Here is a 115,343-nt window from a genome sequence, read left to right as displayed (position 1 = left end):
TACGGGAATGTTGCCAATATGTTTAGGTGAAGGCACAAAGTTTTCGCAATTTTTATTAGACACAGATAAAACCTATCAAGTGACTGCTAAACTTGGTATTCGTACAACCACAAGTGATGCAGATGGCGACATAGTTAGTGAAAAACCTGTCGATATTTCACCTGAACAGTTAAATAAAGCGTTGAACCATTTCCGTGGTACTACCAAACAAGTTCCGTCTATGTATTCAGCATTAAAATACCAAGGTAAGCCTTTATATAAATATGCGCGTGAAGGAATTGAAGTACCTCGGGAATCACGTGATATTACTGTATTTTCGTTAGAACTATTACGTTTTGAACTTGATGAAGTTGAACTCAAAATTCATGTGTCAAAAGGCACTTATATCCGTACCATTATTGATGACTTAGGTGAGTTATTAGGGTGTGGTGCTCACGTTGCAGAATTACGTCGCTTAGCTGTAGGTAGTTATCCCGTTGATAAAATGGTGACATTGCCGCAACTTGAAGCGTTACTTGCACAAGCAAATTCAGACGAAGTATCACCGTCAGTACTACTTGATCCTTTGTTGTTACCTATGCAAAGTGCTGTTGATGGTATGCCTGCTGTTTATGTTGATGACATGTCAGCTAACTTTTTACGTCACGGTAATCCTGTTCAAGCTTATAAAGCACCGATGGATGGCAATGTTCAAGTGTATATAGGTGAAGACGAAAACGATAAAAATGCTGAGTTTATTGGTGTGGGCGTTATAAATGATGACGGACAAGTTGCACCAAAACGTATTGTAGTAATTTAGCTGAGTCAGCTCTGTTTTGGCTAATATTGTTTTACAGCACTTTAATTCTTGCAATTTACTAATTGGCTGCTAGAATACGCGCTCTTTCGTTACCTCGGCTGAATTAGTGTTTGGCTTAGGTTGTTATTTTAACTTGTTTCATCAATAGAAATAAGTTTTACACTAAGGATTTATAATGTCTTTAAATGCTACACAAAAAGCAGCTATCGTTGCAGAATATGCTCAAAAAGAAGGTGATACAGGTTCACCAGAAGTACAAGTTGCTTTGTTATCAACACAAATTAACCATTTACAAGGTCACTTTAAAGAGCACATCCATGATCACCATTCACGTCGTGGTTTATTACGCATGGTTGCACAACGTCGTAAATTACTTGATTACTTAAAAGGCAAAAACGTTGAACGTTATACTGCTTTAATTGGTAAATTAGGTCTACGTCGTTAATTGTTGATTTATCTATTTTAAAAAAAGGAGCCTTTGGCTCCTTTTTTGTTTTTTAAATGAACATAAAAACCTTAACTCGCGATTCTTGCTAGCAAAAAATGCTCAGGTCAGTATAATATGCGTGTTTGTTTTTAGCTGTTTTAATCAGTGATAAATGTAAACACAAATTTTAATAAAATAATCAATCAAACTGTATAATTTTTTGTTCTACTTAGCCGTATATTAAGAAGGTTTAAGTGAATAAATAATTGTACAGATTGATTAAAATAATCAATACGTTACTGTTTAAGTCTTTTAAAGGGAAAGCAGAACGTGAAAAATAAAGGAAACATAGTAAATGTTTAATCCAGTAACTAAAAAATTTCAATTTGGTAAACATACAGTAACACTTGAAACGGGCACTATTGCTCGTCAAGCATCAGCAGCAGTAATGGCAAGTATGGACGATACTTCTGTATTAGTCTCAGTAGTTGCTAAAAAAGAAGCGAAAGAAGGCCAAGACTTTTTTCCATTAACCGTTAATTATCAAGAGCGTACTTACGCTGCAGGTAAGATTCCAGGTAGCTTTTTTAAACGTGAAGGCCGTCCTTCTGAAGAAGAAACCTTAATTGCTCGTTTAATTGACCGTCCAATTCGTCCATTATTCCCTGAAGGTTTCACTAACGAAGTACAAGTAATTATTACGGTTGTTTCGGTTAATCCTGAAATTGCTCCTGATATTATTTCACTCATTGGTACTTCTGCAGCTTTAGCTATTGCGGGTGTTCCATTTAGCGGTCCTGTTGGCGCAGCACGCGTTGGTTATACTGAAGGTCAATATATTCTTAATCCATTACAATCTGAATTACCAACAAGTCAGTTAGATTTAGTGGTTTCAGGTACTGATTCGGCTGTTTTAATGGTTGAATCTGAAGCTGACGTATTATCTGAAGAAGTGATGCTAGGTGCTGTTGTTTTTGGTCATGATCAAATGCAAGTAGCAATAGACGCGATTAAAGAATTTAAAGCTGAAGTAAATACGCCTGTATGGGAGTGGACCGCACCTGTTAAAAATGCAGAGCTTGTTGCAAAAATTGCTGAGTTAAGTGAAGCACAAGTAAATGAAGCGTATCAAATCACTGAAAAAGCTGTTCGTTATGAAAAAATAGCTGAAATTCGTAACTCAGTTGTTGAAGCGTTATTAGCTGAAAATGCCGAACTTAATGTTCAAGAAGCAAAAGATTTATTCCATGATTTAGAAAAAACCGTTGTGCGCGGTCGAATTACACAAGGTAGCCCACGTATTGATGGTCGTGATCCTGAGTCGATTCGTGCATTAGACGTGATGACAGGTGTACTACCACGTACTCATGGTTCTGCTGTTTTTACTCGTGGTGAAACACAAGCGTTAGTTACAGCGACATTAGGTACACAACGTGATGCACAACGTTTAGATACTATTATGGGTGAAAAAACTGATGCATTTATGTTGCATTACAACTTCCCTCCATACTGTGTAGGTGAAACGGGTTTTGTTGGTTCTCCTAAGCGTCGTGAAATTGGTCATGGCCGTTTAGCAAAACGTGGTATGTTAGCGGTTATGCCAACCATTGAAGAATTTCCGTATGCTGTGCGTGTTGTTTCTGAAATCACTGAATCGAATGGTTCATCTTCAATGGCGTCTGTATGTGGCACTTCATTAGCGCTAATGGATGCTGGTGTACCAATTAAAGCTTCTGTTGCGGGTATTGCAATGGGTCTAGTAAAAGAAGGCGAAAACTTCGTTGTGCTTTCTGATATTTTAGGTGATGAAGATCACTTAGGTGACATGGACTTTAAAGTAGCAGGAACAACAGGTGGTATCACTGCACTGCAAATGGATATTAAAATTGAAGGTATTACGCAAGAAATTATGCAAATTGCGTTAAACCAAGCAAAAGCAGCACGTACTCATATATTGTCAGTTATGGATGAAGCAATTAAAGGGCACAGAGATGATATTTCTGAATTTGCTCCACGTATTCATACCATGAAAGTTAATCAAGATAAAATTCGTGATATTATTGGTAAAGGTGGCGCAACTATTCGTCAACTTACTGAAGAAACGGGTACAACTATTGAGATTGATGATGATGGTACAGTAAAAATTGCTGCGACTTCTGGCGAACAAGCAGAAGATGCGATTAATCGCATTAAAGCTTTAACTGCTGAAATTGAAGTTGGTACGCTTTACACAGGTAAGGTTGTGCGTATTGTAGATTTCGGTGCTTTCGTTAATGTATTACCAGGTAAAGATGGTTTAGTTCATATTTCACAAATTTCAGACGAGCGTGTTAATAACGTAAGTGACGTGTTATCTGAAGGTCAAGAAGTGAAAGTTAAAGTATTAGAAGTAGATCGCCAAGGCCGCGTACGTTTAAGTATTAAAGAAGCTATGGAAAAACCAGCAGAAGAAACACCTGCAGCAGAGTAACTTTAGCGATTGTAAATGACTCAGTCATTTACAATTTAGTCTATTAAAAAGGAGCCTTTTGGCTCCTTTTTTGTTGGTAGATCAAGTACAATCGTTGACACTAGACATTTTATTTTATTAATTTTAAGGCAACTGAGTGAATTTATTCTTTTCTCTATGCAAATTTACACCGTTAAGGGTGACTTTTTATTTTTCGTTCTTCTTGCTTATACAAGGTTGTGTGTCACTGGATGCGAATGATAGTACTAACAATACATCTATAATGAGCCAATTAGTGATTGCTGAACCTTCACCTGTTAACTTTAAAAGTGAAATTGCTATTGCGCGTTTGTCTGAAGTTATAAGCCACGTTAAAATTACTGATGAACAAAAAGCACAGCTTCATTATGATAGAGGCGTTTTATATGACAGTGTTGGTTTACGTGCGTTAGCGCGTATAGATTTCACGCAAGCTCTAAAATTTAATGCAAATTTAACAGATGCTTATAACTTTTTAGGTATACATTTCACACAATTAACTGAATTTTCTCAAGCTTATGATAGCTTTGATGCTGTTTTAGAACTTGAACCAGAGCATGAGTATGCGCACTTAAATCGCGGTATAGCGCTTTATTATGGTGATAGACCCATATTAGCAGCACAAGATTTTAATGATTTTCATCATGAAAAAAATGATGATCCATATCGTTTGTTATGGTTATATTTAGCAGAGCATGAAGTTGATGCAGTATTAGCTAAAACAAAATTAAAAGAAAGAGCAAACCAAGTTGATGAACGTATGTGGGCAAAACAAATTATTTACCTTTATTTGGGAGAAATAAGCCAAGAAACCTTTATCAATGAGTTAACAAATAATGTGCAGTCAAATAAAGCGCTGACGGACCGACTGTGTGAAGCTTACTTTTATTTAGGTAAATACAACCAAATTAAAGGCGATCATGGTGCAGCAGTTAATTTCTTTAAATTATCACTAAGCACTAACGTTTACGAATTTGTTGAACATAGATACGCACGACTTGAGTTAGATTTAATGCGCACAATAAAAGCATTATAGTTTATCTCATGTAACACCACTTAATATATTTACGTGTTTTATTGAATTAGTAGAATAAATAAATGAAAAAAATGCTGCTCATCATGAGTTTGTTTATTTTCCTGTTATCGGGATTATCAGCAAGCTCATTTTTTTTAGACGATTACTTAACGAATTTAATTGCTAAAAATAAACATAGCCAAGCACAATTAAGCTTTGCTATTGAGCATGAAAATTTAATGGCACTTAACCATGCTTTGAATAGCTCAGAATTTCATAGTGAACAATGGCTCTCTTTGGCAAAAGTTTTAGCAAAAACACAAGGAGAGGCTGCATATCAATTAGCGCTTTATTATAAAGCATCGCCCCAAAAAATGATCTTTTGGTTTAAAAGTGCTAGCCGACTTGGATTTCATCAGGCAACTTTGGCATTAGCGCAACACTTTTTTGATCAAAATGATTTTGCAAGCGCGGAAAAAACATTACTATCATTTTCTGCTAATAACCTAAGTATTAACACTAAACTACATACTAGGTTACAAACCAAATTATTGATATTGAAATTGAATCTAGCCATCAGCCAAGGTCAAGTTGGCTACATAGAGAACAGTCTTCTCCATGATACTCAATTATTAAAAGAAACGGTAGAAGGGCGGGTATTACTAAATGATATTGAAAAATATCAAATAGGCAAACTGACAAATAAAGCATTAGATACTAGTAAAATGATTCAGCAATGTGAAAATAGTATTCAGCTTTTTGCAACAAGTCTCAGTCACTTAAAAAAATTAGAAGGTATCATTGCTGATTTTAATACTCAGCCACTAAGTCGAGCAGTTTGTTTTGCTTCTGTACGTTATATGCCAGTGCATGCCCTTGACTGTACTAAGCGCCAACAAGCGGCAATTCGTTGTGATGAATCACTGTGGGCACCTTATGCTAATTCAATTCAAACACGTTATGTAGGTGTTATGTTGCCTCAAGGTGGCGCTAATGTTCATTTTGGTATGTTATATTTTGATTCACAAGATACGGTAGACGTTGTCGCTCATGAAATTAGTCATTTATTGGGATTTGTCGATGAATATCCTCTGCAAGCGGAACATAATACTTGCCAGGTAACGCAAACTAAATCTTTTTCACAAAACATAGCCGTACTTGAAAACACTTATTATGGTGACAGAAGAACGATTCGATCTAAAATATTGAAGCAATTAGCATGGGGGAAATATATTAAAGACAATACACCCATTTTACAGTCAGTGACAGCGTCGAACGGTAAACGAAATTGGCAGCTAGGAACCCCTGAAGAATTTAATAATGAGGTTGGGGTATTTAACGCACAAACGTGTAAAAAAACAAACGCGAAAATGAGGGAGGATTTTAGTGCTTATAAAGGGCTAGCACAACGTACTCAGTTACAATATTTTTCGCTCAGCTTTCCACCACTGTATAGTTTACTGCTGAAAGAGAATACAACACATTATAGAATGCCTAGTTTTCACTACAATATTGCTTTAGCTTACTTTCAACAATCGGCCATTGGAAAGAATGTTTCAGAAGATGTTGCTTTACAACGAATAGCGCGACATAAAAAAAATATTAAGCTTGCAAATTATTGGCTTGAACAATCAGCTAGGTGGGAAAGTGAACGTGACCGATACAATAAAGTACGTCAGGGAGGTTTTTAATATTTGGCATGAATTAATATTATTTGGTATAAATTTGTAGTGTTCTTAGTGGGGAAATAATCGCTAACTAAATGACTAATTAATTTATATTATAAAAGTAAATAGTTAGCGTAATTTTATCAGCGAACAATATTGATAATAGGTTGTTGCGGTTGAAGAGGGCCTTCATCGGTATTAGTGTAACTTTGCGGTATTACTTTAGCATCAGATTTGATTGTTGCTGTTGGCCACATTGTATAATTTTCAATGTATTGAACAGATTGGTTAGCTTTTGACTGCTCACTGCGAATGTTTTTTTTATTTGATCCTTTTTTAATTCTTGAAAACCACGAATATAACGTCATCATATTTCCTCGTATAATCCTTCGTACTCTTAAAACTATTATATATCATAAGCGACTAAATCACCTATACATAATCGATTTTTGTCAGAGATAAGATAAGGTATAATTATGACGAAATTATTATCTCATTGTTTTTAAGTAGATATTTATAAATGAAGCCTTTTAATCCAGAACAGTTTCGTCAACACTTTCCTCTTATTCGCGAAAATAGTTTAGTTGAATTATCGCGAGAAAGACAATCGCCTATCATATATTTTGATAATGGTGCTACTACACAAAAACCTGACTGTGTTATTCAAACTCATGTGTCTTTTTATGAAGCCACGAATGCAAACGTTCACCGTGCATCACACCAGTTGAGCAGTAAAGCAACGCTAGTTTTTGAGCAGGCTAGGGAAACAGTAAAAAACTTTATTAATGCTAAATCAATTAAAGAAATTATTTGGACAAAGGGAACAACAGACAGTATTAATTTGATTGCATCGAGTTTAGGAAAAACAATCTTAAATAAATCAGATGAAATTATTTTAGCCGTGAGTGAGCACCACGCAAATATTGTTCCTTGGCAGTTAATTGCTGAGCAAACTGGGGCGTTAGTCAAAATATTATTGCTTGATAAATCAGGAAGAGTAGATCTTAATCATTTTGATGAGCTTTTAACGAGTCGAACAAAAATAGTGTGTTGTGCTCATGTTTCAAACGTTTTGGGTAAATTAAATCCTATCGATGAAATGATTGTTAAAGCAAAAAAAGTAAATGCTATTACAGTGATTGATGGCGCGCAGGCTGTCGCACACTTCCCTGTTGACGTTCAGGCGCTTGATTGTGATTTTTATCTATTCTCTGCTCATAAAATGTACGGACCAACAGGGGTAGGGGTATTGTATGGTAAGCAACCTCTACTTGAATTGATGCCACCTTATCAAACTGGTGGTGAAATGATCAAAACAGTAAGTTTTAAAACTAAAACTACCTTTAACGTTTTACCATTCAAATTTGAAGCAGGCACACCTAATATTGTTGGTGCTGTAGCTTTTGCTGAAGCAATCAATTTTACTAATCAGTTTAATCAGGGAGAATTGGCACATTATGAGCAAAAATTAACACAATATTGCTACCATGCGTTAAGTCAAATCCCTCAAATCAACTTTATTGTTGAACAAATACCTGATATTCCAGTTATTTCATTTTTTGCTACAGGGCATCATAACCATGACCTTGCCACTAGTCTGGACAGTTATGGCATTGCAGTACGTAGCGGGCATCATTGTGCTATGCCCTTAATGGAGTATTTATCTATTTCAGGTTGTTTACGTGTCACATTAGCGGCATATAACACCTTTGCTGAAATCGATTATTTTATTAAAACACTTAAGTATCTTATGCAATCAGATCATAATGCAGTTAACAGTTTAGGTACTTCTACAATGAGTGTTATTTCTAAAAAAAATAATACACATGTTAGTGATACTTTAAAGGTCACTGATACTGGCGTTACAAGTGAAGCGATTATTCAAAAGTTTTTATCAATTAAAGGGTGGGATTCTCGTCACCGTGAGATTATGTTATTAGGTAAACAATTAACGCGTTTAGATAAGAGTTTGAGAAATGATAGTAGTTTAATTAGCGGTTGTGAAAGTTTAGCATGGTTAGTTGCAACAAAAAATACGCAAGGAATTTTAAGCTTTCAAGCGGATAGTGATGCAAAAATTATTCGTGGCTTGTTAGTCATAGTACTAGCCGCATTTAATAATAAAACGTTAGCGCAAATAGAATCATTTGATATTCAGGCGTATTTTGAACATTTAGGTTTGATACAGCACCTAAGCCCCTCACGAGGTAATGGTGTATTAGCAATTGTAGATAAAATTAAATTGTTAGCGCGCTAAAGTGTAAGTTGAAAATTACTGATGCTTTTTTAATAACTTGTCTATTGCTCTACCAACAGCAAAAAAAGCAAAAGTTGCTGTAACATGGGTTGTTGCACCAAAACCAGCACTGCAATCTAAACGCATAGCCGTATTACTGTTATCCGTAACCTCTGGTTTTGCTAAGCAGACGCCTCCCAGCTCAGTGGGGTAACGTAATTGCTCGGTAGAAAAAACCGCATCAATTGCAAATTTTCTTTTACTTTTTTTGGGTAAATCAGCTCGTGGAAAGTTAAATTCGCGGCGTAGTTGATTTTTAACCTTTGCTAGTAAGGGATCTTGGTAGGTTTTACTTAGATCCGCAGTAGCTATTTTACTGGGGTCTACTTGGCCTCCTGCACCACCGATAGTGATTATAGGCAATTTATTACGTTTGCAGTAGGCAATTAATCGTGTTTTTATATCAACAGAATCAATGGCATCAATAACATAATCAAACTTTTTACTCAGTAAGTTGGGTAAATTTTCTACTGTAATAAAATCTTCAATGGCATCAACCTGACATTCAGGGTTAATTTGCTTGATGCGAGTACACATCACATTCACCTTACTTTCGCCAATGGTTTCAGTCAATGCGTGAATTTGACGGTTAATATTAGTCATACAAATGTCATCAAGATCAATTAGAGTTATATTGCCTACGCCATTTCTAGCGAGTGCCTCAGCAACCCAAGAGCCAACACCACCAATACCTATAATACAAAAGTGTGAATTTTTTAAAATATGAGCGCCGTGTTGACCATATAGGCGAGCTATTCCGCCGAATCTTAATGAATAATCTGACATTTTACTGATAACACAAGGTTAATACTAAATTGGCGTCATTATAACGTTTTAATTTGACGCGTAAAAAGTAAATTTGTTTTTTACCCAATAAGAATTAGCTCAAACACTTTTTATGCAAGCAATTAATAATCAAGCAACGCCTCTTTTTCTTATAAACAGCTTTACTTAGAGCTAACACATTTAACTTTTGCTCAATGACAATACTTAGTCCAAATATAATAATTAAAAAAGTGGGTAAAATGACTAAAGTTGCAACAATGTTAATATCGATTAATATTGGTATGATAGCTATTAATATTAATAAAGTGCTTAACGTTACTCTGTGAATAATTCTTAACAAATTTGTTGCTTTTTTCATGAGAATACCTCTATCTGAATAAATATTTGATGATCATAACGCTTGCTTTAAAAAAATTATGGTGGCATATTTGCCATAATTAATGTTAAAAGTGTCATTGTAAATAAGGGCTAATATGAAAGTTTTAGTGCTAGCGACAGACCATTGTATGGCTTCTGCTATTTATGGTGTTTTAGATGTATTTTCTACCGCTAATTTTTGTATCACTAGGCGTTATGGTGAAGACGTCTTGGCAAGGTTTGATTGTCAAATAGTTACTATAGACAATAAAAATGTAAAAGCTTACAACGGCATTGAAATAAAACCTACGGAATTGCTCGATTCTACTCAAATTCCTGATGTGATTGTACTTTCTTCTTCTGTTGAAGTGATAATTGATTGCTGCGGTGAAGATATTACCATTGCAAACAGAGAAAATATTAAGCAGTGGCTAGTAAAATGCAACGAACAAGGTACTCTTATTACAAGTTTTTGTACTGGTGCATTTTTATTAGCCTCTTCTGGTTTACTTGCAGGCAAACTGGCAACAACACATTGGCGCAGTGCAGATTTGTTTCGACGGATTTTCCCCCATATTCGTCTTGATTGTGATCAATTAATTATTGATAACGGTAATATTATTTGTTCGGGTGGTTCAATGTCGTATATTGACCTTTCTTTACATATTATTGACCGTTTAATTGGCAAGGATATTGTTTCTGATTGCGCTAAATTACTTGTATTTGATCCCGTACGGCAAAAACAATCTCCGTATGTTTCTTTTAAAGCGCAAAAAAAACACGAAGATAAGCCTATTTTAGCTGCGCAAGACTGGCTCGAACAACACTATAAAAGTGATATCTCAATGGATGCATTGGCTGAAAAAGTAGGACTAGGTACAAGAACCTTTAAACGTAGATTTAAACTAGCGACTAATGAAAATCCAATAAACTATTTACAACGAATTCGTGTCGAGCAAGTAAAAGCTAAATTAGAAAAAACGACAGATGCAATTAATCACATTATTTGGTCTGTGGGCTATGAAGATATCAGTAGTTTTCGACAACTTTTCAAACGCTTCACAGGTTTGACGCCTAAAGATTATCGTGCAAAGTTTTCTTAGATTGATAGCTATAATATGCCTGTTATAACAGGCTTTTTCTATTTTATTTGTGAATAATTATTATCATTACAAAAAATAATTTTGGTGCCTTTTTAAAGCGATTTACAGCTATTTTTTTCAAATTAACAATGTCTTTAGTAATTTTTGGTAAGGTGTTTGGGTAAAATAGGTAGCGATTTGTTATAAAAAAGGTAGCAAATGCTACCTTTTTTAGGGAGTAAATACTGGTTAAACGCTATGCTTATCTATAAATATTATCTATAACGCAAAACGTTCAACTTGTAATGCAGCTATCTTTTAGATAAAGAAACAAACTCTCGGTTAATTTCGCCAGTATACTTTTGACGAGGACGACCAATTTTTTGTCCTGGTTGAGATAACATCTCGTCCCAATGAGCTATCCAACCAACAGTTCTAGACATAGCAAAAATTACAGTGAACATGCTTGTAGGAATACCAATTGCTTTTAAGATAATACCTGAATAGAAATCTACATTCGGATATAATTTTTTCTCAATAAAGTATGGGTCTTCTAATGCTACTTTTTCTAATGCCATTGCAACATCAAGTAATGGATCATTGATACCAAGCTCTTGTAATACTTCATGACATGTTTCACGCATTACAGTAGCGCGAGGGTCGAAGTTTTTATAAACACGGTGACCAAAGCCCATTAAACGGAATGGATCATTCTTATCTTTAGCTTTAGCAACAAACTCATCAACACGGTCTAAACTGCCAATTTTTTCAAGCATAGTTAAGCATGCTTCGTTAGCACCGCCATGAGCAGGACCCCATAAAGAAGCTACACCAGCAGCAATACAAGCATATGGATTAGCACCAGACGAACCAGCTAAACGCACGGTTGAAGTTGAGGCGTTTTGCTCATGATCTGCGTGTAAAGTAAAGATTCTATCCATAGCATTAGCAATAACAGGGCTTACTTTATATTCTTCAGCAGGCACAGAAAACATCATGTGTAAGAAGTTTTCAGCGTAAGATAAATCATTGCGTGGGTAAACAAATGGTTGCCCTACACTGTATTTATAAGCCATTGCTGCGATAGTTGGCATTTTAGCAATTAAACGGTGAGCACTGCGTTTACGTTGCTCAGGGTCGTTAATGTCTAAATCACTATGATAGAAAGAAGATAAAGCACCAACAATACCGCAAAGCATAGCCATAGGATGTGCGTCAGGTAAAAAACCATGGAAGAAATGAGCTAGTTTTTCATGAACCATAGTATGGTTAGTAATGATTTTTCTAAACTCGTCATATTCATCTTTAGTCGGTGCTTCACCGTTAAGTAAAATATAACAAACTTCCAAATAATCAGCTTCTTTAGCTAAGCTATCAATGGGATAACCGCGATGTTGCAAAATACCTTTATCACCGTCAATAAAAGTGATTGATGACTCACAAGATGCAGTAGCTAAAAAACCAGGGTCATAGGTGAAATAACCGTGACTACCAAGGGTTCTAATATCAATTACATCGGTACCTGCTGTTCCTTTTAGAATAGGCAGTTCGGCAATTTCTTTACCGTCAATACTTAGTGAGGCTTTAGATTCAGCCATATGTTTTATCCCCTATTATTTTTTAAATGTACAATTTGAGTTCTGATTATTTGGTTAATGCTTGTAGATAAGAATAGACCTTATTTAAAAGAAGAGAAAAATAATCAGTTTTCTAATAAATTAACCTGTTTAGGTTGTTCTCGGTTAATTTGGGTAAATCGAACTGCCGACATTCTACATTACTTTTAAATTAAAATGTAATAGCCTTTCGACTAAAGTTTGATGACAGTCAAAGCAATGGTTAATAATTAACCATTATTCAAATTATTATCTTCAAAGGTAAATTGAATTTATCTGTCATCATCTATATAATCAATCCGTTCTGTAATTGCTTTTTTGACATCACGGTTTAAATAAGAAAATTATTAGATAAAACTTATTGGAAGAGATGTTATATCCAAGGTGAATTAATTCACTGTTATACGAAAGTATTAATTGAATTATTTAGCCAAATTAGACTAAGTTCGTTATCATTATGCGACTCGGTTAACTGAGAAGTAACTTAAGTTATTTTCTTAATAAAGGCAGTTACCGTTCATTTCGGGAATTACTTATTTAGTAATCTCTTTAGTATTCTTTATTTATCTAGTTCAAGATTGAAATAGAATATTAAATTCTAAAAAGGTAGTTCATGAGTAACAATAATAAAAGTTGAAGGCTTTCGAGCTCTTTAGGCAACAATTGTGAAAAAACAACGTCCTGTAAACCTAGATCTAACTACAATTAAGATGCATCTGGCAGCTAATGCCTCTATTCTTCACCGTGTTTCAGGTGTCATAATGGTATTTGCTATTGGTATCTTATTGCTGACCCTTTCAACCTCTCTTTCTTCTGCTGAAGGATTTGCCCTTGTTCAAGATTGTCTTGATGGCTTTTTCTTTAAATTTATTATTTTCGGCTGTCTTTCTGCGCTGACTTTTCATATTTTAGCGGGTGTTCGTCACTTGTTTATGGATTTAGGTCATTTTGAAGAGCTAGTCTCTGGTAATATGAGTGCCAAATTCATTATGATGATTTGGTTAGCTGTATCTGCAGTTATAGGAGTTTGGTTATGGTAGGTATCGTCGCGTCAGTAGGCCGTAATGGCGTACATGATTTTATTCTTCTAAGAGCTAGTGCAATTATACTTGTGCTATACACCTTACTTCTTGCTGGCTTCTTCTTGGTAACACCTAGTGTTACTTTTGATGTTTGGCAAGGTTTCTTTGCTTGTACAAGCGTAAAAATTGCTACAATGATATCGCTACTTGCGGTACTTGTGCATGCTAAAATTGGTGTCTGGCAAGTATTGTCAGATTATATCAAACCAGCATTTTTACGTGGTGCATTGCAGTTTTTCTTTTCAGTTTTGTTATTAGCCTACGTTGCGTTTGGCTTATCAATTTTGTGGGGTGTGTAAGTGAGCGTTCCAATTCGTGAATTTGACGCCATTGTTATTGGCGCAGGCGGTGCAGGTATGCGCGCTGCACTAGCAATTTCAGAGTCAGGCAAGTCATGTGCCTTGATTTCTAAAGTATTTCCAACTCGTTCTCATACAGTATCTGCTCAAGGTGGTATTACCGTAGCATTAGGTAATGCCCATGAAGATCACTGGGAACAACATATGTACGATACGGTTAAGGGTAGCGATTATATCGGCGACCAAGACGCAATCGAATACATGTGTAAAACAGGCCCTGAATCAGTGATAGAGTTAGAGAGAATGGGATTACCTTTTTCTCGTACCGAACAAGGTAAAATTTATCAACGTCCTTTCGGTGGTCAATCTAAAAACTTTGGTGGCGAACAAGCAGCCCGTACAGCAGCAGCAGCTGACCGTACTGGCCATGCATTATTACATTGCTTGTACCAACAAAATGTAAAAAACAAAACTAATGTTTACTCAGAGTGGTATGCGCTAGATTTAGTGAAAAACAGCGATGGTGCTGTTGTTGGTGCTACTGCAATTTGCATTGAAACGGGTGAAATCGTTTACTTTAAAGCCCGTGCAACAGTATTAGCTACTGGTGGTGCAGGGCGTATCTTTGCATCAACAACTAATGCTCATATTAATACTGGTGACGGTGTTGGTATGTCACTTCGTGCTGGCATTCAAATGCAAGACATGGAAATGTGGCAGTTCCATCCAACGGGTATTGCTGGTGCTGGTGTACTTGTTACTGAAGGTTGTCGTGGTGAAGGCGGTTATCTTCTAAATAAAGACGGCGAACGCTTTATGGAACGTTACGCACCAAACGCTAAAGATTTAGCGGGTCGTGATGTAGTTGCACGTTCAATGATGACAGAGATTCGTGAAGGTCGTGGTTGTGACGGTCCTTGGGGTCCACACATTAAGCTTAAGCTTGATCATTTAGGCCGTGAAACGCTTGAAAAACGTTTACCAGGTGTTTGTGATTTATCAAAAACTTTTGCTCATGTTGATCCTGCAGAAGAGCCAATTCCTGTTATTCCTACCTGTCATTATCAAATGGGTGGTGTACCTTGTAACGTTAACGGTCAAGCGATTAATGTCGCAGCCGATGGCAAAGAAACCATTGTTGACGGTTTATTCGCTGTAGGTGAAATTGCTTGTGTATCTGTACATGGGGCTAACCGTTTAGGTGGTAATTCATTACTTGATTTAGTTGTATTTGGTCGTTCTGCTGGTAATTTCTTAGGAACTTACTTAAATGAAGGGCAACATGGCAAAGACGCTTCTGAATCTGATTTAGAAGCATCATTAGCACGCACTAATCGTTGGGAGTCTTCAACGAAAGGTGAAGATCCAGTACAAATTCGTAAAGACTTACAACAGTGCATGCAAATGAACTTCTCGGTTTTCCGTGAAGGCGAAGCAATGGCACAAGGTATGAAAGAGTTGACGGAAATTCGTGAACGTCTTCAAACTGCAAGGTTAGATGACAAGTCATCTGAATTCAACACTCAACGTATTGAATGTTTAGAGCTTGATAATTTAATGGAAACTGCATTCTGTAGTGCTAAAGCAGCTAACTTCCGTACAGAATCTCGTGGTGCGCATGCACGACAAGATTTCACAGAACGTGATGACGAAAACTGGTTATGTCACTCAATTTATACGCCACAAAGCGAAGAAATGAGTAAACGTAGCGTTAACATGAAACCTGTTCACCGCGAAGCTTTCCCACCGAAAGCCCGTGTTTACTAAGGAGTAATTGGTATGAAACAGTTATTTTCGATTTACCGTTATAATCCTGATGTAGATGCAAAACCTTACATGAAAGAATATGAATTAGAGATACCCGATGGCTCTGATTTAATGGTACTTGATGCGCTTATCTTGTTAAAAGAACAAGATTCAAGCCTATCATTCCGTCGTTCATGTCGTGAAGGTGTTTGTGGCAGTGACGGTTTGAATATGAATGGTAAAAATGGTTTGGCTTGTATTACGCCGTTATCAGAATTAAAGGCAGACAAAATTATTTTGCGTCCTTTGCCTGGTTTACCTGTAGTACGTGATTTAATTATTGATATGACACAATTTTATCAACAATATGAAAAAATCAAACCATACTTGATTAACGATGCACAACAACCCTCGCGTGAAAACATACAAACAATTGAAGAACGTGATAAATTAGACGGCCTTTATGAATGTATTCTATGTGCTTGTTGTTCAACATCTTGTCCATCGTTCTGGTGGAACCCTGATAAATTTATCGGACCTGCTGGTTTATTACATGCTTATCGTTTTTTAATTGATAGCCGTGATACAGCAACCGAAGAACGTTTAGACGGTTTACAAGATGCTTATAGTGTATTTCGTTGTCATGGTATAATGAACTGTGTTGATGTTTGTCCTAAAGGATTAAACCCAACCAAAGCTATTGGTCACATTAAATCTATGTTATTAACTCGCGCCGTATAACGAGTTGAGTTAACATCATAAGGCAATATCTGAGCCTCGTACTCAGATATTGCCAATAGCTTATACACATAAAGTTTTATATGTTTTCTTTGATAAATATATAGTTATTACAATTTAACCGTAACCGCTTATAAAAATGTAAGTGGTTATTTATTTTTTGCTTTACCTCAGCAAGGAAAAGGCAATGCCAGAAGGTGTAATGAAGGCTTGGCTAGAGTCTTCCCACTTAAACGGTGGCAACATCGTTTATATTGAAGAATTGTACGAATCATATCTAGATAATTCAGCCTCTGTATCTGCAGAATGGCGTGAAATATTTTCAGAACTCCCTAAAGTTGAAGGTAGTGATGTGGAATATCGCCACAGCGCTATACGCGATGAATTCAAAACCTTAGCTAAACAACAGCAAAAGCAAGTTGTTACGAGTGGTGGTGACGCTAAACAAGTTAAAGTTTTACAGCTTATCAATGCGTTTAGAGTTCGTGGCCATCAAAATGCTAATTTAGATCCTTTGGGTTTATGGCAGCGCGATAAGGTTCGTGACTTACAATTATCTCATCATGATCTATCAGAAAATGATTTCGATAACGAATATAATGTCGGCTCGTTAGATATTGGTCAAGACTCAATGAAGTTAGGTGAGTTATACAAAGCACTACGCAAAACCTATTGTGGTTCAGTGGGCGCTGAGTATATGCATATTACTTCAACAGATGAAAAGCGTTGGTTACAAAATCGCTTAGAATCAGTGCAGTCAGTACCTACATTGTCAGTGGATGAAAAAACCGAAATTCTAAAAGGCTTAATCGCTGCTGATGGTTTAGAAAAATATTTAGGGGCTAAATTCCCCGGCGCAAAACGCTTTTCATTAGAAGGCGGTGATGCACTGGTTCCTATGCTAAAAGAGCTTATTTCACGCGCAGGTTCTGCTGGCGCCAAAGAAGTTGTTATGGGTATGGCTCACCGTGGTCGTTTAAATGTTCTAGTGAATGTTATGGGAAAAAATCCATCCAAGTTATTTGATGAATTTGGTGGAAAACATGATGATGCGCTAGGTTCAGGTGATGTTAAATACCATCAAGGTTATTCGTCTGATTTTGTAACGCCAGGTGGTAATGTTCATTTAGCCCTAGCATTTAACCCTTCTCATCTTGAAATTGTAAATCCTGTTGTCATTGGCAGTGTACGAGCGCGTTTAGACAGACGTGATTGCAGCCAAGGTGATTTGGTGTTACCAATTACTATACACGGCGATTCTGCAATTGCAGGGCAAGGGGTTGTACAAGAAACCTTTAATATGTCACAAGCACGTGCATTTAAAGTGGGTGGTACCGTTCGTATTGTTATCAATAACCAAGTGGGCTTTACTACTTCAAAAGAAGAAGATACACGCTCTGGTGAATACTGTACTGAAATAGCCAAAATGGTACAAGCGCCCATATTGCATGTTAATGGTGATGACCCTGAAGCAGTAATACTTGCAACTCAAATAGCGTTAGACTACCGTAATGAATTTAAACGTGATGTTGTGATTGACTTAGTTTGTTACCGTCGTCATGGTCATAACGAAGCGGATGAACCAAGTGCTACGCAGCCATTAATGTATAAAACAGTTAAAACGCACGCTACACCTCGTCAGTTATACGCAGATAAACTTATTAATGAAGGTAGTTTAACCAAAAACGCTATCGATGAATTAACTGGTTATTATCGTAAATTACTTGATGAAGGTCAGTGTACCGTAGAGCAATGGCGCCCAATGACAGCTCATTCCGTTGATTGGACTCCATACATTGGCCATGAATGGGACGATGACTACGATAAAGAAATTAGTCTTGAGAAGCTAAAAGAATTAGCCCTTAAAGTATCTACTTTTCCTGAAAATCACCCTGTTCATTCGCGTGTTAAAAAGATCTACGATGATCGGATGAAAATGGCAGAGGGTAAAAAATTACTCGATTGGGGTATGGCTGAAAACTTAGCTTATGCATCTATTGTCGATGAAGGAAAAAGAGTACGTATTACTGGTCAAGATGCTGGTCGAGGCACTTTTTTCCATCGCCATGCTGTATTACATAATCAAGACGATGCAAGCACTTATGTACCATTGAAAAATATTAGTGAAGGGCAAGGGCCTTTTGATGTTCATGATTCAGTATTATCAGAAGTGTCTGTTTTAGCGTTTGAATATGGCTACACCACAGCCGAACCTGCAGGTTTAACCATTTGGGAAGCTCAATTTGGTGATTTTGCAAACTGTGCACAAGTAGTTTTTGACCAATTTATTAGTTCAGGTGAGCAAAAGTGGGGTCGTTTATGTGGTCTAACTATGTTGCTACCACATGGCTATGAAGGGCAAGGTCCAGAGCATTCATCTGCTCGTTTAGAACGCTTCTTGCAACTTTGTGCTGATCACAATATGCAAGTTTGTGTGCCTTCTACCCCTGCACAAGTATTTAATATGCTGCGTCGTCAGGTAGTTCGCCCTATGCGTCGTCCATTGGTTGTTATGTCGCCTAAATCATTATTACGTCACCCATTAGCGGTTTCTTCTTTAGAAGAATTAGCCACAGGTGAATTTAAAAATGTTATTGGTGAAATAGATGAGTTAGATCCAAAAGCGGTTGAACGAGTTATATTCTGTAGTGGTAAAGTTTATTACGAACTACTTGAACAACGTCGTAAAGGCGAACTTAATAATATTGCCATTATTCGTATAGAACAGTTATATCCGTTCCCAGAAAAAGACCTTCAAGATGCTATTAAAGACTATCAGCATGTGAAGCAATTTGTTTGGTGTCAGGAAGAGCCGCAAAACCAAGGTGCTTGGTATTGTTCTCAGCATCATTTTAGAGCTGCAATCCCTGAGGGTACTTATTTAACTTATGCTGGTCGTAATGCTTCTGCTGCACCAGCGGTTGGTTATATGTCTATGCATGTTAAAGAACAACAAGCGCTTGTCACTCAAGCGTTAACCTTGGACTAACATTAAAGAACAATAAGCGCTTGTCGCTCAAGCGCTAATGTTAGATAAGATTAGATTAACTATTGAGCGCAGCTGCTTAAAACTAGAGTTAAGCAAAGTGCAAACGTTTGTAAGGAATAAAATAAAATGACAACCGAAATCAAAGTTCCGGTATTACCAGAATCAGTTGCTGATGCGACTGTAGCAACTTGGCATGTACAAGTCGGTGAAAAATTTAGCCGTGATCAAGTATTAGTTGATATTGAAACGGATAAAGTAGTATTAGAAGTACCAGCTACAGTTGATGGTGTTTTAACCGATATTAGCCAACCAGAAGGCTCAACAGTTTTAGGCGACCAAGTGATAGGTGCCTTCTCTGAAGGAGAAGAAGCCGCAGCCCCTAAAGCAGCTGAACCAGTAGCAGCGCCAGCAGCTAGCGGCGGCGCGAGTAAAGTAATTGATATTATTGTCCCCGTATTACCAGAATCAGTAGCTGATGCTACGGTAGCTACATGGCACGTAGCTGAAGGCGATAGTGTTTCAGTAGACCAAAATCTGGTTGACATTGAAACGGATAAAGTTGTGTTAGAAGTTGTTGCCCAAGACAACGGTGTAATTGGTAAAATAATACACGCTGAAGGCGATACAGTATTAGGTTCACAAAAAATTGGTGAATTAAATGCTGGTGCTTCAGTGAATACAACGGCTACCGCAACACCAGATCAAGCTATTAGCTCTGATGAATTAGCAAGCCCATCAGTTCGCCGTTTGATGACTGAAAAAGGTTTATCTGCAAGTGACGTAACAGGCTCAGGTAAAGGTGGACGTATTTCTAAAGAAGACGTAGAAGCAGCAGTTGCGGCTAACTCTTCACAAGGAAAGGCACCAGCTAAAGCAGCGCCTGTTGCGGCAGTTCAAGATTTAGGCGAACGTACGCAAAAACGTGTACCAATGACACGTTTACGTAAAACCATTGCGACACGTTTATTAGAAGCTAAAAACTCAACGGCTATGTTAACAACGTTTAATGAAGTTAACATGAAACCAATTATGGATTTACGCGCACAATACAAAGACGTATTTGAGAAAACCCATGATACACGTTTAGGTTTTATGTCTTTCTACGTGAAAGCAGTAACCGAAGCGTTAAAACGCTTCCCAGCAGTTAATGCTTCAATTGATGGCGATGACATTGTTTATCACAACTTCTTTGATATCTCTATTGCTGTATCAACACCACGTGGTTTAGTAACACCTGTTTTACGTGATGCGGATCAATTGAGCATGGCAGGTATTGAAAACGGTATTCGTGATTTAGCTATCAAAGGCCGTGACGGTAAACTTGCCATTGCTGACATGACAGGTGGTAATTTCACCATCACTAACGGCGGTGTATTTGGATCATTACTTTCTACTCCAATCTTAAATTTACCTCAAGCAGCTATCTTAGGTATGCATAAAATACAAGACAGACCTATGGCGGTTAATGGTAAAGTTGAAATTTTACCAATGATGTATTTAGCGCTTTCTTATGATCATCGCTTAATTGATGGCAAAGAGTCGGTTGGCTTCTTAGTAACCATTAAAGAATTGTTAGAAGATCCTGCACGTCTACTTTTAGATATATAAAAAGCATCTATCGCTTTATATTTCTAAAAGGCAAAAATAATTACGAAGTAGACTATAGTATTAGCTCTTTTGGCTACCGTCACTAGAGCTTTTGTACTATAATTTGTCGACTTTTCATTGGCTCTTGTTTATTTTTATTTTTTGATAAATAACTTTTTACTAAAAAATAAGAAAAACGCTAGCTTTCATTTACAGATAAATGGATAAAACACCATGAATTTGCATGAGTATCAAGCGAAACAATTATTCGCTGAATATGGTTTACCAGTTTCTGAAGGTTTCGCTTGCGATACCCCTCAAGAAGCTGCGGAAGCTGCTGATAAAATTGGCGGCAATATGTGGGTTGTTAAAACTCAAGTACACGCGGGTGGCCGTGGTAAAGCTGGCGGCGTTAAGCTGGTTAAAACCAAAGAAGAGATTAAAGAATTTGCTCAAAACTGGTTAGGTAAAAATTTAGTTACTTACCAAACAGATGAAAATGGCCAGCCAGTATCTAAAATTTTAGTTGAAAGCTGTACTGACATTGCTAACGAATTATACCTTGGCGCAGTTGTTGACAGAGCATCACAAAAAGTTGTGTTCATGGCGTCTACTGAAGGTGGCGTTGAAATTGAAACGGTTGCTGAAGAAACACCTGAACTTATTCACAAAGCTGAAATTGATCCACTAGTAGGTCCACAAGCTTACCAAGCACGTGAATTAGGATTTAAATTAGGTTTAAACCCAACACAAATGAAACAGTTTGTTAAGATCTTTATGGGTCTAGCTAACATGTTCAATGACTATGATTTCGCCTTATTAGAAATCAACCCATTAGTTATTACTGATGAAGGTAACCTTCATTGTTTAGATGGTAAAATTGGTATCGATGGTAATGCGTTATATCGTCAACCTAAAATCCGTGCATTCCACGATCCATCTCAAGAAGATGAACGTGAAGCACATGCAGCGCAGTGGGAACTTAACTATGTTGCATTAGACGGAAACGTTGGTTGTATGGTTAATGGTGCTGGCCTTGCAATGGGTACAATGGACATTGTTAACCTACACGGTGGCAAGCCAGCTAACTTCCTTGATGTTGGTGGTGGCGCTACGAAAGAACGTGTTGCTGAAGCATTCAAAATCATTCTTTCTGATACAAACGTTAAAGCTGTTTTAGTTAACATTTTTGGTGGTATCGTTCGTTGTGACATGATCGCTGAAGGTATCATCGCTGCTGTTAAAGAAGTAGGCGTTGAAGTGCCAGTTGTTGTACGTTTAGAAGGTACTAACGCTGAAGCAGGTCGTGCAGTATTAGCAAGCTCTGATGTAAATATCATCGCTGCTGAATCATTAACTGACGCAGCACTTAAAGTTGTTGCCGCTGCGGAGGGCAAATAATGTCTGTATTAATTAACAAAGATACTAAAGTAATCTGTCAAGGTTTTACTGGTGGTCAAGGTACATTCCACTCAGAACAAGCTATTGAGTACGGTACACAAATGGTTGGTGGTGTAAGCCCAGGTAAAGGCGGTCAAACTCACTTAGGCCTTCCTGTATTCAACACAGTACGTGATGCAGTAGAAGCAACTGGCGCAACAGCTACAGTTATCTACGTTCCTGCACCGTTCTGTAAAGATGCTATTTTAGAAGCGATTGACGCAGGTATTAAACTTATCGTAACGATTACTGAAGGTATTCCAACTTTAGATATGGTTGACGTTAAAGTTAAGCTTGATCAAACAGGTGTTCGCATGATTGGACCTAACTGTCCAGGTGTTATCACGCCAGGCGAAACTAAAATTGGTATTATGCCAGGTCATATTCATTTACCAGGTAAAGTGGGTATTGTTTCACGTTCTGGTACATTAACGTACGAAGCCGTTAAACAAACTACTGATGCTGGTTTCGGCCAATCTACTTGTGTAGGTATTGGTGGTGACCCTATCCCCGGTACTAATTTCATCGACGTTTTAGAAATGTTCCAAAACGATCCTCAAACTGAAGCAATCGTAATGATTGGTGAAATTGGTGGTACGGCTGAAGAAGAAGCAGCTGAATATATTAAAGCTAATGTAACTAAACCTGTTGTTTCTTACATTGCTGGTGTTACTGCACCTGCTGGTAAGCGTATGGGTCATGCTGGCGCAATTATCGCTGGTGGTAAAGGTACTGCTGATGAGAAATTTGCAGCATTAGAAGCGGCTGGTGTTAAAACTGTTCGTTCTTTAGCTGAAATTGGCAGCGCACTTAAAGAGAAAACAGGTTGGTAATCAGCTTTTAATTGCAAACTGCTTTTCTTTGAAAGGTTGATGAAAACCCGCATTATCTAATAGAGAGTGCGGGTTTTTTTATTCAAATTTGCAAGTCATACTTTGTTGCTCACCGTAAATATCTACATATTTTATAGTGTAATGAATTTTACCTCGTAATTTTTCAATAATACCGATAAAAAATGTATCTTGTGTAGTTGAAATAAGTTCTTGATTGTTTTTTATTTCTAATAAAACAAATTTTTCATCTTTAGATAAGGCATTTCCCTTAGATAAAGTACCTGAAGTTATATCGAAGTCATTTGTGGTTATTTTCCCAATTCTACTATTTAATTCAGCACTCGTGATAATTGTATTATTAAAGTGTATTTCAAAATCTTTAATAATAGCTGTTCCTAATCCCTTATTCGCTATAGATATAGTAAGTTTACCCCCATAAGAATCAATGAAATGAGAGTTTTGACAAATATAAGGTCGAACAGATAATTTATTGTGTTTATGAGAATAAAAAGCTTGGTTGATAGTTGCTAATAAAGCAAAACAGGCAATAAATATACCTGTTATTCCAATTATTATTTCAGGCTTTAGCATAGAAAAAAGATATTCCATTTATTTTTCTTTATATTAAAATTCATATTTAAAGTTAACTGATTAATTTATTGAAATCAATTATGTTTGTTAATCTTTGATTTTTAAGTTAAACAGGCTAAAATTTCTATTAAACTTTATGTTCTTTTTGTTTTATATCTGATTATATTGTCGCGGTGGCGACGACACCCAAAGGGAGGCTGACGCCGACCTCCCTCTGGACTCCCTCGGTGCTGCTAATCAAGTGTGATCCTACATTCAAGGCAATATCTTCGACGTAACGGCAAAGAACGCACATCCATGTACTGCTTTGCCTTTGCCATCATCCATTAAATACGTGAACATTGCCTTTCATTTCGGCACTTGATTCAAGCAGACTTGGCCGTTTTGATAGGTGAGGGGGATAATAATATTGGTTTTGTTGTTTTGGTTTGTTAAAAAACTCAAGTCAGTTTGTTTGGTAGTAAATTCGCCAAGTTCATTATTACCACAAATCGTACAAAACCTACAAGCCAGCACACTTAAAGAAAGTACCGTGACGCCAAGCAGTGAATCAAACGCCAAGCTGAAGAAGTTTAACGCAATAGAAGTACCCTCACCGCGACGCGAACAGTGAACTAAGCTGCAAACGCTGCAATTTAGCACAAAAACATATTCCCACCGAGAGTTGTAACGCCAAGCAGTAATAATTGATACAAATCAATTTTTTTTAATGTGATAGGCATATTATAGTTGTAGTACAGAAATATTTTTTAAACGAATTTTTATAACTTGCAGGAGAGTCATGATGAAAAAACTAGTCAAGAGTATTCCCTTAGCTTTAGTTTCCTTTTTAGGGGTTACATCACTTTCAACTATATCAGCTGAATTGCCAATGCGCGGCCCTATTCCTTTTGTTAACTATGATCTGGATGGAAATGGATTTATCAGTGAACAAGAGTTTACTCAAGTAAGAAGTGAGCGTATGGCAAGTAAAGCAGCTCAAGGCCGTCCCATGAAAGGTGTTGGTACCGCCCCTTCATTTATGAGTTTTGACGTGAATCAAGATGGGCAGTTAACAGAGCAAGAGCTCATCGTAGGTCAACAGGCTCAAATGCAAAATCGACGTAGTACTCCAAGCCAAGTTTCTAACATGAGACAGGGTAATGGCAAAGGTGCAGGTATGGGAAGAGAAAACAATATGCCCAGTTTTTCTGAATTTGACATAAATGGTGATAGTGTCATTTTAGAAGAAGAACTCTATGAGGCTAGAGCCGTAAGAATATCAGAGCGTGTTAAGCAAGGTTATCCTATGCGAAATATTGCCAACTCTTCGTCTTTTGAAGAGATAGATGCTAATGGTGACAAAAAAGTAACCTCTGAGGAGTTTGCTAAGTTCCAAGTAAAACATCGACAACAGATGATGCAAAAGTAAATCATGAATCAAGGGGGGGATTCCTCCCTTTGAACTTTTTAGAGTAAAGCGACGTAAGGGAGCTATAGCTGCTGGCTTTATACTTTACATGAAACTTTTATGATCTTAAGTGTTTATTAAAAAAAGTGATTGTACGTTCCCACGCGAGATCGGCATTTTTTCGATCATAGCGACTGGTCGAATCATTATGAAAGCCGTGATTTACATTTTTATACATGTGCATTACATAATTAACGTTATTAGCTTTTAAGTCTTGTTCATACTCAGGCCATGTGGCATTCACTCGTTTGTCTAATTCGCCTAATTGAATCAGTAAGGGGGAATTAATATTTTTTCTTAATTCTTTTGCTGCAGGTGTCCCATAAAAAGGGACGCCAGCATCAATAACATCAGGTATTCTTGCAGCAAGTATATTAATGATATAACCACCAAAACAAAAACCAACACCGCCGAGTTTGCCGTTTGATAATGGATGATTTTTAAGGAACCTAGCTGAGGCAATAAAGTCTTGTTCAACTTTTTCTCGGTCTAAGGTACTTTGCATTTTTCTACCTTCATCATCATTACCAGGATAACCACCAAGGGTATGTAAAATATCTGGGGCGAAGGCAATGAAACCTGCTTTGGCAACTCTACGTGCTACATCTTTTATGTATGGGTTTAAACCTCTGTTTTCGTGTACCACTAATACAGCAGGCACGGTGGCAGTTAAATTTGCAGGTTTAACAAAATACCCTTTAACACTGCCAAGTCCTTTAGGGGAACTAAATGTTTCATAGGTTGCTGTTATACTCTCATCATTAAATGAAACTTGCTCAGCTAGAGCATAGTTAGGCAATAAGGCTGAGGCGAGTATATTCGTACTCATGCCAACTACAGCTAAACTGGCAAGACGTTTCATAAAGGTTCGTCTATCAATCGTGCCATGAGCGTATTCATCATACCAATCAAAGGCTTCTTGAGGAATTATAATGTTTTCTTCTGCATTGTAATCGTTTTTCAAGGTCATATTTTTTAAGCTCTTAATTGTAAACACATTATTTTATAATTAAAGTAGAAAAGTAGCTTAAATCTGGCGATTGCTTAATTTATTTTCCCCAATGGCCAGTATTGTATTAACCATCAGCGTTAATAGCTGAAATCAACTCAGCAAGACATGCTTCATTTTGATCATGTGGCACTTGACAAGTACCTGCTGCATTATGCCCACCACCATTATATTTCAACATTAATTCACCAACATTTGTTTTTGAACTACGATCAAAAATTGATTTGCCTGTAGCAAAAACAGTATTTTGTTTTTTAAGCCCCCACATAACATGAATTGAAATATTACATTGTGGAAATAAAGCATAAATAACAAAACGGTTACCTGAATAAATTATTTCTTCTTCTCTCAGATCTAAAACGACTAAGTTGCCATGAACGGTTGCACAACGTTTTATCTGTTCTTTGAATTTCTCTTCATGCTCAAAATAAAGGTCGGTGCGCTCTTTGACATCAGGCAGTTCTAGTATTTGATCAATACTATGATCTTTACCAAAATCTATTAAATTCATCATCAGTTCATAGTTTGATATACGAAAATCTCTGAATCGCCCTAAACCAGTTCGAGAATCCATGATGAAGTTTAGTAGTTCCCAGCGTTTTGCATGCAATACTTCTTCCATATTGAACTGTGCAGAATCACCCTTGTCTACAGCTTTCATCATGCTTGTCCAACTAGCGGGGTAGGTTTCTAGACCACCGTAGTAGTCATATACAACACGAGCTGCTGATGGAGCATCAGGGTCAATAATATGATTTTCGCGTTTTTCATTGCGAAGTGTTTCACTATGATGGTGATCAAAGGCAATGTTAATGCCATCAACGTAAGGTAAATTGGTTGAAATATCCTTTGATCCGACTTCAATAGTACCATCTTGCATATCTTTTGGGTGAACGAAAAGAATATCATCAACTAAATCAATATGTTTGAGTAGAATTGCACACACTAAACCATCGAAATCACTACGAGTTACCAAGCGGTATTTTTTATTGTCAGACATTTACACTCTCCATTAAGTAAAATTTATTTTTGTTATATAGCACTATATTGTTTATTTAAACATAATAAAAGTAGATTGGGTTAAGTGTAGATCAAATTTAAAACTTTTTAGATTTTTCTATTGTAGATAAATCATATAGTGAGGACAGACTTTTAATTTATCTTTTTGTAATACTTTCTTATATATGGATTTTGTTCATTACCCTTTAAAGCATTAATGTAAATCAAGGGGTAAAGTTTCAATGATGTTATTATTTGCGGGCTTATAAAATTAAGCCATTGAATTGAGGTGTAATTGTGACAAATGATATGAATGTTAAACAAAAATTTAGAATGAGAATAATTTCTTTTGCACTGCTTCTATTTTCAACATTGGTGATATTTGCCATTGCGCAAGCGATTAGTGCTTTGCTCAAAACCTATGAATTAAGTTCTATGTATGTCTCTTTTTGCGCAGGTTTTATTCTTTTTACTCCTTTGGTTAGCTTATTGTTACACCCCTTGGTTTTTGTAGATAAAGTTAGTGAAAAACGCTCTCAGTTGTCAATTTTGATGGCAAACTTTGCTTTAGTTTTAGTTGTACAATGTTTATTCTTTTTAATTTGGATAACAGATGCTGTTGTGGTTTACAGTATTTATGTTGATCAAAATTCGTTTTTAGCTAAATCATTTAATATTGTCAGTGAAAATCAAAGTAATTTAAGTATTGAATTTTATTGGGCAAATTTGTTTTTAGCTTGGTTCTTTGCTTTATTATCATTAGTCTTGGGGGTTATGCCGTGTTTAATTGTCCGAATAAACAATCAGGGTGTGGTTAATAATTTTATTTCCAGTTTTGCTTATGCTAAACAGCATAAAATACCGTTAGCGTTTGCGGCATTATGTATTGCTATGGCGGTTGTTTTACCCTTGTTGTACATGAAGTTCTTATTTTTGTTATTTTTCCCAATGGCGTTAACAGGCATAATTTTATATTTATCAGGTTCATTTATGTCGTATAAAATTATTAATAAATCAATGAAAATTTAACTAGTAAGGCAGAGGGGGCAGCCTATAGTTGTGACTGAGGGGGAGTTGTTCGTGTTGTGTTCATATTATGTTCGTACTATCATGCATGATATGTTTTGCACTCGCATACTATATTGACTTTACTGATGTAGGTAAGAGTTAATTAAATAATCTGTGAGTTAATCGGGCAATCAATCAAATAGTAAGGGACTATGACTGTAAACAAACACTCGACTCTGTCAGAAGAAGAAGGACAGCGACTTCAGCGGCAAAAGCGACAACAACAAAAGCGCCTTAATAGAGCCTTAATAGGTTTTGGCATTTTTTCTGTTGGCTGGCTAGTTGTTATTGTTAGTACCATTTTTTATAAATCCAGTATTGCTCTACCTTATGTGCTTGGTTGTATTTCAATCAGCTTTATTGTGCAAGTAGTGTTACTATATTTATTTAAAAGCAATAAAAATCTAAAATTTAGTGATCCAAATTTAACAACATTACAACTATTTAATGCCATTTTTTGGGTCAGTCTCGCCATGATATTGATGCCACAAATAAAAGGGATAATCGTCTTTTTTAGTTTTGTTTGTTTATTATATAGTGTTTTTCATACTTCAAAACTGGCTTTATATTTATTACCAATGACCTCCATTATAGGGTTAGCTATCGCCGATGTTTCTTTTTACCTGAAATACCCTGAGGATTTTAATTTACAATATGAAACGCTAGAATTTTTGGTTTTTAGTTTATCTACCGTGTGGATAAGTATTATTGTCAATTTTAGTTCTACTTTGAGAAATAAACTCAAACAGCAAAAACAAGAGATATTGAGAGCTAACGAACTGTTAGCTATTCAAAGTAGACAAGATGCTTTAACAGGCCTAAAAAATAGACGTTATTTTGACGAACAGTTTACTGCCGAATACAAAAGAGCAAACCGTAATAACAATGCATTATCAATCATTATGATAGATTTAGATAATTTTAAATCTATTAATGATTTGTATGGTCATGATGCTGGCGATTGTTGTTTAAAATATATTGCTAACCTCTTAGCAGCAGAAGTGAATAGAACAGGTGATATACTTGCTCGCTATGGGGGAGAAGAGTTTGTTATATTATTACCCAATACTAAGGGTGAACAAGCATTTAAAATAGCATTGGAATTAAAAAATAAGATCAACGAGTGCCTATATCATTATGAAAATTCTGTTGATGTTAACCTTAAACTAACCGCTAGCTTTGGTGTCAGTTGTTACAATGAAAATAATGTTATTGGTCAATGTGAATTATTAATCTCAGCGGATAAAGCGTTATATCTATCAAAAAAATCAGGTCGTAATCAAGTCAGTATGTATCATCCTGATAAATGTCATTAATTAAATGCTAGTAAGTTATACATACTAGCATTTAAGGTTTACGGTATAGCTACTTAACGGTTGCAGCTTTCATGCTTATTACAAAACTAGATAGCTCTGTTAGCATTTTAGTGTGGTCATTAAGGTTGCCTTCAATAATTTTTACCACAGCAGAGCCACTAATAGCACCACTTGCCCCCGCAGCTAAAGCATCTTTAACTTGTTGCGGTGTTGAAATACCAAACCCTAAAACAGGTGGTGCGGCATTATATTTATTTAACGTGCTTATTAAGGCTTGTGCAGGCGAGGTTTCTGTTGTGTTCATTACTTTTTCATCATTGCTGTCTACACCTGTAACGCCAGCACGACTTAATACATAGGTATAACCTTGGCTGTATGTAGATACGTTGCGTAAGGTTTTATCGCTGGCATTTGGTGGTGCGATAAAAATAGGGGCAACACTATGTTTTAAAGCGGCGTCTCTAAAAGGTAGGCTTTCACGTATTGGTAAATCAGCTATCAAAACTGAATCAACCCCAACTTGTGCCATGTCATGATAAAAAGTATCAATACCACGTGCAAAAACTAAATTACCATACAGTAACAAACCAATAGGGATGTTAGGCGCATATTCACGTACTTTAGCAAGAATATCGATACAAGTATTAGTATTAATACCTGCTTCTAAAGCGCGTAATGCAGCCATTTGAATCGTAATGCCATCTGCACTAGGGTCTGAAAAAGGTATACCAAGCTCAAGTGCATCAGCGCCTGAATCGATGAGTGATTTTATTACGTTGAGTGACTGTTCAGCATTTGGATCGCCAATCATAACAAAAGGAATAAACGCTTGTTCATTTTTAGCGGCTAAGTCAGCAAAAGCTTGTTGATAACGGTAACCCGCGCGTTGTTTGTCTTGTGTCATTATGCTTCTCCTCTGTGCTTAACCGTTGTAGTGTCATTACCTTGTTCATTAGGGTGTAAAACCGCGTGTACATGCGCAAGATCTTTATCGCCACGTCCTGATAAGTTAACCAAATAAATTGTTTCAGTTGTTGCCGTTTCAGCCATTTTAAGGGCTTGTGCCAAAGCATGAGAAGACTCAAGGGCAGGAATTATGCCTTCATTTTTAGCTAAAGTTTGAAAAGCATCTAATGCTTCATCGTCGTTAATGGCAACGTATTGAGCACGTCCTGTTTCTTTTAAAAATGCGTGTTGAGGGCCAACAGCAGGGTAGTCTAATCCTGCTGATATAGAGTAAGACTCTTCAATTTGTCCATATTTATCTTGCATAATATAAGTGTAGTTACCATGTAACATACCTTTACTGCCAGCGACTAAGGTTGCGCCATGTTGATCTGTGTCTATACCTTTTCCGCCTGCTTCAACACCAATTAGCTTTACTTCTTCATGTTGAATAAAGTCATTGAACATGCCAATTGCATTTGAACCACCGCCAACAGCTGCAATAACATAATCAGGCAAGCGTCCTTCTTCTTCAAAAAATTGTGCTTTTGCTTCTTCACCAATCATTTTTTGAAATTCTCTAACAATGGTGGGAAAAGGGTGTGGGCCTGCGGCAGTACCTAGCAAATAATGAGCATTTTCATAATTGGCAGACCAGTCACGCAAGGCTTCATTAACGGCATCTTTTAATGTGCCAGACCCTGCGGTAACAGGAATAACTTCTGCGCCCATCAGTTTCATACGAAATACATTAGGTTGTTGACGCTGGCAATCAATAGCGCCCATATATACTTTACATTTCAAGCCTAATAATGAACAAGCAATGGCGGTTGCAACGCCGTGTTGGCCTGCACCTGTTTCAGCAATAATTTCCGTTTTACCCATGCGCTTAGCTAGTAAAGCTTGGCCTAATACTTGGTTGGTTTTATGTGCGCCACCATGTAATAGATCTTCGCGTTTTAAGTAAATTTTGGCTAAGGGGTTTTTTACAATGTTTCTACAGCAAGTTAGTGGCGTAGGGCGGCCAGCATATTTAGTTAATAAATTATTAAACTCGGTCAGAAATGCTTCATCAGTTTGTGATTCAATAAACGCTTGTTCTAACTGTTCTAAAGCAGGAACGAGTAATTCTCCAACAAACATACCACCAAATTCACCAAAATAAGCCGGTAATGGTTCTTTTAATGTATTTTCTTTTGTGTCATCTACTAAATTAGTCATGTGCTAATAATTCCTTATTTGCGAAAAAACTTCGTTAAGTTTTTTGCTGGATTTTATACCTGGACTTGTTTCAACACCTGAGTTGAGATCTAAGCCAAATAAATCTAAATCGGTTAATTGTGCTAGTGCAAAGTTGATATTTTCAATGTTAAGACCGCCCGCTAAAAGACTATTTGATAAGTCTTGTTTGCTATCGGTTAACAGTCGCCAATCAAAAGCTTGTCCTGAGCCAGGCGATTTACCATCAAGGATATGATGAACCACGTTACTGCTTAATTGTGGTATTGAATCATGTAATGCGTAAGCCTTCCAAACTTGACAGTGTTCACTGTTATTTTCTTGTAACTGTGTTTTAAGGGTATTAATATAGGTTTCATCTTCATCACCATGAAGTTGCACAGCGATAAGTTGTAGGCTTTGAACCAAATCAACAATGTCTGCCTGTTCATGATTTACAAAAACCCCCACGTATTCTAACTGTGGTTGGGTGTCAATTATTGCTACAGCTTGTTCTTTCGTAACACAACGAGGAGATTTTTCGGCGAAAATTAAGCCGCCAAATCGTGCGCCAGCTTGTGCTGCCGCTTGGGCATATTCGGGTGAGGTTAAACCACACACTTTATTATTGCCATAAATCAGTTTACGACAGGCTAAATCAATATCGTTATAAGCATTATTATCCATTGCCATTAATGAACTACCCACCAAAAATCCATCCACAGCGGGTGCTAATTCACGTACCTGAGCATTATTGTAAATACCTGATTCAGATATAATAATTGTGTCATCAGGTAAAGTTGGTGCAAAATCAAACGTACGCGCAATATCCGTACTTAAATCGCGTAAATTACGGTTGTTAATACCAATCATTTTTGCATTTAACTTAATAGCACGATCTCTTTCATCACTGGTTGAAATCTCGGTTAAAATGGCCAAGTTATAGTGATCAGCTACCGTAGCCAATTCAATATATTCTTCATCAGTTAAAACACTTAGCATCAGTAAAATCGCATCTGCGCCATAATATCTTGCTAAATGGACTTGGTAAGTATCAACAAAAAAATCTTTATTAATCACTGGACATTTGACGGTTTCGGTAACTAATTTTAAGTACTCAAAATTGCCTTGAAAATATTTTTCATCGGTTAATACTGAAATTGCCGCGGCGTATTTGTCGTAAACTTGGCAAATCGCTTTCACATCAAATTCTGGACGAATTAATCCTTTTGAAGGAGACGCTTTTTTGCATTCTAAAATAAAACCTGCTTGTGGCTTTTGTTTTGTACGTCGCAATGCCGCGTACATATCTTTTTTAGTTGCAGTCAGCCCATCAATAAAGTTTTCCAAAGGATTAGCTTTTTTGAGTGCATCAATTTCAATACGCTTATCAGCAACAATTTTGTTTAATATGTTCGCCATTATTATTCACATTCCTCATTTGAAAGCTTAACTAATTGCTGTAATGTTTCTAAACCTTTTCCACTTTGTAAAACCTCACGGGCTAAGTCAGCAGCGGCTTTTAAATCGGTTGCTTTATCATGCAGGTAAAGTAACGCCGCGCAGTTTATGATAACGGCAGCATTATGAGCTTCTTGTCCTTTACCTGCCAATATTGCTTTAATAATGTCAGCATTTTCTTGTGGCGTGCCGCCTTTAATATCCTCAAGGCTATATTGCTTGATACCAAAATCTTCTGGCGAAATAGTACGCTCTATTAGTTTTCCATCTTTAATTTCTACTACTTGTGTATCACCATGAAGCGCTATTTCATCTAAACCGCTGCCATACACAATAAATGCACGTTTAACGCCTGTTAAGAGTAATGCTTCGGCCATTGGCTTTAATAAATCAGGTGTGTAAACACCAAGTAGCATAATGTTTGGATAAGCAGGGTTAGCTAGGGGCCCTAAAATATTGAATAACGTGCGCACTCCCATTATTTTTCGTACGGTTACTGCGTATTTAAAACCACTGTGATAAGCGGGCGCAAATAAGAAACATAAGTTTGTTTTATCTAAACAATTGCTCGCGGTAGCGGGAGACATCGTTAAATTTACGCCAAATGCTTCCAGTAAGTCGGCTGAGCCAGACATACTTGAAACACTGCGGTTGCCATGTTTTGCCATTTTTAAGCCACAAGCCGCCGCTAAAATGGCCGCCGTGGTTGAAATATTAATGGTATTAGCGCCGTCACCACCAGTGCCGACACAATCGGCAACCGTGTTATTTTGTGGAGGAAATTTTTTTGCCGCACTTTGAATAGCAATGGCTGCGCCTGATATTTCTTCAGGCGTTTCACCTTTAATTTTTAACGCGGTAAGTACACTCGCAAGTAGAATAGGATCGGTTTCGCCTTTGAGCATTTTTTCAAAAAACGCTTTAATAGTTTGTTGGTCAAGATCATGTCCATCAACTAGCGTTGATAATATATTCGTCATGTTATGCTCCTTGGGCTTTGGTGTTTAATCGCTCACTTAGGGCGAGTAAATAATCAAAACTTTGCGCTAATAAGGTTGCGCCAAAAGTCGTTAAAATAGATTCTGGATGAAATTGAAACGCCAATATTGCATCACGATCTTGGCAGATTGCCATGGGCATGTTGTTATAATCAGCAATTACAGTGAGTGATTCAGGTACTTGGCTTCCTACCAAAGAATGATATCGGGCAACGGGTAATGGGTTTTGAATATTAACAAAAGCGCCCGTACCACAATGGTTAATTGGCGATGCCTTACCGTGCACTATTTCATCAGCACGACCCACTTTACCGCCATAATGTTCAATTAAGGCTTGATGTCCCAAGCAAATACCTAACATAGGAATTTTGCCTGCACATAATTTGATTAAGTCCATTAAACAGCCTGCATTTTTAGGCTCTCCTGGCCCTGGTGAAAGCACCAAAATGACATTCTCACCAGTGACATGTGTATGTTCGACCATTTTAGTGAAAATAAAATCACTGCTTAAGGTATTTCGATATACGGTTGGATCAAAACCTAAACATTGAAATTCATCCACTAAGTTATAAGTAAATGAATCAAGATTATCGAGCATAAATAACTTGGTTTTATTAGTATTTGGCTTAACCTTGTTTTGAGTAGACATTATGAGTTAACTCCTTGCGCTAGCGTTTTATTTGCTGTTAGCACAGCATTAATAACTGCTTGGGCTTTTTGTTTTGTTTCATCCGCTTCTGCTTGCGGAATTGAATCATAAACGACACCTGCACCTGCTTGCACATAAGCGATAGATTCTTTAACAAATGCTGAACGTATGACAATACAAGTGTCCATTTCACCGTCACCAGTAAAATATCCCACCGCACCACCGTAACTGCCTCGGCGTTTTCCTTCTATTTCTCTAATTAAAGACGTAGCTTTTACTTTAGGTGCCCCTGATAGCGTGCCCATATTCATACAAGCTTGGTAAGCGTGTAATGCGTCTAATTCTTCCAGTAAAGTGCCACAAACACGCGAAACTAAATGCATTACATGGGAATATCTGTCTACCTTCAATAAATCTGCAACATAGCGAGTACCAGCTTTAGACACACGAGCAATATCATTTCGTGCCAAATCAACCAGCATAATGTGCTCAGCAGACTCTTTTTTATCTTGTCTTAATTCCAACTCTATTCGAGAGTCTAGGTCTAACGATATGCTACCGTCTTTATTAAAACCGCGAGGGCGCGTACCTGCAATAGGATAAATTTCCACCTGACGTTGGCTTTCAGCCCCATTTTGTTGATACTTTATCGCTGATTCTGGTGAAGCCCCAAACATACAAAAATCACTGTCTTTTAAGTAAAACATGTAAGGGCTTGGGTTACTTAATTTTAACGCTTGATATGCAGCAATACTGTCTAAGCAAGGTAATGAAAAGGTGCGAGATGGTACAACTTGAAAAATGTCACCCGCACGAATATTCTCTTTTAATTGCTCAACATGCTGACAAAACGTTTCGTCGCAAATATCCACTGACACAGTTTGTGAATTATCATTATTTATTAGGTTAGTTTTTGTCTTTAGCACAAGGTCGTTAGTGGTAATATCATTTGACAATAACTGCTTTATTTCAGTAATACGTTCAGTTGATTTTTGTTGAATTGTTTGGTCTTGCGTTTTTTCCTGCACGGTTTTTTCATTTTTACCGTGTTCATAAGAAAAAATATTGGCGATAATTTCCGTACTTTTTTCTTCGTGATCTATCACTACAACGGTTTCGGCAAGATAATAAACAAAATCAGGGCAAGTATTCTCGCCTTCAGGTACTTTAGGTAATTTTTCGCTAATGCTGATCATATCAAAAGCGAAAGCACCGCCAAGAAAAATGGCAAAATGGTGATTGTCACTATTTTTTACACGGGTAAATAAACGCAAACTTTCAAAAGGGTTTATTGCCATTAAGCGAGCTTTTTCATCAAGCTCTGTAGGAATGTCGGCAAAAATAGCGGTTAAATTTTGCTTACAGGTAGATAATGTAAGTTTTGCGTAAGGCTGTAATTCAGCAGCTGCAAATTGTAAGGCAACTTGGCCATTCAGTGTTAATGCGGTAAATGTTACGGTATTACCATGGCAAACTATTTTTAAGGCGGCATCGACTAATAATAAGCTTTTTAGTAAATGTTTTTGGTCTATCTCTGCTGATTCAAGCAGTAAATTATTGTCTCTATTTTGGCAAAGTAGCTGATAAACACTTAACGGATCGCCTTGATAATTTGCGCTATCTGTTAACGTACATACACTTGCCGTAGATTTATTATATGTTGTCATTGTTTTCTTCTTTTATTGGTTATCTTTAAAAAGTGGGTCATCCTGCATAAATTGGCTGTAGCCACCAAAGAAACCATGTTCTTGTTTTGTTCATTGTATTTTCTCTTATGGGTTAGTGTTAAAAATCATTGTTCTGTGTTTTTACTTTGCTTTTTTGTTCCTATTTTTTATTTCGGACCGTAGAAAGCAAAAAACCCGCCCCTTTGACAAGCTCAGGTAGCGGGTTTTAGAAATTTTTTTGCTTTAGCTTGGTAAAATCATTTTAAGCTTTTAGCAAGATACGCGCAATTATCACAACCCACTATGTGTAGAGTTATGCCACCACCAACGAAGTTGGCTATGTGTTAATTTAAATTGCTTTGCTAGTATCATTATCTCGTTCTTATCAGTAAACTTGCACTTAGGTTTGGTAGTTTTAGTTTATGAAGTCATTCATAAAAAAACTTACTTGCAATAAGTCCCTATAGAAGACCTTATTATGGCGTTACTGTCAACAACTGATTTCCCTTTTATTATTGAAAAAAACGACGGCTTTTCACATGGTCGTATTGATTTGCATTGTCATACACATTGCTCTGACGGTAGTTTGTCGCCTGAAACCCTGATAGACAGGGCTGTTAATTATCAAATAGCTGTTTTAGCGATAACAGATCACGATACGCTTGAAGGATTTTATATAGCGCAAGATTATATATTGGAAAAAAATATTCCAATTAAGTTAATCTCGGGTATTGAAATATCAACATCTTGGCAAGGGTTTGAAATTCACATTGTTGGTTTAAATTTTGATGAAAAGAATGCTGCATTGCAGCAATTAATTATTAGTCAACAGCAAGCGCGAGAACAACGCGCAATTATTATAGGGGAAAAGCTGGCTAAAAGTGGTTTTGTTAATGCTTATGACGACGCTAAAAAATTAGCCAATAAAGGTACTATTACACGTGCACACTTTGCTAAAGTGCTATATGAACAAGGTCATGTCAGTACTATGCAAAAAGCCTTTGATAAATATTTAGGCAAAAAAGGTCGTAATACGCAAAGTGCCTATGTTAAACCCGTGTGGTGTTCAATTGAACAAGCGGTTGACGTAATACATAAAGCAGGTGGCAGTGCCGTAATGGCACACCCTATTCGTTATGATCTATCCACTAAATGGTTAAAACGATTAATCGCGCATTTTAAAGACAGTTCAGGAGATGGATTAGAGGCAGTTTTACCGCAAATGAATCCCCAACAGCGTCAAATAATGCTAAACTACTGTACAGAATATGATTTGCATGCCTCAACTGGATCTGATTTTCATCATCCAAACAAATGGTCTGATTTAGGTCGTAACTTGATTTTACCTGATGGGGCTAAACCTATCTGGGCAATGTGGAAATAATCACTTAAACGTTTACTAAATAATTGATGAGCGTTTAAAAGGAGATTTTATGAGTCAATTTTTTTATGTACACCCCGATAACCCGCAAGGTCGCTTAATGAAGCAAGCTGTGGCAATTATTAATGATGGTGGTGTTATTGTTTATCCTACTGATTCAGGTTATGCCTTAGGTTGCCATTTAGGCGATAAAAAAGCATTAGAACGGATTTGCCAAATTAGAGATATTAATAAAGAGCATAACTTCACGTTAGTTTGTCAGGATTTGTCACAATTATCTGAATACACCCGTATTGACAATACGGCATACAGGTTATTAAAAAATAATACGCCTGGTGCTTATACGTTTATTTTTAAAGGTAGCAAAGAAGTGCCCAAACGGCTTTTAAACCCCAAAAAGAAAACCATAGGTATACGAGTGCCCGATAATAATATTTGCCAAGCCTTGTTGGCTGAGTTAGCAGAGCCTATAATGTCAACTAGTTTGATCATGCCTGGCGAAACCATGACAGAGTGTGATCCAGAACAAATTCGTGACTTGTTAGAGCATCAAGTTGATTTAATCATCAATGGTGGTTATTTGGGCGAACATCCAACGACAGTGATTGATTTTTCTAATGATGATATTGAAATTATTCGTGTGGGAGAGGGCGATCCTACCCCGTTTGAGTAATCTAAAATTAACCATCATCATTAAAAACTAATACCAAATTTAGTCTAGACAAACTTTAGTCTATAAAAATAATGTATAAATGAGCCAGAAGTTAGTTTCTAGGGAACGACTACTGACGTAACAGAGAAAAAAATATGTCACAAGACAAAAAAACACCTAAGGGTAAGCAAAACTCAGCTGATGGAAAATCTACTAATAATAAATATGGTAGTCGCGGCACTGGGACTAAATCGGTTGTTAAAAAAGGACAAAGTAAAACGGGGCCTAATAAAGTAGGTAAGGGAAAGAAAGTAGAAGAAAAGCCAGTAAAAGTAAATTTTCAAAAAGCGACCGTTAAAGATTCTGAAAAGTTACAAAAAGTATTAGCGAGAGCGGGTAAAGGCTCACGTCGTGAAATGGAAACAATCATCAGCCAAGGACGTGTGAGTATTGATGGAAAAACAGCCTTCTTAGGTGATAGAATTGATGGCAGTGAACAGATTCGTATTGACGGTCATCAAGTGAAATTAACCGCGCAAGAAGAAGATATTTGTCGTGTATTAATGTACAACAAACCTGAAGGTGAAATGTGTACACGTAAAGATCCCGAAGGTAGAGCAACGGTATTTGACCGCTTACCGCCATTAGAATCAGGGCGTTGGGTTGCTGTAGGGCGTTTAGATATTAATACCTCTGGCATGTTACTTTTTACTACTGACGGTGAACTTGCTAACCGACTTATGCATCCTTCACAAAAAGTTGAACGTGAATACGCTGTTCGGGTTTTTGGTGAAATAAATGAAGCGATGTTACAAACGCTTCGCACGGGTGTTAAATTGGAAGATGGTCCTGCGCGTTTTCAAAAAATTACTTATCGTGGTGGTGAAGGCAGAAATCATTGGTTTCATGTGGTACTTTCTGAAGGTCGTAACCGTGAAGTACGCCGTTTATGGGAAAGCCAAGAAGTACAAGTTAGTCGCTTAATTCGTGTTCGATATGGTGATATGGAAATGAAGCGCCAATTGCCTTTAGGTGGTTGGGCTGAGCTTCCTTTGAAGGAAGTGAATTATTTTCGTAAGCTTGTTCAGCTTAAACCTGAAACGCAATCCAAAGTAAAAGTAGATGAAAAAGCTATGGACAATGCGAAAAGTCGTCGTATCCGTCGTTCTGTGAAAAAACATCAACAACGTCATCAGCAAGCAACACGCCGTAGAAGAAAGTAATATTATTAAGCTTAGGTCAGGTGACTTAACGAGTAAAATAGCTATAAAAGAATATGTAACTAAACAGTTAGTTAAGCTTGCTAACTAAACAGACAATAAAGGGTAGACAACATCACACCTATGCAGTATCAATTAATTGAAGATTTTGAACGTTTACAAACCCTTTGCCAGCAATATAGCAAAGCCAATTTTTTAGCTATTGATACTGAGTTTGTGCGTACACGAACCTTGTACCCTAAATTGGGTTTATTACAAGTGTTTGATGGTAAAGAACTTGCGTTGATTGACCCCATTGCTATCGATGATTTATCTCCTTTTTGGCAATTACTCACAGATGAAAATATTGTTAAAGTATTGCATGCTTGCTCTGAAGACTTAGAAGTTTTTCTAACCCATGCACATTGTAAACCCATTAATTTAATTGATAGTCAAATTATGATGTCTTTTTTAGGGCATGGATTATCTATGGGCTATGCGGCAATGGTTGAGTATTTTACTGGAATTGAATTAGATAAGTCTGAGTCTCGCACCGACTGGACTAAAAGACCGCTTTCTTTAAAGCAATTAGTTTATGCCAGTGCAGACGTTGAACATTTATATAATATATACCCTAAATTGGTTGCAGAAGTAGAAAAAGCTGGTTGGCTTAGCTTTGCTCAGCAAGAATCTCAATCGTTAATTGATAAAAAGTTTACTGCCATTGATGCAGACCAATTATACCGCCAAGTTAAATTAGCGTGGCGCTTAAATGCAAAACAACTAAATACGTTGCAGCATTTAGCAAAATGGCGTTATTTGCAGGCGAAAGAACGAGATTTACCTTTAGGCTTTGTTGTAAAAGAAAACACAATGATGGCTGTTGCCGCTAATAACCCTGAAAGCTTATCAGCTATGGGGAATTTAGATGGGGCAGAGGTGCTTGATATTCGTCATAAAGGCAAAGCTATGTTAGCCATTGTTGCGCATGCATTAAAAGATAAAGAGACTGATTACCCTAAAAAAATTGAACGTTTAGATGAATATCCCGGGTATAAGCAAATATTTAAAAAAGTAAAATCTTTTATTACTGCGATCAGTGAACAGCACCAATTAGCTATTGAAAACCTAGCATCTAAAAAACAAATTAATCATTTCTTAAGCTGGTATTTTGATTTAAATGAAACGAAAAAAATAGCGAAAGAAACGGATGTTTACCCAGATATATTAAGTACATGGCGATATGATTTATTTGGTAAATCGCTGGAATCTTTCGCGAATAATGATTTCAAATAGTTTGATTGTTTAGCAACTATTAATAAGCAGCTAAAAAGGTTTTTATTTCTTCTTTTAGCTCATTATCATTAATACCTACGCTCGCAATTTCAGCTTGTTTAGCGTATTCAATGGCTTTATCTGATTCTTCAAACTCTTGTTGTCTTTGTGCCATCGATAAATAAATAGATGCCGTGAAGGTTGCTAATCCAAGCTTGCTTGCGCTAGCTAAGGCAATGTCATAAATATCCATTGCCATATCACCGTCTTCAGTAAAATCGCCTAAAGCTTCCCATTGCAACGGATGATCTTTGGGTGAATCTTGGTTTGTAGCACACAATTTTTGTAAATCTTTACATGCGTTTGTTCTTGCCTCGTCATTACCTTCAGTAGATGCATTAGCTATTTGTTGACAAATTTCGAGAATTTCATTGTATAAAGGGGCTTTCATTGACTCACCTAAAGTTAATTTTTCTGCTATTAATTTAATGATTGATTAAAGCAGAGTAAAGTAGATTAAAAAGTAATGTAATTTATTGTGTCATTGTATCGCATAATAAGGTCAGTGCGTGATATATTAAACATTCACTTTCTCTCATAGGTCTCCATTATGCTATGCGCCATATATAAAAGTACAAAAAAAGAACAAACCTACCTTTTTGTTAAAACACGTGATGATTTTTCTTCAGTTCCTGAAACATTAATGCTGACTTTTGGCACGCCTGTGTTAGTGACACTTATTAATTTAGCTACAAAAGAAAAGTTAGGTTTTGCCGATTTAGCAAAGGTAAAAGCCAACTTAACAGAACAAGGTTATTACTTACAATTACCGCCCCCCCAAGAAGATTTACTCAAACAACATAAAGCCGAAATGGACGCTGAAAGCCAGACCAGCGAGGAATAAGTCATGAAAATTAAGTATGTTTTAGCCTTTTTTATTGTTTTGAGTATTACGCTAATTCCTTTTAAAGCATTGCAAGCAAAAGCCTTAAGTGAAGCTGGTTTTAATGACTACGTGACTGAGTTGAAAAAAGAGGCATTGGCTCAAGGTTATACACAAGCGCTTATTGACGAAAGTTTTGCTAAAGTAAAATTTCATAAAAGAGCGGTTGCCGCTGATAGAAAACAACCTGAAAAGGTTGAAACACTTGACACCTATTTACCTAAACGTGTGCCCAGTTGGAAAGTTAAAAAAGCCAGAGAGTTGTTTAAAGAGCATCACGATATATTAACTAAAATTGGTAATGATTATGCCGTTCAACCTCGGTTTATTGTGGCATTGTGGGGGTTAGAAACTAATTTTGGTAAATTTACAGGCGGTTATAATGTTATTTCTGCCCTTGCTACTTTAGCTTATGAAGGTCGTCGAGAAGTGTTTTTTAAAAAGCAATTATGGGCAGCGTTAACAATTTTAGATGAAGGCCATATTAGTATTGAAAACATGAAAGGCTCATGGGCGGGCGCAATGGGGCAAAATCAATTTATGCCAACGTCTTTTTTAGCTTATGCTGTAGATGGTGATGGCGATGGTAAGAAAGATATTTGGCAAAATCAAATTGATATTTTTGCGTCAATGGCAAATTATTTAAAAAAGGAAGGTTGGAATGATGACTTAACTTGGGGACGTCAGGTTAAGTTGCCAGAGAACTTTGATACCTCATTGGCGATACCTAAAAATACAGGAAGTCGTAAAAACTGGTTAAAAGCTTGGCAAAAAACAGAAAAAACATTATCACAATGGCAAACGTTAGGTGTTCGTCGTACTGACGGTACTAATCTTCCTAATGTAGGTATAAAGGCTGCGCTCATTTTTCCCGATGGTGAAAATGGGCGTGCTTATTTAGCGTATGACAATTATAAAAGCTTAATGCATTGGAATTTATCATACTATTTTGTTAGCTCAGTTGGTCATTTATCTGATCGAATCAAATTTCCACCTATTCATTAGACATATCAGGTATCTATGACAGCCCCGCAAACAATATTGCCATTTTGGCAAACTAAAACATTAGCACAAATGACACGGAGCGAATGGGAATCGCTATGTGATGGGTGTGCTAAATGTTGTCTCAATAAATTTATTGATGATGAAAATACGGATGACGAAAATGAGTTACAACCAACGGATCACATCAAAGAAGGCGAGCAAGTTGTTTATTCTAATATTGCTTGTTATTTATTAAATGAAAAAACCTGTCAATGTAGTCAGTACGCTAAGCGAACTAAGCTTGTGCCAGATTGCGTACAATTAACACAAGACAACCTAGCCGATGTTTTTTTTATGCCCCCAAGTTGCACGTATCGACGTTTACAAGAAGGGCGAGGTATGCCGTCTTGGCATCCTTTACTGAACAAAGGCAAAAAGTCGGCTATGCACAAAGCGGGAATGTCTGTACGCGGAAAAATAGTAAAAGATGATGATATAGCGCTTGAAGACTTTGAAGATTATATTGTTACCTGGCCGCTAAATGATCTTGATTGATCACTACTTGCACTTCATCTGTGCTAAATTTTTTATAACAACGTATTAGAAATTTCTCTATGACAGCTCAACAACAAAGCCTTTTGTTTTTACATTTATCCGTGCTGATTTTTGGGGGTACGGCGTTATTTTCAAAACTTATTGGCTTACCTGCTTTAGATATTACTGTTTATCGCACAGGTGTTGCTGCCATAGTCTTATTTATTTTGTTAACCATACAAAAGAAAAAAATAACCTTAGCTACCCGCAAAGACTATGGCATTGCCTTACTACTAGGGGCTATCGTTGGTGTTCATTGGGTAACGTATTTTGCAAGTATGCAAATGGCTGGCGTTACTATTGGTGTTATTGCCTTTTTTACTTACCCTGTTATTACTGTGTTTTTAGAGCCTTTGTTAAACCGCTCTACAGGATATAAAAAACCGCAACTTAAAGATATTGTTATTGCCTTGATTGTTTTAGTCGGTATTTTTTTATTAATTCCAGAAATACATTTGGGTAACCAAGTCACCTTAGGCATATTAACAGGTGTGTTTTCTGCTTGTTTATTTTCCTTAAGAAATGTACTCCATAAAAATTATTTTAGCCATTATTCAGGCCCACATGCCATGTTTTATCAAACTTTGATTGCTTGTTTGATGCTAGGATTATTTATTGAAGTACCTTTAGTTGAAGTGACTTCTCATGATTGGATACTCGTTTTATTAGTTGGTGTTGTATTTACTGCAGCACCACATGCGCTTTTGGCTTCGTCACTGCGTCATTTAACCGCAACAACTGCAGGGCTTATTTCATGCTTGCAACCATTGTATGCAAGTGTGTTGGCTTTTTTATTACTTAGTGAGCAGGTTGAGTTATTAACGATTATTGGTGGCACATTAGTGATTACTGCTGCGCTTTTTGAAACATGGTCAGTAAGCAAAGGTAGATAAAGATCTATTTATTTCAAAATGGGTGTTTAATATTGAATCAATTAGTGGTAAAACATTAAACAGTAAGTCTTTTTTATCAACTGTTTAAAGGTGTTTTATGATCATTGGCATACCCAAAGAGTCGCTAAAGGGTGAAAACCGTGTTGCAGGCTCACCAACCTCTATTACCGCGTTAATCAAGTTAGGTTTTACAATACAAGTACAAAAAAATGCGGGTAGCAAAGCAAGTTTTACCGACGAGGACTATAGCGACAGCGGTGCCGAAATAGTTGCTAAAAAAGCGTGTTGGCAAAGCGATATTATTTTCAAGGTCAATGCACCTACAGTTGACGAAGTGGAATTAATGAAAGAAGGTGCTACCCTGATTAGCTTTATAGCACCAGCACAAAGCCCCGAATTACTTGAGATCCTTCGTTCAAAATCAATTACTACTTTAGCCATGGAAATGGTGCCTAGAATGACGCGTTCACAATCAATGGACGCGTTGAGTTCAATGGCAAATATTGCGGGCTATCGCGCTGTTATTGAAGCCTCTCATCATTTTGGTCGATTTTTTACTGGACAAATTACCGCTGCAGGTAAGATGCCCCCTGCAAAAATTATGATTATTGGTGCTGGAGTTGCTGGCCTTGCCGCTATTGGTACTGCCAGTAGTTTAGGGGCAATTGTTCGTGCCTTTGATACGCGCCCAGAAGTAAAAGAACAGATTGAGAGTATGGGAGCTGAATTTTTAGAGCTTGATTACGAAGATCCTGAAGCGGCTGGTTCTGGTGATGGTTATGCAAAAGAGATGAGCAAGGCTTTTATCGATGCTGAAATGGCATTGTTTGCTGAACAAGCCAAAGATGTTGATATTATCATTACCACGGCAATGATTCCTGGAAAACCAGCACCAAAACTTATTACTGAAGAAATGGTTAAGTCAATGAAAGCAGGCAGTGTTATTGTTGATTTAGCTGCTGGCGGTGGTGGTAATTGTGAATGCACTGTTGCAGGTAAAGTGACTAACGCCTATGATGTACAAGTCATTGGTTATACTGATTTAGTTTCGCGTTTACCTAATCAAGCATCACAACTTTATTCAAATAACTTAGTTAATTTGGCTAAGTTACTATGCAAAGAAAAAGATGGTACTTTTACTATTGATTTTGACGATGTTGTTATACGAAATATGACCGTTGTTAATAAGGATGAAGTGACCTTTCCACCGCCACCTATTCAAGTCAGCGCTGCACCTGCTCCAAAAGCACAACCAAAAGCAGAACCTAAAACTGAAATAGTGAAAGAGCCCGAATCACCAAATAAAAAATATGCTTTTATGGCGGCTGGTATTGCTTTATTCGGTTGGGTAGCGAGTGTTGCACCCGCTGACTTTCTCACTCATTTCACTGTGTTTGTACTTGCCTGTGTTATTGGTTATTACGTGGTGTGGAACGTTAGTCATTCACTACATACGCCATTAATGAGCGTTACTAACGCGATCTCAGGTATTATTATCGTTGGTGCGCTGTTACAGATAGGCTCTGAAAATATTGTTGTACAAATTCTTGCGGCATTAGCAACTTTAGTAGCCACCATTAATATTGTGGGTGGCTTTAAAGTGACTAGTCGTATGTTAAAAATGTTTAGTAAGTAGGGGGCAGTATGGAAACGACACAAATAGCGTCAAATGGTTTTATTAGTGCAGCTTATGTAGTTGCCGCATTGCTCTTTATTTTTAGTTTAGCAGGGCTTAGTAAACAAGAAACAGCTAAACAGGGCAATTTGTATGGCATGATAGGTATGGCAATTGCTCTATTAGCAACCATTTTAAATCCAGCGGTATCAAGTCTTTGGCTTATTATTGTTGCGATGGTTATTGGTGCAGGTATAGGACTAAAACTAGCCAATAAAGTTGAAATGACACAAATGCCTGAGCTAGTTGCTATATTACATAGTTTTGTTGGTTTGGCTGCGGTATTAGTTGGTTTTAATAGCTATTTTGACGCAGGGCATGGTGTTATTATCAGTGCTGCACAACAAACTGCGATGAATATTCATTTGACTGAAATATTCTTAGGTATATTTATTGGTGCTGTAACCTTTACAGGTTCTATTGTAGCATTTGGAAAATTAAGTGGTGCTATTAGTTCAAGTGCGTTGATGTTGCCTAATCGACATAAAATGAACCTTGCTGCTGGCGTTGTTTCTTTTATTCTAATGATTATATTTGTTCAAAATGGCGGTTCAAATTTCTCACTTTTCTTAATGACCGTTATTGCGTTAGTGTTTGGTTGGCACCTTGTTGCTTCAATTGGTGGCGCTGATATGCCAGTGGTTGTTTCTATGTTGAATTCATACTCAGGTTGGGCAGCAGCGGCAGCAGGCTTTATGTTAAGTAATGATTTGTTGATAATTACGGGTGCGTTAGTTGGTTCATCAGGCGCGATATTGTCGTATATTATGTGTAAGGCGATGAATCGTTCATTTATTAGTGTTATTGCTGGTGGCTTTGGTACTGAAGTGGTAATAGATGAAGATAAAGATTACGGAGAGCACAGAGAAATAAAAGCGGATGCTGTTGCAGAGATGTTAAGTGGTGCTAAGTCAGTGATAATAGCGCCAGGCTACGGTATGGCAGTAGCACAAGCACAATATCCTGTGTATGAACTAACGCAACAATTAATCAGTAAAGGAATTCAAGTGCGTTTTGCTATTCACCCTGTTGCGGGGCGTTTACCAGGGCATATGAATGTACTCTTAGCTGAAGCAAAAGTACCTTATGATATTGTTTTAGGTATGGATGAAATAAACGAGGATTTTTCTGAAACAGATGTTGTGCTGGTTATTGGTGCTAACGATACAGTAAACCCAGCGGCTAATGATGATCCTAATAGCCCAATTGCAGGTATGCCAGTACTTGAAGTGTGGAATGCAAAAGAGGTAATTGTTTTTAAACGTTCAATGAGTACAGGTTATGCAGGCGTACAAAACCCATTATTCTTTAAAGAAAATACTCAAATGCTTTTTGGCGATGCTAAAGAAACAACCGAGCAGATCTTCAGAGCATTGTAATAACACATAAGTTCATAACATTAACCACCGAATTACCTATATATTTCTTCGGTGGTTAACAATGTTTTGCCTTAAAAAACAATTATTCATCAAAAAAATACTCAACATTTAATAACATCGATTCGTGCAATTGCTCTTTTGCTTTACTTTAACTAAAATCAACGCTTAAATCATTAAACAAGAATATTAAGGTAAACTAGGTTAGGGTAAGCTTAGTTAATTTATGCTAAGTTAAGAAAACAATATTTATTACCAATATCGATTGATTTATCGTTTTATTTCTTTTATAAAATTTATTAGGCATTGTTTAATGTCTATTCTTCCAATTAGGAGAGCGCTTTATGACAAGTAAAATCTCAATTCCCAGTTCAGGTGATAAAATTACCGTATCCAATGGTAAATTATCAGTACCCAATAACCCTATTATTCCTTTTATAGAAGGAGATGGTATTGGTATTGATGTAACGCCACCTATGATTAAAGTCGTTGATGCTGCTGTCAAAAAAGCTTACGGTGATGCGAAGAAAATTTCGTGGATGGAAGTCTATGCGGGTGAAAAAGCAACGCAGGTTTATGATTCTGAAACATGGTTGCCTGATGAAACATTGGAAATGTTCAAAGAATACAAAGTTGGCATCAAAGGCCCGTTAACTACCCCTGTTGGTGGTGGTATGCGTTCATTAAATGTTGCTTTACGTCAAATTTTAGATTTATACGTTTGTCAGCGTCCTGTACAGTGGTTTACTGGTGTGCCAAGCCCAGTGAAAAAACCATACGAAGTTGACATGGTTATTTTCCGTGAAAACACCGAGGATATTTATGCGGGCATTGAATACCAAGCAGGCAGTGAAAGTGCCAAAAAAGTCATTTCTTTCTTAACAGAAGATATGGGGGTAACCAAAATACGTTTTACTGAAAATTGTGGTATTGGTATCAAACCTGTTTCAAAAGAAGGTACTCAACGCTTAGTTCGTCAAGCGATCCAATACGCTATAGATCATAATAGAGATTCAGTTACCTTAGTGCACAAAGGTAATATTATGAAATTTACCGAAGGCGCATTTAAAGATTGGGGTTATCAATTAGCGTGCGAAGAATTTGGTGCAGAATTGATTGATGGTGGCCCTTGGTGTCGCATTAAACACCCTAAAACAGGTAAAGAGATTATTATTAAAGATGTTATTGCTGATGCCATGTTACAACAAGTGTTATTACGCCCAGCAGAGTACAGTGTTATTGCCACACTGAACTTAAACGGTGATTACTTGTCTGATGCTTTAGCCGCGCAAGTGGGTGGTATTGGTATTGCGCCAGGCGCTAACTTAAATGATGAAGTGGCTATTTTTGAAGCAACACATGGTACTGCACCAAAATATGCGGGTAAAAATAAAGTGAACCCAGGTTCCGTAATTTTATCAGCAGAAATGATGTTAAGACACATGGGATGGGTTGAAGCGGCAGATTTACTACTTAAAGGTATGTCTGGGGCTATTGGCGCAAAAACCGTAACTTATGATTTTGAACGCTTAATGGATGATGCCACGCTAGTGACTTGTTCACAGTTTGGTGATTGTATTATTGATCATATGTAATTTAATGATATAGAAAACAAAAACCAGTATTGTCAATTATGATAATACTGGTTTTTTTATGCTTATAATTTTTGTTTATAAATATGGAGTTAAAAGGTAAAACGCTCTTTAACCCATTGTACTAAAAGGCCTAAGCTTTCATACCAAGCAACCGTAGTTTGTTGTAGTTTTTTGCTATTAGGCACGTAGTAGCCCCAACCTTTAGGGCTATTAATGTTTTTTACCCAATAACCTGTTGGTGCAGCAATAGGGGTTACCCCTTCGTTTTGAAAATATTTCATTGCTCTTGGCATATGGTTAGCATTAGTAATTAAAACTACATTGGTGCCTTGCACTCTCGGACTAATTAATTGCGCCTCTTCTTCTGTATCTTTAGGGAAATTCTCGGTAATTATGTTTTGCTCGGGCACACCCAAGAGCATTAATGCTTGTTTCATTTTTTGCGCATTAGATACTGTATCTGTACTGTGATGGCCTGAAGTAATTATTTTTGCTTCTGGATGTAATGTGTATATTCGTAACGCTTCTATTAGTCGTTGAGTAGAAGCAGGGTGTAATTGGCTGGTAACAGGTAAGGCTGCGTTTGTTGTATGCCAACCACCTAGTATTATGATGTAATCAACAGGACTGCTTGACCGGCTAAAGGTTTCATAGTTATTTTCAAGTTGAACAATAAAGTGATCTGAAACCACAGGCATTGATGATACAAGCAACAATAATAGGGCTGAAAGCAAACACTTAAAACTTCTACGAGGACGCTTTTTAAAAAAATAAAGTGACACTACGAGTAAAATTAACACCATATTAATTGGCATTACACAGACAGTTATTATTTTTTTAAGTAAGAATAAATCCATTAAATTCAATCATCAGTGATAAAAAGTGATGTTACTATATCAATTCACTCAAGCAAAAGATAATCTGATTTATATGATTGAAAACGTGATTGAAATTCTGCTTACAAAGTAACATTTTTTCTGAGAAATATTGACTTTCTTTTGTCAATTTGATGGGAGGTAATTACCTTAAATAACAATGAACTTCTCATAGAGAACACTGAGCTATTACGTTGTTAAACGAGCAACAGCAAGGATAAAAAATAAAATGACTTAGACGTCTAAAAGTCTATTGCAATTGTTTTTTATTTAAGGTTTAATAATGCCGTTGCTTAAATACTATTGTTGTAGTTATTTATGTAACACCAGAAGAGGTGCGATAACTAGGTAGACAACGTTATACCGTAAGGTATTAGGAACCACATTCCAATATGCGCTGTTGAGGGAGATTATCGCCGAGAGCATTAACACTGTGGCTGTTACTGTTCGGTCACTAAGGCTGAATCCTTAGGGCTGTCACCTGATTTAATGGTCTGAAAAGACTAAGGTGGAGAGCTTCTGGCTGAAAAAGTTACTTATAAGTATGCTTATCTGTTAATACATTAGCCTACCAAACTGTTCAGTCATGCTCTTCCTGTTTTAATTCGTGAATGATTAACAATGTTACTATTGATAAGTAATTTAAATCATAGCACTTAGGAAGATTACCCATGTTTCACCAAGCATCAACAATAGAAAGTTTATCCTTAATTGTCGCTAAATTTGGCGGTACAAGTGTGGCTGATTATCAAGCCATGTTACGCTGCGCTCAAATTATTAAAAATGATAACAACAACCGATTAGTTGTTGTGTCTGCTAGTGCTGGCGTCACTAATTACTTAGTACGTTTAGGACAAGAAAATCTGTCTATTGAAGAACAAACTGATATCATTGAAAAAATACACGCGATTCAATTAAACATTACTCAACATTTACAGCAAGGTGTTGCGCAAATCTTAAATACTGAAATTGCCAATTTGCTTGATGAATTAGCAACTCACGCATTAAAACAATCGCAACATCATAGTATAAAACAAGCAGATGCTATTCTTGCTTTTGGTGAACAATTAAGTTCGCGAATATTTGCGCAAGTTCTACAATCTGTAGGCGTAAATGGTGCTTATTTTAATGTACAGCAAGTAATGAAAACGAATAGCTTATACGGTAAAGCTGTTGTTGATATTGAACAATTAAACGTAGCATGTCGTGATCTTTTATTGCCTAAACTGGCAAATCAGGTACTCGTTACGCAAGGGTTTATTGGGCAAGATGGATTAGGTGAAACAACAACATTAGGACGTGGTGGCTCAGATTACAGTGCGGCACTACTTGCTGAAGCGTTGAAGGCGGCTAATTTATCTATATGGACGGATGTTGTCGGTATTTTTACTACCGACCCTCGCATTACTGACCAAGCACGCGCCATTAAAGAGATCAGTTTTGGTGAAGCGGCTGAAATGGCAACATTCGGTGCTAAAATATTGCATCCAGCCACGTTAATTCCTGCAATGCGTCAGAATATTCCAGTGTTTGTTGGCTCAAGTAAAGAGCCTGAAAAAGGCGGTACTCAAATAAGACAAAAAGTAGCATCTAACCCGACTTATCGCTCTATTGCTTTAAGACGCGAGCAAACTTTAGTTACGGTAAAAAGCCCTGCAATGTTACATGCTAGTGGCTTTTTGGCGCAGGTTTTTAGTATTTTAGCTAAACATGAACTCAGTGTTGATTTGATCACCACCAGTGAAATTAGTATTGCACTAACTTTTGATAATCCAAGTGGCTCTAGTCAGTCTTTGCTAACGACAGCGGTAGTGAAAGAATTAGAGCAATTATGTGAAGTAACGGTAGAGCATGGTTTGTCTTTGGTTGCGGTTATAGGTAATGGTTTAGACTGCGCTAAAGGTATTGGCCAAGCTATCTTTCAAACAATTAATGACACAAATATTCGTTTAATTTGTCATGGCGCTAGTGCCAATAATTTATGCTTTTTGGTGAACGAGCAAGACGCTAACAATGTAGTTGAAAAACTTCATAGCGAGCTTTTTGTGTAAGTAGTTTAATTATTTATACTCGGTGGTTAAATAGCTTTTAGTTAAGGCATTATTCGCCACCGAGGCCGAGTTATTTCATGCTCATGGTGGTTAATAACTTATCTAGTTGGCTATTCATTGCTTGTAATTCATTAATAGACAGCCCCGTCACTGAAAACATTTGTGCAGGAATGCCATATGCCTGCGCTTTTAACTGACAGCCACTATCTGTTAATTTTACTTCTACGCTACGTTCATCAACACTATTACGAAAGCGGCTAAGTAAGGCTTGTTTCTCCAGCCGCTTTAATAATGGAGAAAGCGTCCCTGAGTCTAAATCCAGTTTTTCACCTAACTGTTTAACTGAAATAGTATCGGTTGTGTTATTGTTTTCCCACAAAACAAGCATCACCAAATATTGAGAATAGGTAAGCCCCAACTTTTTTAGTACAGGGCTATAATGGCGATTCATTAATTTTGATAAACTATAAAGCCGAAAACACAACTGATTTTCTAGCTTTAAACTGTCATCATTTTTCATAAACTAATACCTGTAAATTAATATGCTTAGGTAGACAATTCAGAATCTACTGTTAAATTTACAATACCCTATGTAGGTTAAAATTTATTCTGACATAGAGTAAGTTGCAATACCTTATGTAGGTTAAAATTTATTCTGACATGAGGTAAGTTGCAATACGCTATGTAGGTTAGAATTTATTCTGACATGAGGTAAGTTGCAATACCCTATGTAGGTTAGAATTTATTCTGACATAGAGTAAGTTGCAATACCTTATGTAGGTTAGAATTTATTCTGACATGAGGCAATAAATTACCCCCTACATAGGGTGTTACATTTTTCTGAGCGAAGTGCATAGCCAAGTAAATTTATAACTAAGCACTTACAGTAAGTTTTTAATATCAGACTCTATCGCTTCAGGTTTTGTTGTTGGGGCATAACGTTTAACAACTTCACCTTCTTTATTTACTAAAAACTTAGTGAAATTCCATTTTATGCGTTTAGAGCCCATGATTCCAGGGGCTTTAGACTTTAAAAAAGTAAACAACGGATGAGTGTTTTCACCGTTTACTTCAATTTTGCTGAATAAAGGAAACTTAATATTAAAACGTAAATCACAAAACTGTTTAATTTCTGCATCGTTTCCTTTTTCTTGTTGCTTAAACTGGTTACAAGGGAAGGCAAGCACTTCAAAACCTTCAGGTTGATACTTTTGATAAAGATCTTGTAATCCCTCGTACTGCGGAGTAAAACCACAATCACTGGCTGTATTAACAATAAGCATTACTTTGTTTTTAAATTGTTTTAAACCAATAGGTTGCCCAGAAGTATCGTTAGCTGAAAATTGATAGATATCGTTAGACATTGTAATTCCTTTATTTTGTTTAGTTGTGTGTTAGCAACGTATTGTTTGTTTTTAAGTTGTGCGCAACTTAATTTTTATTATAGTAACTTTAATTTTAGTTGCGCACAATTAAATTGTGTATGTTTTTGTTCGTGTGCGTTTATTATTTTTGTTTTAACCGCAAAAAAGGTAAACTTGCCCCATATAAAATTATTACTCTAATTAATCCTTAAACCACCGGTGGACATCGAAAATGAACCCAATAATTGCAATGTTAAAAGAACATAATATTAGTGATGAAAAAATTAATGAGCTTTTTCAAACGTTAACAGACAACCCCTTAATGGCAATGGGTGTTATTCAGCAACTAGGTATTCCGCCTGAAAAGCTACAAGCCATGATGGGTTTAGTGATGACACAACCTGATTTAATCAAAGAAGCAGTTGACGAACTTGGCTTAGATTTTTCAAAAGTTGAAGCGGCAAAATCTAAATTAAAAGAAGGTTTATAGCTAATAATGAATAATCCCCACGTTTTTACAGAAGCAGATTTACTTAACCAATTAAAACAACAAGAAAACAATGTTGAATTTGAACAAGTGATGCAAGTTATCGCTGACAATTACCAATATCAACCAACAACATTTACTAATGGTTCGCTTGGTAATGAAGCTGGCAGTAATGAAGGCTCGTGTAAAATATTTTATTTTGCACAATTAAATAAATTAAATCAGCAACAAACTTTAGCTTGTTTTGGCCGTTTTTACCGTGAAGATGTTCTAAAAAAACCTACGGGTAATGATCACGGTAATATTAGAAATTTTATGAAAACAGGCTGGCAAGGCATAGAATTCACTCAAGCAGCTTTAATACCGAATACAGTATAACTCGGTGCTAACTAAGGTAGATGAGTTAAGTTAGCGTGAATTATTAATTCAGCTCTAAATTAAGGTAAGGATTTAACAATGAAAGTAGCATTTATTGGCTTAGGCGTGATGGGATATCCCATGGCTGGCCATCTTCAAAAAGCAGGATATGATGTTTGTGTGTATAACCGAAGCGTAGAAAAAGCACAAAAATGGCAAAAAGAATACTCAGGTAGCTTTGCTACAACACCTGCTAAAGCAGCAAAAGACTGTGATATTGTATTTTGTTGTGTTGGTAACGACGATGATGTTCGTCAAGTTGTCTTGGGTGAAGAGGGTATATTAGTAGGTATGCCAAAAGAGAGTATTTTGGTTGATCACACCACAGCTTCAGCTGAACTGGCTCGAGAATTGGCAAAAGCAGCGCAAGCGAATAATCAATACTTTTTAGATGCGCCTGTTTCAGGCGGCCAAGCAGGAGCAGAAAATGGTGTTTTAACTGTAATGGTTGGTGGTGATGAAGCTGTGTTTGCAAAAGCGGAACCTGTGATGGCAGCTTTTGCTCGTTTTAGTCAATTAATGGGGCCCGTTGGCTCTGGACAGTTAGCTAAAATGGTCAACCAAATCTGTTTTGTTAATACAGTACAAGGATTAGCAGAAGGGCTAAATTTTGCTCAAAAAGCAGGTTTAGATACGGATAAGTTACTAGATACCATTGGAAAAGGTGCTGCTGGATCTTGGCAAATGGATAACCGAGGTAAAACCATGTGTGCCCGTGAGTTTGATTTTGGTTTTGCTGTTGATTGGGTAAGAAAAGATTTAGCAATGGCTTTTGATGAAGCAGAAAAACTAGGTGCTGATTTAACGATAACTAAGCAATTAGATGGATATTACAAAGAAATTCAAGATAATGGCGGTAATCGTTGGGATACTTCTAGCTTGATATCACGTTTTAAAAAATAACGATTAGAAAGTAGAGCAAGAAATGGGGTTAAACATATAGCTATTTATAATTAACCCCTAGAGCATAGAAATGCAGTGCTCTAGGGGTTAAAATAGTTTTAGGTTATAAGTTAAACACCAATGGTACAGACGTTAACATCAATAAAACAATCATAGCGATTGCGGCAATATTCAACCAAAAACCTGCTCTAGCCATATCGGCAATACGTAACTCTCCTGAACTAAATACAATAGCATTTGGCGGTGTCGCAACTGGCATCATAAAAGCACAACTGGCTGCTAGTGCAGCAGGAATTACCAGCATCAAAGGGCCATCAGTTAACGTTACTGCGATAGGACCTAATAAAGGTAGAAAGCTTGCAGCTGTTGCTGTGTTACTGGTTACTTCCGTTAAAAACAGAATTGTAATTGTTACCACTAAAACAGCACCAATAACTGGAATATTTGATGTTGCTTCAAGTTGTGTCGCAATATAACCTGCAAGCCCTGACTTTTTAATTAAACCAGCCAGCGCTAAGCCACCACCAAACAGTAAAAGAACACCCCAAGGTAACTTTTTAGTGTCGTCCCATGATAAAATACGAACATCTTTTTTGTTATCAACAGGTACAACAAATAGTAACAAACCAACAAACATGGCAATACCCGTATCAGAGATAGCAAGCCCTGTAAATTTGGCTATTAATGGTCTGAATATCCAGCTTATGGCCGCAAAAGCGAAGAAAAATAGCACAAGCTTTTCGCCTTTGCTCATTTTTCCTAATTCTTTCAGTTTTTCTTCAAACATTTTATGGGTATCAACTTGCTCTCCTTCGTTCACCTTAAAGCAAACTCGAGTAAGAATGAACCAGCAAAGCACTAACAGCACTGTTGTTAATGGCACGCCGACAAGCATCCATTGAGCAAAACCAATTTCTATATTGTAGGTGTCAGCTAAATAAGCGGCCATAAGGGCGTTAGGAGGCGTACCAATTAATGTTGCTAAACCACCAATGCTTGCTGAGAAAGCAATGGCCAATAACATTGCTTTTGAAAAGCTTTCTTGGTCATCTTTATGTTGTGTGTCACCATTTTTTTTAACCATATCAATAATAGATAACGCGATAGGCAACATCATTACCGCGGTTGCTGTATTTGACATCCACATTGATAAAAATGCCGTAACAAGCATTAAACCACCAATTTGCTGGCTTGGTTTTGTGCTAACCATAGACATCGCTTTTAATGCAATGCGTTTATGTAAATTCCACCGTTCCATTGCGATTGAAATAAAGAACCCACCAAGAAATAAAAATATTAACGGGTGTGCATATGACGGTGTTGTCGCCTTGATAGGGGCTATACCGACGATAGGTGCAATTATTAAGGGTAAAAATGCAGTAACAGCAACAGGCGTTGCTTCAGATATCCACCAGACCGCCATCCATAAAGCTAAGCCCAGCGTATGCCAAGCTTCAGAAGACATTCCATCAAATAGGGGCGGCGTAAATAATGTGAACAGCATGAATGCAGGGCCGAGTAATAGCATTCGCACAGGGGTTGCTTTGTGTTGAATATTAGACATTGTTTTTTCCCACTACGTAGTGTTTATAATAGTTTTAATTAATGTAGTGCAAAGATATTGCCATATTTATATCCACTTGTTAAATAAGAATATTAATTTATAACTGTATCTATTCATCCTAAAAAAAGTATCTAAATCCACCCAAAAAAACTTGCAGGTGTGTGGGAAACCGCCACCAGTAGTGGTTTTGTCAACTAACGTTGAATAAACTCATTTAATAGTGAAAAGTCTCCTAGCATTGTGTTAAATGAGTCATTCAATAAACTGATGACTGAACTTAGTTAACCGCGCCACGTTTTAGTGGGGGCGAAAGACTAGTGGTATTAATCTGCTGTAATGCTTAAGGCCTCACGAGAAAGTTTATTTATCATTTTTAGTGTTTTCTCAAATACCCAGCGAATGAAATCTGCGGTAAGCTCTTTTAGTTTGTAATAACCATAACCAGCAAACTTTAGCATACAAGCTAACAACCCATTTAGCTGGCTAGAAATATCTACCGCATGCAAAGAATTATTCGCTAAAAGCATCGCGATTTTATCGTATAAATTAAGGCCATTCGCCACACCTGATTGTATTGAGTTAAGCAATGCTAAGTTAGCCTCGCGTAATATAGTAATTAACGCTTCACTTAAACGGTTCATCCAATAAACTGATGACTGAACTTGCTGTGCATTCTGTACGCTTAAGGTAACTCTTCTAAAAGAATTAAATGAAATTTCTTTGGTAATACTATTCCACGACTGTGATTTGCAGTTTTTAGTGTAATATTTCATCAAATGATGCCACGGCCTTAAGAGTTTGTGATTATCTAATCGGTATTCATGTGCATTATAAGGAGCATGAATAAAAGGCCAAACGGGCACCATAGGCACCACATCACCACCATTAACACAACGGAAAATGTTTTTTGGCTCTAATGCATTGGTAGTTTTTAAAGCAAAATTACTTAAACCCACTTTAGGAGCACCAAAAGTATAAAGTTTAACGTTGCAGTTAAAACGCTTTTTAGCCCAGTCTGCTATTAATGAGGCTATAGCACCACCTAAACTGTGACCAACGCAGTGAACGGTGCCACTTGGTTTAACTGCATTTAAATATGGTGCTAATTCCGTTTTTAAGGTTATAAACAAGCGATTAAAACCACTATGCACACTTGCACCAAATTCGGTTAAGCTAATGTTAGCCCTAAAATCGGTAGAAGTGTCGTAAATAGAATTAGTACCACGAACCGCTAATACTAAATCATTTTTATAAGGGTTTGATTTACCTATAGGTGAGCAGCCTTGCCCGATTAAAATAAAACCTGTCTGTATCCCCTTAGCGTGAGCAATTGAGCCACCAGAGATGCCTTTGATTGGTCCTTTGGTTAAATTAAAAGAGAAGTGATTTTTATTACTGGTGAAGCTTTTAAATCATATCGCCCACGACGGTCAATTTGTTTAATACTATAAGCAATTGCGGCTAGTTCACTGCAAATACTTGGAGGTAATGTTGCCATACTAAATCCTTTTATTCTTGTTCATCCCAACGACATATACTTCCAATGTAATACTCTTCGGAAGACTTATTAGGGTTTACTAGGTGATGATCTTTTTCTTTTGTAGTTAAATCCGCATTTAATTTTAGAAGGTGCTTTTTAAATTCGACAGGAGTTTTTAATCCATGTTGATAACCGTACCATAAATTGTATATTTCACCGTGATACTCCAAATCAATAATTATCCTAATAACCGTTTGATAAAACAAACTGCCTGGTAATTTAGATTTAAGCGATTTAGCTACAAATGAAAAATTACCATCATCATCAGTGTATACAAAATCGTACTCATCCTCTTCTAAAGTTAAACTACGTTCTATTTTTTGATTGGCGAGTGGCTTACCTTCTAAGGTAATTCGTCCTTTAACTTCTGGGCATAAATGCACAGTAAAATTGATAGGTAAATTAAACAGGGGAATACTCCTTTAAATTTGATATTTTGTCCTTAAAATACGAGCTGTCAGCGTGTGATTGCTATGTGCAAACACACTTGACCAGCTTAAGCGCCACTATAATAACTTACCTAGTAAAAAGTAAAAAGTAAAAAGTAAAAAGTAAAAAGTAAAAAGTAAAAAGTAAAAAGTAAAAAGTAAAAAGTAACCATTATAATTTTAATCATTCAGGGTCAGGTGTGTTATTTGTTATTTCATTGATTATTAAATAGCTAACGATCGAACCATTACCCTTGAACAAATTCATATAAAGCTTTTAACACCGACATTTTGGCTTTATCTGTTTCATGCTCATGAGCCAAATTTTCAACCGTCATCATAAACTCATCAATAGATAAAATACCTTTACCACCATATTGCAGTTTACTATGACAATATTGCTGCCACTTTTGTTGTTCGTCAGTGGATAAAGTATGTGGATAGTTTCGCGCACGGTAACGAAATAACAAAACAGATAAACGCTTATCTTGAAATTGAAACGGATGATTAGCGAGTTGCTCAGGCGTTAAACCCCGCAAAATATCCATTTGGGCCTTATCAGAATGGCTGAAAAAACTGCCACCATATAAAGCTTGCTCAGCATCCACTTCTTCATTGTCAAAATCTGAAGTCGCAAACACATCGCTGAGTTTATCTCTAAGTTCAGCATGTTGTTTTAACGTACTTAGATTTTCTAAACAATAGTCTCTGGGAATTGTTAAACGTTGAGCATTTTCTGGTAATAAGGTTTTTGCAGGCGCCACAACAGGGCATTTATTAAGGTGAATTAACTTAACAGGAATAGGTTTTTCATCAGGTGCTAAATCATCACGACGTGTATACAAACGCGTTTTTATTTCTTCACTGGTTAGTGAAAGTAATGGTTCTATATCTTGCGCTAAATCGACACAAATTACCGCGTTTTTATTCACAGGATGATAACTAACTGGCGCAAACCAGCTAGTGCAACCATGTATAGAAGACACTTTAGAAGTAGTATGCACCACGGGTGTCATCTCAGCTACATTAATTAACTCAGCAACTTGTTTTTTATTTTTTAAATTAAAAATAAAATCATAAAGCTTTGGCTGTTTCTCTTTAATTAATTTAGCCATGGCAATCGTTGCATACACATCACTCATGGCATCATGGGCTGATTCATGACTAATACCGTTGGCTTTGGTTAATAACTCAAGTCGAAAGCTTACCACCTCTTCACCGTTACGATCAACGGTTGGCCAGTTAATTCCATCGGGACGTAATGCATAACAGGCTCGAACCATATCAACAATGTCCCAACGACTATTACCATTTTGCCATTCACGGGCATAGGGATCATAAAAGTTGCGATAAAACAAATAACGAGACACTTCATCATCAAAACGAATATTGTTATAACCCGCCACACAGGTATTAGGTACACTGAATAAATCATGAATACGTTTGGCAAATTCAACTTCAGTTAATCCCTCTTGTCGCGCTTTTTGTGGCGTAATGCCCGTTACTAAACACGCCTCAGGATGAGGTAAATAATCAACTGGCGGTTGGCAATAAAACATTTGTGGCTCGCCGATAATGTTTAAATCAAGATCGGTACGAATACCGGCAAATTGAGAAGGTTTGTCAAATTTAGGTGCAATTCCCCAGGTTTCATAGTCGTGCCATAGAATAGATGGCTGTTCGTTATTGTTCATTAATCAGTTGTACCTATTTGTAAATTGCTATTTAGCTCACGCGATCTTCTTTATCATGATGTGCATTATAATAAAAATCATGTATTTATTGACCAATAATATTGCATACGACAATACAATAGTTATATTTGATTATCGCTTTAGATGGCGTGGTAAGCAACCTTGAATAATAAGTAGTGTTCATGTGGTCTAAAACTATCCAAATCTTTTCAAAATACCAACGTAGAAATACTACTCAGTCGTTAAACATATATCCTACATGATAATTAGCACTGTAACGTTTGCATTGTTTTAATAGTTGACAAAAATCGTTTAGCTCTCGGTCTGTGCTCGATTCGGGAATATAAAGATGATAACCAATCCCTCGTTGTAAAGTGTGACAGTGATGTAAAAAAGCGGCTATTGGCCCTTTTATTACGTTGCCTGAACTTAATACAAAAGGATCAAAATTAAGCTGGATGTCTTCCAGTGTTAGTAACTGATGCTTAAATGCAAAGCTTAACAAAGGGCGCTGTTCATGGATCAGTCTATTAGCTAAACGGGGAGAAATTTGATCAGCTAACTCTTCTATATTCTTCAGCCGAATACCTATGTAGGGTAAATCGATTGTAGATAAACCTACGACTTCTCTAATGGTATTTATATTGTGTATCTGCTGCCAAGTTAATTTCCATTTACCTTGACGGTGATTATATTGTAAATGTTGTGGTGATATCTCAAAACTAACGTTAGGTTCAGATCGCTTTAATATACCTGTAAACAAAACCACTAAGGCGAGTAGGTAGATAAAAATCAATATTAAATGATGGCTGCGCCAATAATATTGACTGATCATCAAGGCAGAAAAGAAAATTACCACAGCCAACAACATTAAAAAAACCGCATGGTGATTGGCTTTTGCTTTAATATTAATGATAGGTACTGATGGCATGTTAAGAATTTATCTCACTATTATTACAGAAGTTATCTATCAAACCCTTGTTGAGCTGAAATAGAGTTAATTAACTTGGTAGTGATTATCGCTTTAGATGATAAGGTAAGCAATAAGGAACTCAAATAGGTCATTGGCCAAAGATAAAAATAAAGTAGTATTGCATGCTATTGAAAATTTTTTGGGCGTGCTTTTGATGGGGTATAGCTATTCATAATAAGCATGTTTGGATTGATGAACAGTGTTCGGCCTATCAATATTAACTATTGTCGTCGTTAGTTAAGAAAAAAATGGTGGCTTCATTTCTATTATGAACACGGATTTTGGCAAATAAATTTTTTAAGTGAAACTTCACAGTATTGTCAGATATCCCAAGGCTAGCACTTATCTGTTTGTTGCTCTGTCCCTGGACAAGTAAGGGAATAAGTTGCTGCTCTCGGTGAGACAAGCCAAATTTAGCTAAGTCAGATTTATTATTTTTTTTGAAGCCTTTTATCACATCAGAGATAAAATCTAATTCAATTTTTTTCAGCAAGTCTGCGCTATGTTTTTTAAATTTTATTAGTAAATACTCAATGCTTGCAGGTACTTCATAAAAAATCTGTTTTATTTTATATTTTGCACAATCTTGGCAAACATCTTGGAGTATTTTAAACGCTTTGTGGTTGTTTTCTGTTGATGAATGCGCGAGAGCCTGAATTATTTTAGCTTTGGAAGTGTAGATAATTTGTTTGCTATCCATACAAATTTTCAATAGTTTTTCTGTATGAAAAAGAGCTTTGCTTGATGCATTTTTTTGTAAAAAGAATATTGCCTGAATGATATGGTATTCTTCTTTAGCGTTCCACAAACAGAGCTCTTCTGACCAGTATTTTTCTCTGATGATTTGATTATTTAATTCTTCAAATAAAGTGCTGTCATTGAAGTGTAAGGAAACCTTCTGAGCAAGTACATCTAATAACATTTCCAGTCGCCATAGCTTTCGTTTTATGACTATTTTTTTACCGCGAGAAAGATAGTCATCACAAGCTGGCTTATCACTATCAGCCAATGCTAAATTAATCGCCAGCTTGAAAGTCACCGCGTAAATATCGTACCAACAATCTCGTAACTCTAACGCGATTATACCTTGTTCTAGTAATTTCTTTGCTTTATCAAGTTGGCCCGCCTGATAATAAATTTCAGCAGTTAAACACATTGCCATTGACTGCAATCCATTATCCATGCCTAAATGTTCTTCAGCCAGTTGACTAGCATTGTTGAATAAAACCAAAGCGCTTTCTAAATGACCTCGATATGCCAAACTTTGTCCGTGATGTAAAGTAATGTAATTGACGCCAACCCAGCAATTGGCTAATTGCATTTCTCTACTACAGTTAATTGCTGTTTGTTCAGCTAGATCAAACTGAGCATTTTGATTATATATCAGTGCCTCAAGCGCAAGTAAAATACCTCTGGCTAGATGATCATTTGATTCAATAAACTCTACAGCATTATCAATTCTCTGTAATTCGTTGGTTTTAATCATTTGATCAAGATAAGTTTGGACTAGAAGTTTGATTATTAAAAAATCTCGTTGACTAGCATCAGATCCTTTTCCTGAATGAATCAGATCTTGATGAATAAGTTCAGCTATTTGAAATTGCTCTTCGGCTGAAACAACTTGTCCTAGTTTAAGATAAAAATAACTTTGGAGTAAACCAAGGGTTGGTGACTGAGTAATATCTTTTTTACTGAAATGGCTGAGTAAGGATTCAACATAACCTATCCCCTTGGTCATGATCATTTCCCATCCACCAGCTTTGGTAATTAACTGTGTGGCCAATTTAATATTTTTTGCCCTAACACATTGGCTAATTGCTTCACTTAAATGATTTTTATTGGCAAACCAAAGTGCTGCTTTACTGCGCAGTTCATTACATTGACTAGCACCAACCCTCATTGCAAAGATTTGTTGCAGGAAGTCTGAAAATAAATGGTGGTAACGAAACGAGGTATTATCTTCATCCAAAGAAACAATTAAAGATTGATGTTCATTAATGGCAGCTACAATCTTGGCGCCATTGTGTATTTCGCAAACATAATTAGCGAGTTCAATGTCAAAGCGATCTAGAAAAGAGGTCTTTAGTAAAAAGTTTTGTGTTGGTAGATCAAATTTTTCAAACACTTGCTCTTTCATGTAACTGGTAAGCGTATCAATATTATTCGTTAGTACGCGAGTAGGATCTGTATTGGGATTTTGTTGATACCATAAACGCAGCAATTGCAACGCCACGGGCCAACCTTCTGTTTGTCGATATAGCAACTCTAATTGACTTTCATTAACGAACTCGCTTAACAAGCTGTTGGTTTCAGTTAAGGAAAATTTTAGTTCTTCAGCACTGAGGTTAAATAACAATCCCTGCGCATAAAGTGGGGCTAGTTCTAATGATGGTTGTACTCTGCTGCTAATAATTAAGTGTAATTGTTTGGGGCAATAAAGGAGCAGTTGATTGATAAAAGTCAGAATTATTGGCTCTGAAATAAAATGAAAATCATCAAATAACAAGTAGATTTGATGATTGCTTTTTTGAATAATATTCAAAATATCTTGGCTAAAACTAATCAAATCAACCTTAGCTGAACTATTGTTGGCTCGAGTGATCAGGCTTTTATCGGCAACATTGATGTAAACAAGAGCGTGACAAAGTAAGCTAAAAAACTGATTAGCTTCATTGTCTGACGCATCCAAAGCAATCCAAACCGCTTTAATTTTTTCTATTTGATTAAGTTGTTTTAAATATTGTGATATTAAGGTTGATTTGCCAAATCCTGCGGGACTGATGATAGTTGCTAGAGCCACATGTTGATTAGACATTAATTTTTTTAATAAATGTTCGCGATCAGCTAATTTTACACGTTGCTCTGGTATGCGAAATTTTTGTTCTAAAATAGATAATGGCTGCAAACTTATCCCCTTGTATATTTGGTATTGTATTTGCCTATTAATCATACCCTTAAAGTATAGCTTTTATTACTTTTTAAAACCTACCCGTTCGGGTAGGGGCTGCTTTTTTTATCGCAGGCCTACTCTTTGTGCCAATTGAAACACCTATATTTTTATCACTAATATAACCATGAACAAACCAAATTACCGTTGTTGTTTATGTCAATCAATGAGGTTTTACTTGGAAATTCGATGATAACTACTGGGGAATAACATGTCTATAAAACAGATAAAAACAAAAATATCAATGTGTTCACTGGCTGTAGCCAGCACATTAGTAATGCCGACGGTACAAGCTGCCAAAAATGAGATAGAACAAGTGAAGGAGATTGAAGTTATCCAAGTAACTTCAAGATTAAGAAAAGAAAGTATTCAAAATGTACCTATCGCAATAACCGCTTTCTCTGAACAAGAAATAGAAGATTTAGGGATTGAACGCGCTGGTGATTTTATTGCCATGACACCGAATATGACCATGGTAGAAGCACAAAACGCAGGTACCAGCTTTATCACTATTCGTGGTTTGTCGCAGGTAAGAAATGGCGAATCTCCAGTTGCAGTTTCTGTTGATGGTGTTTTACAAATTAGCCCAAACCAGTTTAATCAGGATTTGTTTGATATTGCCCAAATAGAGGTTTTGAAAGGGCCTCAGGGGGCACTTTATGGCCGTAACGCGATTGGAGGTGCAATTAATATTACCACTAAAATGCCAACCGAAGAAACTTCAGGTTATATAGAAACCGACATAGGTAACGGCGGTTTAAAATCACTAACGGGGGCCGTTAGTGGTGCACTATCAGAAAATTTTCTTTACAGAGTGACTGCGTCACACAAAGACTATGATGGCTTGATTGATAATGTATTTTTAAATACACAAGTAGATTTTCAAAAAGACACCAATATCCGCAGCCGCTTTGTTTGGGAAATGTCAGATGATTTTACTGCTGACCTAAGATTATCAAAAGGCAAAACAGAAGGTGGTGCTGTAAATTATGTTTATCAGCCCTTATTTGGTATTAATGATGCAAATAACGCTAGTGTTGAAATTGAAGCAAATAACCTAGGTTATAATGAACGTGATGTTTCATCAGTTGCGTTGAAATTAGATTGGGAAATAGATGTAGGTACCTTGTCATTTATCACCGCAACTGACACATTAGAAGAAATTTTGGGCGGTGACCAGTCTCCCTACTCTCGAGCTAATTCAGCTAATTCACCTTTTGGTGAAAATGTTCTGGATGGTACTCAAACACAATATTTAGACGTAGATGCTACAAGTTATGAATTACGTTTAACTTCTGAAGATGATATAGATTTTCAATGGATTGCAGGCGTTTATGCTTTAGAAACTAATCGCTATATTTCTACCACAACTGGCTTAGATTTAGGCACTGGCCTTCCTGTTATTAAAAAGACACCTTTAGGCGCAAATACTGTTAGTCCTACACTAACGTTCGCGGCTGATGATAACGACAATCAGGCATATGCTATTTTTGCCCAATTTAACTATAGTTTTGCACAAGACCAAGAGTTAACTATTGCGGGTCGTTATGATGTTGACAAGCGAGAACAAACTAACTTAGCACCTCTAGATTTTGACGCTAATTCTGGTCAAGTACGAAGTGAAAAGTTTAAAAAGTTCCAACCCAAGGTTTCATATTCTTACACAGGCTTAGATAACATATCTCTTTACGCAACTTATTCTCAAGGCTTCCGTAGTGGCGGTTTTAACCAAAATGGTGTTGGCGCTTTAGCTTCTACGGTAGGTGTTAACGGTGTTACTGATTTATACAAAGCAGAAGAAACGACCAATGTCGAAGTGGGATTAAAAGCTCTTTATCCAAAACAAGGTACTCGTTTCAACGCCTCATTTTTTAATACTACTATTGATAACCAGCATTACTTTCTTTTTGTTGGTGCTTTAGGGGCTCAGGTGTTAACTAATATTGATGAAGTAAAGTTGGTAGGTGGTGAGTTTGATTTTAAAACAGCAATAACAAACAACTTTGACATATATGGTGGCGTTGGCATTACCGATAGTGAGATTCAGGCTTTTTCGTTAAATGCTAGTGATAGTGGTAATAAAGCACCATATGTTCCCGATTATACTGTTAACTTAGGTCTGCAATATAACATTGAAATCATCTCTGGGTGGCTGACAATGTTTACTCTAGATGCCGAGCGCAGAGGTAAACAATACTGGGACACTTCAAATAGCAGCGCACGTGAAGCTATCGATTTGGTTAATGGCCGCATTGGTTTTAACAGTGATGATGGCCAATGGAGTGTTAACTTGTGGGCAAAGAATATATTTGACGAAAAGTACAATGCAGAATGGGTACTTGGAGGTTTTGCACATCCAGGCATGCCAAGAAGTTTTGGCGTTGAATTTCGCTGGAACATGGAATAATTATGAGCTATTCCATTAACGAAACTGCTTTAGCCTTGGCACTAAAGCAGGGCTCTCCAAAAGAATATTTCAAGATATTACAAAAAGAGCTTAACAAAAACTTTTCAATTAAATTGCTGACTTTTACTCGGATAAATATGGTAAATCAGCAAGCCAAGCGATTGTATAGCTCTGATGATACTAGTTATGCCATTGGTGGATTCAAGCCAATAGAAATCAATGAATGGACAGTTCAAGTTATTGAGCAACAGCAAGCCTTTATCGCCCACAAACATAGTGATCTAGCCAACGTGTTTTTTGACCACAAATTAATCGCTCAATTAGGGCTTGGCTCAGTCATCAATTGGCCTGTAATCATATACTCTCAGGTGATTGGAACGGTTAATTTATTGGCTGAAGAAGGTGCTTACTTAGACAGTGATTTATTCGCTTTGGAGAAGTTGGCACCTTGGCTTTCTATACCTTTTTTATTTGATACTACAAGTAAGGAATAATTATGACAGAACGAATTTTTGTTGCCACTGACGTTGGTGGCACCTTTACCGATTTGGTTTGTTTTAGTGAAGATTTAATGTCTGGCATTCAACAACTAAAAACAGCTAAAAGTGACACCACTCCCCCTAATTTCGAACAGGGTGTTTTAAATGTCATGACAAAAGCTAATGTTAATGCGAAAGATATTGATGTAATGGCGCATGGCACCACGGTTGTTATCAATGCTTTAACTGAACGTAAAGGTGCTGTTACGGCATTAATTACCACTCAAGGCTTTAAAGATGTTTTAGAAATTGGTCGAGGTAATCGACCTGACTTTTTTAATCTAAGTTACCAAAAACCAGCGCCTTATGTGCCACGTTTTCTACGTTTTCAAATTGAAGAACGTATTTCTTATCAAGGTGATGTTGAACAACCATTAAACTTAGATGCCTTACCAAGCATATTACAAAAAATGAAAAATGAAGGGGTTGAAGCCATCGCAATTTGTTTACTAAATGCTTATATAAACCCATCACATGAAAAAGCCATTGCTGCTGCTATTTGTTCACATTCGCCTGATTTTGAAGTGATATGTTCACATCAAGTATCTCGCGAATGGCGCGAATACGAACGTACCAGTACTGCCGTATTATCAGCCTATGTACAACCTATCGCCGCTCGTTATCTAGAAAAACTCAATCAAGGTCTTATTGACCGTGACTTTGATGGTCAACTTTATGTTATGCAGTCAAACTGCGGTGTTGATACGCTACAATCAGCAAAACAAGTGCCTATTACCATGGTTGAATCAGGCCCTGCTAGTGGTTTTTGGGGGGCTGCTGCCCTTGGAAATATTATTGGTGAAAAAAATATTATCGCACTTGATATTGGTGGAACCACAGCAAAATGTGCACTAATCAATGACGGTAATGTACCAGTATGTTCAGATTATTATATTGAACGTAGCCAAACCAGTGCTGGTTATCCAATCATGGTGCCTGTAGTTGATTTAGTAGAAATTGGCAACGGTGGAGGCTCAATTGCTTGGGTTGATGAGTTTAGTAAACTTCATGTTGGCCCACAAAGTGCTGGTGCCTCTCCAGGGCCTGTTGCTTATGGTCGCGGTGGCACAGAAATTACTACAACAGATGCTAATTTAGCACTAGGAAGAATTAATCCTGAATATTTCTGTGGTGGTGAAATAAAAGCAGACATGAATGCTGTTACCGATTCATTAGCAACATTAGCTAATGAATTAGAACTTTCAACCAGTGAAGTAGCTCGCGGTGTTGTTCGTATTGCCAACAATAATATGGTTAATGCCCTTAAATTAGTGTCTATTAACAAAGGCCATGATCCTCGAGATTTTACCATGGTTGCTTTTGGTGGTGGTGGTGCAATGCATGCCTGTTCACTAGCAGCAGAATTAGGTATGAAAAAGGTGATTATTCCTGCCACTGCATCAGTATTTTCAGCTTGGGGTATGATGATGTCGGATATTCGGCGTGACCGTATGCTGAGTTTCTTACGCCCTTGGCATGCGGATCATTTAGAAGATATTAACAAGCAAATTTCGCAATTATATCGCGAACTAAAAACCTCTTTTATCAGCGAAGAATTACCAGAAGAAAAAACTAGCTATCAAGTATTAGGGCGTTTTCGTTATCAAAACCAAGAACACTCTATTGAAGTGCCTCTACCTTTAATAATTAGTGAGGATTATGAAAGTGTTCTTAGCTATGTTAAAGAATTATTCCAAGATATGTATGAAAAAGAGTACACCTATCGCTTAGATTCAGACATTGAGCTTGTTGGTATTCATTTAATTGGTCAAGCAGATATCGGAAAAATCAAGCTAGCTAAGAAGCAACAAACAGGTCGTCTACTTAATGAAACGATTAAAGGTGAGCGCTTAGTTGATTTTGCATTAGAAGGTACTCATAAGGCCGTTATATACAATGGTGATTTATTTGAGCCTAATATGGCGTTTACTGGCCCTGCCATTATCGAACAAACAGGCACAACCATCGTTGTTCATCCTGAGCAAACAGTGCTTGTTGATGAATATGCCAATATTATTATTACGCTTAACGGCCTTGGAGCTTAACAATGATCAAACATGACCCTATTACCTTAGAGATTATTCAAAACTCATTACGTGCTATTAGTGACGAAATGTTTTACACAATCGGGAAAACGGCGATGAGTCCCATTATTTATGAAGTATTAGATATGGGTACCGCCATTCTTACTGCTGATGCTGAATTGGCTAGTGCTGGCTCTGGTATTCCTGCTTTTGTTGGGGCTTTGGATAAATCTGTTGCTAAAGTTCTTGAATTACATAGGAGGGACGACATCAAAGACGGTGATATTTTCGCCACCAACGACCCTTATTTTGGCGGTGTCACACATTTAAATGACATGGTGTTGCTAAAACCTGTGTTCTTTAAAGAGAATATTATAGCGTGGACAGCTAATATTGCTCACTGGAACGATGTTTCAGGTAAATCTCCTGGATCTATGTCAGTAGATGCGACTGAAATATTTCAAGAAGGTATACGCGTGCCTGCAATACGTATATTTTCCAATGATGAGCCTATTTCTGGTGTTGTTGATATGATTGTTTGTAATTCAAGAATGCCTGACTTTCTAAAAGGTGACATGTGGGCACAAGTTTCAGCGTTGAGATTAGGTGCTAAACGTATTATTGAATTGGCGGAAAAGTATGGTATTGAAACCTATTTATCGGCATTAGACAATTATCTTGAACTTGGTGAAAAAATGGCTCGTGCAGCTATTAATAAGCTACCTAACGGTAATTACAAAATAGATGATTTGCAAGATGATGGTTCAACACTTAATGTTTCTATGGAAGTAATTGATGATGAATTTATTATTGATTTAACTAAAGCACCAAAGCAAAGTGCAGGTCCTGATAATTTATCTCGTGACGGTACTTTACTCGCCTGTCAAATGGCACTAATGGGCTTAATTGGTGATCGCGATGTCGCTAATGGTGGTTGTTTTAGACCTATGACAGTAAAAACGTTAGAAGGTACTATCTACCATGCTCAAGAGCCAGCTGCTTGTGGTATTTATTTTGAAACCATGATTCGTTTAAATGACTTGCTGTGGCGTTGCCTTGCTCAGCAAATTACCGACCAATTGCCTGCGGGTAATTTTTCATCTATTTGCGCAACGATTATGGGGGGAATTCATCCTGATACAGATCGCCACTATTCAATTATTGAACCAGAAATTGGTGGTTGGGGAGCAAGTAAAGGTTTTGATGGTGTTAATGCTATGTTCTGTGCTTTGCACGGTGATACTTTTAACTGTCCTGCCGAAATAGCAGAAACGCGTTATGGTGTAACTGTAGCGCAAATGGCGCTAAATGATGAAGATGGTGGCGCAGGTCAATATCGTGGTGGTAAAGGGATTATTCTTGATTATAAAATGCGTAATGATGATAGCTTTTTAACTTGTGCTTATACTCGTGCAGAAGTTCCACCTTGGGGTCTTAAGGGAGGCGAAGCTGGTACTTTTAATAGGGTTGAAGTAATACGTACTGATGGCACCACCGAACGCTATGCTATGGCAAGTGGAGTGGTTATTAATAATAACGATATCATTCGTGTGATTACGGCTAATGGCGCTGGTTATGGCGATCCAAAACTACGTAGTCGTGAAGCTATCGCTAATGATATCAAAAATGGCTATGTAACCGCAGAGTATGCTTCTAAAGTCTATAATTATACGGGAGAAGCTAATGGCTAACCCCTTAAATGACTATAGTCAGCAACGGGTTCCTGATAGCCAAACAGTGTCATCAGGGCATATTGCCCTAGTGATCATTGGTGGCACCATCGCAATCCCTGCATTTTTAATGGCTGCACAAGTGGGTAGTAGTCTTGGTTTTGTTGCTGCTGTCATGGCATTCGCTTGCGGTGCCTTTATTTTAGGTACTATGAATGCCTGTACTAGTTGGGTTGGCAGTATTACTCGATTATCAGCCTCTAAGCTGACAGAAAATGCATTTGGGTTTCATGGTGCTAAATGGATAAATGGATTAATAGCTATTACCCTTGCTGGTTGGTACGGGGTAAATTGTAAAATGTTTGGCGACGCAGCGAATACGGTCTTAACTTCTTTAGGAGTTAATTTACCCATTTCGCTCTATATAGTTATCGGCAGCGTACTAATGTTGTTGGTATCACTTAAGGGATTCAAAGGAATAGATAAACTGGCTTTGTGGTTAGTACCTTTGATGATCTTATTTATTTTTTACGCTGCAAAGTTAGCAATGGACTCACCCAATGCTGATTTACTGTGGGTAACAAAAAGTCAGATGTCATTTTCTTCATCTATTTCAGCCGTAGTTGGTGCCTATATTGTGGGGGTTGTAATACAACCAGATTATAGTCGCTTTGCTAAGAACCCAAAAAGTGCCTCTATTGCTGCAGGATTGGCTTTATTCGTCGCATTTCCTGTTGTGCTTATATTAACCAGTATTCCTGCCATCATTAGTCAACAATCAGACCTTATTCTAGTCATGGTTAGTATTGGTATTGGTGCGCCTGCTTTCTTTTTATTACTTCTGTCATCATGGTCTTCCAATGTTCTTAGCCTGTATTCTTCCAGCTTATCGATAAATACTATCGCACCAAAGTTTTCCCTTAGGAATATTACACTTTTCATTGGAGCCATTGGTACTGTTATTGCCTTTGGTGATGTTCAAAAATATTTTATTGATTTTCTTATTTTACTTGGCATAGCAATTCCCCCTGTAGGCGCTATTTACTGCCTCAATTTTTGGGTTAATAAGAGAGATGAAAACGAAACATTGATCATTAAGAATCATCATTGGTCTGCTATAAATTCGTGGTTAGTTGGTTTCTTACTAGGCTTTCTTAGTTATCATGATTACGTAACGGTGACTCAAATTTCTAGTCTTGATTCAATATTACTATCGACAACGTTCTATTTGTTTTTAAGACGTAAGCGATTGAGTAGATCTAGCAAATTAATACAACAGGCTCATAAGTAAAGAATTCACTATAATGATAGAGGAATAATAATGAATAATTCTACCGATATAAAACTTAGATGGCTTAATCCTATTAGTCTGCCTCATTATGATGAGCCTATGGGAGGAATGATCAAAAGTATTGTTTTCCCAAATACAAAAGTAGAAGTTGTATCTTTAGATAACCCGATAAAAATGGACAACCTTGAGTATCGGTACTACGAATCTTTAATTTGGGGTGACATAGTACGTGTTGCCTATGATGCAGACACTTCTGATGTTGATGCTATGGTGATTGGATGTTTTTACGACCCAGCATTGGAAGATTGTCGAGAGATCTGCCAAAACACTATCATCGTAGCGCCATGTCAAGCAAGCATGCAAGTAGCAGCTAATGTAGCCAACAAATTTTCAGTGATCGTCGGACAAGTGAAATGGATAGAGCAAATGACGGAGCGTACTCATCGTTATGGTTTTCAAAACTATTTAGCTTCTATGCGATCAGTTGATATAGCTGCCAATGCTTTGCAATGTGATACTGAATACACTACCAAGCGAATAATTGAGGAGGGTCGTAAAGCGATGGAAGAAGATCATGCCGAAGCATTGATTCTTGGTTGTACTTGTAACTTTGGTCTGGCTGAGAAAGTTCAGGAAATTCTTGGTATACCCGTGATAGACCCAATGATTGCAGCCGTAAAAATGGCAGAGAATCTTGCCATTTTAAAACATAGCTTTGGTTTGAAACCTAGTAATAAATGGAGTTCTCAGGCTCCGCCTGAAGAAGAGATGGTCAAATTTAGCTTGGATAAATATCCTGCACCAATTGGTAATCAGCTAATGTTTTAGTTTTTAGCTACGCTTGATGGTTGGTTTCATCACTTTTATACAGCGGTAGCATTGAACTATATCTCTCTGGATTTTAAGAAAATGTGTTGCTGCTGTTTTTTAATTTAATTTATAAAAATAGTAAAGGTAGTAATATGAATATGAATATGACAGCTGGCGTGGGCGGTCAGACTATGGAGCAAGCTTTAGCCAAGTTGCAGGATATGACTTTTGATATAATGCCTATTTCTGTTGTCGAATACCGGCAAAGAGTGCGTAGTGCCCAGCAGCTTATGAAAGAGTCTGATATAGAAGCTCTTTTTATAACTCCAGGTAGTAACTTATTGTATTTTACTGGCATAAACTGGATGTGCACAGAGCGACTTTGTGGCGTTATTATTCCAGCACAGGGTGAACTTACCTATATAGTTCCCCATTTTGAACTTGACAGTTTTAATGAACATATAAGTTTGCAGGGTAATATTAGTACTTGGCAAGAACATGAAGACCCTATTGAGTTGGTCATGAGTGCAATTAGTAGTCAAAACTTTGCAAATAAGAGTGATGTGTCAACATTAGTGCGCAAAATTAATGTTGCCCTATGTGGCTCCATTTCTTTTACCATGGCTAGTAAATTCATGAATAATCATACCGAAGTTGACTTTGTTTGTGCTGATGAAATAACAATACACTGTAGACAAATAAAATCATCGGCAGAACTTACCTTAATCCAAAAAGCAATGGATATGACGTTGGCGGTTCAACAGGCAGCGGCTAGCATTTTATATGAAGGTATCAGCAGTAAAGACGTCGTTGATTTTATCGATAAAGCTCATAAAAAAGTCGGGGCAAGTGGTTCGTACTTCTGCCTTGTGTTATTTGCAGAAGCATCAGCGTTGCCCCATGGTATTAAAGGTTGGCAAGAGCTTAAAAATAATGACATGGTACTTATTGATACTGGTTGCAAACTGATGGGTTATACCTCTGATATTACTCGCAGTTATGTTTTTGGCACAGCGAGCCAGCGCCACCGCGAGGTTTGGCAAGCTGAAAAGGTATCTCAGGCCGCAGCATTTAAGGCAGCACAATTATCAATTAGTTGTGAGTATGTTGATCAACAGGCTAGAACAGCACTTGCAGAATACGGTTTTAGCCCAGCGTATGATTTACCTGGTTTACCGCATAGGACTGGCCATGGTATAGGTCTTGATATTCATGAAGCCCCTTATTTAGTTGGTGGTGATAAAACACCTCTCGCCGCTGGCATGTGTTTTAGTAATGAACCGACTATCTGTATTCCTGGCGAATTTGGTGTTCGGCTAGAAGATCACTTTTATATGACTGAAGCAGGACCTAAATGGTTTACTATACCAAGTTTGAGTATTGATGATCCCTTTGGTCTTAGTTAAGCATAATGTTAGTTTTATCTTGTTAGCTATACAGGGCAACTGCGTACTTTGATGGATTTTTAACCGAAAATAATTTTAGTTCTAAATACATCAACCCCAGCTGCTCGTTTTAATTTCATACGCATACTAATCTTACTTGGGCGAAGTCTTAATAAATTCAGTACAAACTATTTAATAATACTAATATTTTGAGTACCATCTTTTTAAGTAACTCAGAATATAAGTTGGCTTAAATACTATTGTTAATCGTTGTGTAAATACACACCACAACCAATTAGACAATTATCATCAATTTTACGGGTATAAGTTAGTTTTTTCGCAGGTAGCCCTGTTTGAGGGTTAACAAAACTATATTGATAACTATCATCTTCTTTAGCTGCATTAACTATACCTCTGCCAATGGCTCCTGATTCAGCATCCATATCTTTAATTAAATTTGTTCCAATTAGTTCAGGATTTGCAGCATATACTAAAATGGTACATTCAAAATCTAAAGCAAAAATAAATAGTTCTCCTTGAACAAAACCACATTCAGGGTTATTGAAGTCTTGAAAGGCTTTATCTTTTCCTTTTGCTATAACGTGTTTATAAGCTTTATTTAATAGATTTTCAGCATCAACAGGACGAAACAAACGTAAATCCCCTAAAATACCTTTTACATTCTTTGAAAAAGCCGATAAATTATTTATAGCTATGGAAATCGAATGAATACTAGTTGTTGCTTCATTCATAGCTGATGAAATCGCTTGTAGGCCTTCTGATAGTTCGGTTGCTGTGGTTTGTTGTTCTGCAGAAGAATGAGCTATCTGTTTTATTTCTTCTGTGACATGATTGATGTGTTCAACCATTTCTAATAGTGCTTGTTCCGATTTATGTGCTTCAGAAGATGAAATTTTGACAACTTCCTCTCCCTCATGCATTTCATTGATTGCATCGGACAACTCATTTTGCATTTCATTAACGGTTCTGGCTATTTGCTCAGTTGCATTAGCAGTTTCAGAGGCGAGTTGCCTAACTTCATCAGAAACCACCGCAAAACCACGACCATGTTCACCAGCTCTTGCCGCTTCAATAGCAGCATTAAGTGCTAATAAATTAGTTTGAGAAGCTATTCCTTTAATTAATACAACTATTTTACCTATCTCTCCTGAACGTTCACCTAGTTTTTTTATGGAAATCGCAGAACTATTTACTATTTCAGTAATTCGATTAATAGCGACTAAGTTGTCTTGGATCATAATATGACCCTTATCAGATATTTGAGATGCTGTTTCTGAAATCTTAGAAGCCGCGGAACAACTTTTTGCAATCTCAATCGATGTGACAGACATTTCTTCACTGGCCGTTGCAGATAGATCTAATTGTGCACTTACAACATCTATATTCTTAACTATTTCATTTGTATTTTTTTCTAAAATTTGGGCTGAAATAGCAACATTAACAGTACCTTGAGATAAATTGACTAATTTATCTCGTAAGTTGCTAATAAATAGATTGATATTCCTACCAATACTTCCTGTGTTTTCTAAAGTAGGTTGTGTTAACTCTACAGTAAAGTCACCTTGAGTTAATGCCGATGTTGTACCTTTGAGGCCTGTAAATCTACTGAAAGCGTCAACATTATTTTTACTTAACAATAAATAAAGTGATGTAAATAAAAGGATTGAACCGACTATAAATATAGATTGCATAACAACTACATTGTATTCTTTGAAAAAAATAACAAATGCAAATGATGCCCATAATAAAAAACTAACAATAGAAACAAGTTTCAAAAGTGATTTATGCATAATTTAGGAATCCTTTTATATAGTGCCAATGCGGTGAATTTTAAGATGGCAATAATTTTTATCTCGCGTGTATAAATTTTTTACTTTCTCTTCATTTCATTAACATACTAAAAAGTAAAATTAACACCTAAAGTCATGTTTAATGGTTCTCCAGGGAAGTATCGCTCATTTCCAAAGGCAAAATCAGCACGATCTGCATAACGCTCATCAGTAATATTTCTAATGCGTAAATACAAGGTAGTGTTTTGATGTAAAAAATAACGGGCATCAATGTGCCCAATAGTATGGCCTTCGTATTTGTGCGTATTGGCTGGGTTAGTAAAGTACTCTCCTATATGTTTAACCAACAAACTTAAACGAATTTTTTTAGTAGGAAACCAAGCCAAAGTGCTACCTGTAATCCATTCTGGTGCGGTATCAATTTTGGAACCCTTTATTATTGCTTCAGAACCACTAGTGACAGGGTGATTGAAAGCATAAGTCTGATCAGACCAAGTTACTTGCAATGATAGAGTTAGTGTATTTGGCAAAAGATCAAGGCTTGCATTGGTTTCAATACCGACATGCTTTGTTTTACCATTGGTAACATTCAAACCATTAGCGTCGCGAAAGAAAAAGTTTTTCTTATGCATCTTATAGGCAGCAACTTCAAGGTTAAGTCTGTTATTAAAGCTAGATGAGCGTAATCCAATTTCAAATGAATCTAAGTATTCAACTTCAGCTTCGCTTGGTTGTTGCTGTGATTGTAATTTATAAAGATCACTAGCTTGTGGAGCTCTAGCCCCACGGGTAACATTGGCAAATATTGTTAAATTTTGGTCTATCGGTTCCCATGTAAAGCCAAGTTTGGGAGTTAATAATGAAAAGTTATCACCTCTATCATCAGTAACTAAAAAACGACCAAAGGTTCCTGTGGGAATATTTGTATGATAGCGGTAATTAAAAACTTCACCGCGCAGACCTGTAACTAGTCTTAATTTTTCAATCGGCTGCCAACTCAATTCTGACCAAATTGCCGCGTTAGTAGTTTCGACATCATAGTCGTAATGAATACCCGTTGGAAATCGCATATCACCAGGGTAAAAGCCAAATGGCTCATGTTGGTTTTCAATTAGGTTTCCATCAGCATAAGCAAAGTCAAAGCCAGAACTTATTGATGAACTTTCACTAAGCTTAACAACATAATTTGACAATAAACCGACACTCCAATGTTTGTTTTTCTCAATACCACCATTAGGAAGAAAGTGCTGAGTGAACGACATTTCTTGTGAGATTAAGTAAGGAGTAAGCGTAAATTCACCGTCATATAACGTTGTTGATAATCTCGCAGCAGAGCGAATAGACCATGCTTCTCTACCAGCATTTACATCGTCGTTAGTTTTAGATAATGCCTTACTCTTATAAGCATCAACCCCTTGTATGAAATCAGCAGTTTCTTGTTCTAGATTTGATGCGCTAAACCAGCCTTCTCCATACCAACTGGCGATATTTATTTTATGGGCAAAAAATAACTTTTGCTGTTCAACTTTTGTAAAATCTCTCCATCCATGATCATCTTGAACTGATAGTGCTAGTTTTTGATTTTCATTAGAGTTAAGTTCGAAATCCAAACGATATCTATTGAGAGTTGATGTAGATAGTTTTAACTGGTCTGACTCTGTCTCGATATTATGCATAACATTTATTAGCCCATGAACCGCATTGGAACCGTATTTGGCAGATGCTGGTCCACGGATAACTTCAATTGAGTCAGCATTTTCATGAAACATCTCAAATAACGCATTAACATTACCAAATGCTGTTGCTCTTATTGGCACACCATTTTCTAACAGAAGAAAGCTGCCTTGACCAGCCCCACCTGTAAGAACAGGAGATCTAAGCGCAATGAGATTTTCTTGCCCTGAATTCATTTGAATATTTACCCCAGGTGCTTGATTGATAATTTCAGCAGGGTGATCAGCGCTAATAATATCAATACTATCAGTGGTTATAATTGAGTATGCACCTGGGTCGCCAATGCTTCTATCGGCAAAAACTGTAACTCTTTCTGTATCATCCTCTGCACAGGTTGGGAGTATGGTAAATGAGATACATAAAGTTAATATACTTAACATTGAGTTATGCGTATATTTTGTTTTTTTTCTCTTCAACAGTTGATTACAAGCAATAATGCCAATTGTAATGTAAGTATTTAACATAGACTCTCCGCATTTAAATAAACATATTCAAGAATTAACTTTCTGGCACGATAGTCTATTTTTGCTTTGTTTCACTATCCTTTTTCCGAAGCAAAGGTAAAGTTTTTGTATTATGTGAAAATAGGAGAAAAATTAATTAAAAAGTTGCCTTTCGGAAATTGGATAGCTCGTCACAACGTAAGTAGATAACTTAATTTTACTTTAAGAAAAATTATAAACAGAGAGTTTGTTATGAAAAAATTAGTGAATAGTTATTTATGTGGAGATGCAAAAGAACAGCTCATATATGAAACAATTGGTAGTTATTTTGACTCTATAGTTGAACGTTTTCCAGAGAATGATGCTTTGATCATACCGTATCAGAATGTTCACTGGACCTATAAAAAATTTCAACAAGAAGTCAATCGTTTAGCAACAGGTTTATTGAACCTTGGTATTACCCGAGGTGATCGCGTTGGTATTTGGGGGCCTAACAGTGTTGAATGGTGTTTAACACAGTTTGCTACCGCTAAAATTGGAGCTATCATGGTATGTATTAATCCCGCATACCGTATTTATGAGCTTGACTATGCATTAAAAAAAGTTAATTGTAAGGCACTTATTACAGCTGAAGGATTTAAATCCAGTCGATATTTGGATATGTTGCAAGAAATTTCACCTGAACTGTCATCTCAATCTCCTGAATGTTTACAACTATCTTCATTTCCACAATTAAAAAACATAATAAGAATGGGGGAAAAACAAACCCAAGGCATGTTAAATTTTGATGATATTTGTAATCGTGGTTCACAAAAAGATTATGATGAATTAGCACAATTAAAAGATATGTTAGTTCCTGATGATGCAATAAATATACAGTTTACTAGCGGAACAACGGGGAGTCCGAAAGGTGCAACTCTAAGCCATTGTAATATTCTGAATAATGCTTGTTTAACAGCCAATGCTATGATGTTTGATGAAACAGACAAGCTTTGTATTCCCATACCTTTATATCACTGTTTTGGTATGGTGTTAGGTACGTTGGTTTGTGTAAGCACTGGTGCCACAGCTATATTTCCAAGTGCAGCTTTTGATCCAAACGAAACATTAAAAACCGTTGAAAAATACCAATGTACAGCGTTACATGGGGTTCCAACGATGTTTATTACAGAATTAGATTTGCCAGAATTTGCAGACTACAATTTATCTAGTTTAAGAACAGGCATTATGGCTGGCTCTTCCTGTCCGGAAGAGGTTATGAAGCGTGTTATGAATGATATGCATATGGAGCATATTCTTATTGGGTATGGGCAAACAGAGTTGAGTCCATTAAATCATATAACACATCCAAATGATTCAGTTACTCAACGTATTGAAACAGTTGGTCGTGCTGTGCCACGTATTGAAGTTAAAATTTCAGATAGTAATGGAAAAGTTGTACCCATTGGTGAAAAAGGCGAGATTTGTACCCGAGGCTATTCAGTTATGTTAGGGTATTGGGACGATGTTGAAAAAACTAAAGAGACCATTGATGAAGCAGGATGGTTACATTCTGGTGACATAGGAATTATGGATGATGAAGGGTATGTGCGTGTTGTCGGTCGCATTAAAGATATGGTGATTCGAGGCGGAGAAAATATTTATCCTCGGGAGGTTGAAGAATTTTTATATACCCATCCTAAAATACAAGATGTACAAGTATTTGGAATTCCAGATAAAACTATGGGAGAAGCTCTATGCGCATGGATAAAAATTCAAGGTGATGAACGCATGGAAGCTATAGAAATAAAGTCATATTGTGACGGTAAGATAGCGCACTTTAAAGTACCGCAGTATATTGAATTTATTGAAGATTACCCAATGACAGTCACAGGTAAAGTTCAAAAATTTAAAATGAGGGAAGAAATGATTGCACTTAGGGAAAAGTATGTAGTTTCGGAAAAGGGATAGTTGATACGAATGATTATAGTTAATATGAATTAATTAACTACTATTATTATAAAGCCCTTAACTTGAAGGTACCCCTAGATATGTTAAAACAGCAAGATAATTTAGCGGTTGATCTTATTTCAACCGATATTGACGACCAATCGTTGATGCTTGATGGTTGGGAACAAAAATATACACAACTTGAAACAGGTTCGTTTGAAGCCAAAACCTTCTCATTAAATGTATGTGATAACCTTAATATATTTCGAAAATACACTAACCGACGAATGCATAAATTTTTTGTCTGTCCCGGTAATGCAATAAGGCTCGCTGCCGTATTACCAGGTAGCGATGCATCCTTATTTCAAGGACGTGAAATAATTGCAGGAGATTTGTTTGTATTAAAACCGGGTATAGAGTCTGAGTTAGTTTGTCGCGGAAAGTTTGATGTTGCAGTGATTGAACTTGAATCGAACCTTATTTATCGTTCATACAATAATAATGAACAGTTAGATATTCAAGATGTTTTGCACAAGCAGGTCACATGTGGTTTTTCAGACAAAATATATTCAGCATTTTTACAACGAAAAATGAATTCTGGATTATTTTCATCTATCTGTGCTCCTGCTATACGTGCATTGTGTTATGAAGAGCCTAGTCACAGCAAACAAAACTCGCAAGACGTGGTTACTAAGGCAATACAATTGGTTGAACATTGCCTTGAAGATTTAGATGAATTGCCAAAAATATCTGAGATTTCTGCACATTTAGGGGTGTCAGAACGGGCGTTAGAATATGCGTTCGCACGAAAATATGGGATTTCACCAATAAGGTACTTTAAGTTTATACGCTTACATGGAGCACGACGTGATATCCGAATAGGAAAACTAAGTGTAACAGATGTCGCAATGAAATGGGGGTTTAGTCATCTAGGGCGATTTTCTAACACTTACCGTGAAACATTTGGTGAATTACCCTCACACACCAAATAATCTATCTTTTTTAATCCGTTTTAGTTGATGACGCTGACAATATAACAACTCATCAAGGGCAGAAATAATTTACTCTAGTATTTCTGCTTTACAAATGTACTCATTATACACACTCACCAAGCTACTTTTATCATTACTACCTTAGATAAATTTATCCATTCGGAAAGCGGATATTTTGCTATCTGTTTTTTCAGTAAATTGATTATGTGAATAAAATGATTTTATTTTTAATCTTTAATTGATTGATTTTATTATTTTTAAATTTTTCGGAAAGTGGATAGTTGCAAAAAATTAAAGTCGTTAAATTGAAAATATTGCATCAATAAAAATGTAAATTTATCACATGGCCAATCAAGAATAACTTAAAAAATCTAGTTTGCGCTATCCAAAATATTTAAATAGGAGAAAGGTAAAATGTCTAATTACAAACTTTTGATAGACGGGAAACTAGTTGGCGCAAACACGGAGTTTGCTGTAATAAATCCTGCTACAGGTAACTCTTTTACTAATGTACCACATGCTTCAAGAGAACAATGTGAACAAGCTATTAACGCTGCCAAAATTGCTTACCCCGCTTGGTCAGAAAAAACCATAATAGAAAGGCGCAGTTTAATTATAGCCTTAGCCGATAAAGTTAAAGAAAATAGTGAAAAATTAGCTTTATCTTTAGTTATGGAGCAAGGTAAACCTCTTGCTGAAGCACAAATGGAAGTGTTGTACGCTGAGATTTTTATTAGAACTCAAGCTGAATTTGATCTTGACATGAAGGTCATAGAAGAAAATGACGATAGACGTGTTGAGGAGCACTGTAAACCTCTCGGTGTGGTAGCAGGTATTATTCCATGGAATTTTCCGCTTCTCGTTGCCACATTCAAATTACCTCCAGCATTATTAGCTGGTAACACCATAGTTATAAAACCCGCCCCGACGACACCAGTAACAACATTAATGTTAGGTGAATTGTGTGCTGAAATTTTCCCTAAAGGTGTTGTAAATATTATTACTGACCAGAATGAACTTGGTCCTGTACTTTCTTCGCATCCTGATATTGCCAAGGTTTCTGTTACAGGCTCAACCGTAACGGGTAAAAAAGTGATGGCTTCAGCTGCTGAAACTATTAAACGAGTCACGTTAGAGCTTGGTGGTAATGATGCAGCAATCGTTTTGGATGATTTAGACCCCATTTTAATGGCTGAAAAAATTATTGCTGGGGCATTCTTAAATGCTGGCCAAGTATGTATTGCAATCAAGAGACTATACGTTAGCGACAAAATTTATGACCAACTGCTTGAAGAGTTAGCTAAACACGTTAAAAACTTAGTACTAGGAAACGGCTTGGATACTGGCGTAAACATAGGTCCTGTTCAGAATGAAAAGCAATTTCAACAAGCAAAAGAATTACTTATTGATGCCGAAAAAAATGCTCGCATAGTGGTTGGAGGAGAAGCTATCGATAGTACTGGTTATTTCATTCAACCTACCTTAGTTGCTGATGCTAAAGACGGAACACGTTTAGTAGATGAAGAGCAATTCTCACCTATTTTACCTGTGATTCGTTATCACAACCTAGAAGATGCTATTAAATCTGCTAATGGATTGAATTTCGGGTTAGGTGCCTCTGTCTGGTCATCTGATGTAACACGTGCTTATGAAGTAGCTAAACGTTTAGAAGCTGGAACCGTTTGGATTAATAAACACCTAGACTTTGGACCAACAATTCCATTGTGTGGAGCAAAACAGTCAGGTCTTGGTAAAGAGTTTGCTCAGGAAGGGCTTAAAGAGTATACGCAAACATGCGTAATAAATATTGCTAAATAATTACTACATATGGGGAAGACAGTTTTAGCAACAAAACAGAATGGATTCAATAAGAGCTTTTACATTGTAATAAGTAAAAGCAAAACGTTAAAAAATAATAAATCTCTGGTTAATGAAACCTAAGAAATAAAGAGGAAGATCATATGAAAAATAAAAATAAAAATAAAAATAAAAATAAGTTGGTAGTAGTGGCACCAATAATTGCCGCTGCAGTAGGTTTTTCGAACACAGTCAATGCTATTGATGTAGACCCTTTAGATTATGTAGCAGCACCAGCTGGTGTTAATTTAGCCATACTTTATGCGGGTAGTATCAATGAGCATACCAATCTAGGGGCAGATTTAGATGCGAATATTAATATTGCGCGCTTTGTTGCTTATAGAGAATTCATGGGAATTACGGTAGATCCACAAATATTAATACCTTTTGGTAAGCAGGAAATTGCAGGTGGTGCGTTAGAAGCGTCTGGATTTGCTGATCCAATATTAGCGGCGACATTCTGGTTTGTAAATGATGATAAAAACCAGTTTGGTATAACGCCATTTTTAACGGTTCCTATTGGGTCTTATGATAACAATGACTCCCTTAATCTAGGAAAAAATACTTGGGAAGGAACAATACAAGCAGGTTGGGTTCATAAACCCACAACTAATCTTGCATTAGAGGTTGTAACAGATGTGACTTTTTCAACTGACAATGATGATTTTGGGCCAACAGGTGAAAGATTAACAAAAGATGCAACTTTTCAAGTCCAACTTTTAGCAAGCTACAAATTATCAGGCGAGACAACGCTTGGTGTAAATTTATCACGTCAATGGGGTGGAGATACAGAAGTAGCCAATGTTGTCACTGATGGCGCTGAAATAACCAAAGCGTCGATATATGCACAACATTGGATCGCACCTACATTGCAAATACAGGGTAAGTATAGTCGTGATTTAGAAGTAGATAATGTTCCTTTTGAGACACAGACTTTCCAACTGCGTTTATTGAAGGTTTTTTAAAATAATAATAAAGATAAACAACTTTTAAAGTTTTCGGAGAGTTAATATGAAATCAAAAAAAATTAGTATTGCATTAACTATCGCCGCTGTTCTTGTTTTAGCCTCTTGTGGTAATTCAAGCACTGAAAGCGCTACAAAATCAGCAACAGCAAGTAAAAGCAATGATGTTGAGTGGGCATCTCACGGATTAGATCCACAAGAAACACGTCATAGCCCCTTAGATCTAGTTAATAGTCAGAATGTTGATCAATTGGGGTTAGCTTGGTCTTATGATTTAGGTTCAGATAGGGGAGTTGAAGCAACTCCTATTGTTGTAGACGGTATAATGTACGTAACAGGGTCATGGTCAATTCTTCACGCAATTGACGCCATTACAGGTAAAAAACTTTGGGTTTATGATCCTAAAATCCCACCTGAATTTGCTAAACTTGGCTGCTGTGATGTGGTGAATCGCGGTGTAGCTTATCATGAAGGTAAAATATTTTTAGGGGCTTTTGATGGCTGGATGCATGCTATTGATGCTAAAACAGGTAAGCAGGTCTGGAAGAAAGACACGTTTGAAAAACGTGGTGAGTTCGCCTATACCATTACAGGAGCGCCTCGAATCATAGGTGATAAAGTTGTCATCGGAAATGGTGGTGCAGAGTACGGTGTTCGTGGTTATGTCACCGCTTATGATGTTAATTCAGGAAAACAAGCTTGGCGTTGGTATGTAGTTCCAGGCAATCCTGATGAACCTTTTGAAAACGATGCAATGGCAGCGGCAGCTAAAACCTGGGACCCTTCAGTCAAATACTGGGAAAGCGGTGGAGGAGGTACTGTTTGGGATTCAATGGCGTATGATCCAGAACTTAACCTTTTATATATTGGGACGGGTAATGGATCACCTTGGAATCACAATATTCGTTCGCCAGAAGGAGGAGATAACTTGTACCTTTCTTCTATTGTGGCCTTAAATCCTGATTCAGGTGAATATGTATGGCATTATCAAGGTACGCCAAAAGATAATTGGGATTATACACATACCCAACATATTATTCTTGCTGATATAGAAATTGATGGCAAGCTTCGTAAAGTTGCAATGCAAGCACCAAAAAATGGCTTTTTCTTTGTGATTGATCGTGTAACGGGTGAGTTTATATCAGCCGAAAACTTTGTAGAAGTTGCATGGGCTACTGGATATGACAAGAACGGTAGACCAATAGAAGTTCCTGCTGCTCGTTCTATTACTGAACCTTGGGAAGTAATTCCATCTCAATATGGTGCGCATAATTGGCACTCTATGAGCTATAATCCAGATACAGGGCTAGTCTATATTCCAGCACAAGGGGTTCCCCTTAAGCAAGCACCAGATACAAGTTATGAACATAATACTCATAATGCAGGTTCAACAATGTCTGGTGCAAAATGGAACCTTGGTTATTTGTTTCATGTAGCGGCTCCTGAAGCTAAGCCTTTCGGTTCGTTAATTGCTTGGGACCCTGTTAATCAAAAAGAAGTATGGAGATCAGAATACATTTCTCCATGGAATGGTGGCACTTTAACGACTGCCGGAAATTTAGTTTTTCAAGGTACCGCTGATGGTCGTTTCATAGCTTATGATGCGGCAAAAGGAAAAACATTATGGCAGGTACCTGTTACAACTGGTGTAGTTGCAGCACCTATGACATGGTCTAAAAATGGTGAACAGTACATTACAATTGCGGTAGGCTGGGGAGGCATTTATGGTTTGATGCAGAAAGCGACTGATAAGAAAACACCAGGTAAAGTATTAACCTTTAAATTAGGTGGTAAAGAAAAGATGCCTGATTCAGTCTTTGAAACACGCACCACTTTGGTGGAAGGAGTTAAATATAAACCTGAAGATGTAGGTGAGGGGCTTGAAATTTATATTTCTAACTGTGTATTTTGTCATGGTACACCAGGTGTTAATAATGGTGGAGCCGTTCCCAATTTAGGTTATTCGTCAAAAGCAGTTTTGAATAATGCTAAAAATTGGGTTATCGATGGTGCAGGGGTTGATAAAGGAATGCCAACCTTTAAGCATTTATCAGAAACTGATGTGAAAAAAATTGTAGCTTTTGTTCAAGGAACAGCTGACGCAATTAGACCTGTTAAATAGAAATGCTAAAGTAATAAAACCTAGTTAAATCGTAAGACTAAAAAGCAACCTGCTATGGTTGCTTTTTATTTTTACTAGCTTAGACAATTCAAACCAACATTTAAATAACAACCATTTAACTTCTTTTTGAGATAACATAATACATTGAACTTAATGTAGTTAAATGCCATCATATCCTTAAATTTATTGGTGCTGAAAATTCATACAGCAACGACTCCAAATATTATTAAAGGACCAATACATGATCCCAATTGTGCTGTTTTCAATTATATTGCTCTATTTTTTCTACCGTGGCTATTCTCTTGGCTTAGGTTTAGTGCTTGCTCGAGTGGTAAGTGTCGTAGGAGCTTATTATTTAGCGGTAACATTTGCTGATAATGGCGCAGCAGTAATTAGTAAAAACTCAGAATTAGAAGGGCTTGTAGCATACTTTGTTGCCGGATTTATTATTTTTTTAGTGAGTTCAATTATCATTTCAATTATTCTACAAATAGCACTGAATGCATTAGGTAAAGCGACTGATGGTAAATCAAAATTACCCGTACTTGGTGCCTTTGCCAATGGTCTTTTGGGAGCTTTTGTTGGCTTAGCTTTTATTTGGTTTTTTAACATGGCAAATACAGCACTAACTAATGGTGAAATGCCAGCAGATAACCTTATTAATAATTGGTCACAAAAACTTATGGGAGACTCCATAGATACTGCATTAACTATGCAATTTCCCAAAGCGCCACAACTAGTGGGTATTGCCTCATATGTATTAAAAAATCCAGCGCGAGGGGTAAAAGACGGTATTACTTTAGCAAATGATCCTGATGTTAAAACCTTAGTAAATAGTCGTAAAGTTCAACGCATGGTACAAAATAAAGATTTAATTGGGTTAATGACCGCTAAAGAAATTGATAATGTACTTGAAGATAAAACGGTTCAACGTATTTTAGAAGAAACCAATGTACTTGGTGGTATTGATGTTACCGATAAAATTGCGGTTAAAACACGACTAACTCAAGAAGTTATGACTACGTTAGCACATGTTGAATTAATAAAACAAAATCCACGTTTTAAGCAACTAACCAATGACCCCGAACTGCAACGAATGATAAGAAACAACGATGTTGTAGGCTTAATGAGTAGCTCAAAAGTGAAAGAAATTGCCGACATTGTAATGTCGTCTGGCATTATAAAATAGCAGCTGCACTTGTTTAAAATAAACACCAAAACACACAGATGACTTTTTATCATTTTTTTAGTTTACTAAAAAACCACAAGCTAGCTTTACTTATCGCAATCGCCCTTATGGTGGTAGAAAGTATGGTTAGCTTGTCGGTGCCTTGGTTTGCGGGTAAATTTTCAGAATCAATGCTCAACGGAAAAACAATATTTAACCTTAGTTACCTGCAAATTGCATTAATTTGGTTATCATTGTTTGTATTGCAGGCAATATTACGTTTTTTCTCTACTTACAAAGTCAATTTTATTGGCGCTCAAATGCTCACTGAACTCAGTTGTCGATTGTATGATCATATACAACTGCTGCCTGTTAAATATTTTAGTAATACCAAAAAAGGGGAAACCTTAGCGCTGTTAAGTAACGATGTATCCATTATAAGTTACTTTCTCTCGGGTGTGCTTACAGGGCTTGTTCCAGCAACGTTAATATTATTGGGCGCCTTAATATTAATGGCTTCAATAAACACCACCATTACTTTTATTATTATGTTGATGGTGCCAGCCTTTTTTGTAGTGTTAAAATTACTGGGCAAGGGCATTCGTCCCATCAGTGAAAATTTAGTGCAAAAGCAAGCAGATGGTGTGGCCATTGCCAGTGAAAATTTAAGTATAATCAAACTTGTTAAAGCCTTTTCAAGAGAACAAAGTGAATCAAACCGCTTTAAAAGCAATGCTTATGAAATTCAAAAATTAAGAAAAAAACAGTTGAAAATTCAAGCCATCTTATCACCTGTATTACAATTACTGGTGTCTACTGGGGTGCTTATTGTTGTGGTGGTTAGTGCTATGTATTATCAGTCAGGTGAATTAACCATGCCTGAACTTATCACCTTACTTATGTATGGCATGTTGTTCGCCAGACCCATGAGTACATTAGCCAACCTGTATGGGCAAACCCAGCAAGCGATCGGCTCTTCTACTAGGCTAAATAACGTCTTTAAACTTTCACCAGAGCCTGATAGCTACGTAAACGAAAGTAAAACTGAAGCCACTAACCAAACACTAAACACCATTAAGGGAGTTATATCGTTTAAACAGGTCAATTTTAATTATGCGCCAAACGAACCTCTGCTTAATAATATCAATATCGATATTCAACCAAAACAAACAGTATTAATTTTAGGGCCAAATGGCACGGGCAAATCAACCTTATTACATTTATTAGTGCGATTTATTGAACCAACCGCAGGTGAAATAACTATAAATAATCAACCGCTGAACCATTTTAAACTATCAACCTTAAGAAGTAATTTAGGGTTAGTGTCGCAAGATATTGCCTTATGCAGTGGCTCAGTAGCCGACAACATCGCTTTTGGTTACCCACAAGCAAGTTTTGCCGAAATAGAAACTGCGGCCAAAAAAGCAGGGGCGCACTCGTTTATTACTGCACTAGAAAACGGATATAAAACCCAAGTAGGTGAAAATGGCGTGTTACTCTCGGGCGGACAAAGGCAACGTATATCATTAGCAAGAGCGTTAATGAATGATCCGCCAATTTTACTATTAGACGAACCAACGTCAATGGTAGACAACGAAGCAAAAACAACGTTTAAAGACAGTTTTAACGAGGTTTTAAAAGATAAAACTGTTATTATGGTTAGCCATGATCAGCAGTTAGCAGATATTGCCGATCACGTGTTTGAAATGAAAAATCATCAGTTAGTGCCTAAAAGCGCCTAAAATAAGGAAATTAAGTTAAATGAGCGATGTTAGCTACCAATTAGCCGAAAATGTGCTTTTTCAAAAAGTAGCCGAAGAAACGGTAATATTAGAACCCAACACCGGTGAATATTACACCCTAAATGCCATTGGCACGTTTATGGTAGAGTTACTTCAAGCAGGGCGAACGCAAGCAGAGGTAATCAATACCGTACTTGAAAAATACCAAGTAGAGCAAGCAGAAGTAACACAAGACCTAGAAGCACTAGTGACACAAATGCTCAACCAGGGTCTTATAATAGCCGCAGAGCCAAAGTCTCAAATGTAAATTCAGCACCATTGCAGGCGAAGCACTACTAGGATATTCAGCGCGTTTATCATGTCTTTATTCACAAAATTATTTTCACTATCTAAAACCGAGTTAAGTATTTTACTTGAAGCATGGGTAGTGTTTTTAAAATGGGACTGGTTAATATCATTTACCCAATACAGTAATTGGCAGGGCGAAATCGCTAACTTAACAAGCGAAAATGATGCAGTTGCTCCTGAAAATAAGGCTGATGAGGCATCTTTATCACAACTCACTTTAGTGATTAAACTCAGTGAAAAAGTCGCCAAACATCATATTCGAAAAATGAACTGTTTACGCCGTTGTTTAACCCAAAAACAAATGCTTCAAAAACGTGGTTACCCAACACGCATGCACATTGGCGTAGCCATCAACAATGAAACTCTTAAAGCCCACGCTTGGTTAACCTACCAAGGCAAAATCATCAACGACAGTGGCGACGTAACAACCCGTTATAGTGAATTAAAAGCGAAGAACGAACAGGCAATACTCAGAAGTTTTAAATAACTCGCATCATTGGTTAATTGGTGGAAGTGTTTTTCATACCTCACTCACACAATGCGTTTGAAACCATAATTGGGTTAAAATTGCATACAACATATCCACATTCAAATACCCATTCGGATTATCAACCACCGCGTCAAATTCACGCAACAAAATTCCATTGTCTAACAACCCTAAATCTTGCAACCCCTCATGCGAAAGCAACTTACGTAACTCATCCTTATTACTGCGCACCAAATTCGCAAAATGATGGTCAAACACCACTTTATGCTTATTCCAACACACCGACTCAGGCAAATAATCTTGCATCGTTTGCCGTAACAACCACTTAGGGTAAATTCCCTGAATCAACAACTTCTCAGGAACCGCAAAGCTAAACTCAACCACATCGGTATCAAAAAACGGATGCCGCACATCAACTCCATAACCACTCGCCACTTTCTGATAAGAACGCATAGCATTATATGTCGACGTTGCCTTCAAACCAGAATACCTAGCATGTTTACCCGGCTCAAACGTAGCAGAAAACGGATTACCAAACCTCAACGCTTCTTCTTTAACCTGTATTACCGACAACGCCGATAACCACGGCGGGCTTTCATGAGCATTCACAGGCACATTTCGCACCAGCTTAAGTAAATGTTGAATACGGTTAGGCATAAACAGGTTATACAAAGACCGAGCAACCGGCTCGTTAAGCGCTTTACAACCTTTAATTACCTCATTAACAACCCCCAACTCCCCTTTAAACAAACGCGAACGATAAGAAGCACTATGCCCCCAACAGGTTTCATCGCCACCATTACCGGTTAACAAAACACCAGCACCAACCCCATGAATTACCGACAATTCTTGATGATACTTAGGTGACAATACCACACCTGGGCTATCATAATCGCTAGGGTACAACTGAGCAAAAGTACTCAACTCAAACTGGTCTAAGTCAATATAATGTTGATGCGTCAAACCAAGCTTTTCAATCATATCGTTAATATTATTGCTTTCATCACAACTTGTTGTATTTTTATAACGATGCGACAAGGTATGTAACTCAGCACAACTTACCGCGTTTTCACCATTTAACAACTGATGAGCAATAGCCGTAACCGAGGTAGAATCCATACCACCACTCATTTGACAAAAAACAGGAGAATACCCAGCATTATTATTAATTGCCAACCTATTACTAACACTAGTTTTCAACAACTCAAAAAAGTGTTCCTTATAATCATCAACGTTTTTATACACCACAGAAAAGTCAGGATTAATATCCCAAAACGGCGTAATTTTAATACCCAGTTCATCACTATATTCCAAGCAACTCCCCAAAGGTAAACGCGATATTTCATTAAACATAGAAATATTAGGATCAGGTCTACCCGACAACCACTGACTAATAGCCACTTTATTAACCGTAGGCGTTATATTAACAACGTGGGTAAGTATTTTAGCGTCTGAAGCAATACAAAATATGCCATCTAGCTTTATATAAAACAACGCTCTACCACTAAACGGATCAATAGCGCCGCATAAACGCTTCGACTTGTTATCCCAAAAAATAGTATGAAAGTTACCCTTAACGTACGAAAATGCCTTGGCACCTAACGCTTGATAAGCGCTCAATAGCAGTTGATCATCTGATAACTCACTGGCATTGTCAGTATTAAAACGAGAACCACACAACGCAGGTAAATCTAATTTATTATCAACCCTGTTATTACCCACAACCTCACAAGACAAGGACGACAAATGCTGTAACTGCTGAAAATATGATCCGTTACTAGCCTTAACACAATCCGAAAAGTTATTAGCAGAAACAGCACAATTATTTAAATAAGACACTAAATGAATAGTATGGCTAGCGGTTGAAATTTTACTTGTAGACGCATTTTCTTTATGAATAGGGGTGCGAGAAAGCAAATTTTCGATAATAGAATTCGTAATACACGAATGAGTATTTGGTGTTATAACGGCAAAAAGGTTGTCCATGCGTACCTTAATATATATTTATTGAATAGCTAAAAACGCTTAATAGTAATAGAAAAGGTTATCTATAAATATAAGTGTTTTCTTATGCATATTTTGTCGTATTTTATACAAAAAGTCATTAAAAAAACATACAAAGTAAAGTATTATACTAATTCAAATTAAATGTTTGCTCAAAAAGTGTTCAACCTATTGGAAGTATTGATATAATTGCGGTGTCAGTTTTTTTTACATATCTAAAATTATAAAAACTAAAATATTATTTGTTTAGTCGTAATGTACTGAAATAAAAAGAGATTATACTTAAGGCGCGCTTATTGCATTTCAATTGCTGATATTATTTGAAAACTGTTTTTTTTATGTAAACCACTGGAGAAGTAAAAATGTTGAAGAAATGGACACTAGGATTGATTCTTCTTACGACTAGCTTAGTTTCACAAGCTACCCTTATAACGCACGACGTTGATTCTGTAGATATGGCAGGTATTTCTGTAACTGCTTTTTTTGATGGTGGTGGTCAAGAAACATTAATTTGGTCAGCATTAACCTCAACGCTTGGCGGCGTTGATAACGGTAACTGGTCATTAAAACTTGATGGAAAAACCTTTGGTGATTATGACCAATCAACACAAACCTTTTTCGGTTTATGGGTACTAACCAACAACTCTTCTACGCAAGATATTGTAGGTTTAACTATTGACGCAGGTTCACAAGGTTTTTACTTTGACACCATCAGCGGATATAACCCACTTTTTCCTGTTGTAGGTGATGGTGATCATACACCAGGTTCTGGCCCAGGTCGTACATTTGACTCATCTGATATGACAGTTTCTGCTTCTTTTTCTGATTTGTTTAGTGGTCCAGATTTATATGGTAAATTAAACCTACAATGGGCAACGGGCGAAAGTTTAATATTAGGTGAATCTTTTAGCTTTGTAACTGATACCGACAAAGCAACGGTTCCAGAGCCAAGCACATTATTCACTTTTGCACTTGGTTTAATTGCATTAACAAGTTTACGTAAAAAATCTTCAGGGAAGTAATTGAAATGAAAACGAATACAAACAACACCCAACAACCTGTTACAAGTAAAGCTGTTTACACAAAACCTGTATTGAAAAATGCCGGTAGTTTAGCTGACTTAACCCAAGGTTTTTCTGGCAGTATTCCAGACGAGCAAGGTGGCCATACTAAACGGAATCCTTTCCAGGGCTAATTCCTAAATATTAAACAATCCTTACTAGTTAGATTAATAATATTAATCATATTAGCTAAGGGTTGTTTAATACGTTTACTATCAAATGAATCCTTTATTTAATTTACCATTGCATGGTGTTTTTTGTGCGCCTTTTTGTTGTGCTGAAAAAAACAATTTACCTATTCAAATTGATTTGGACTTTACCAGTACTACTGTACCCAACACGACATTAACCAGTAATACAGGAGAACCCATATGGTCAATGGTAGACAAAGGTGAACGCTATTATAGTGAAGTAAACTTATTTAAAAGTGAATTTCACCACAGTAACAAGCATGAGCTTCATAAAAGTAACATAAACAACCGTTACTATTTACAGATAAATTGCCAAGGTAGTGGGTTATTTAAAATAAGTAAAAAGGCAATTAGTATAAACTGGCAAGCACAAGGCACAGGCGCTGATCATTATTTTCAAACATTAGCAATCGCCCTAAATCTAGAGCTTAACAACGTACTATGTATTCATGCCAATGCACTGGCGTATAAAAACAAAGCCATTGCTATTATGGCACCAAGCAGAACAGGAAAAACAACCTTAACAGCGGCATTAAGCCAACAAGGTTTTGCTTTAATGACAGACGACATGGTCGCGTTGCATGAAATAAAAGCGCAAGAACAAGACAACAGTAATAAAGCTTATAAAATTTACCCTAGTTGGCCAGTAGCAAGAATGTGGCCCGACTCATTAAAAGATATACCGTTTACAGAAAATCAAGAACACCAAAAAGTACATGAAAAATTTGAAAAACGCACAGTAAACTTAACAAAAACAAAAGCGGTTGAATTTTGTGAACAACCTAAAGAATTACAGGTAATTTATTTATTAAATAGATTACCGCCAGAACAAACAAAAGAGCAAATAAAAGAACATGAAATTAATAAAGAAACTAACACAAAAAACAACAATAAACCGATTGGTGAAATAGTTTCAATTGGCACAGCACAAGCACTTATATTATTATTACAAAATAGCATACTGGGTAGTTGTTACAGCGCATTAAAATTAGAAAAGTCACGACTACAAGCCTTTTCAACTTTATTAGAAAACATAGCGTTTAAACAAATAAACTACCCAAGTGGTAAAGAACACCTAAACGAAATAGGCGAATTGATAAAAAAAGATCTAGAATCTTATCCCTAATTCGAAACGAATAAATTGAACAAATGTAGGGTTGGACTTCAGTCCGCCAAAAAAATCAGCGAAATTCGCTGGCACGTTTAACCTGTTTAAACAAAAAATAGCAATGGAAGCAAACTGTTATGGTAGACACAAAAGGAATAATACAAAACAATATCAATACCTTTGCCTTATTTTATAGAATGGCAGATATTATTGTTATTTCGCTAAGCCTCGCCCTTGCGTTATTTTTATACAGCGCAACCTACAACCAAGAATACTTTATAATGTGCTTAGTTGGCATTATTGCTTACAGCTTCAGTGCCGAAGCGCTCGCATTATATCGCTCTTGGCGATCAGGCTATTTTAATGAAATTGTTTTCTATACCTTTCTCTCTTGGGCTATTGCAGCCATTATCATACTTACCTACTTGTTCTTCACCAAAACAAGCGAAGCGTACTCTCGTGTTACCATTGGTATTTGGTTCGCTATCACCTTTTTTGGGCTAGTGGGTTGGCGCTATGTTTTTGCCTTGTTTTTAGTGAAAGTGCGTACCAAAGGCTATAACTCACGCAGAGTTGCCATTATTGGCTTAACCAGTGGCGGCCAGCGCCTAGCACAACAAATACTTGACCACCCAGAAACAGGGTATCGCTTAACCGCCATGTTTGACGACAGAACCCCAGAGCGTATTGAAAAAACCTATCACCAATACCTTCAAGGATCAATTAAAGAGGGCGTAGAAAAAGCCAAAAACAACCAGTTTGACGTAGTATATGTAGCACTGCCCATAACCGCAGAAAAACGCATAAAAGAAATACTCTATTTACTAGGCGACACCACTGCTAACGTACAACTCGTACCAGATTTATTCATATACTCACTCATGAAAGCCAGAATGTCGCACGTAGGTAATATTCAAACCCTCAGCGTGTACGACAACCCCATGCAAGGCGCAAGTGCCGCCTTTAAACGTGCAGAAGACATCCTTTTATCCTTAGCCATATTGTCTATTATTGCCGTACCCTTACTGGTTATCTCTATTGCTATAAAATGTACCTCACGCGGGCCAATACTCTTTAAACAAGACCGATACGGCCTAGACGGCAAAAGAATAAAAGTATGGAAATTTAGATCCATGACCGTCACCGAAAATGCCGACAAAGTAGTACAAGCCACCAAAGGCGATACACGTATAACCCCCTTTGGCGCTTTCTTACGCAGAACCTCGTTAGACGAACTACCGCAATTTTTCAACGCCCTAAAAGGCGACATGTCAGTAGTAGGGCCAAGGCCACACGCCGTGGCCCACAACGAAGACTACCGAAAACGGGTTGACTACTACATGCTACGCCACAAAGTAAAACCCGGCATAACAGGCTGGGCACAAGTAAACGGCTGGCGTGGCGAAACCGACACCGTAGACAAAATGGCAATGCGCATACAATTTGACCTTGAATACATACGTAACTGGTCACTGTGGTTAGACTGCAAAATAGTACTATTTACTATATTTAAATCATTCAACGACAAAAACGCATACTAAGTACAAAAATTGTAGGTTGGGCTTCAGCCCGCCAAAAATGTGATTCAAATTACATTTAACTTGTATTTTAATTGTAGGGTTGGACTTTAGTCCGCCAAAGAATGTGATTTAACTTACATTTTAATTGCATTTAACTTGTAGGGTTGGACTTTAGTCCGCCAAAGAATGTGATTTAACTTACATTTTAATTGCATTTAACTTGTAGGGTTGGACTTCAGCCCGCCAAAAATGTGATTCAAATTACATTTAACTTGCATTTAACTTGTAGGGTTGGGCTTCAGTCCGCCAAAAATTTGATTTAACTTGCATTTTAATTGCATTTAACCTGTAGGGTTGGGCTTCAGCCCGCCAAAGAATGTGATTTAACTTGCATTTTAATTGCATTTAACTTGTATTTTAATTGTAGGGTTGGACTTTAGTCCGCCAAAAGAACTTGATGTAAAAAATGTGTTAGGCCTTAACCCCTAATTCAAAACAATATAAACGGATATTAACGAGCTGTAATAATGAACACAAAACCTAGGCAACAATCACAATACGATTTTGTAAAAGATCACGACCAGGTTTACTTCGACTTACTACGCCTAGCTCGTATCACTGAACACAATGAAAACGATCAAAACAACAAAGAAGTATACAAAAAGGCAGCCATAACGGCACTAAACCAACTACCGTTATACGCCAAAACACACAAACGCCTAATACCACTATTAAACGCAAAAGCACACAAACTAAATATATATGATCAACTGTTACCACAAAGCCAACAACTACTAACCACCTACACACAGCAAGGCATAGTGACAGAACTCGCAAAAAAACAACAACTGAACAACATAATAGAAAAATTGTCAGAACATAACATACCGCTAATTTTACTAAAAGGCGCAGCGTTCGCCGGGGTATTATACAGCCCACAAGCGCCTAGAACATCGAATGACCTAGACATACTCATTCAAAAAAAACACTGGCATCAAACAGTTGAAATAATTAAGAAATTAATGAACTACACACAAAAACCACAGCCAGACGTATTTGGTGATCTTTATGAACTCTCGTTTATACCCAAAACAAAGGTGGGCGCAGCGTTAGATCTACATAGCTCACTAATACACCCAATATTATTTAATATTAATGAACAACAACTGTGGGAAAATAGTATTAACCACCCAAGTTACAACAACAACTTGGTAAAAATATTATCGCCAGAGCATGCCTTAATACACCAAGCATTACACGCTTATAAAGACATGGACTTTGGTAAATACAACTTGGTAGACAGTCATGAATTAATCAGTGTTAAAAAACCTGACATTCAAAAAACAATAGCCATAGCAAAAGAGTGGGGCGCAACTAACTCACTATACGTACTATTAAAAAACTGCGTAGTGATTATGGCAACTGAACTAGAAAATGACATAAAAACAGTTATAACAAATAATTTGTTAAAACAAATAAAACCAAGTGTTATAACGTGTAATATTTTGATAAGGTTGATAAAATCACGTTTTACGCAGCCAGTAGAAAATAAAAAAACGCTAGGGTACCGAATCAACCAAATAGTAGGGCAGTTTATATTTACGGGTAGTGCATTTAGGCCTTTAAAGTTGCAGTGGTTGTTTTTGAAGTCAATGCAAACAACCAAAAGATAAATGAGTAAATATTGTTAATTATATTGCGTTACTAATAACGAATATAACTCAAGATTCAGGACTTAAAATTTGAAAAATGGGCAAACGGACATGAGCTTAGAAAACATTAAAATCGGTATCATCGGCCTTGGTTATGTAGGGCTTCCTTTAGCGGTAGAATTTGGTAAAAAGTTCCCTACGTTAGGATTTGATATTAACCAACAACGTGTTGATGATTTGTTAGCAGGGCACGATTTTACACTAGAAGTAAGCAGTGAAGAACTAAAGCAAGCTACTCACATCAATTATTCATCACAAACTGCTGATTTAGCATCATGTAATGTTTATATTGTTACTGTACCTACACCAATTGATGCGCATAAACAGCCTGATTTAACACCACTTATTAAAGCCAGTGAGATGTTAGGTAAAGTGATAAATGTTGGTGATATTATTATTTATGAGTCAACCGTATATCCTGGCGCTACAGAAGATGTTTGTTTACCTGTAGTTGAAAAAACATCGGGCTTAACCTTCAACCAAGACTTTTTTGCAGGTTACTCACCAGAGCGAATAAACCCTGGAGATAAAGAACATCGAGTAACCGGTATATTGAAAGTAACCAGTGGGTCAACCCCTGAAATAGCTGAAAAAATTGATCAAATTTATCGTTCAATTATCACCGCAGGCACACATAAAGCTGCATCTATTAAAGTAGCTGAAGCAGCCAAGGTTATTGAAAATACTCAGCGTGATGTAAATATTGCTTTGATTAATGAATTAGCCATTATCTTTAATAAATTGAATATTGATACTTTAGACGTATTAGAAGCCGCAGGTACAAAATGGAACTTTTTACCATTTCGTCCAGGCTTAGTAGGTGGTCATTGTATTGGTGTTGATCCTTATTATTTAACGCATAAAGCTGAATCAATTGGCTATCACCCAGAAGTTATATTAGCTGGCCGTCGTATTAACGATAATATGGGTAAATACGTTGTATCTCAACTTATTAAAACAATGTTGAATAAAGGTATTCAAGTTAAAGGCGCTAATATTCTTGTTTTAGGGTTGACCTTTAAAGAAAATTGCCCAGATATTCGTAACACAAAAGTTATTGATATTGTTTCAGAGCTGCAAGAATATAAAGTCAATATTGAAGTTTATGACCCGTGGGCAAACCCCACTGAAGCTATTAAAGAATATGGCGTTGAGCTGATTTCAGTGCTTAAGCACAATCATTACGATAGTGTTGTTTTAGCGGTAGCGCACGATGAATTTAAAAAATTAGAACTAGCTGAGCTTGACAAATATGTGAAAAATAAATCGGTTATCTACGATTTAAAAAACGTATTGCCTAAGTCCATAGTTGATTTAAGACTTTAATATTTTGAACCGTGGTGGAATGGAAATGAAAATAATATATCGAAAAATTAGGCTTTTATTATTAGCATTAAGAACTCAGTTTCTTCGCTCTTATTATAAAATGAATATTGGCGATGGTACCCTAATGTCACTTCAAGCAAAGCTTGATAAGACTAATCCTAAAGGTATAAATATAGGTAATGATTCTTTTATTGCTTTTGGTGCAACAATACTTACACATGATTTTGTAAGAAGTTTACATACTGATACATACGTAGGCAATCAAACATTTATTGGTGCAAATTCTTTAATTATGCCAGGTATAAAAGTTGGGAATAATTGTATCGTAGGAGCTGGGAGTGTAGTTACTAAAGATGTTCCTGATAATAGTTTAGTAGCAGGTAACCCTGCGCGTATATTAAAAAATAATATTAAAGTGACAAAATACGGCAAACTGATTGATGAATAATGTATTGCACATCGTTACAGACTACCCTGATGATGTTAATTCAGTGTACACAAAAGCTGTTAAAAATTTATTAGATGTAACAGAGAAAGGACTTAACCATCAAGTTATTTCTATAGTAAGGAAAAGTGGCTTTAAGTTTGAAATTCATAGACCAACCAATAGCTTAATTGTATTAATAATTCCTAAAGTAAAGCTAGCTATAGCAAATATTATTGTTATGAGGATTGCGTATACAAAACTTTGTAATGTTGTAGGTTCAGAATATTTTGACAAAATTAATATTGTACATGCACATAAGTTAACAATAGACGGCTTATTAGGTTGGATTGTAGCTAAATTTAATAAGAAAAAACTTGTGATTAGTATACGTGGCAGCACAGACGTAAAATGGGTTAATGGCGATATATTAGGTCGTCCTATTTATAAAAAAATATTTAATTTTTCTAATCATAAATTTTGGGTAAGTGCATGGGCTAAGAAAATAATAATAAATAAATTAAGTATTCAAGGATATCACTTTTCTGAATCGTTATTACCCAATATTTGTCATGTTAACTTTAATAGCAACAAAACCATTAATATTACAAATAAATTTATTTTTATCGGTCGTTTAGATTCTGGTGATACTAAAGGTTTACTGAAAGTTATTCAGGCAGTATCTTCTATTTCTGAAGCTAGTTTGGATATTTTTGGTAGTTTTAGTTCTTCACAATTGCATTATTTAGAATCATATATTTCTGGTTTAGGTACTAGTAACCGTATCTCGCTTCTTGGGCGCATAGATAATGAAATATTAAAAGATAAATTATCTGGGTACTGTGCTTTACTTGTGCCTAGTAACCCTGAAACGTTTGGTATCTCTTATATTGAAGCACTTGCCCAAAACATTCCTATCCTTGGTAGTAAAAATGCAGGTGTAAGTGGTTATTTTAATAATAAATCTTATGTAAGGTTGGTTGAAGAAAGTCATCAACAACAAATCTTAAGTTGTGTTGAATATTTTTTGGCTAATCAACAACAAATAAAAAATGAATTACATAAAGAAATTCATGAAGGTAAGCTTGATTTTTTGTCAGATAAAAGTATTAAAATCAAATATATAAGCGTATTAGAAAGGGTGGTCAAAAGTGACATCTAAATGGAGTAAACTCTTTACTTTTTCTGAGCAAATTGGAAGTTCTGGTTTTAATTTTATTATTATCGTTATTTTATCTAAAATACAATCGGAAAATGTTGCCTTATTTGGTTTAATGTATTCCTTTTCGTTAGTTTATATAGCATTACTTAAAAACGGTGCTTTAAATTTCTATCTTACCAATGGTAATAAATCTGTAAAATTTTTCTTATATCTCATTAGAATAGCAATCATTAATTTATATTCTAATTGTTTTATATTTTTTCTTATTTGTTTCAGTTTACTAACAGCTCCTGAACTAGGTTTATATATACCTGTTTTTTTGTTTTATATAGCTATCGAAATTAATAGGGTTTATTTATTTTCTGTTCATAAAGAGTTTGTTGTTCTGTGTGTTAATAGCTCTTGTTATGTATCAATTTTAGGTTTAATTTATTTGTTTTCTATAGAAGTAAATGTTGCATTTTTTTATGGTGTTTTAATTCAACTTCTAACATTTATGTTTATATATTTTAACCGTTTTAAGCTAGCTGATGAATACCATATTGACAAGCATAACTTTGATAAAATAGGTCGTGATAGCTTTTTACTTACCGCTTCCTACTCCACTTATGCACATGGCCCATTATGGCTGTTATATGCGATTAATGATGATCTAGCTAAACTTTTAATACAAATAAGGAATATTTTCCAACCTGTTCAAATGCTGTCTAGAGTTGTTGATATGTATGAGAAGAGGCGTAGCGGTTCAGGTGAATATTCTTATCTTATATTTAAGAATAACTTTAAGTTTCAAGTTTATTGTTCAGCGCTTTTTTCTGCTATTTGCGCACTTATTGGTTATTTTGCTTTTGAATACATTTATGGGGAATATGATGAATCAAACTTGTTATTGTTAATTGTTATATATTCACTTGTTTGTATTTTAACTTTTTTATCAAAACCTGTAGAAACTTATTTTTATAAAATAAAAAATTTAAAACCTATTATAAAAAGCCGAATGATAGCATCTATTTTAATTGTATTAACTTGCCCTTTTCTATTTTTATTTCAATCTGAATACTCGCTAATATTGTTGTTATTAGCTTTAAATATTATATGGTCTGTTATTATTATTTTGAATTTTATTACTATCAACAAATTAGCTAACTCAAAATGGTAAAACCAATAGTGAAACAATTAAACTTCAGTTATAACCAAACAGGCGTAACTAAGCATGAATGCTAAAGTTTTCAAAAAAAGATTTATAAGTAGTTTACTTTTTTTACTGTTATTTATGTCTGATGCGGTTATACGTATTAGAGGTTATGAAGATAAAAGTATCGATTTGCAAGTAGTATTAAAATTTACAATTTTAATACTTTGTTTCATTGTAGGTCTCAATTCATTGAAATATAAAAAGTTTTATAGTTTAAATTATATGGTTTTGTCTTTTTTAGGTTTATTTGTGATTTCATCATCATACTCGCCTAATTTTTTATATAGCCTTTATCTCTCATTTACTTATATAGCAGTGTTTTTATTTATTTTTTACTGTTTTATGAATTTAGAATTTGAAACTATAATTAATGTAGCTGTAAAAGCATTTTTTGTTTTTGCTGTTATATCGTTATTTTTATATGTTTTTATTCCTAATTTAGGGCGGTTTGCATATTGGTCAAATGATGTTTTTTATGTGAGTAATAGAATGAGTGGTTTAGCAGGTAGTGCGAATAATTTTGCCCGTATTATGGTTGTCTATTTCATTCTCTTGGTTTTCTATAAAACATTTTTACTTAAATTTTATTCACTAAAGTTTTTATACTTTCAAATGTTATTATCCCTTACTTGCCTATTATTAACAGGCAGTCGTACAACTATAGCTGCTTTGATGGTTTCAGTAATAATATCTTATTATTTACACTTTAAAAAACAGGATAAAGCTTATTTATTTGTTGGTTTTAGTATATTAATTGTTGGTTTATATTTTCTTTACCCTAGTGTTTCTATGTATCTTTCAAGGCATGATGGTACAGATTTAACGACTTTTACTGGTCGTGTGTTTATTTGGGATGTTGCAATAGAGCTAGTGCAAAATAGTTTCTTATTTGGTTATGGTACAGGCTCTTCAGTTATTATATTTCCTGACTATCTTCAACAAATTGGTTTTAAAGCATCTCATGCACACAATATGTATTTACAGATACTTTTATCTGTTGGTTTTGTAGGCCTTGTAAGCTTTTTATTTATTATTTTGTGTAGTTTAAAAGATTTATTAAAATCAAAAAACTATGGAATGATATCTATTCTTATATTAATCCTACTGGTTGGTTTTTTAGAATCAGCTGCGATAGCATTAACGGCTAACATGTTTACAATTATACTTTTTATCGGCCTTATAGAGTCAAAAATAAGGTGCAACAATACAATAAATCTAAATGAAAATGGTGACGAATAGTGACAAAAATTAAACTTATTATTTATTATATGTTTTTTTATAATTTACCCCATTCCCGCTATTTATCATTTTTTAGTTCATGTCGTTGTTGGTATTTGAATAAAGTATTAAAAGTACTCAGTAGCACTGTTTCTACAAAAATTGAAAATCGGGTTTATTTAAGTAATTTTAAAAAAGTAAAAATTGGTAGTGGCTGCAGAATAAATGAAAATGTGTTTATTCAAGGTGCAATTATCGGAGATAAAGTATTAATTGCACCTAATGTTTCTATTTTATCTAAATCGCATAATCATTCATCAGTAGAGATTCCTATTGTTGATCAAGGTGAAACTGAAGATAATCCCCCCATAATAGGATCTGATGTATGGATCGGAAGAAGTGCAATAATTCTTCCTGGTGTAAAAATAGGTGACGGTGCAATTATTGGTGCCTGTTCTTTTGTAAATAAAGATGTCGAACCTTATACAGTTGTGGCTGGTGTACCAGCTAAATTGATAAAGTATAGAAAGTAACTAAATAAATCAACAGTTTAGATGTATTAATGGAGTATATTTACTAAATGTCTAGGATAGAATTTTTAGGTGCACCCATGGACAGCTTATCAATGAGTGAGAGTGTTGCTCATATAGAAGATAAGCTAGTAAAAGGTGAATTTTTGCAACATGTTGTTGTTAATGTGGCTAAGTTAGTGCACATGCAAACCGACAATGTGTTAGCCGATTCAGTGAAAGCGTGCGATATGATCAATATTGACGGCATGGGCGTGGTGTTAGGCGCTCGCTTTTGTGGGCATAACATTACAGAACGGGTTGCCGGGGTTGATTTATTTCATGAGCTACTCGCCATGAGTGCCAAACGTGAGTTTCCTGTATTTTTACTTGGTGCAGAAGAAGCAGTTGTGGCTAAAACCGCTGAAAAAGTGAAAAAGAGTAATCCAAATTTAATATTGGCTGGCTATCATCATGGCTACTTCTGGAACAATGAGGAAGCTGTTGTTGAGTTAATAAAAAATTCTGGCGCTAAATTATTGTTTGTTGCTATTACCTCACCCAAAAAAGAGAACTTTATAAACAAGTGGCAAGACAAGCTAGGTGTTGATTTTGTGATGGGGGTTGGCGGCACGTTTGACGTAGTAGCAGGCAAAGTAAAACGCGCCCCTGTATGGATGCAAAACTACGGCTTAGAATGGCTTTATCGTATTATTCAAGAGCCGGGCAGAATGTGGAAACGTTATTTGGTTACAAACAGTAAATTTGCGTGGTTATTGGTTAAAGAACGTTTTTTGAACCGCACAAAGTAATACCAGTTTCATTAATTAGGTGCTCTATTTTATACGCAGGAAAAACAGCCAAATACAAGGCATTTATTTAATAACTAGTTGTTCTAATTATTAAATAACGTGGTAGTTGGTTGTTTTAACCAGTAGAAATGATCACATAGTTAGTGAGATTGGTATAACTGTATTGTTTGGTTTTATTTAAAACTATAAATTGAATTAGAAGAGAAAAACATGAAAATAGGAATTATTGTAGGAACAAGGCCAGAAATTATAAAAATGGCACCTGTGATCAGGGAATGTCAAAAAAGGGAAATTCCTTTTTTTATAATTCATTCCAATCAGCATTATTCAGCAGAAATGGACAGCATTTTCTTTGATGAATTACATTTACCTGCACCTAGCTATAATTTAGGTGTTGGCTCGGGTTTGCATAGTAACCAAACGGGTAACATTTTAATTAAAATGGAACCCATATTAGTTGAAGAAAAGCCAGACGTAGTACTAGTGCAGGGCGATACTAATACGGTATTAGCAGGGGCACTTGTTGCGTCTAAGTTAAATATTAAAGTAGGGCATATTGAAGCCGGTTTGCGTAGTTACGACCGCACCATGCCAGAAGAAACTAACCGTATAATGACGGATCATATCAGTGAATATTTATTTGCTGTGGGGCCAAACCAAGAGAAAATTTTAAAAGCAGAAGGCATAAGCGACGACAAAATTTATACGGTAGGTAATACCGTGTCAGATTCGCTTTTTCAGCATTTAGAAATTTCAGCCCAAAAAAGTACTATTTTAAAAGACTTAGCACTTAGTGCTGGTGAGTATTTTTTGGTTACTGCGCATCGTGCCTCCAACGTAGACATTCAGTCAAACCTTATGGAGCTGTTGCATTTGTTTGACGAAATGCACGCAAACTACACGGGTACTATTGTTTGGCCTATTCACCCAAGAACACAAGCCAAGTTAAAAGAGTTTGCTATTGAAGTACCTAAGTATTTACAGCTTATTCCGCCAGTGGGTTATTTAGATTTTATTCAGCTACAAAAACACGCCAAATTAATTTTAACTGACTCAGGCGGTATTCAAGAAGAAGCGTGTTTATTAGGTGTGCCAAGTCTTACCCTGCGTGAAAACACAGAACGCCCAGAGGCGGTTGAAGTGGGTGCAAGTGAATTGGTTGGCCGTAATGCTGAAAAAGCCGTTAATGCTGCTAAACAATGGTTAAGCCGTAGCGATTACACGTGGAAAAACCCGTTTGGTGACGGCCATGTAGCTGAAGCTATTCTTGATATTATAACGGGTGATAGTATAGCTTTAATTGATCAGCCTATTGTTGCAAAAAACGAAACCATTGCTGTTGTGGGTATGGGCTATATGGGCTTGCCTATTGCCAGTTTGTTAGCGCAAGCAGGTTACAGTGTGAGTGGTATTGATTTAAATAAAGACAAAGTTGATGCCATTAACCGTGCAGAATGCCCGTTTGATGAAGTAGGCTTACCTGAGCTAATTAACAAAGTGGTTACGCAAGGTTATTTAAAGGCGACTACTGACATTCCGTGTTCTGATACGTATTTAGTGGCTGTTCCTACACCACACAAAAACAATAGTTGTGATCGCAGTTATGTTTTTGCCGCGGCAGACGCTATTGCAAAAGTGGCTAAAACAGGGCAAACGGTAATAGTTGAATCAACCATTTCACCACAAACCAGTATTGAGGTAGAAAAACGTTTTGCGGCAGCAGGCATTAAGGTTGATGTGGTGCATTGTCCTGAGCGTGCTATTCCGGGTGCTACTTTGCATGAGCTTGTGAATAATGATCGTATTATTGGCGCTAGCAGTGCCGTGGCGCAGCAAAAAGTAAAAGCGATTTACCAAAGTTTTGTTAAGGGTGAAGTGTTTTTAACGGATTTAACCACGGCAGAATGTGTGAAGTTGGTTGAAAACACATCACGCGATGTCAGTATTGCCTTTGCTAATGAGCTTTCGCAAGTGTGTGAAGAGCTTGATGTTGATGTGTATGAGGTTATTCGTTTAGCGAACCGTCATCCTCGCGTTAATGTGTTAACACCTGGCCCGGGCGTTGGTGGTCATTGTATTCCTATTGATCCTTGGTTTTTGGTTGAAAACACCAAAGCAGGTGAGTTTGTGCGTTTAGCCCGTGCTATAAATGACAGAAGACCTATTGAGCTAGCTAATAAAGTTATTGAGCAAGCAAAAAGCCAAGGGGTTCAAAAAATTGGTATTTTGGGTGTGGCGTATAAGCCGAATGTGGATGATTGCAGAGAAACCCCAGCAGAGCCGTTAGTGCATACGTTGCAGCAGGCTGATTTACAAATTAAGTATCATGACCCGTATGTACCACAATGGTCGGTAGAGCGTGTTAACGAGGTAGATGAATTATTAGCGTGGGCTGATGTTGTTGTGTTGGTAACCGCACATACATGTTATAAAACGCTAAAAGCGAGTGATACGTTAATTGATGCGTGTGGTTTATTACGATAACTTGTTAATATAGTTTTATTAGTTTTTCAATAATGGTATTTTGATGCCAATAGCTAAAATTAAATAAAAATATACGGCGTTCGTTGGTAGATGAAAATTAAAGTCTGCCAGCGAATGCAGTAAAATTGCGGTAACTGCGCAAAAGCTTGCAATTTGTAACCCGTGTAAGCTGGTTGTTTTTCCTTTCTTGTTTTTCTTTAAGCCTGTAACCAGTTTTGTCAGTAGTAATATTGTTGCTATGGCGAGTAAGCTAAAGCCTATTATGCCCTGGTTGGTTAATAGCTCTAAATACTCGTTGTGTGCTCGTTTAGACATAGCTGAATAGCCTAATGTTGCTGATTTATATTTGTGTTGCAAAATTGGGTAGGTGCCAGCGCCCATGCCAACTATTGGGCTTTCTTTTATTATAGCGAAAGCGGTTTGGTGCATTAAGTCTCGGCCGTTTGGGGTATAGCCTTGAGAGTCAAGCCGTTTGGTTAATGTGTCGGTAACGCCTGTTGCTAATACCATGATGCCAACTGCAAGCATACTAACGGCTAATGCGCCTACTTTTTTTACTTTTTGTTTTGTTGATTTGTTTTGCTGTAACAGTACGCACAAAAATGTGATGGCAATGCTAATAATAAAAATTGAGTTACCACCCCTTGAGGCCGTTTTAAATAAAGCGGTGATCATAATTAATAGGCTGAGTAAATAAATGCTGTTGGCTGATATGAGTAAGTCGACAATTTTGGCGCGTTTGCCTTTGCCTATTTTTGTTCTATTTTGTTTGATGTTAGCGTAAAGCAAGCCGTAGCCTAACGGTATGGTTAATGTTAAGAATGAAGCGTAATGATTTTGATAGCTGAAGGTGCCGTGCGCTGCTTTTTGCCATGAGGCTGTCCAAGGTGGAATAGAGCTTATAAGATCAAAGCCGCCATTGGTGTAGTGATTTATTAGGGAGTATAGGGCGATAATAGCCGATACAAAAAATAGGGTGTTTGCTAAGGCGAGTATGCGTTTTTTTGTGGTTAACAAACACAGTGTAAGGATGAACACGGTTATATAGCTGGTGTGTTTTATTAGTTCTACCAGTGTTACGTTGGGGGCTATGCTAATGGTTTGCCAATGGTTGCTGGCGTTTGTGCTAATCGGTAAAGGGATTATTTGTATTATTTGAAATAACAGCCATGCGCCAAGTAAAAATAACGGAGCTTTTAGGCTGGTTAGTGTTTGGTATTGGCTCTTTGTGTGGCTTGTATTCTGTGCATTATTAGTATTGCTAGTGAAAAAGTATATTGCGCCAAGGCTGAAAATGCTGATGCAAAAAAGTAAGTATTGCCAAACAATCTCGCCGCCATGTGGCAAAGGCATAATAAATATGGTGATCAACAAGGCGATAAACACTTTTGTATGTGACGTAGGTGCAAGTTGAGTTTGTTGGTTTGTAGTTATTTGCTTTGTTTCCCTACTCATTGCTTGCTTCTCTTAGGTATTTATTTAGTCGGTTAATGTGCCATTGTTTGGTGAGTAAGGGTTCTAATTCTTTTAATCGTTGATATTTTTTAGCGGAATCAAGTGTGAGTAAGGCATAAGATGTTTGTAATGCTTTTTTAATTACTTTAGTAATTTGGTTTTTTGCTTGTTGGCTTTGCTGGCTTAGTTCGGTTTGTTGCTCTTGTTGCAGTAGCGACCAGTGTTTGAAGATTAGTGGAATAATAATGTGCTGGTTTCTTTTTTCATACGGGCCTAAAAAAATGGCGTTTGTTAGGGCGTTTTCTAGTGCATTTTTTAGTTCGTGATTAATATTTATGGCGTTTGTTTCGGTTTGATTACTATAAAAATTAGCAAGCCTTGCCCAGGCGTAATCCCAAGTGGGTTGATGCTGTGTGGCAAGTTGGTAGGATGCTTCTGCCAGTTGTGTGTATTGGTTTGTGGTGTTTGTTGTATCTGTTTTTATTAATTGTTCGTAAAAGCGCGCTAAAAGTAAATGACTGTTGGCGTCTAACGGGTTTATAGCGAGTGATTTTTTTAGTCTGGCGACCATGCTGTTGGCGAGTGTTTCGTCAACAATAGCTTGTTGTTCTGTTGGTTGATTTTCTTCTCTCTGGTGTTTTTCCCATTCGGTAATGATTGTTTCGGGTCTTACGGTGAGTACGGCAGACCAAAACCATAGTATTGACCAAATAGCGAAGCTTAGGCAGGTTACAGCGGCAATAATGCTGGGTATTTTTGAGTGCGTTGTTTGGCTTGCCTGTTTTGTTTGTTTTGGCTGTTGAGAAGAGGGTATCAAAGTTGTGTTTAGTCCGGTGATGTTGGAAATTCATCCTTGGGTATTGATGTTAGCATAAGTGTTTTTTATAGCCTATTGATTTAGTGATTTAGTGATTTAGTGATTAGTGATTAGTGATTAAGGGATTAGATATAAGGGATATGAGATAAGTGATTAGAGATATTTACCACCGGGGGCACAGAGGCTCTTCGAGCTACACAGAGAAGAGACAAGTTATTAAGATGTTAAGGGATGAGATATTAGGTGGTTAAATGATTGATTTTTTTGTTATTGGTATTTATTGTTATGGATTAGTGAGCTGGGTATTAAGTTTACTAGTGTGCTTGCGTGTTGTTCGCCGACGAGTGATTTTGCGTGTTCAAAACCTGCTTGTAAATCAGGTTTTCTGCCTTTTAAGTTATGACAATCAGAGGCAATGGCGCTTGCTTTTTCGTCAATGATGAGTTGTTCTGCAAATTTTTGTGCTTCAATACCAAATTTACCTGTAAGGCTGCATGATGTTATTTGTAAAGGGCAACCTAAGTCGAGAAATACTTGTAGTTTTTCAGGGTGATTAACGAAGGTGCTGTTTCGTTCTGGGTGCACAATAATGGGTAGGCATTTTTTCGATAAAACCCAACGTACAAGGTTGTCACTACCATAGGGAATGTCGTTGCGTGGAAATTCTAGTAGGAATGTTTTTTGCTCTTGGTATTCACCTAGCCAAGGTATTTGGTTGCTGTTAAGTAGGCTCATTATTTCGGGGCCGATACGAAGCTCTGCGCCTAATAGTAGTTTTATGTTGATATTGGCTTTGTCTACTTGTTCTTGAAATTCAGTAAATTTTTGTTCTAGGTGACTTTTGGTGTTGTCAAAACGGCCGCTGTGAATATGTGGTGTGAGCACTTGTGTGGTAACACCGTTGTCTACTGCCATTTTTAGCATGGTGAGTGCTTCTTCTAGGTTGTTTGCGCCATCGTCTATGCTAGGGAGTATGTGGCTGTGTATGTCTATCATTTTTGAACCAATAAAACTGCTTGATATGAGTACTATAGCATGGGGAATAAATTAGTGAAGATATTAGATATTAAGGGATTAAGAAATGGGCAATAAATTACCCCCTACAAGGGTTTGTGTTTTCAATTCGGGTAATTTGTGTAATTCGTTGGTAGTGGTTTTAGCTATTAGGGGTTAATTGTTGTGGTAATGGGGTAATGATTTACCCCATATTATGCTTTTTTTTAAATTCGATTAGTTCAGTATTTACACTTTTTCTGGTTTAGTACCGTAGTATTCACCTGAATAGTAATGATCACCGTAGTAGCTCATTTTATTAGGCTCTGCTACGGTTAATACTGCGCCTATGATATTCGCGTTTAATTTATGTAAACGTGATACGGCTTCTTTGGCTACTTTAATGCGGGTGTCTTCTGCTTTTGCTACAAAAATAACACCATCAACTTTATTGGCTAAAATACACGAGTCACTTACTGGTAGGGTAGGTGGTCCATCTAACACAATATAGTCAAACTCTTGTTTAAGTTTCTCAAGCACTAGTTCAAATTTATGAGAAGACAACAACTCAAGCGGGTTTCTGGCAATAGTGCCACAGGTAATTACCTTAAGATGGTCTTTATTGTTTTTGTAAAAAATATCGCTGTCTGTGCTTACTGCGCCAGTAACTAAATCGGTTAAGCCTGCTTTAGGTTGAATGTTTAAACTGTTTGCAATGCTTGGTTTACGTAAGTCGACTTCCAGTAACAATGTTTTACCTAAGTTACTGTATGCAGCCGCTAGGTTAATAGCCATGGTTGATTTACCTTCGCTACCCGTTGCTGAGGTTACTAAAACGGTTTTAGGTGGGTTATCTATATTTGAAAACAATAATCCGGTGCGAATGGTGTTAATGCTTTCTGAAAACGGTGAGCGCGAATCGTCTAAATATTGCATTTCGGGTTTTGCCATGCCTTTTTTAGTTTTTACCACTGGCGTAATACCTAGTGCTGGCAGTTTTAATTTTTCTTCAATTGAATCTGGTGTTTTAAAGGTGTTGTCTAATGCTTCGCGTATAAAGGCTAATACTACGCCAAAGAACACACCGAATACGCCAGCAAGTACTATAATGAGTTTAATATTAGGCTTGAATGGCACTGTAGGTACCGTTGCGCGGTCAATTATATGAACATTTGACGCGGTATATTCACTTTTGCCGCTAGTTTCCATTAAACTAACTTGAAAGTTTTCGTATATTCTTCGGTTGTTTTCTACCTCTCTTTCTAAGCTAACAAGTGAAAAGTTTTCAGTTTGTAATGCTTGAATGTCTGCGCGAGTTTTGCTGATTAATTTGTTTATGTTGGTTACTTGAAATTGTGCTAAACGGTAGTCTTTTTCTATATTATCAACCACTTTTCTTACTTCTTCAGCAAGGTTTTGTTGTGCACTTTTTAGCTCTGACCGTGCTGAAATCATTTTAGGGTGTTTTTCACCGTAGCGTTCGAAAAGCTCATTCACTTTTCGTGATAAAACGGCTTCTTCTTTTACCATATCGCTGGCGGTTTTGTTTTGTAATACTGGGCCAAGTGAATAAAACTCTTTTGAACTAGGCTCAATATTTTTAATGGCTAAATATTGCTCTTCTGCGGCGCTTAACTTAGTTTGTGCGCGTATTAATTCGTTGTTTAATGATTGCAGTTGTGTATTGGCTATAGTTTGTTGTTGGTTGGTGTCAACTAAGCCTTGTTGTGAACGATAAGTACTTAGCTTGGTTTCAGAATCTTGCAGCTTTTCTTTAAGTGCAGCAAATTGTTCGCCTAACCAAAATTCAGTGTTTTTAACTTCGCCTAAGCGTGATTCTAAACCAAATTGTATATAAGCATCAGACAGCGCATTAATAATTTCTGCCGCTTCTTCTGGGTCGGGTGAAGTGTAGCTAATATTAATAATTTGGCTTTGTTTACCACCAGACACTTCAATACCACCTTGAATACCTGTGGCAAGCATAATTTTTAATTCGGCGTCGGTAGAGGCTGCTTTTTTCACCTTGTTTGTTTTGCTAAATAAAGCAGAAAACTCGGTTTTAATGTCTTTAATTACATCATTAAAACCTGATGTTGGTTCGTTTTTAGCTTCTTTTTGCGCTCTTTTGTATTTTTCAACTAAGCCAAGTTTGTCTACAACCGTTTCGGCAATGTTTCGTGAGTTTATAATTTCGTATTGTGTTTCGTAGTATAAGAATACTAACGCAGACGCAATGTATTGCTCGTTTCTGTTGGCATTGGGTTGTTGTGGATCTGCTAATATTTTTGCCGATGCTCGGTAAATGGGTACTGAAGAGGAGGCGATCAAGCCACCAATAATTAGGCAACATAAGGTTACTGCCATTATGCTCCATTTGGCTCTTTTGATGGTGCGCCAATACTGGCCTAAATCAATTACTTCTTCGGTGTCGAAGTTTGCGTTGTTCGATCGATTTTGAATGGCTGGTGATTTGTCAGCAACTGCTATGTTCATATTTATTTATCCTTAAAAAAAGCTTTCGCTGACAGTGATTACATCACCAGGTTTAATTTGGTCATTTAAGGCTACAGCCTTGATAGAGCGTTTGTCATTTTCGCTTACTAAAGTAATTGTGCTACGAGAGGCTCTTTCTGTGAAGCCACCCGCAAGCGCGACGGCTTTTTCAATGGTTAAATTCTTTTTATAAGGGTAACTACCAGGTTTTTTTATTTCGCCATTTATATAAAAAGGGCGATATTCGGTGATGGTTACGGTTACGTTGGGTTTTTTTAGGTACCCTTCTAATAATAGTTCGGTTATTTTTTGCTCTACCTCGGCAATGGTGTGGCCTTCAATGGCCACTTGCCCTAACAACGGCATTGATATGTCGCCATTACCGCTAACGCGGACTTTATCGACACTTAAGTCATTTTCATTAAATACGGTGACTGATATTTGGTCGTCAGCTGAAATACGATAATCATCAATTTCGTCGGCGACGGCGGAACCGGATATTGGTATGATGATGGCCATGTACAATATGATGAAAAGTTTAAATAACTTCATGTTTTCCCTTTGTTTTTAATCAAGTAGCGTTTGGTAATAAGTTGGTTTTATTCGAAATTAGTTGTTAAAGAAAGCCCGATAATATTTGCTTTATAGTTATATACTTCGAAGTCTGAGCTTCGTTCAATGTATTTATAGTCTAAGCTGACATTTAGCCAAGTGAGTAGGCTATGATTTATTCCTAGTGTAATGTTATGACGCTCGTCTGTTCTGTTTTGCGAGGAAACAATATCGTCGTTGTCGTAAGTATATTGCCCTTTGAGTTCGGTTCTGGGTGTTATGGCGTGTTCTGCATTAATGCTATACGTATTGGTGATAAAGGCACTGGTTAGCTGTTGCGATGACTCGCGGGTCATTTTACTGGCACCTAGTTTAATTTTTGTGTAGGTGTTTGGTTTCCAGATCATGTCTAACATGTATGACAAGCCGGTAATGTCGTTATATACGTCTTGTTCGAAGTTTTTACTTTGGTAACCTATTTTAAATGTGCCACTGGTTTTGGCGGTTATGTCCCATTCTACACCAGCTAAATAGTAATTTTCTTTACTTGATTGATCGGGAAATTGACTTTTAATTTGGTAGTTATAATCGGCGACGCTGGCTTGAAATAATAGGCGTGTTTTGGGGGCTATACGATAGTAAAATGTACCGGTTAATGTGTTGCGGTCTACATCACGGTAGTTTTGAAAATTATTGTTATAGCGGTTTTCGCTATGGTCAATACCAAGTACTAATTGACCAATGCTTTTGCGCGTGCCGTAGTAAAACTTGGCGGCAGCTTGTTTTTTGTCTGTTTGGTTAAATTCATTAATTAAAGAAGATGCCGAGTTGTTGGTGCCGGGTTCTTCAATTTCGTCTTTGTATGAAATTTTAAATTCTGTATCTATTTTAAGTGAATGGTCAAAATGCCCTAATAACGAGAGGTCGTGATTATCGTAATTAAGTTCGCTGTAGTCGTTATAAGCGGCATATTCACCTTCGTAGCTAAACGCTAAAATATGTTTTCCCGTGAGGGTTAAGTATTTTATGTCGGGTGAAATTTGTATTGATGAGTCTGAGGTTGGCTCAACTTTACGTAATACGTTATTGTCGTTTTGTAGTTTTAATGCTGCGTTTAATAGTAAGCCTTGTCGATCTTGTGCGTTGGTGGTTGTATTTGATAGGGTGTAAGTTATTAGACAGATTGCTAATATTATTTTTTGTATTTTAACCACAACTACCACAATTTCCTTATTTACAATAGTACCAAGTTTACGACTTATTGTTTGTTACTATTTACTAGCGTTTTATGTGAGCAATATTTGCGCCAAAAATTAATACTGTTTTATAACAAGGGGTTAGCTTGTTCGTAAACAGCGCCAATTTATAGTGTAAAAAAACCTGACACTCGTTGTATTGCTAATGTTTCATTTTATAAAAAAGTCTCTTTAAACCAACCCCAAATACCGAGTGAAAAGTTGGGGAATAGGTCAATTCCTAGTGCTGATTTTATCAGATAGAGAATTAATAAGCCAAGGGTTGTGCAAAAGATTAAAAAAAGACTAGATACGATGGCTGTAATGATAATAGACATTTTTTTTTCTTGTCTACTTAATTCTCTGTGGTTTCTTCCTGCCAATAGAACATAATAAAATCGCCATTGATAAAAGGGGAATTTGAATGTTCCTCTTACGTCTATTTTATGTTTACCCCAACTACGTGAACCAACGGCTGTTAGTAGGTGTGTTAGTTGTTCTTCTGTAAAGCTATTAGCAACCTCTGCAGGCATGCGTGATAGTAATTTTTTGATAGCTGGTTGATTTGTTATTTTTTGTTCGGTTGCATCCACTGCATTAATCTTTGGTTTAGTGCTTTGATGTTAAGGATATATTTTTTTATATTGCTGCGCTAGTTTTTCTATCTTTTTTTAATTTTAGATATTAACTACCGAGGGCACAGAGGCTCTTCGAGCTACACCGAGAAGTGACAAGGGATTAAGAAATTGGGTTTTGTTTTTAATTAGAGTAATTCGTTGATAGTGGTTTAATCTTTTATGTCTATTCTATTCTCGGTGAAGGGCGTAGTTCCTCGGTGTTTTCTGTGGTGAGTGTTTTTTTGTTTAGTTTTTATTTTATAGGGTTCTTTTGGCTAAGTAACCTTGATAATCTGGCAC

General features: G+C 36.7%; 96 protein-coding genes, 1 pseudogene and 1 riboswitch (2 of these 98 cut by a window edge). Of the genes and pseudogenes, 62 read left to right on the top strand and 35 right to left on the bottom strand.

Going from position 1 to position 115,343, the window contains the following annotated elements:
* The 5 genes from truB to ACE1OF_RS01895 all read left to right on the top strand — a co-directional run.
* Positions 1–799, top strand: partial view of a tRNA pseudouridine(55) synthase TruB gene (truB, locus tag ACE1OF_RS01915; RefSeq protein WP_448892318.1) — the 3' portion only. The gene continues 149 nt to the left of window position 1, outside the view; the window shows 799 of its 948 coding nt (coding positions 150–948); its start codon lies beyond the left edge, outside the window; its stop codon occupies positions 797–799.
* A 175-nt stretch (positions 800–974) separates the two neighbouring features.
* Positions 975–1,244 carry a 30S ribosomal protein S15 gene (gene rpsO / locus ACE1OF_RS01910; protein WP_448892317.1) on the top strand — a complete coding sequence of 90 codons (270 nt, stop codon included), beginning with the start codon at positions 975–977 and terminating at the stop codon, positions 1,242–1,244.
* A 337-nt stretch (positions 1,245–1,581) separates the two neighbouring features.
* The gene (gene pnp, locus ACE1OF_RS01905) at positions 1,582–3,696 is read left to right on the top strand and encodes a polyribonucleotide nucleotidyltransferase (RefSeq protein WP_448892316.1); all 2,115 of its coding nucleotides are present in this window, start codon (positions 1,582–1,584) and stop codon (positions 3,694–3,696) included.
* A gap of 136 nt (positions 3,697–3,832) precedes the next feature.
* Positions 3,833–4,750, top strand: coding sequence for a lipoprotein NlpI (nlpI, locus tag ACE1OF_RS01900; protein WP_448892315.1), 918 nt, complete (start codon positions 3,833–3,835; stop codon positions 4,748–4,750).
* Between the two features lie 62 nt (positions 4,751–4,812).
* Complete coding sequence (locus ACE1OF_RS01895; protein ID WP_448892313.1) at positions 4,813–6,420, top strand: hypothetical protein; 1,608 nt, start codon at positions 4,813–4,815, stop codon at positions 6,418–6,420.
* A gap of 119 nt (positions 6,421–6,539) precedes the next feature.
* Here ACE1OF_RS01895 and ACE1OF_RS01890 read toward each other — a convergent pair whose 3' ends face one another.
* Entirely contained in the window at positions 6,540–6,764 is a 225-nt protein-coding gene (locus ACE1OF_RS01890; protein ID WP_448892312.1) for a hypothetical protein, read from the bottom strand.
* Positions 6,765–6,916: 152 nt separating this feature from the next.
* Here ACE1OF_RS01890 and ACE1OF_RS01885 point away from each other — a divergent pair, with 152 nt between their 5' ends.
* Positions 6,917–8,653, top strand: a complete 1,737-nt coding sequence (locus ACE1OF_RS01885; RefSeq protein ID WP_448892310.1) for a SufS family cysteine desulfurase — start codon at positions 6,917–6,919, stop codon at positions 8,651–8,653.
* 15 nt (positions 8,654–8,668) lie between these two features.
* Here the strand turns inward: ACE1OF_RS01885 and tcdA are convergent, their stop codons facing one another.
* Positions 8,669–9,478, bottom strand: coding sequence for a tRNA cyclic N6-threonylcarbamoyladenosine(37) synthase TcdA (gene tcdA / locus ACE1OF_RS01880; RefSeq protein WP_448892308.1), 810 nt, complete (start codon positions 9,476–9,478; stop codon positions 8,669–8,671).
* A 94-nt stretch (positions 9,479–9,572) separates the two neighbouring features.
* Complete coding sequence (locus ACE1OF_RS01875) at positions 9,573–9,836, bottom strand: hypothetical protein (protein WP_448892306.1); 264 nt, start codon at positions 9,834–9,836, stop codon at positions 9,573–9,575.
* A 115-nt stretch (positions 9,837–9,951) separates the two neighbouring features.
* Between ACE1OF_RS01875 and ACE1OF_RS01870 the strand changes: the two genes are divergently transcribed.
* Positions 9,952–10,938, top strand: a complete 987-nt coding sequence (locus ACE1OF_RS01870) for a GlxA family transcriptional regulator (RefSeq protein ID WP_448892305.1) — start codon at positions 9,952–9,954, stop codon at positions 10,936–10,938.
* A gap of 290 nt (positions 10,939–11,228) precedes the next feature.
* On the opposite strand, the gene ACE1OF_RS01865 is transcribed toward ACE1OF_RS01870, so the two are convergent.
* Positions 11,229–12,515, bottom strand: coding sequence for a citrate synthase (locus ACE1OF_RS01865; protein ID WP_448892303.1), 1,287 nt, complete (start codon positions 12,513–12,515; stop codon positions 11,229–11,231).
* Positions 12,516–13,198: 683 nt separating this feature from the next.
* Between ACE1OF_RS01865 and sdhC the strand changes: the two genes are divergently transcribed.
* From sdhC to sucD, 8 genes are all read left to right on the top strand, one after another.
* On the top strand, positions 13,199–13,573 hold the full coding sequence (gene sdhC / locus ACE1OF_RS01860) for a succinate dehydrogenase, cytochrome b556 subunit (protein ID WP_448892301.1): 375 nt from the start codon (positions 13,199–13,201) through the stop codon (positions 13,571–13,573).
* Positions 13,567–13,914 carry a succinate dehydrogenase, hydrophobic membrane anchor protein gene (gene sdhD / locus ACE1OF_RS01855; RefSeq protein ID WP_448892300.1) on the top strand — a complete coding sequence of 116 codons (348 nt, stop codon included), beginning with the start codon at positions 13,567–13,569 and terminating at the stop codon, positions 13,912–13,914. Before sdhC ends, sdhD begins: the two co-directional genes overlap by 7 nt.
* A complete protein-coding gene (gene sdhA, locus ACE1OF_RS01850) occupies positions 13,915–15,681 on the top strand; it encodes a succinate dehydrogenase flavoprotein subunit (protein ID WP_448892298.1) in 1,767 nt (588 codons plus the stop codon).
* A 12-nt stretch (positions 15,682–15,693) separates the two neighbouring features.
* Positions 15,694–16,401 carry a succinate dehydrogenase iron-sulfur subunit gene (locus ACE1OF_RS01845; RefSeq protein ID WP_448892297.1) on the top strand — a complete coding sequence of 236 codons (708 nt, stop codon included), beginning with the start codon at positions 15,694–15,696 and terminating at the stop codon, positions 16,399–16,401.
* Positions 16,402–16,585: 184 nt separating this feature from the next.
* Positions 16,586–19,387, top strand: a complete 2,802-nt coding sequence (locus ACE1OF_RS01840) for a 2-oxoglutarate dehydrogenase E1 component (protein ID WP_448892296.1) — start codon at positions 16,586–16,588, stop codon at positions 19,385–19,387.
* 126 nt (positions 19,388–19,513) lie between these two features.
* Positions 19,514–20,995 carry a 2-oxoglutarate dehydrogenase complex dihydrolipoyllysine-residue succinyltransferase gene (gene odhB, locus ACE1OF_RS01835; protein ID WP_448892294.1) on the top strand — a complete coding sequence of 494 codons (1,482 nt, stop codon included), beginning with the start codon at positions 19,514–19,516 and terminating at the stop codon, positions 20,993–20,995.
* 213 nt (positions 20,996–21,208) lie between these two features.
* Positions 21,209–22,375, top strand: coding sequence for an ADP-forming succinate--CoA ligase subunit beta (sucC, locus tag ACE1OF_RS01830; RefSeq protein WP_448892293.1), 1,167 nt, complete (start codon positions 21,209–21,211; stop codon positions 22,373–22,375).
* The gene (gene sucD, locus ACE1OF_RS01825) at positions 22,375–23,247 is read left to right on the top strand and encodes a succinate--CoA ligase subunit alpha (RefSeq protein WP_448892292.1); all 873 of its coding nucleotides are present in this window, start codon (positions 22,375–22,377) and stop codon (positions 23,245–23,247) included. The genes sucC and sucD overlap by 1 nt, the downstream gene beginning before the upstream one ends.
* A gap of 78 nt (positions 23,248–23,325) precedes the next feature.
* On the opposite strand, the gene ACE1OF_RS01820 is transcribed toward sucD, so the two are convergent.
* Positions 23,326–23,856, bottom strand: a complete 531-nt coding sequence (locus tag ACE1OF_RS01820) for a hypothetical protein (protein ID WP_448892290.1) — start codon at positions 23,854–23,856, stop codon at positions 23,326–23,328.
* Between the two features lie 763 nt (positions 23,857–24,619).
* Here ACE1OF_RS01820 and ACE1OF_RS01815 point away from each other — a divergent pair.
* The gene (locus tag ACE1OF_RS01815; RefSeq protein ID WP_448892288.1) at positions 24,620–25,249 is read left to right on the top strand and encodes an EF-hand domain-containing protein; all 630 of its coding nucleotides are present in this window, start codon (positions 24,620–24,622) and stop codon (positions 25,247–25,249) included.
* A gap of 97 nt (positions 25,250–25,346) precedes the next feature.
* Here the strand turns inward: ACE1OF_RS01815 and ACE1OF_RS01810 are convergent, their stop codons facing one another.
* Both ACE1OF_RS01810 and ACE1OF_RS01805 read right to left on the bottom strand, forming a co-directional pair.
* Positions 25,347–26,258: a dienelactone hydrolase family protein gene (locus ACE1OF_RS01810; protein ID WP_448892286.1), complete on the bottom strand. Its 912-nt coding sequence runs from the start codon at positions 26,256–26,258 to the stop codon at positions 25,347–25,349.
* A gap of 106 nt (positions 26,259–26,364) precedes the next feature.
* Positions 26,365–27,297 (bottom strand): exopolyphosphatase, encoded by a 933-nt coding sequence (locus ACE1OF_RS01805; protein WP_448892285.1) that lies wholly within the window; start codon positions 27,295–27,297, stop codon positions 26,365–26,367.
* Positions 27,298–27,593: 296 nt separating this feature from the next.
* Between ACE1OF_RS01805 and ACE1OF_RS01800 the strand changes: the two genes are divergently transcribed.
* Entirely contained in the window at positions 27,594–28,325 is a 732-nt protein-coding gene (locus ACE1OF_RS01800; RefSeq protein WP_448892284.1) for a hypothetical protein, read from the top strand.
* A gap of 191 nt (positions 28,326–28,516) precedes the next feature.
* Complete coding sequence (locus ACE1OF_RS01795) at positions 28,517–29,680, top strand: GGDEF domain-containing protein (RefSeq protein WP_448892283.1); 1,164 nt, start codon at positions 28,517–28,519, stop codon at positions 29,678–29,680.
* Positions 29,681–29,729: 49 nt separating this feature from the next.
* On the opposite strand, the gene trpA is transcribed toward ACE1OF_RS01795, so the two are convergent.
* From trpA to ACE1OF_RS01765, 6 genes are read right to left on the bottom strand one after another with little or no spacing between them, the layout of a single operon-like run.
* Positions 29,730–30,584, bottom strand: coding sequence for a tryptophan synthase subunit alpha (gene trpA, locus ACE1OF_RS01790; RefSeq protein WP_448892281.1), 855 nt, complete (start codon positions 30,582–30,584; stop codon positions 29,730–29,732).
* A complete protein-coding gene (trpB, locus tag ACE1OF_RS01785; RefSeq protein WP_448892279.1) occupies positions 30,584–31,846 on the bottom strand; it encodes a tryptophan synthase subunit beta in 1,263 nt (420 codons plus the stop codon). Before trpB ends, trpA begins: the two co-directional genes overlap by 1 nt.
* A 3-nt stretch (positions 31,847–31,849) precedes the next feature.
* The gene (gene trpCF / locus ACE1OF_RS01780) at positions 31,850–33,265 is read right to left on the bottom strand and encodes a bifunctional indole-3-glycerol-phosphate synthase TrpC/phosphoribosylanthranilate isomerase TrpF (protein WP_448892277.1); all 1,416 of its coding nucleotides are present in this window, start codon (positions 33,263–33,265) and stop codon (positions 31,850–31,852) included.
* Between the two features lie 2 nt (positions 33,266–33,267).
* Positions 33,268–34,284: an anthranilate phosphoribosyltransferase gene (trpD, locus tag ACE1OF_RS01775; RefSeq protein WP_448892276.1), complete on the bottom strand. Its 1,017-nt coding sequence runs from the start codon at positions 34,282–34,284 to the stop codon at positions 33,268–33,270.
* A gap of 1 nt (position 34,285) precedes the next feature.
* Positions 34,286–34,951 (bottom strand): aminodeoxychorismate/anthranilate synthase component II, encoded by a 666-nt coding sequence (locus ACE1OF_RS01770; protein ID WP_448892275.1) that lies wholly within the window; start codon positions 34,949–34,951, stop codon positions 34,286–34,288.
* Positions 34,951–36,618 (bottom strand): anthranilate synthase component 1, encoded by a 1,668-nt coding sequence (locus ACE1OF_RS01765; protein WP_448892273.1) that lies wholly within the window; start codon positions 36,616–36,618, stop codon positions 34,951–34,953. The genes ACE1OF_RS01770 and ACE1OF_RS01765 overlap by 1 nt, the downstream gene beginning before the upstream one ends.
* Positions 36,619–37,096: 478 nt before the next feature.
* Between ACE1OF_RS01765 and rnm the strand changes: the two genes are divergently transcribed.
* The 4 genes from rnm (at position 37,097) to rnd (ending at position 41,146) form a co-directional block, all read left to right on the top strand.
* Positions 37,097–38,002, top strand: a complete 906-nt coding sequence (rnm, locus tag ACE1OF_RS01760; RefSeq protein WP_448892272.1) for an RNase RNM — start codon at positions 37,097–37,099, stop codon at positions 38,000–38,002.
* Between the two features lie 49 nt (positions 38,003–38,051).
* On the top strand, positions 38,052–38,672 hold the full coding sequence (locus ACE1OF_RS01755; RefSeq protein ID WP_448892270.1) for an L-threonylcarbamoyladenylate synthase: 621 nt from the start codon (positions 38,052–38,054) through the stop codon (positions 38,670–38,672).
* A gap of 134 nt (positions 38,673–38,806) precedes the next feature.
* Positions 38,807–39,874: a 23S rRNA pseudouridine(2605) synthase RluB gene (rluB, locus tag ACE1OF_RS01750; RefSeq protein ID WP_448892268.1), complete on the top strand. Its 1,068-nt coding sequence runs from the start codon at positions 38,807–38,809 to the stop codon at positions 39,872–39,874.
* A gap of 120 nt (positions 39,875–39,994) precedes the next feature.
* Positions 39,995–41,146 (top strand): ribonuclease D, encoded by a 1,152-nt coding sequence (rnd, locus tag ACE1OF_RS01745; protein ID WP_448892267.1) that lies wholly within the window; start codon positions 39,995–39,997, stop codon positions 41,144–41,146.
* Between the two features lie 19 nt (positions 41,147–41,165).
* On the opposite strand, the gene ACE1OF_RS01740 is transcribed toward rnd, so the two are convergent.
* Positions 41,166–41,576 (bottom strand): hypothetical protein, encoded by a 411-nt coding sequence (locus ACE1OF_RS01740; protein ID WP_448892266.1) that lies wholly within the window; start codon positions 41,574–41,576, stop codon positions 41,166–41,168.
* Positions 41,577–41,735: 159 nt separating this feature from the next.
* Between ACE1OF_RS01740 and ACE1OF_RS01735 the strand changes: the two genes are divergently transcribed.
* The 7 genes from ACE1OF_RS01735 (at position 41,736) to icd (ending at position 49,185) form a co-directional block, all read left to right on the top strand.
* Positions 41,736–42,029 carry a YcgL domain-containing protein gene (locus ACE1OF_RS01735; RefSeq protein WP_448892265.1) on the top strand — a complete coding sequence of 98 codons (294 nt, stop codon included), beginning with the start codon at positions 41,736–41,738 and terminating at the stop codon, positions 42,027–42,029.
* 3 nt (positions 42,030–42,032) lie between these two features.
* The gene (locus ACE1OF_RS01730) at positions 42,033–43,073 is read left to right on the top strand and encodes a lytic murein transglycosylase (RefSeq protein ID WP_448892264.1); all 1,041 of its coding nucleotides are present in this window, start codon (positions 42,033–42,035) and stop codon (positions 43,071–43,073) included.
* Between the two features lie 15 nt (positions 43,074–43,088).
* Entirely contained in the window at positions 43,089–43,607 is a 519-nt protein-coding gene (locus ACE1OF_RS01725) for a YcgN family cysteine cluster protein (protein ID WP_448892263.1), read from the top strand.
* A gap of 59 nt (positions 43,608–43,666) precedes the next feature.
* A complete protein-coding gene (locus ACE1OF_RS01720) occupies positions 43,667–44,539 on the top strand; it encodes a DMT family transporter (RefSeq protein ID WP_448892261.1) in 873 nt (290 codons plus the stop codon).
* A 97-nt stretch (positions 44,540–44,636) separates the two neighbouring features.
* On the top strand, positions 44,637–46,175 hold the full coding sequence (locus ACE1OF_RS01715; RefSeq protein WP_448892259.1) for a Re/Si-specific NAD(P)(+) transhydrogenase subunit alpha: 1,539 nt from the start codon (positions 44,637–44,639) through the stop codon (positions 46,173–46,175).
* 8 nt (positions 46,176–46,183) lie between these two features.
* Positions 46,184–47,593, top strand: a complete 1,410-nt coding sequence (pntB, locus tag ACE1OF_RS01710; protein WP_448892258.1) for a Re/Si-specific NAD(P)(+) transhydrogenase subunit beta — start codon at positions 46,184–46,186, stop codon at positions 47,591–47,593.
* A 341-nt stretch (positions 47,594–47,934) separates the two neighbouring features.
* Entirely contained in the window at positions 47,935–49,185 is a 1,251-nt protein-coding gene (icd, locus tag ACE1OF_RS01705) for an NADP-dependent isocitrate dehydrogenase (protein ID WP_448892256.1), read from the top strand.
* 89 nt (positions 49,186–49,274) lie between these two features.
* On the opposite strand, the gene ACE1OF_RS01700 is transcribed toward icd, so the two are convergent.
* Entirely contained in the window at positions 49,275–50,042 is a 768-nt protein-coding gene (locus ACE1OF_RS01700) for an ElyC/SanA/YdcF family protein (protein WP_448892255.1), read from the bottom strand.
* Between the two features lie 340 nt (positions 50,043–50,382).
* A riboswitch (Lysine riboswitch) is annotated at positions 50,383–50,587 on the top strand.
* Positions 50,588–50,731: 144 nt separating this feature from the next.
* On the opposite strand from ACE1OF_RS01700, the gene lysC reads away from it, so the two are divergent.
* Complete coding sequence (lysC, locus tag ACE1OF_RS01695; RefSeq protein WP_448892253.1) at positions 50,732–52,111, top strand: lysine-sensitive aspartokinase 3; 1,380 nt, start codon at positions 50,732–50,734, stop codon at positions 52,109–52,111.
* A gap of 70 nt (positions 52,112–52,181) precedes the next feature.
* On the opposite strand, the gene ACE1OF_RS01690 is transcribed toward lysC, so the two are convergent.
* Together ACE1OF_RS01690 and ACE1OF_RS01685 are read right to left on the bottom strand one after the other, a co-directional pair.
* Entirely contained in the window at positions 52,182–52,631 is a 450-nt protein-coding gene (locus ACE1OF_RS01690) for a MarR family winged helix-turn-helix transcriptional regulator (RefSeq protein ID WP_448892251.1), read from the bottom strand.
* 361 nt (positions 52,632–52,992) lie between these two features.
* Positions 52,993–53,475, bottom strand: coding sequence for a glutathione peroxidase (locus tag ACE1OF_RS01685; RefSeq protein WP_448892250.1), 483 nt, complete (start codon positions 53,473–53,475; stop codon positions 52,993–52,995).
* A 232-nt stretch (positions 53,476–53,707) separates the two neighbouring features.
* Here ACE1OF_RS01685 and ACE1OF_RS01680 point away from each other — a divergent pair, with 232 nt between their 5' ends.
* From ACE1OF_RS01680 to ACE1OF_RS01670, 3 genes are all read left to right on the top strand, one after another.
* A complete protein-coding gene (locus tag ACE1OF_RS01680; protein WP_448892248.1) occupies positions 53,708–53,965 on the top strand; it encodes a DUF2999 domain-containing protein in 258 nt (85 codons plus the stop codon).
* A 6-nt stretch (positions 53,966–53,971) separates the two neighbouring features.
* Positions 53,972–54,340, top strand: coding sequence for a HopJ type III effector protein (locus ACE1OF_RS01675; protein WP_448892246.1), 369 nt, complete (start codon positions 53,972–53,974; stop codon positions 54,338–54,340).
* Positions 54,341–54,418: 78 nt separating this feature from the next.
* Positions 54,419–55,282: an NAD(P)-dependent oxidoreductase gene (locus ACE1OF_RS01670; protein WP_448892244.1), complete on the top strand. Its 864-nt coding sequence runs from the start codon at positions 54,419–54,421 to the stop codon at positions 55,280–55,282.
* A gap of 103 nt (positions 55,283–55,385) precedes the next feature.
* Here ACE1OF_RS01670 and ACE1OF_RS01665 read toward each other — a convergent pair whose 3' ends face one another.
* The 7 genes from ACE1OF_RS01665 to ACE1OF_RS01635 form a co-directional block, all read right to left on the bottom strand.
* Positions 55,386–56,846: an SLC13 family permease gene (locus tag ACE1OF_RS01665; RefSeq protein ID WP_448892242.1), complete on the bottom strand. Its 1,461-nt coding sequence runs from the start codon at positions 56,844–56,846 to the stop codon at positions 55,386–55,388.
* Between the two features lie 323 nt (positions 56,847–57,169).
* Positions 57,170–58,024, bottom strand: coding sequence for a lipase family protein (locus ACE1OF_RS01660; protein WP_448892350.1), 855 nt, complete (start codon positions 58,022–58,024; stop codon positions 57,170–57,172).
* 188 nt (positions 58,025–58,212) lie between these two features.
* On the bottom strand, positions 58,213–58,344 hold the full coding sequence (locus ACE1OF_RS01655) for a hypothetical protein (RefSeq protein ID WP_448892240.1): 132 nt from the start codon (positions 58,342–58,344) through the stop codon (positions 58,213–58,215).
* 11 nt (positions 58,345–58,355) lie between these two features.
* Positions 58,356–58,769, bottom strand: a complete 414-nt coding sequence (locus ACE1OF_RS01650; protein ID WP_448892239.1) for a DUF6795 domain-containing protein — start codon at positions 58,767–58,769, stop codon at positions 58,356–58,358.
* 293 nt (positions 58,770–59,062) lie between these two features.
* The gene (sbcB, locus tag ACE1OF_RS01645; RefSeq protein ID WP_448892237.1) at positions 59,063–60,508 is read right to left on the bottom strand and encodes an exodeoxyribonuclease I; all 1,446 of its coding nucleotides are present in this window, start codon (positions 60,506–60,508) and stop codon (positions 59,063–59,065) included.
* 235 nt (positions 60,509–60,743) lie between these two features.
* Positions 60,744–61,439 (bottom strand): DUF2982 domain-containing protein, encoded by a 696-nt coding sequence (locus tag ACE1OF_RS01640; protein WP_448892235.1) that lies wholly within the window; start codon positions 61,437–61,439, stop codon positions 60,744–60,746.
* A gap of 259 nt (positions 61,440–61,698) precedes the next feature.
* Positions 61,699–64,386 carry a LuxR C-terminal-related transcriptional regulator gene (locus tag ACE1OF_RS01635; RefSeq protein ID WP_448892234.1) on the bottom strand — a complete coding sequence of 896 codons (2,688 nt, stop codon included), beginning with the start codon at positions 64,384–64,386 and terminating at the stop codon, positions 61,699–61,701.
* Positions 64,387–64,639: 253 nt separating this feature from the next.
* On the opposite strand from ACE1OF_RS01635, the gene ACE1OF_RS01630 reads away from it, so the two are divergent.
* The 7 genes from ACE1OF_RS01630 (at position 64,640) to ACE1OF_RS01600 (ending at position 74,575) form a co-directional block, all read left to right on the top strand.
* Positions 64,640–66,835 (top strand): TonB-dependent receptor, encoded by a 2,196-nt coding sequence (locus tag ACE1OF_RS01630; protein ID WP_448892232.1) that lies wholly within the window; start codon positions 64,640–64,642, stop codon positions 66,833–66,835.
* A 2-nt stretch (positions 66,836–66,837) separates the two neighbouring features.
* Positions 66,838–67,329, top strand: coding sequence for a hypothetical protein (locus tag ACE1OF_RS01625; protein ID WP_448892230.1), 492 nt, complete (start codon positions 66,838–66,840; stop codon positions 67,327–67,329).
* Positions 67,330–67,331: 2 nt separating this feature from the next.
* Positions 67,332–69,419, top strand: coding sequence for a hydantoinase/oxoprolinase family protein (locus ACE1OF_RS01620; RefSeq protein WP_448892229.1), 2,088 nt, complete (start codon positions 67,332–67,334; stop codon positions 69,417–69,419).
* Between the two features lie 2 nt (positions 69,420–69,421).
* On the top strand, positions 69,422–71,089 hold the full coding sequence (locus tag ACE1OF_RS01615; RefSeq protein WP_448892228.1) for a hydantoinase B/oxoprolinase family protein: 1,668 nt from the start codon (positions 69,422–69,424) through the stop codon (positions 71,087–71,089).
* Positions 71,082–72,359, top strand: a complete 1,278-nt coding sequence (locus tag ACE1OF_RS01610; protein WP_448892226.1) for a cytosine permease — start codon at positions 71,082–71,084, stop codon at positions 72,357–72,359. Before ACE1OF_RS01615 ends, ACE1OF_RS01610 begins: the two co-directional genes overlap by 8 nt.
* 99 nt (positions 72,360–72,458) lie before the next feature.
* Positions 72,459–73,187 carry an aspartate/glutamate racemase family protein gene (locus ACE1OF_RS01605; RefSeq protein WP_448892225.1) on the top strand — a complete coding sequence of 243 codons (729 nt, stop codon included), beginning with the start codon at positions 72,459–72,461 and terminating at the stop codon, positions 73,185–73,187.
* A gap of 146 nt (positions 73,188–73,333) precedes the next feature.
* Positions 73,334–74,575: a M24 family metallopeptidase gene (locus ACE1OF_RS01600; protein ID WP_448892348.1), complete on the top strand. Its 1,242-nt coding sequence runs from the start codon at positions 73,334–73,336 to the stop codon at positions 74,573–74,575.
* 242 nt (positions 74,576–74,817) lie between these two features.
* Here the strand turns inward: ACE1OF_RS01600 and ACE1OF_RS01595 are convergent, their stop codons facing one another.
* Together ACE1OF_RS01595 and ACE1OF_RS01590 are read right to left on the bottom strand one after the other, a co-directional pair.
* Positions 74,818–76,365 (bottom strand): methyl-accepting chemotaxis protein, encoded by a 1,548-nt coding sequence (locus tag ACE1OF_RS01595; protein WP_448892224.1) that lies wholly within the window; start codon positions 76,363–76,365, stop codon positions 74,818–74,820.
* Positions 76,366–76,472: 107 nt separating this feature from the next.
* Positions 76,473–78,563: a TonB-dependent receptor gene (locus tag ACE1OF_RS01590; protein WP_448892223.1), complete on the bottom strand. Its 2,091-nt coding sequence runs from the start codon at positions 78,561–78,563 to the stop codon at positions 76,473–76,475.
* A 231-nt stretch (positions 78,564–78,794) separates the two neighbouring features.
* Here ACE1OF_RS01590 and ACE1OF_RS01585 point away from each other — a divergent pair, with 231 nt between their 5' ends.
* From ACE1OF_RS01585 to ACE1OF_RS01545, 9 genes are all read left to right on the top strand, one after another.
* A complete protein-coding gene (locus ACE1OF_RS01585; RefSeq protein WP_448892221.1) occupies positions 78,795–80,492 on the top strand; it encodes an AMP-binding protein in 1,698 nt (565 codons plus the stop codon).
* A gap of 80 nt (positions 80,493–80,572) precedes the next feature.
* Positions 80,573–81,463 carry a helix-turn-helix transcriptional regulator gene (locus ACE1OF_RS01580; protein ID WP_448892220.1) on the top strand — a complete coding sequence of 297 codons (891 nt, stop codon included), beginning with the start codon at positions 80,573–80,575 and terminating at the stop codon, positions 81,461–81,463.
* A gap of 414 nt (positions 81,464–81,877) precedes the next feature.
* On the top strand, positions 81,878–83,281 hold the full coding sequence (locus tag ACE1OF_RS01575; RefSeq protein WP_448892219.1) for an aldehyde dehydrogenase family protein: 1,404 nt from the start codon (positions 81,878–81,880) through the stop codon (positions 83,279–83,281).
* A 143-nt stretch (positions 83,282–83,424) separates the two neighbouring features.
* Positions 83,425–84,285 (top strand): transporter, encoded by an 861-nt coding sequence (locus ACE1OF_RS01570; protein ID WP_448892217.1) that lies wholly within the window; start codon positions 83,425–83,427, stop codon positions 84,283–84,285.
* Positions 84,286–84,331: 46 nt separating this feature from the next.
* Entirely contained in the window at positions 84,332–86,407 is a 2,076-nt protein-coding gene (locus tag ACE1OF_RS01565; RefSeq protein ID WP_448892216.1) for a PQQ-dependent dehydrogenase, methanol/ethanol family, read from the top strand.
* A gap of 241 nt (positions 86,408–86,648) precedes the next feature.
* On the top strand, positions 86,649–87,596 hold the full coding sequence (locus ACE1OF_RS01560) for a CvpA family protein (RefSeq protein WP_448892215.1): 948 nt from the start codon (positions 86,649–86,651) through the stop codon (positions 87,594–87,596).
* Between the two features lie 38 nt (positions 87,597–87,634).
* Entirely contained in the window at positions 87,635–89,317 is a 1,683-nt protein-coding gene (locus ACE1OF_RS01555) for an ABC transporter ATP-binding protein (protein ID WP_448892214.1), read from the top strand.
* 19 nt (positions 89,318–89,336) lie between these two features.
* Positions 89,337–89,624 (top strand): PqqD family protein, encoded by a 288-nt coding sequence (locus ACE1OF_RS01550; protein ID WP_448892212.1) that lies wholly within the window; start codon positions 89,337–89,339, stop codon positions 89,622–89,624.
* Positions 89,625–89,675: 51 nt separating this feature from the next.
* Positions 89,676–90,152, top strand: a complete 477-nt coding sequence (locus ACE1OF_RS01545) for a lasso peptide biosynthesis B2 protein (protein ID WP_448892211.1) — start codon at positions 89,676–89,678, stop codon at positions 90,150–90,152.
* Between the two features lie 33 nt (positions 90,153–90,185).
* Here the strand turns inward: ACE1OF_RS01545 and ACE1OF_RS01540 are convergent, their stop codons facing one another.
* The gene (locus ACE1OF_RS01540; RefSeq protein ID WP_448892210.1) at positions 90,186–92,138 is read right to left on the bottom strand and encodes an asparagine synthase-related protein; all 1,953 of its coding nucleotides are present in this window, start codon (positions 92,136–92,138) and stop codon (positions 90,186–90,188) included.
* 380 nt (positions 92,139–92,518) lie between these two features.
* Between ACE1OF_RS01540 and ACE1OF_RS01535 the strand changes: the two genes are divergently transcribed.
* The 13 genes and pseudogenes from ACE1OF_RS01535 (at position 92,519) to wecB (ending at position 106,878) form a co-directional block, all read left to right on the top strand.
* Positions 92,519–93,178, top strand: coding sequence for a PEP-CTERM sorting domain-containing protein (locus ACE1OF_RS01535; protein WP_448892209.1), 660 nt, complete (start codon positions 92,519–92,521; stop codon positions 93,176–93,178).
* A 5-nt stretch (positions 93,179–93,183) separates the two neighbouring features.
* Positions 93,184–93,351 carry a lasso RiPP family leader peptide-containing protein gene (locus ACE1OF_RS01530; protein WP_448892207.1) on the top strand — a complete coding sequence of 56 codons (168 nt, stop codon included), beginning with the start codon at positions 93,184–93,186 and terminating at the stop codon, positions 93,349–93,351.
* An 85-nt stretch (positions 93,352–93,436) separates the two neighbouring features.
* On the top strand, positions 93,437–94,534 hold the full coding sequence (locus ACE1OF_RS01525) for a hypothetical protein (RefSeq protein ID WP_448892206.1): 1,098 nt from the start codon (positions 93,437–93,439) through the stop codon (positions 94,532–94,534).
* Between the two features lie 119 nt (positions 94,535–94,653).
* A complete protein-coding gene (locus ACE1OF_RS01520) occupies positions 94,654–96,057 on the top strand; it encodes an undecaprenyl-phosphate glucose phosphotransferase (protein ID WP_448892204.1) in 1,404 nt (467 codons plus the stop codon).
* 506 nt (positions 96,058–96,563) lie between these two features.
* On the top strand, positions 96,564–97,709 hold the full coding sequence (locus ACE1OF_RS01515) for a nucleotidyltransferase family protein (protein ID WP_448892203.1): 1,146 nt from the start codon (positions 96,564–96,566) through the stop codon (positions 97,707–97,709).
* A 90-nt stretch (positions 97,710–97,799) separates the two neighbouring features.
* Positions 97,800–99,074 carry a Vi polysaccharide biosynthesis UDP-N-acetylglucosamine C-6 dehydrogenase TviB gene (gene tviB / locus ACE1OF_RS01510; protein ID WP_448892202.1) on the top strand — a complete coding sequence of 425 codons (1,275 nt, stop codon included), beginning with the start codon at positions 97,800–97,802 and terminating at the stop codon, positions 99,072–99,074.
* A gap of 25 nt (positions 99,075–99,099) precedes the next feature.
* Positions 99,100–99,522 carry an acyltransferase gene (locus ACE1OF_RS01505; protein ID WP_448892201.1) on the top strand — a complete coding sequence of 141 codons (423 nt, stop codon included), beginning with the start codon at positions 99,100–99,102 and terminating at the stop codon, positions 99,520–99,522.
* Complete coding sequence (locus ACE1OF_RS01500) at positions 99,515–100,660, top strand: glycosyltransferase (RefSeq protein ID WP_448892199.1); 1,146 nt, start codon at positions 99,515–99,517, stop codon at positions 100,658–100,660. The genes ACE1OF_RS01505 and ACE1OF_RS01500 overlap by 8 nt, the downstream gene beginning before the upstream one ends.
* Entirely contained in the window at positions 100,650–101,819 is a 1,170-nt protein-coding gene (locus ACE1OF_RS01495) for a hypothetical protein (protein ID WP_448892198.1), read from the top strand. The genes ACE1OF_RS01500 and ACE1OF_RS01495 overlap by 11 nt, the downstream gene beginning before the upstream one ends.
* A gap of 54 nt (positions 101,820–101,873) precedes the next feature.
* On the top strand, positions 101,874–103,094 hold the full coding sequence (locus ACE1OF_RS01490; protein WP_448892196.1) for an O-antigen ligase family protein: 1,221 nt from the start codon (positions 101,874–101,876) through the stop codon (positions 103,092–103,094).
* Between the two features lie 347 nt (positions 103,095–103,441).
* Positions 103,442–103,606, top strand: a pseudogene (locus ACE1OF_RS01485) (type B chloramphenicol O-acetyltransferase); the annotation flags it as partial.
* A gap of 47 nt (positions 103,607–103,653) precedes the next feature.
* The gene (locus ACE1OF_RS01480; protein ID WP_448892194.1) at positions 103,654–104,394 is read left to right on the top strand and encodes a WecB/TagA/CpsF family glycosyltransferase; all 741 of its coding nucleotides are present in this window, start codon (positions 103,654–103,656) and stop codon (positions 104,392–104,394) included.
* A 210-nt stretch (positions 104,395–104,604) separates the two neighbouring features.
* Positions 104,605–106,878 (top strand): non-hydrolyzing UDP-N-acetylglucosamine 2-epimerase, encoded by a 2,274-nt coding sequence (gene wecB / locus ACE1OF_RS01475; protein ID WP_448892193.1) that lies wholly within the window; start codon positions 104,605–104,607, stop codon positions 106,876–106,878.
* Positions 106,879–106,896: 18 nt separating this feature from the next.
* On the opposite strand, the gene ACE1OF_RS01470 is transcribed toward wecB, so the two are convergent.
* The 8 genes from ACE1OF_RS01470 to ACE1OF_RS01435 form a co-directional block, all read right to left on the bottom strand.
* Positions 106,897–108,333, bottom strand: a complete 1,437-nt coding sequence (locus tag ACE1OF_RS01470; RefSeq protein WP_448892192.1) for an O-antigen ligase family protein — start codon at positions 108,331–108,333, stop codon at positions 106,897–106,899.
* Positions 108,326–109,150 (bottom strand): hypothetical protein, encoded by an 825-nt coding sequence (locus ACE1OF_RS01465; RefSeq protein WP_448892191.1) that lies wholly within the window; start codon positions 109,148–109,150, stop codon positions 108,326–108,328. The genes ACE1OF_RS01470 and ACE1OF_RS01465 overlap by 8 nt, the downstream gene beginning before the upstream one ends.
* Positions 109,151–109,417: 267 nt before the next feature.
* Positions 109,418–110,146 (bottom strand): tyrosine-protein phosphatase, encoded by a 729-nt coding sequence (locus ACE1OF_RS01460; protein ID WP_448892190.1) that lies wholly within the window; start codon positions 110,144–110,146, stop codon positions 109,418–109,420.
* Between the two features lie 246 nt (positions 110,147–110,392).
* Entirely contained in the window at positions 110,393–112,639 is a 2,247-nt protein-coding gene (locus ACE1OF_RS01455; protein ID WP_448892189.1) for a GumC family protein, read from the bottom strand.
* 12 nt (positions 112,640–112,651) lie between these two features.
* Positions 112,652–113,191: a polysaccharide biosynthesis/export family protein gene (locus ACE1OF_RS01450; protein WP_448892188.1), complete on the bottom strand. Its 540-nt coding sequence runs from the start codon at positions 113,189–113,191 to the stop codon at positions 112,652–112,654.
* Between the two features lie 47 nt (positions 113,192–113,238).
* Complete coding sequence (locus tag ACE1OF_RS01445) at positions 113,239–114,405, bottom strand: outer membrane beta-barrel protein (protein ID WP_448892186.1); 1,167 nt, start codon at positions 114,403–114,405, stop codon at positions 113,239–113,241.
* Between the two features lie 197 nt (positions 114,406–114,602).
* Positions 114,603–115,019, bottom strand: coding sequence for a 3-phosphoshikimate 1-carboxyvinyltransferase (locus tag ACE1OF_RS01440; protein WP_448892185.1), 417 nt, complete (start codon positions 115,017–115,019; stop codon positions 114,603–114,605).
* A gap of 282 nt (positions 115,020–115,301) precedes the next feature.
* Positions 115,302–115,343 carry the final stretch of a methylglyoxal synthase gene (locus tag ACE1OF_RS01435; protein WP_448892184.1) on the bottom strand. It continues 417 nt past the right edge of the window, so the window shows 42 of its 459 coding nt (coding positions 418–459); its start codon lies off the right edge, out of view; its stop codon occupies positions 115,302–115,304.

Source organism: Colwellia sp. E150_009 (genome assembly GCF_053543955.1).
The sequence above is the reverse complement of the archived record's forward strand: the minus strand, read 5'-3'. Positions and strand labels throughout refer to the sequence as shown.

Coding starts and splice junctions, on each gene's coding strand:
- sdhD (WP_448892300.1), top strand. CDS start 13,567: ATGGTAGGTATCGTCGCGTCAGTAGGCCGTAATGGCGTACATGATTTT.
- rluB (WP_448892268.1), top strand. CDS start 38,807: ATGTCACAAGACAAAAAAACACCTAAGGGTAAGCAAAACTCAGCTGAT.
- ACE1OF_RS01700 (WP_448892255.1), bottom strand. CDS start 50,042: ATGGATTTATTCTTACTTAAAAAAATAATAACTGTCTGTGTAATGCCA.
- lysC (WP_448892253.1), top strand. CDS start 50,732: ATGTTTCACCAAGCATCAACAATAGAAAGTTTATCCTTAATTGTCGCT.
- ACE1OF_RS01585 (WP_448892221.1), top strand. CDS start 78,795: ATGAAAAAATTAGTGAATAGTTATTTATGTGGAGATGCAAAAGAACAG.
- ACE1OF_RS01895 (WP_448892313.1), top strand. CDS start 4,813: ATGAAAAAAATGCTGCTCATCATGAGTTTGTTTATTTTCCTGTTATCG.
- ACE1OF_RS01460 (WP_448892190.1), bottom strand. CDS start 110,146: ATGATAGACATACACAGCCACATACTCCCTAGCATAGACGATGGCGCA.
- ACE1OF_RS01535 (WP_448892209.1), top strand. CDS start 92,519: ATGTTGAAGAAATGGACACTAGGATTGATTCTTCTTACGACTAGCTTA.
- ACE1OF_RS01560 (WP_448892215.1), top strand. CDS start 86,649: ATGATCCCAATTGTGCTGTTTTCAATTATATTGCTCTATTTTTTCTAC.
- pntB (WP_448892258.1), top strand. CDS start 46,184: ATGGAAACGACACAAATAGCGTCAAATGGTTTTATTAGTGCAGCTTAT.
- ACE1OF_RS01545 (WP_448892211.1), top strand. CDS start 89,676: ATGTCTTTATTCACAAAATTATTTTCACTATCTAAAACCGAGTTAAGT.
- ACE1OF_RS01755 (WP_448892270.1), top strand. CDS start 38,052: ATGAGTCAATTTTTTTATGTACACCCCGATAACCCGCAAGGTCGCTTA.
- icd (WP_448892256.1), top strand. CDS start 47,935: ATGACAAGTAAAATCTCAATTCCCAGTTCAGGTGATAAAATTACCGTA.
- ACE1OF_RS01890 (WP_448892312.1), bottom strand. CDS start 6,764: ATGACGTTATATTCGTGGTTTTCAAGAATTAAAAAAGGATCAAATAAA.
- ACE1OF_RS01590 (WP_448892223.1), bottom strand. CDS start 78,563: ATGTTAAATACTTACATTACAATTGGCATTATTGCTTGTAATCAACTG.
- odhB (WP_448892294.1), top strand. CDS start 19,514: ATGACAACCGAAATCAAAGTTCCGGTATTACCAGAATCAGTTGCTGAT.
- rpsO (WP_448892317.1), top strand. CDS start 975: ATGTCTTTAAATGCTACACAAAAAGCAGCTATCGTTGCAGAATATGCT.
- ACE1OF_RS01810 (WP_448892286.1), bottom strand. CDS start 26,258: ATGACCTTGAAAAACGATTACAATGCAGAAGAAAACATTATAATTCCT.
- ACE1OF_RS01455 (WP_448892189.1), bottom strand. CDS start 112,639: ATGAACATAGCAGTTGCTGACAAATCACCAGCCATTCAAAATCGATCG.
- ACE1OF_RS01865 (WP_448892303.1), bottom strand. CDS start 12,515: ATGGCTGAATCTAAAGCCTCACTAAGTATTGACGGTAAAGAAATTGCC.
- sbcB (WP_448892237.1), bottom strand. CDS start 60,508: ATGAACAATAACGAACAGCCATCTATTCTATGGCACGACTATGAAACC.
- ACE1OF_RS01655 (WP_448892240.1), bottom strand. CDS start 58,344: ATGGCAACATTACCTCCAAGTATTTGCAGTGAACTAGCCGCAATTGCT.
- trpD (WP_448892276.1), bottom strand. CDS start 34,284: ATGACGAATATATTATCAACGCTAGTTGATGGACATGATCTTGACCAA.
- ACE1OF_RS01820 (WP_448892290.1), bottom strand. CDS start 23,856: ATGGAATATCTTTTTTCTATGCTAAAGCCTGAAATAATAATTGGAATA.
- ACE1OF_RS01610 (WP_448892226.1), top strand. CDS start 71,082: ATGGCTAACCCCTTAAATGACTATAGTCAGCAACGGGTTCCTGATAGC.
- ACE1OF_RS01575 (WP_448892219.1), top strand. CDS start 81,878: ATGTCTAATTACAAACTTTTGATAGACGGGAAACTAGTTGGCGCAAAC.
- ACE1OF_RS01570 (WP_448892217.1), top strand. CDS start 83,425: ATGAAAAATAAAAATAAAAATAAAAATAAAAATAAGTTGGTAGTAGTG.
- ACE1OF_RS01845 (WP_448892297.1), top strand. CDS start 15,694: ATGAAACAGTTATTTTCGATTTACCGTTATAATCCTGATGTAGATGCA.
- ACE1OF_RS01490 (WP_448892196.1), top strand. CDS start 101,874: ATGAATGCTAAAGTTTTCAAAAAAAGATTTATAAGTAGTTTACTTTTT.
- ACE1OF_RS01520 (WP_448892204.1), top strand. CDS start 94,654: ATGGTAGACACAAAAGGAATAATACAAAACAATATCAATACCTTTGCC.
- ACE1OF_RS01795 (WP_448892283.1), top strand. CDS start 28,517: ATGACTGTAAACAAACACTCGACTCTGTCAGAAGAAGAAGGACAGCGA.
- ACE1OF_RS01595 (WP_448892224.1), bottom strand. CDS start 76,365: ATGCATAAATCACTTTTGAAACTTGTTTCTATTGTTAGTTTTTTATTA.
- ACE1OF_RS01615 (WP_448892228.1), top strand. CDS start 69,422: ATGATCAAACATGACCCTATTACCTTAGAGATTATTCAAAACTCATTA.
- ACE1OF_RS01665 (WP_448892242.1), bottom strand. CDS start 56,846: ATGTCTAATATTCAACACAAAGCAACCCCTGTGCGAATGCTATTACTC.
- ACE1OF_RS01725 (WP_448892263.1), top strand. CDS start 43,089: ATGACAGCCCCGCAAACAATATTGCCATTTTGGCAAACTAAAACATTA.
- ACE1OF_RS01505 (WP_448892201.1), top strand. CDS start 99,100: ATGAAAATAATATATCGAAAAATTAGGCTTTTATTATTAGCATTAAGA.
- ACE1OF_RS01625 (WP_448892230.1), top strand. CDS start 66,838: ATGAGCTATTCCATTAACGAAACTGCTTTAGCCTTGGCACTAAAGCAG.
- ACE1OF_RS01525 (WP_448892206.1), top strand. CDS start 93,437: ATGAATCCTTTATTTAATTTACCATTGCATGGTGTTTTTTGTGCGCCT.
- rnm (WP_448892272.1), top strand. CDS start 37,097: ATGGCGTTACTGTCAACAACTGATTTCCCTTTTATTATTGAAAAAAAC.
- ACE1OF_RS01690 (WP_448892251.1), bottom strand. CDS start 52,631: ATGAAAAATGATGACAGTTTAAAGCTAGAAAATCAGTTGTGTTTTCGG.
- ACE1OF_RS01815 (WP_448892288.1), top strand. CDS start 24,620: ATGATGAAAAAACTAGTCAAGAGTATTCCCTTAGCTTTAGTTTCCTTT.
- ACE1OF_RS01765 (WP_448892273.1), bottom strand. CDS start 36,618: ATGACAACATATAATAAATCTACGGCAAGTGTATGTACGTTAACAGAT.
- sucC (WP_448892293.1), top strand. CDS start 21,209: ATGAATTTGCATGAGTATCAAGCGAAACAATTATTCGCTGAATATGGT.
- ACE1OF_RS01740 (WP_448892266.1), bottom strand. CDS start 41,576: ATGAAAGCCCCTTTATACAATGAAATTCTCGAAATTTGTCAACAAATA.
- tviB (WP_448892202.1), top strand. CDS start 97,800: ATGAGCTTAGAAAACATTAAAATCGGTATCATCGGCCTTGGTTATGTA.
- ACE1OF_RS01580 (WP_448892220.1), top strand. CDS start 80,573: ATGTTAAAACAGCAAGATAATTTAGCGGTTGATCTTATTTCAACCGAT.
- ACE1OF_RS01685 (WP_448892250.1), bottom strand. CDS start 53,475: ATGTCTAACGATATCTATCAATTTTCAGCTAACGATACTTCTGGGCAA.
- trpCF (WP_448892277.1), bottom strand. CDS start 33,265: ATGGCGAACATATTAAACAAAATTGTTGCTGATAAGCGTATTGAAATT.
- rnd (WP_448892267.1), top strand. CDS start 39,995: ATGCAGTATCAATTAATTGAAGATTTTGAACGTTTACAAACCCTTTGC.
- ACE1OF_RS01770 (WP_448892275.1), bottom strand. CDS start 34,951: ATGTCTACTCAAAACAAGGTTAAGCCAAATACTAATAAAACCAAGTTA.
- tcdA (WP_448892308.1), bottom strand. CDS start 9,478: ATGTCAGATTATTCATTAAGATTCGGCGGAATAGCTCGCCTATATGGT.
- ACE1OF_RS01500 (WP_448892199.1), top strand. CDS start 99,515: ATGAATAATGTATTGCACATCGTTACAGACTACCCTGATGATGTTAAT.
- ACE1OF_RS01605 (WP_448892225.1), top strand. CDS start 72,459: ATGGGAGGAATGATCAAAAGTATTGTTTTCCCAAATACAAAAGTAGAA.
- ACE1OF_RS01840 (WP_448892296.1), top strand. CDS start 16,586: ATGCCAGAAGGTGTAATGAAGGCTTGGCTAGAGTCTTCCCACTTAAAC.
- ACE1OF_RS01715 (WP_448892259.1), top strand. CDS start 44,637: ATGATCATTGGCATACCCAAAGAGTCGCTAAAGGGTGAAAACCGTGTT.
- ACE1OF_RS01885 (WP_448892310.1), top strand. CDS start 6,917: ATGAAGCCTTTTAATCCAGAACAGTTTCGTCAACACTTTCCTCTTATT.
- wecB (WP_448892193.1), top strand. CDS start 104,605: ATGAAAATAGGAATTATTGTAGGAACAAGGCCAGAAATTATAAAAATG.
- ACE1OF_RS01730 (WP_448892264.1), top strand. CDS start 42,033: ATGAAAATTAAGTATGTTTTAGCCTTTTTTATTGTTTTGAGTATTACG.
- ACE1OF_RS01565 (WP_448892216.1), top strand. CDS start 84,332: ATGAAATCAAAAAAAATTAGTATTGCATTAACTATCGCCGCTGTTCTT.
- ACE1OF_RS01600 (WP_448892348.1), top strand. CDS start 73,334: ATGACAGCTGGCGTGGGCGGTCAGACTATGGAGCAAGCTTTAGCCAAG.
- sucD (WP_448892292.1), top strand. CDS start 22,375: ATGTCTGTATTAATTAACAAAGATACTAAAGTAATCTGTCAAGGTTTT.
- ACE1OF_RS01680 (WP_448892248.1), top strand. CDS start 53,708: ATGAACCCAATAATTGCAATGTTAAAAGAACATAATATTAGTGATGAA.
- ACE1OF_RS01675 (WP_448892246.1), top strand. CDS start 53,972: ATGAATAATCCCCACGTTTTTACAGAAGCAGATTTACTTAACCAATTA.
- ACE1OF_RS01530 (WP_448892207.1), top strand. CDS start 93,184: ATGAAAACGAATACAAACAACACCCAACAACCTGTTACAAGTAAAGCT.
- ACE1OF_RS01620 (WP_448892229.1), top strand. CDS start 67,332: ATGACAGAACGAATTTTTGTTGCCACTGACGTTGGTGGCACCTTTACC.
- ACE1OF_RS01805 (WP_448892285.1), bottom strand. CDS start 27,297: ATGTCTGACAATAAAAAATACCGCTTGGTAACTCGTAGTGATTTCGAT.
- ACE1OF_RS01875 (WP_448892306.1), bottom strand. CDS start 9,836: ATGAAAAAAGCAACAAATTTGTTAAGAATTATTCACAGAGTAACGTTA.
- ACE1OF_RS01630 (WP_448892232.1), top strand. CDS start 64,640: ATGTCTATAAAACAGATAAAAACAAAAATATCAATGTGTTCACTGGCT.
- ACE1OF_RS01540 (WP_448892210.1), bottom strand. CDS start 92,138: ATGGACAACCTTTTTGCCGTTATAACACCAAATACTCATTCGTGTATT.
- pnp (WP_448892316.1), top strand. CDS start 1,582: ATGTTTAATCCAGTAACTAAAAAATTTCAATTTGGTAAACATACAGTA.
- ACE1OF_RS01470 (WP_448892192.1), bottom strand. CDS start 108,333: ATGAGTAGGGAAACAAAGCAAATAACTACAAACCAACAAACTCAACTT.
- ACE1OF_RS01670 (WP_448892244.1), top strand. CDS start 54,419: ATGAAAGTAGCATTTATTGGCTTAGGCGTGATGGGATATCCCATGGCT.
- ACE1OF_RS01480 (WP_448892194.1), top strand. CDS start 103,654: ATGTCTAGGATAGAATTTTTAGGTGCACCCATGGACAGCTTATCAATG.
- ACE1OF_RS01870 (WP_448892305.1), top strand. CDS start 9,952: ATGAAAGTTTTAGTGCTAGCGACAGACCATTGTATGGCTTCTGCTATT.
- ACE1OF_RS01515 (WP_448892203.1), top strand. CDS start 96,564: ATGAACACAAAACCTAGGCAACAATCACAATACGATTTTGTAAAAGAT.
- ACE1OF_RS01555 (WP_448892214.1), top strand. CDS start 87,635: ATGACTTTTTATCATTTTTTTAGTTTACTAAAAAACCACAAGCTAGCT.
- ACE1OF_RS01450 (WP_448892188.1), bottom strand. CDS start 113,191: ATGAAGTTATTTAAACTTTTCATCATATTGTACATGGCCATCATCATA.
- ACE1OF_RS01640 (WP_448892235.1), bottom strand. CDS start 61,439: ATGCCATCAGTACCTATCATTAATATTAAAGCAAAAGCCAATCACCAT.
- trpA (WP_448892281.1), bottom strand. CDS start 30,584: ATGACACAAGACAAACAACGCGCGGGTTACCGTTATCAACAAGCTTTT.
- ACE1OF_RS01550 (WP_448892212.1), top strand. CDS start 89,337: ATGAGCGATGTTAGCTACCAATTAGCCGAAAATGTGCTTTTTCAAAAA.
- ACE1OF_RS01735 (WP_448892265.1), top strand. CDS start 41,736: ATGCTATGCGCCATATATAAAAGTACAAAAAAAGAACAAACCTACCTT.
- ACE1OF_RS01720 (WP_448892261.1), top strand. CDS start 43,667: ATGACAGCTCAACAACAAAGCCTTTTGTTTTTACATTTATCCGTGCTG.
- trpB (WP_448892279.1), bottom strand. CDS start 31,846: ATGACTAATTTAGTAGATGACACAAAAGAAAATACATTAAAAGAACCA.